The organism is Pseudomonas sp. NFPP24, from assembly GCF_900112095.1.
In the GTDB taxonomy this organism is placed as follows: domain Bacteria; phylum Pseudomonadota; class Gammaproteobacteria; order Pseudomonadales; family Pseudomonadaceae; genus Aquipseudomonas; species Aquipseudomonas extremorientalis.
On record NZ_FOKD01000007.1, the window covers coordinates 345,430 to 429,743 of the forward strand.

General features: G+C 61.7%; 65 protein-coding genes and 1 tRNA gene (1 of these 66 running past the window's edge). 42 read left to right on the forward strand and 24 right to left on the reverse strand.

From position 1 onward, the window contains the following. Window positions 1-129: the 3' portion of an aminotransferase-like domain-containing protein gene (locus BM026_RS17585; protein WP_093122410.1), read on the forward strand. It extends 1,038 nt beyond the left edge of the window; 129 of the gene's 1,167 nt are visible here — the last part of the coding sequence; its start codon lies beyond the left edge, outside the window; it ends in the stop codon at window positions 127-129. Window positions 130-139: 10 nt separating this feature from the next. Next, window positions 140-742, forward strand: a complete 603-nt coding sequence (locus tag BM026_RS17590; protein ID WP_092243169.1) for a glutathione S-transferase family protein — start codon at window positions 140-142, stop codon at window positions 740-742. On the opposite strand, the gene BM026_RS17595 is transcribed toward BM026_RS17590, so the two are convergent. Continuing rightward, window positions 739-1,650: a LysR family transcriptional regulator gene (locus tag BM026_RS17595; protein WP_093529555.1), complete on the reverse strand. Its 912-nt coding sequence runs from the start codon at window positions 1,648-1,650 to the stop codon at window positions 739-741. The two genes, BM026_RS17590 and BM026_RS17595, sit on opposite strands and share 4 nt — an antisense overlap. A gap of 111 nt (window positions 1,651-1,761) precedes the next feature. On the opposite strand from BM026_RS17595, the gene BM026_RS17600 reads away from it, so the two are divergent. The 3 genes from BM026_RS17600 to BM026_RS17610 are packed head-to-tail and all read left to right on the forward strand — an operon-like array spanning window position 1,762 to window position 4,698. After that, window positions 1,762-3,054 carry a CitMHS family transporter gene (locus tag BM026_RS17600; RefSeq protein WP_071490772.1) on the forward strand — a complete coding sequence of 431 codons (1,293 nt, stop codon included), beginning with the start codon at window positions 1,762-1,764 and terminating at the stop codon, window positions 3,052-3,054. A 1-nt stretch (window position 3,055) separates the two neighbouring features. Continuing rightward, window positions 3,056-4,381, forward strand: a complete 1,326-nt coding sequence (locus BM026_RS17605) for an acyclic terpene utilization AtuA family protein (RefSeq protein ID WP_093529558.1) — start codon at window positions 3,056-3,058, stop codon at window positions 4,379-4,381. Next, the gene (locus tag BM026_RS17610) at window positions 4,378-4,698 is read left to right on the forward strand and encodes an AtuA-related protein (protein ID WP_071490770.1); all 321 of its coding nucleotides are present in this window, start codon (window positions 4,378-4,380) and stop codon (window positions 4,696-4,698) included. Before BM026_RS17605 ends, BM026_RS17610 begins: the two co-directional genes overlap by 4 nt. Before the next feature lie 109 nt (window positions 4,699-4,807). On the opposite strand, the gene BM026_RS17615 is transcribed toward BM026_RS17610, so the two are convergent. From BM026_RS17615 to BM026_RS17635, 5 genes are all read right to left on the reverse strand, one after another. After that, a complete protein-coding gene (locus BM026_RS17615; protein WP_092243183.1) occupies window positions 4,808-5,179 on the reverse strand; it encodes a glutathione S-transferase N-terminal domain-containing protein in 372 nt (123 codons plus the stop codon). Window positions 5,180-5,280: 101 nt separating this feature from the next. Further along, the gene (gene folE, locus BM026_RS17620) at window positions 5,281-5,826 is read right to left on the reverse strand and encodes a GTP cyclohydrolase I FolE (RefSeq protein WP_003236739.1); all 546 of its coding nucleotides are present in this window, start codon (window positions 5,824-5,826) and stop codon (window positions 5,281-5,283) included. 78 nt (window positions 5,827-5,904) lie between these two features. Further along, entirely contained in the window at window positions 5,905-6,462 is a 558-nt protein-coding gene (locus BM026_RS17625) for a Smr/MutS family protein (RefSeq protein ID WP_093529561.1), read from the reverse strand. A gap of 75 nt (window positions 6,463-6,537) precedes the next feature. Beyond that, entirely contained in the window at window positions 6,538-6,858 is a 321-nt protein-coding gene (locus BM026_RS17630) for a hypothetical protein (RefSeq protein ID WP_058424627.1), read from the reverse strand. Between the two features lie 142 nt (window positions 6,859-7,000). After that, on the reverse strand, window positions 7,001-7,591 hold the full coding sequence (locus tag BM026_RS17635; protein WP_092243189.1) for a cysteine hydrolase family protein: 591 nt from the start codon (window positions 7,589-7,591) through the stop codon (window positions 7,001-7,003). Window positions 7,592-7,830: 239 nt separating this feature from the next. Here BM026_RS17635 and prmB point away from each other — a divergent pair, with 239 nt between their 5' ends. Then, complete coding sequence (gene prmB, locus BM026_RS17640) at window positions 7,831-8,739, forward strand: 50S ribosomal protein L3 N(5)-glutamine methyltransferase (RefSeq protein ID WP_071490767.1); 909 nt, start codon at window positions 7,831-7,833, stop codon at window positions 8,737-8,739. A gap of 148 nt (window positions 8,740-8,887) precedes the next feature. Here prmB and BM026_RS17645 read toward each other — a convergent pair whose 3' ends face one another. Both BM026_RS17645 and BM026_RS17650 read right to left on the reverse strand, forming a co-directional pair. Then, window positions 8,888-9,694, reverse strand: a complete 807-nt coding sequence (locus BM026_RS17645) for a hypothetical protein (RefSeq protein ID WP_058424625.1) — start codon at window positions 9,692-9,694, stop codon at window positions 8,888-8,890. Between the two features lie 99 nt (window positions 9,695-9,793). Further along, a complete protein-coding gene (locus BM026_RS17650; protein WP_093529563.1) occupies window positions 9,794-10,756 on the reverse strand; it encodes an alpha/beta hydrolase in 963 nt (320 codons plus the stop codon). Window positions 10,757-10,899: 143 nt separating this feature from the next. Here BM026_RS17650 and aroC point away from each other — a divergent pair, with 143 nt between their 5' ends. The 4 genes from aroC (at window position 10,900) to BM026_RS17670 (ending at window position 14,168) form a co-directional block, all read left to right on the forward strand. After that, a complete protein-coding gene (gene aroC / locus BM026_RS17655) occupies window positions 10,900-11,991 on the forward strand; it encodes a chorismate synthase (protein ID WP_071490765.1) in 1,092 nt (363 codons plus the stop codon). A 10-nt stretch (window positions 11,992-12,001) separates the two neighbouring features. Further along, window positions 12,002-13,162 (forward strand): MFS transporter, encoded by a 1,161-nt coding sequence (locus BM026_RS17660; RefSeq protein WP_092243196.1) that lies wholly within the window; start codon window positions 12,002-12,004, stop codon window positions 13,160-13,162. Then, a complete protein-coding gene (locus BM026_RS17665; RefSeq protein ID WP_093513975.1) occupies window positions 13,159-13,689 on the forward strand; it encodes an acireductone dioxygenase in 531 nt (176 codons plus the stop codon). Before BM026_RS17660 ends, BM026_RS17665 begins: the two co-directional genes overlap by 4 nt. A 209-nt stretch (window positions 13,690-13,898) precedes the next feature. Next, complete coding sequence (locus BM026_RS17670; RefSeq protein ID WP_092243202.1) at window positions 13,899-14,168, forward strand: response regulator transcription factor; 270 nt, start codon at window positions 13,899-13,901, stop codon at window positions 14,166-14,168. Between the two features lie 58 nt (window positions 14,169-14,226). Here the strand turns inward: BM026_RS17670 and BM026_RS17675 are convergent, their stop codons facing one another. Beyond that, a complete protein-coding gene (locus BM026_RS17675; RefSeq protein WP_003172952.1) occupies window positions 14,227-14,505 on the reverse strand; it encodes a DUF3509 domain-containing protein in 279 nt (92 codons plus the stop codon). 352 nt (window positions 14,506-14,857) lie between these two features. Between BM026_RS17675 and BM026_RS17680 the strand changes: the two genes are divergently transcribed. From BM026_RS17680 to BM026_RS17700, 5 genes are all read left to right on the forward strand, one after another. Beyond that, window positions 14,858-16,684 carry a long-chain-acyl-CoA synthetase gene (locus tag BM026_RS17680; protein ID WP_093529566.1) on the forward strand — a complete coding sequence of 609 codons (1,827 nt, stop codon included), beginning with the start codon at window positions 14,858-14,860 and terminating at the stop codon, window positions 16,682-16,684. Between the two features lie 110 nt (window positions 16,685-16,794). Further along, window positions 16,795-17,310 (forward strand): ankyrin repeat domain-containing protein, encoded by a 516-nt coding sequence (locus tag BM026_RS17685; RefSeq protein WP_093513973.1) that lies wholly within the window; start codon window positions 16,795-16,797, stop codon window positions 17,308-17,310. Window positions 17,311-17,352: 42 nt separating this feature from the next. Beyond that, window positions 17,353-17,883, forward strand: coding sequence for a hypothetical protein (locus BM026_RS17690; RefSeq protein WP_071492765.1), 531 nt, complete (start codon window positions 17,353-17,355; stop codon window positions 17,881-17,883). A gap of 67 nt (window positions 17,884-17,950) precedes the next feature. Further along, entirely contained in the window at window positions 17,951-18,142 is a 192-nt protein-coding gene (locus BM026_RS17695) for a PLDc N-terminal domain-containing protein (RefSeq protein WP_003192770.1), read from the forward strand. 289 nt (window positions 18,143-18,431) lie between these two features. Further along, window positions 18,432-20,519, forward strand: coding sequence for an LTA synthase family protein (locus tag BM026_RS17700; protein WP_093529569.1), 2,088 nt, complete (start codon window positions 18,432-18,434; stop codon window positions 20,517-20,519). Between the two features lie 54 nt (window positions 20,520-20,573). Here the strand turns inward: BM026_RS17700 and BM026_RS17705 are convergent, their stop codons facing one another. Continuing rightward, window positions 20,574-20,726 (reverse strand): DUF3309 family protein, encoded by a 153-nt coding sequence (locus tag BM026_RS17705; RefSeq protein WP_015885095.1) that lies wholly within the window; start codon window positions 20,724-20,726, stop codon window positions 20,574-20,576. Window positions 20,727-21,053: 327 nt separating this feature from the next. Here BM026_RS17705 and BM026_RS17710 point away from each other — a divergent pair, with 327 nt between their 5' ends. Together BM026_RS17710 and csrA are read left to right on the forward strand one after the other, a co-directional pair. Continuing rightward, window positions 21,054-21,869 carry an SDR family oxidoreductase gene (locus BM026_RS17710; protein WP_093529571.1) on the forward strand — a complete coding sequence of 272 codons (816 nt, stop codon included), beginning with the start codon at window positions 21,054-21,056 and terminating at the stop codon, window positions 21,867-21,869. Between the two features lie 129 nt (window positions 21,870-21,998). Then, entirely contained in the window at window positions 21,999-22,202 is a 204-nt protein-coding gene (gene csrA, locus BM026_RS17715; protein WP_093529573.1) for a carbon storage regulator CsrA, read from the forward strand. Between the two features lie 2 nt (window positions 22,203-22,204). On the opposite strand, the gene BM026_RS17720 is transcribed toward csrA, so the two are convergent. The 4 genes from BM026_RS17720 to BM026_RS17735 form a co-directional block, all read right to left on the reverse strand. Continuing rightward, window positions 22,205-22,432 (reverse strand): YheU family protein, encoded by a 228-nt coding sequence (locus BM026_RS17720; protein WP_003192759.1) that lies wholly within the window; start codon window positions 22,430-22,432, stop codon window positions 22,205-22,207. Between the two features lie 59 nt (window positions 22,433-22,491). Beyond that, window positions 22,492-23,676, reverse strand: coding sequence for an osmoprotectant NAGGN system M42 family peptidase (locus BM026_RS17725; RefSeq protein WP_093529575.1), 1,185 nt, complete (start codon window positions 23,674-23,676; stop codon window positions 22,492-22,494). Between the two features lie 78 nt (window positions 23,677-23,754). Beyond that, window positions 23,755-25,503, reverse strand: a complete 1,749-nt coding sequence (gene ngg, locus BM026_RS17730; RefSeq protein WP_093529577.1) for an N-acetylglutaminylglutamine synthetase — start codon at window positions 25,501-25,503, stop codon at window positions 23,755-23,757. A 3-nt stretch (window positions 25,504-25,506) separates the two neighbouring features. Further along, window positions 25,507-27,279 carry an N-acetylglutaminylglutamine amidotransferase gene (locus BM026_RS17735; protein WP_093529579.1) on the reverse strand — a complete coding sequence of 591 codons (1,773 nt, stop codon included), beginning with the start codon at window positions 27,277-27,279 and terminating at the stop codon, window positions 25,507-25,509. Window positions 27,280-27,494: 215 nt separating this feature from the next. Between BM026_RS17735 and BM026_RS17740 the strand changes: the two genes are divergently transcribed. Further along, window positions 27,495-32,333, forward strand: a complete 4,839-nt coding sequence (locus BM026_RS17740) for an NEL-type E3 ubiquitin ligase domain-containing protein (RefSeq protein WP_093529581.1) — start codon at window positions 27,495-27,497, stop codon at window positions 32,331-32,333. Here BM026_RS17740 and mnmC read toward each other — a convergent pair whose 3' ends face one another. Beyond that, complete coding sequence (gene mnmC, locus BM026_RS17745; RefSeq protein WP_093513968.1) at window positions 32,334-34,316, reverse strand: bifunctional tRNA (5-methylaminomethyl-2-thiouridine)(34)-methyltransferase MnmC2/FAD-dependent 5-carboxymethylaminomethyl-2-thiouridine(34) oxidoreductase MnmC1; 1,983 nt, start codon at window positions 34,314-34,316, stop codon at window positions 32,334-32,336. Window positions 34,317-34,457: 141 nt separating this feature from the next. Between mnmC and pap the strand changes: the two genes are divergently transcribed. The 3 genes from pap to BM026_RS17760 all read left to right on the forward strand — a co-directional run bounded on the left by pap (window position 34,458) and on the right by BM026_RS17760 (window position 38,309). Next, the gene (gene pap, locus BM026_RS17750) at window positions 34,458-35,975 is read left to right on the forward strand and encodes a polyphosphate:AMP phosphotransferase (RefSeq protein WP_092243228.1); all 1,518 of its coding nucleotides are present in this window, start codon (window positions 34,458-34,460) and stop codon (window positions 35,973-35,975) included. A 109-nt stretch (window positions 35,976-36,084) separates the two neighbouring features. Further along, entirely contained in the window at window positions 36,085-37,269 is a 1,185-nt protein-coding gene (locus BM026_RS17755) for a thiolase family protein (RefSeq protein WP_092243231.1), read from the forward strand. 83 nt (window positions 37,270-37,352) lie between these two features. Continuing rightward, window positions 37,353-38,309 carry a DMT family transporter gene (locus BM026_RS17760; RefSeq protein ID WP_092243234.1) on the forward strand — a complete coding sequence of 319 codons (957 nt, stop codon included), beginning with the start codon at window positions 37,353-37,355 and terminating at the stop codon, window positions 38,307-38,309. 1 nt (window position 38,310) lies between these two features. On the opposite strand, the gene BM026_RS17765 is transcribed toward BM026_RS17760, so the two are convergent. Then, on the reverse strand, window positions 38,311-39,693 hold the full coding sequence (locus BM026_RS17765; protein WP_093529583.1) for a class II fumarate hydratase: 1,383 nt from the start codon (window positions 39,691-39,693) through the stop codon (window positions 38,311-38,313). 183 nt (window positions 39,694-39,876) lie between these two features. Between BM026_RS17765 and BM026_RS17770 the strand changes: the two genes are divergently transcribed. The 7 genes from BM026_RS17770 to BM026_RS17800 all read left to right on the forward strand — a co-directional run bounded on the left by BM026_RS17770 (window position 39,877) and on the right by BM026_RS17800 (window position 47,572). Next, window positions 39,877-40,395: a DUF2059 domain-containing protein gene (locus tag BM026_RS17770; protein ID WP_058424992.1), complete on the forward strand. Its 519-nt coding sequence runs from the start codon at window positions 39,877-39,879 to the stop codon at window positions 40,393-40,395. 6 nt (window positions 40,396-40,401) lie between these two features. Further along, complete coding sequence (locus BM026_RS17775) at window positions 40,402-40,698, forward strand: BolA family protein (protein WP_038847405.1); 297 nt, start codon at window positions 40,402-40,404, stop codon at window positions 40,696-40,698. A gap of 118 nt (window positions 40,699-40,816) precedes the next feature. After that, on the forward strand, window positions 40,817-41,758 hold the full coding sequence (locus tag BM026_RS17780) for an oxygen-dependent tRNA uridine(34) hydroxylase TrhO (RefSeq protein ID WP_071490747.1): 942 nt from the start codon (window positions 40,817-40,819) through the stop codon (window positions 41,756-41,758). A gap of 36 nt (window positions 41,759-41,794) precedes the next feature. Beyond that, window positions 41,795-42,397 (forward strand): DsbA family protein, encoded by a 603-nt coding sequence (locus tag BM026_RS17785; protein WP_175507953.1) that lies wholly within the window; start codon window positions 41,795-41,797, stop codon window positions 42,395-42,397. Then, window positions 42,390-44,192 (forward strand): ABC transporter ATP-binding protein, encoded by a 1,803-nt coding sequence (locus BM026_RS17790; protein WP_092243245.1) that lies wholly within the window; start codon window positions 42,390-42,392, stop codon window positions 44,190-44,192. Before BM026_RS17785 ends, BM026_RS17790 begins: the two co-directional genes overlap by 8 nt. A gap of 71 nt (window positions 44,193-44,263) precedes the next feature. Further along, window positions 44,264-46,726 carry an EAL domain-containing protein gene (locus BM026_RS17795; protein ID WP_093529586.1) on the forward strand — a complete coding sequence of 821 codons (2,463 nt, stop codon included), beginning with the start codon at window positions 44,264-44,266 and terminating at the stop codon, window positions 46,724-46,726. Window positions 46,727-46,804: 78 nt separating this feature from the next. Next, complete coding sequence (locus tag BM026_RS17800; protein WP_371914374.1) at window positions 46,805-47,572, forward strand: iron-containing redox enzyme family protein; 768 nt, start codon at window positions 46,805-46,807, stop codon at window positions 47,570-47,572. Between the two features lie 181 nt (window positions 47,573-47,753). Here the strand turns inward: BM026_RS17800 and BM026_RS17805 are convergent, their stop codons facing one another. From BM026_RS17805 to BM026_RS17820, 4 genes are all read right to left on the reverse strand, one after another. Next, window positions 47,754-48,680, reverse strand: a complete 927-nt coding sequence (locus BM026_RS17805) for a GGDEF domain-containing protein (RefSeq protein ID WP_093529588.1) — start codon at window positions 48,678-48,680, stop codon at window positions 47,754-47,756. Window positions 48,681-48,987: 307 nt separating this feature from the next. Next, window positions 48,988-50,262, reverse strand: coding sequence for an MFS transporter (locus BM026_RS17810; protein WP_093513966.1), 1,275 nt, complete (start codon window positions 50,260-50,262; stop codon window positions 48,988-48,990). Between the two features lie 46 nt (window positions 50,263-50,308). Beyond that, window positions 50,309-51,463, reverse strand: a complete 1,155-nt coding sequence (locus tag BM026_RS17815) for an acyl-CoA dehydrogenase family protein (protein WP_071490741.1) — start codon at window positions 51,461-51,463, stop codon at window positions 50,309-50,311. Window positions 51,464-51,532: 69 nt separating this feature from the next. Then, window positions 51,533-52,402 carry an IclR family transcriptional regulator gene (locus BM026_RS17820; RefSeq protein ID WP_092243260.1) on the reverse strand — a complete coding sequence of 290 codons (870 nt, stop codon included), beginning with the start codon at window positions 52,400-52,402 and terminating at the stop codon, window positions 51,533-51,535. Between the two features lie 249 nt (window positions 52,403-52,651). Here BM026_RS17820 and BM026_RS17825 point away from each other — a divergent pair, with 249 nt between their 5' ends. Genes BM026_RS17825 through BM026_RS17835 form a run of 3 tightly spaced genes read left to right on the forward strand, consistent with a single transcriptional unit; the run spans window position 52,652 to window position 56,228 of the window. Then, the gene (locus tag BM026_RS17825; protein WP_093529590.1) at window positions 52,652-53,437 is read left to right on the forward strand and encodes an enoyl-CoA hydratase; all 786 of its coding nucleotides are present in this window, start codon (window positions 52,652-52,654) and stop codon (window positions 53,435-53,437) included. 2 nt (window positions 53,438-53,439) lie between these two features. After that, complete coding sequence (locus BM026_RS17830) at window positions 53,440-54,969, forward strand: 3-hydroxyacyl-CoA dehydrogenase (RefSeq protein ID WP_093529592.1); 1,530 nt, start codon at window positions 53,440-53,442, stop codon at window positions 54,967-54,969. Between the two features lie 26 nt (window positions 54,970-54,995). Next, the gene (locus BM026_RS17835; RefSeq protein ID WP_092243269.1) at window positions 54,996-56,228 is read left to right on the forward strand and encodes a CaiB/BaiF CoA transferase family protein; all 1,233 of its coding nucleotides are present in this window, start codon (window positions 54,996-54,998) and stop codon (window positions 56,226-56,228) included. On the opposite strand, the gene lldD is transcribed toward BM026_RS17835, so the two are convergent. Next, window positions 56,225-57,355, reverse strand: coding sequence for an FMN-dependent L-lactate dehydrogenase LldD (gene lldD / locus BM026_RS17840; protein ID WP_058424979.1), 1,131 nt, complete (start codon window positions 57,353-57,355; stop codon window positions 56,225-56,227). The genes BM026_RS17835 and lldD overlap by 4 nt on opposite strands. A gap of 100 nt (window positions 57,356-57,455) precedes the next feature. On the opposite strand from lldD, the gene BM026_RS17845 reads away from it, so the two are divergent. Both BM026_RS17845 and BM026_RS17850 read left to right on the forward strand, forming a co-directional pair. Beyond that, a complete protein-coding gene (locus tag BM026_RS17845) occupies window positions 57,456-58,352 on the forward strand; it encodes a LysR family transcriptional regulator (RefSeq protein ID WP_093529594.1) in 897 nt (298 codons plus the stop codon). 60 nt (window positions 58,353-58,412) lie between these two features. Then, window positions 58,413-58,488, forward strand: a tRNA-Asn gene (locus tag BM026_RS17850). A 185-nt stretch (window positions 58,489-58,673) separates the two neighbouring features. Here BM026_RS17850 and BM026_RS17855 read toward each other — a convergent pair. Beyond that, on the reverse strand, window positions 58,674-59,621 hold the full coding sequence (locus BM026_RS17855) for a helix-turn-helix transcriptional regulator (protein ID WP_093529596.1): 948 nt from the start codon (window positions 59,619-59,621) through the stop codon (window positions 58,674-58,676). Between the two features lie 173 nt (window positions 59,622-59,794). Here BM026_RS17855 and BM026_RS17860 point away from each other — a divergent pair, with 173 nt between their 5' ends. The 3 genes from BM026_RS17860 to BM026_RS17870 are packed head-to-tail and all read left to right on the forward strand — an operon-like array spanning window position 59,795 to window position 62,260. Then, entirely contained in the window at window positions 59,795-60,223 is a 429-nt protein-coding gene (locus BM026_RS17860; protein WP_071492789.1) for a hypothetical protein, read from the forward strand. 3 nt (window positions 60,224-60,226) lie between these two features. Continuing rightward, on the forward strand, window positions 60,227-61,588 hold the full coding sequence (locus BM026_RS17865; protein WP_256575528.1) for a M48 family metallopeptidase: 1,362 nt from the start codon (window positions 60,227-60,229) through the stop codon (window positions 61,586-61,588). Window positions 61,589-61,591: 3 nt separating this feature from the next. After that, window positions 61,592-62,260: a hypothetical protein gene (locus tag BM026_RS17870; protein ID WP_063611816.1), complete on the forward strand. Its 669-nt coding sequence runs from the start codon at window positions 61,592-61,594 to the stop codon at window positions 62,258-62,260. A gap of 86 nt (window positions 62,261-62,346) precedes the next feature. Here BM026_RS17870 and BM026_RS17875 read toward each other — a convergent pair whose 3' ends face one another. Next, window positions 62,347-63,633: a CitMHS family transporter gene (locus BM026_RS17875; RefSeq protein ID WP_093529598.1), complete on the reverse strand. Its 1,287-nt coding sequence runs from the start codon at window positions 63,631-63,633 to the stop codon at window positions 62,347-62,349. Window positions 63,634-63,741: 108 nt separating this feature from the next. Further along, window positions 63,742-64,668, reverse strand: coding sequence for an SMP-30/gluconolactonase/LRE family protein (locus tag BM026_RS17880; RefSeq protein ID WP_093529600.1), 927 nt, complete (start codon window positions 64,666-64,668; stop codon window positions 63,742-63,744). A 328-nt stretch (window positions 64,669-64,996) separates the two neighbouring features. Between BM026_RS17880 and BM026_RS17885 the strand changes: the two genes are divergently transcribed. The 6 genes from BM026_RS17885 to BM026_RS17910 all read left to right on the forward strand — a co-directional run. Next, complete coding sequence (locus BM026_RS17885; protein WP_093529602.1) at window positions 64,997-65,938, forward strand: hydroxymethylglutaryl-CoA lyase; 942 nt, start codon at window positions 64,997-64,999, stop codon at window positions 65,936-65,938. After that, a complete protein-coding gene (locus BM026_RS17890) occupies window positions 65,935-67,134 on the forward strand; it encodes a CaiB/BaiF CoA transferase family protein (protein ID WP_071492793.1) in 1,200 nt (399 codons plus the stop codon). Before BM026_RS17885 ends, BM026_RS17890 begins: the two co-directional genes overlap by 4 nt. 86 nt (window positions 67,135-67,220) lie before the next feature. Next, entirely contained in the window at window positions 67,221-68,537 is a 1,317-nt protein-coding gene (locus tag BM026_RS17895) for an MFS transporter (RefSeq protein ID WP_058424970.1), read from the forward strand. Between the two features lie 120 nt (window positions 68,538-68,657). Next, window positions 68,658-69,437 (forward strand): IclR family transcriptional regulator, encoded by a 780-nt coding sequence (locus tag BM026_RS17900; protein ID WP_093529604.1) that lies wholly within the window; start codon window positions 68,658-68,660, stop codon window positions 69,435-69,437. A gap of 183 nt (window positions 69,438-69,620) precedes the next feature. Next, window positions 69,621-71,342 (forward strand): ShlB/FhaC/HecB family hemolysin secretion/activation protein, encoded by a 1,722-nt coding sequence (locus BM026_RS17905; RefSeq protein WP_093529606.1) that lies wholly within the window; start codon window positions 69,621-69,623, stop codon window positions 71,340-71,342. A gap of 33 nt (window positions 71,343-71,375) precedes the next feature. Beyond that, window positions 71,376-84,314 (forward strand): two-partner secretion domain-containing protein (locus tag BM026_RS17910; RefSeq protein ID WP_093529608.1); only part of this gene is annotated, 12,939 nt, incomplete at its 3' end.

The window sequence follows — 84,314 nt, forward strand, 5'->3', positions numbered from 1 at the left end:
TCCGAGCCCGACCGACACCTGGGTTCGTTGCGGCTCAATTTCAGCCATATCGACCCGGCCCGTTTGGACGAAGGTCTCAAGCGCCTGGCCGCGGTGGTCCGTCAAGCACAGCACGCGCAAGCGGCATAAGGGGAGCCCCATGTACAAGGTTTATGGCGATTACAAGTCGGGCAACTGCTACAAGGTCAAATTGATGCTCAGCCTGCTGGGCATCCCGTACCAATGGATCGATGTGGACATCCTCAAGGGTGACACCCAGACCGCCGAGTTCCTGGCGAAGAACCCCAACGGCAAGATCCCCGTGCTGGAACTGGAAGACGGCACCTGCCTGTGGGAGTCCAACGCGATCCTCAACTTCCTTGCCGATGGCAGCGAGTTCCTGCCCACCGAACCGCGCCTGCGCACCCAAGTGTTGCAGTGGCAGTTCTTCGAGCAGTACAGCCATGAGCCGTACATTGCGGTGGCGCGGTTTATCCAGTTTTACCTGGGCCTGCCCGAGGACCGCCTGGAGGAATACAAGAAACTGCACAAAGGCGGTTACAAGGCACTCAAGGTCATGGAGCGCCAACTGCAACTGACGCCGTACCTGGTGGGCGAGCAGTTCTCCATCGCCGATGTGGCCTTGTATGCCTATACCCATGTAGCCAATGAGGGTGGTTTTGAGCTGGAGGCTTATCCGGCTGTGCAGGCGTGGTTGAAGAGGGTTGCCAGCCATCCCAAGCATGTGGCCATGCTCGGTTAAACCTGTGGGAGGGAGCTTGCTCCTCCCACATTCAGTTCTTCGTTCAGCAAGTCAAAGCAGCGTTGCGCCGCCGGGCTCAGGCCCGTCCCGCTGCGACTGATCAACCCGATCTCCCGGTTTACGCCGGGATGCTCGATGTGGATGCGCTTCAACCCCGCCAGGCTGTCCGCCGCCGATTCCGGCAGCACACTGATCCCCAACCCCTGGCGCACCAGTGCCAGCACCGTCGACATGTAGTTGGCCTCCATGCCCGCGTTCATCGTCAGGCGCGTCTCATCGAACAGCGCATCCACTTGCTCGCGCACGCTGCTGTCGCGGCCAGTGAGGATGATCGGTTGGTCCGCCAGTTGTGCCAGGGTCAGTTTGCGATGGCGGGTCAGCGGATGACCGACCGGTACAAACGCGCACAGGCGATCGTTCAGCACTGGCACGAATTCCAGGCCATGGCTGAGCCGTGCACGCACGCCAATGCCGAAATCCACCTCGCCGGACCGCACCTGGGCGTGTATGCGATGGGCCACCAGGTCATGCAGGCGCACTTCGATTCCGGCAAAGCGCTCGCGAAACAGGCGCAGTACCGGTGGCAGGCTGCCGGCACAGACCGAGGGCAGGGCGGCGATGGTCACCACGCCTCGGCGCAACGCCGCCAGGTCGCGGGACCCGCTGACGATGTTGTCCAGGTCCAGCAGCAGTTTTTCCATTGGCCCGCGGGCCTCCTGGCCGGCGGCGGTAATACTGACGTGGCGCGGGCTGCGGTCGAGCAGGGCGACGCCGAGCCAGTCTTCCAGTTGTTGCACCTGCACCGTCAGCGCAGAAGGCGACAGATGCAGCTCATTGGCCGCCTTGGTGAAACTGCCAGTACGGGCCACCGCAAGAAACGCCTGAATGTGTTGGATACTGTTCTTCATTTTGTTTTTCCGAACACTAGCGGGTGAATATTCCAATTTACAAAGACTAACCTGCTTCCAATACTCCAGGGAAAACAATAACCGGCCAAAAAGGTCGCTCTGGAGTAACCCATGCTCGCTACCCTGGGTGTCATCACCATCCTGTGCCTGCTCGCTGCCGTCATGAGCAAACGCCTCTCGCCGCTGGTGGCCCTGATCGCCTTGCCGATCATCGCCGCACTGCTCGGCGGGTTCGGCCTGCAAACCAGCGCCTTCATCATCACCGGTATCAAGAACGTCGCCCCCGTGGTCGGCATGTTCGTCTTTGCGATCCTGTTTTTCGGGATCATGACCGATGCTGGCATGCTCGACCCCATCATTGATCGCATCCTGCGCACGGTAGGGACGCGTCCTACACGCATTGTTGTAGGCACCGCGACCCTGGCGCTGCTGGTACACCTGGACGGCTCCGGCGCGGTGACGTTCCTGGTGACGGTGCCGGCGATGTTGCCGCTGTATACGCGGCTGGGTATCGATAAGCGCATCCTGGCCTGTGTCTGCGCGATGGCGGCCGGAGTCAACTTCCTGCCGTGGACGGGCCCGGTGCTGCGCTCGTCAGCGGCCCTGCACGTGCCGGTGGCGGACCTGTTCCAGCCGTTGATCCCGGTGCAGATCGTCGGCCTGATCTTTGTGTTTGCCTGTGCCTGGTGGCTGGGCCGTCGCGAAGAAAAACGCCTGGGCCTCGGCGCCGGCTCCACGGTGGATGCGGTGCCGCAACGGGTGCTCAGTGAAGACGATATCAAGCTGCGTCGCCCGCGCCTGTTCTGGGTCAACCTGATCCTGACCGTGCTGGTGATGGTGGTGATGATCGCCGGCTGGGTCGACCCGGTGGTGATGTTCATGCTCGGCACCGTAGTGGCGTTGTGCATCAACTACCCGAACGTAGATGCCCAGCGTGCCCGCATCGATGCCCATGCCAAGACCGCCCTGACCATGGCCAGTATCCTGCTGGCCGCCGGAGTGTTCACCGGGATCATGCAGGGCACCGGCATGCTCAAGGCTATCGCCGAAGTAGCGGTGGCGCAGATTCCGGCGGGTCACGGCAAGTTGATCCCGGCGGTGGTGGGGTTCATTTCCATGCCGTTGAGCATGCTGTTCGACCCCGATTCCTACTATTTCGGCGTGATGCCGGTGATCGCCGAAGTCGGCAAGGCCCTGGGCGTCGACCCGCTGCAAGTGGCCCAGGCCTCGTTGCTGGGGGTGCACACCACCGGCTTCCCGGTCAGCCCGCTGACCCCTGCGACTTTCCTGTTGGTGGGCCTGTGCAAGATCGAGTTGGCCGATCACCAGCGCTTCACCATTCCGTTTCTGTTTGCCGCGTCGGTGTTGATGACCCTGACCGCGCTGCTCCTGGGAGTGATTTGAGATGAAAACCTTGCGCATCGGTTCTGGTGCCGGCTATTCCGGCGACCGTATCGAACCTGCGGTCGAGTTGGCCGAACACGGCGACCTGGATTACCTGGTATTCGAATGCCTGGCTGAACGCACCATCGCCTTGGCGCAACAGGCGCGGATCAGCGATCCGCAGGGCGGTTACGATCCGCTGTTGAGTGAGCGCATGCGCCGGGTGCTGCCGTTTGTGGGGGTGCAGACCGGGCGCCGTCGCCTGCGGGTGATCACCAATATGGGCGCGGCCAATCCAGTGTCGGCGGCGGCCGAAGTGCGGCGAATTGCTGTTGAGGCGGGCCTGGATCTCAAGGTACTCGCTGTGGTGGGCGACGATGTGTTGACGATGTTGCAGCCCGAGTTTTTGCTGGATAACGGCCAGACCGTCGGCTCTTTGGGCGAACGGTTGATCTCTGCGAATGCCTACCTGGGCGTCGACGGCATTCTGCAGGCATTGCACGCCGATGCGGACGTGGTGATCACCGGGCGCGTGGCCGATCCCTCGCTGTTCCTGGCGCCGCAGATGTTTGAGTTCGGCTGGATGGCGGACGATTGGCCGCGGCTGGGGCGCGGCACCTTGGTGGGGCATTTGCTCGAATGTGCCGGGCAAGTCAGCGGTGGGTATTTTGCCGACCCGGGTTTCAAGGATGTGGATGACCTGGTGCGCCTGGGTTTCCCGCTGGCCGAGATTGATGCTGACGGCCAGGCCGTGATCACCAAGGTCACCGGCTCCGGTGGGCGGGTCAGCCGTGCCACCTGCACCGAGCAACTGATCTACGAAGTGCATGATCCGGCGGCCTATCTGACGCCGGATGTGACCGCCGATTTTTCACGGGTGTGCTTTGTCGAGGAGGGCGCTGATCGCGTTCGTGCCCAAGGTGCTGGTGGTCGTTCGCGTCCCGAACAATTGAAGGTGAGCGTTGGATATCTGGACGGCTGGATCGGCGAAGGGCAGATGTCCTACGGCGGCCCCGGTGCTGTCGCACGGGCGCAGCTGGCGCGGGATGTCGTGCTCAAGCGCCTTGAGTTGATAGGCGTGAAGATGCAGGACGTGCGTGCCGAACTGATCGGCATGGACTCGCTGCACGGCCCGCGCAGCACGGTGGAGCCCTGGGAAGTGCGCCTGCGCGTGGCGGCTCGCTGTGAAGAGCGCAGCGAAGCGGTGCGCGTCGGCAACGAAGTGGAAACCCTTTACACCAATGGCCCGTCCGGTGGCGGCGGCGCGAGCAAGAGCGTGCGGCAGGTGGTGGCGGTGGCGTCGTTGCTGCTGCCGCGTGATGCGGTCAACCCGAGGATCGAAGCATGAAGCTGCACACACTGGCCCATTCCCGCACGGGGGATAAGGGCGATACGTCGAACATTTCGATCATTGCCTATCGTGCCGAGGATTACCCCTGGCTCTGCGAACAGCTGACCGTCGAGCGTGTGGCTGGGTTTTTTGCGGATCTACTGGAGCCAGGCGCCGCACCGGTGCGGCGCTATGAGCTGGCGAATGTACAGGCACTGAACTTCGTGCTGCCGGGCATCCTGCGCGGCGGTGTGACCCGCTCGCTGGCGCTGGATGCCCATGGCAAGTGCCTGGGCTCTGCACTGCTGGACATTGATTTGCCAATAATGAACTAAGTGTGGGAGGGGGCTTGCCCCCGATAGCAGAGTGTCAGTCACACAGTAAGTTGACTGATACACCGCCATCGGGAGCAAGCTCCCTCCCACATGGGTCATCCAGTGTCTGTCAGACCGCAGCGAAACGCTTGTCGAGGTAATCGATGATCACCTTGGAGTCATACATCCAGGTGGTCTGGCCATTCTCTTCAATGCGCAGGCAGGGCACCTTGATCTTGCCGCCTTGCTCCAGCAGGGTCTGGCGGTCCTGCTCGTTGTTCTTCGCGTCCTTCAACGCCACCGGCACATTCAGGCGGTGCAGGGTGCGACGGGTCTTCACGCAGAACGGGCAGGCGTGGAACTGATACAGGGTCAGTTCCTTGGCCGCTGCATTCACCTGCGCCTGCTGTTCGGCGGGGCGCTGTTTTTTACGGGGACGGGTCAGGAAGTCGCCCGCGATGATGATCTGGCCGAGGCCGACTCGAAGTGCTTTGACCAACATGGTTTAAACCTCTTGCCCATAACTGAGGGGCGGCAGCTTACCTGAATTCTGCGGGCGAAAAAAAACCGGCGATGAACGCCGGTCTTTTCCTAAGCAGCCCGTTACTTGATCAGGCTGAGGAATTCGCTGCGGGTCGCCGCGTTTTCGCGGAACTCACCCAGCATCACCGAAGTGATCATCGACGAATTCTGTTTCTCCACACCGCGCATCATCATGCACATGTGCTTGGCCTCGATCACCACGGCCACGCCCAGGGCGCCGGTGACCTGCAACACCGCGTCGGCGATCTGGCGGCTGAGGTTTTCCTGGATCTGCAGGCGGCGGGCATACATGTCGACAATCCGCGCGACCTTGGACAGGCCCAGCACTTTGCCGCTCGGGATGTAGGCAACGTGGGCCTTGCCGATAAACGGCAGCAGGTGGTGTTCGCACAGCGAGTACAACTCGATGTCCTTGACCAGCACCATTTCGCTGTTGTCGGAGCTGAACAAGGCACCGTTGGTGACTTCTTCCAGTGTCTGCTCATAGCCGCGGCAGAGGTACTGCATCGCCTTGGCGGCACGTTTTGGCGTGTCGAGCAGGCCCTCGCGGGAAACGTCCTCGCCGAGTTGGCCGAGGATCGCGGTGTAATTCTGTTCCAGGGACATGAAACTACCTGTGGGATTTTCGCAAAGCGCAAGGTTACGGTGGCGGGCACATCGCTGCAAGCCTGACGATGGCACTTGTTACTCGTCGCGCCCTTCCATCATGGTCCGCTTGAGCATTACATACACCGCCCCCGCGCCGCCGTGGCGGGCCTGGCACGAGGTAAAGCCGAGTACCTGGGCGTGCTGGCGCAGCCAGGTGTTGACGTGGCTCTTGATCATCGGCCGCTTGCCGTCCAGCCGCACGGCCTTGCCATGGGTGACGCGCACGCAGCGGACTTCGAATTTGGTGGCTTCGGCGAGGAAGGCCCACAGGGTTTCGCGGGCTTTTTCCACAGTCATGCCGTGCAGGTCGAGACTCCCTTCGAACGGGATCTGGCCGATCTTGAGCTTGCGCATCTGGCTTTCCTGCACACCGTCGCGGGCCCACATCAGCTCGTCTTCGGGGCCGACGTCGATCACGAACTGGTCCGACAGGCCGTCCACGGTGGTGGCATCGGTGCGCACGGTCGCGGCCTGGCGCAGCTTGGCGATCTGCGCGCGGTCGGCCTTGGGTTTGCCGGTGTCGGCGCGGTCGTGCTTGATCGGCTTGACGCCGCGCAGCTCGTTTTTGAACAGGGAAAAATCGTCGTCTTGCATGTCAGCCTCCGCGAAGGGCGGGCAGTTTACCTAAATCGCGGCGGCCGGGGCGCAGGAAACGCTATCCAAGCGCCATCAGTCGTGTTTTTTCATCAGGTGCGAAGCGATATTAAGCGACAACGGCTGGCGCATTTTTCGGCGGCTGCGCCGCCACAACCATACGCCCAACCACAGTACCAGCAGCCCGATCCCCAACAGGATAGCCGAGCCGCCAGGGCTGGCATTCAGCTCGCCAAGGGCCGGCGAGTGACCAGACAGACCGGCGCCACCAGCGCCGGCCAACAGCAGACCTACGATCGCCAGCAGCGCGGCGATGCCGGCAACCAGGCGCAGACGCCAGTTGCTCGGGCCCTTGGGGCGCAAGCGACGAGCATCAAAACCATCGGATATCTTCATTCCGACCTTTCCTCCAGGGTATCGGCCCTTCGACCGGACAATACACAGGTTGTTCCGGGGCGAGGGGTAAATGCGCCAAATGAAAAGGCTTTGCGGATGAGCGGGGCAATAAACATTGCCGCACCGCTCATCAGAAGGTCGATCAGATCAGGTCTTTGGTCAACGCCAGGGTGGCGAAGTTGTCGGCCATGATGGCCATTTCGGTCTGCTGTACGTGCGCGGCGCTCAGGATGCCGCCTTTGTAAGGCAGGTCGCGGGTAGCGCAGGCGTCTTCCACCAGGGTGCAGCGAAAGCCCAGGTTCTTGGCGGCACGCACGGTGGTGCTGACGCTGGAGTGGCTCATGAAGCCGCAGACGATCAGGTCCAGGGAACCGAGGTCCTGCAGGTGTTTTTCCAGGCCGGTGCCGTGAAATGCGCTGGGCAGCAGTTTGCCGATGATGGTTTCGTCGCCTGCAGGCTCGAGGCCCGGGATGAACTCACCTCGTTCGCCTTGCGGGTCGAACAAGCCGCCAACGGTGCCCAGGTGACGCACATGCACGATCGGGCGCCCGGCGTTGCGCGCTGCGGCGACCAGTTGCTTGATGTTACCAACGGCCGCGTCCATGCCGGAGAGGGCGAGCGGGCCGCTGAGGTATTCCTTCTGGGCGTCGATGATCACGAGGGTCGCATGGCTGAGGTTCGCAGCTGCGTAACCACGACCGCTGAGTTGAAACATCGTCTTTGGAACGGACATTCTGGGGCTCCTGTGAGGGGGGCTTTTGCGACATTGTCCACTGGCTGAGCGGTTCTGTGAATCGCTACCATCGTAAGGTACGCCGTTGTTGACGTGTAGCCATGTCAAGAGGTGGGCCTGTTTGACACAATGATGGCAATTCGGATGAAATCCGACGGATGGGCGCGGGGTTTCGTACATCGTCGGTACAGGTGAAGGCTGTTAGAATCACCAGTCGTTTTTTCCAGGAGCTTGCCCCCGTGATCACATCCCGCCTGCGCACGTTGCGCGACCACATCCGTTGGGCTGTCAGCCGTTTCCATGGGGAAGACCTGTTTTTCGGGCATGGCACTGACAATGCCTGGGACGAAGCCCGTCAATTGGTGCTCGGCGCGTTGAACTTGCCGTGGGAGATTGCCGACAGTTATCTGGACTGCAACCTGGAGGAAGAGGAAGTTTCCCATGTGCAACGTTTGCTGCACAGGCGCATCCATGAGCGCGTGCCCACCGCGTACTTGTTGAACGAAGCGTGGTTCTGCGGCATGTCGTTCATCGTCGACGAACGCGTGCTCATTCCCCGTTCACCGATCGGCGAGCTGATCGAAAACCGCTTCGAACCCTGGCTGGCGCAACCGCCGGCACGCATTCTCGACCTGTGCACCGGCTCCGGCTGTATCGGCATTGCCTGTGCCTACGAGTTCCAGGACGCCGAAGTGGTGCTGGGCGACCTGTCGTTCGAAGCCCTGGAAGTGGCCAACCAGAACATCGAGCGCCATGGCGTCGATGAGCGCGTGTACACCGTGCAGGGTGACGGTTTCGACGGTCTGCCGGGCCAGCGTTTTGACCTGATCGTGTCGAACCCGCCGTATGTGGATGCCGAAGATTTCGCCGACATGCCCGACGAATACCAGCACGAACCGGAACTGGGCCTGGCCTGTGGCGATGATGGCTTGAACCTGGTGCGGCGCATGCTGGCCGAAGCGGCGGACCACCTGACCGAGAAAGGTTTGCTGATCGTGGAGGTGGGCAACAGCCAGGTGCACGTCGAGGCGTTGTACCCGGAAGTGGACTTCGCCTGGCTGGACTTCCAGCGTGGTGGGCATGGGGTGTTCATGTTGACGGCGGAGCAGTGCCGCCAACATCAGGCGGTGTTTGCCGCCCGCGTTTAACCCACCTTACTGAACGAATAGGGCCAATGTGGGAGGGGGCTTGCCCCCGATGGCGGTGGATCAGTCAGCTACTCCAAATACTGACACTCAGCTATCGGGGGCAAGCCCCCTCCCACATTCAGACCTTATTTCAAGGCATAGACTCATTTCAGCGGTGGGTGGCAATCCAGATCAACAACCCCGCCTGGAACACCGTAAACGCCACCAGGCAGGTGATGGTAAAGCGCAACCCGCTGTCCTCACGCTTGAACTTGGTGACCTTTTCCTCTTCCTTGCGCAGCTTCACTTCCTGCTCCGCCAGGTTCTGCTCAGCCTGTTGCAGCATCTGCGCGGCTTCGAGAATCTCCACGAACTGCACCTTCTCGGTGTTCCAACTGTCCAGCACATCACCGACCTTGCCCGGCTGCACATTACCTTTGAGGTGTTGCACATCGGCGTAGGCCACATCAAAGCCCTGGATGCGCAGGAAGTGATCGCGGCGCAGGCGGGTCGCCTCGTTCAAGGCATCTTTGTTGGCCAGGTCGACGCCGTCGACGCGGTAGTGTGACCACTTCTTCTTCGCCCACGCGGCGCCCTGGGCCACCAGGAAGCGACCGATACCCCGGTTGGCTGGTTCGATTTCCAGGCTGTTGCCAGGGCCGAAGTGCACACGGTGCTTGTCGTGGTCGACCCAGATATCCAGGTGGTTCTGCTCACGGCGCACGCGCTGCCCTGGCAGCTGGATGACCATGCGCAGCAGGCTGTGGTGCTTGTCATTGCGCTCGGCGTAGCCGAACTGCACGAACCGCAACGGTCGCACGCCAGTGGCACGGTCGGTGGCCAGGGGGGCCAGGCGCAGCATCTTGAAATGCTCGGCCTGGACATCCGCCCACGGTAGGGGCGCCGCGTCGACGGCCTCGGTTTTTTCAGCCGGGGTGTCGGCGGTGGATTCCGGTGTTGCTTCAGTGGTTGTCATGCGGCGCGATCCTGTCCAAGCCCAGCGAGCCGACAGTCTTTTTACTGTCGACCCAGGGCTTATCGGCCGGTTTTCCCAGGACTGGAGGCAAATAGTCGCTTAATGGGGTTGAAGTCCTTCGATAAAACGCACCACGCGGCTGCCCAGTTCGGCGGCGAGGGGTAGTTGCGGATCGTTGTAGGAGGCCAATTGTTGCTTCACATCGTTGGGCACGATGCGCATCACGTGGTTCATGCCTTCGATCACCGCCAACTGCGCGTCGGGCTTGGCCTTTTTCAATTGCTGGGCGTCGCTCACACCCACCTGGATATCGTGGGTGCCCTGGATGATCAGCGCGGGCATGCGCAACTGGGCGAAAGCGGCCGATGGGTCGGCACGGAACAGGCTGATCAGGTACGGCTGCACGCTGGGGCGGAAAATACCTTGCAGCGGGCCAGGCACGTCGGCATCCACCTGGCCGGCCTTGAGGTGATCGAGGATCTCGTTGCTGCGCAGCAGCAGGGCGGGGGGCAGGTGATCGGCCAACTGCTGGCGGATCACCTGGTCTACCGGACGTGCGCTGCCGGACAACGAAATGACGCCGGCCGGGTCCAGTTGCGGCGCGGCGAGGGCCGCCACCAAGGCCCCTTCGCTATGACCCAGCACAATCAACGGCCCCAGGCGTCTGTCGGCCTTGAGCAGCTTGCCCCAGGCCACGGCATCGGCCACGTAGGCATCCAGGGTCAGGTTGCGCTCATCCGGCGTGGCCGCCAGGCTGGCCGCGACGCCGCGCTTGTCGTAGCGCACGCTGGCGATATTGTGCCGCGCCAGCACCCAGGCCAGGCGCTTGAGGCTGTCGTTGCGCGCGCCGTCGGCACTGTTGCCGTTGCGGTCGGTGGGACCGGAGCCGGCGATGATCAGTACAACCGGGACTGGCCTGTCGGATTTGGGCAACAAGAGTGAGCCAGACAGCTCGCCACTGCCGGTGTCGAGGCTGATGGGCCTTTGCAGCACGACCGGGGAGGCGGCGAAGCCAACGCTGGAAAACAGGGTGAGGGTCAAAAGCAGAGCTCGCAGCATCATCGCGCCATCATGAGGAAGGTGCCGGTTGGACCAAGGTCTACCCGGAAGGTTTCGAGGATGAACTACTCGGTTAGCCTGCGTATACTGGCCGCCTTAAGTTATTACGGTTGACTTGATTCAACTGATTTCACGGAGCGCCCTGCATGTCCGGCAATACCTTCGGCAAGCTGTTCACTGTCACCACCGCGGGCGAAAGCCATGGCCCGGCGTTGGTCGCCATTGTCGACGGCTGCCCGCCAGGCCTCGAACTGTCCCTGGAAGACCTGCAGCGTGACCTCGACCGCCGCAAGCCCGGCACCAGCCGCCACACCACCCAGCGCCAGGAGCCGGACGAAGTCGAGATCCTCTCCGGCGTGTTCGAAGGCCGCACCACCGGTTGCGCCATCGGCCTGCTGATCCGCAACACCGACCAGAAGTCCAAGGACTACTCGGCGATCAAGGACCTGTTCCGCCCGGCCCACGCCGACTACACCTACCACCACAAATACGGCGAGCGCGACTACCGTGGCGGCGGCCGCAGTTCGGCCCGCGAAACCGCCATGCGCGTGGCCGCCGGTGCCATTGCCAAGAAATACCTGGCCACCCAGGGCATCGTGATCCGGGGCTACATGAGCCAACTGGGTCCGATTGAAATCCCGTTCAAGACCTGGGACAGCGTCGAGGACAACGCCTTCTTCAGCCCGGACCCGGACAAGGTGCCGGAACTGGAAGCCTACATGGACCAGTTGCGCCGCGACCAGGATTCCGTCGGCGCGAGGATCACCGTGGTGGCCGAAGGCGTGAAGCCGGGACTGGGCGAGCCGATCTTCGACCGCCTCGATGCGGAACTGGCCCATGCGCTGATGAGCATCAACGCCGTCAAAGGCGTTGAAATCGGTGCCGGCTTTGCCTGTGTGTCCCAGCGTGGCACCGAGCATCGTGACGAGTTGACCCCGCAAGGCTTCCTCAGCAACAACGCGGGCGGCATCCTCGGCGGTATTTCCTCCGGCCAGCCGATCGTGGCGCACCTGGCGCTCAAGGCCACGTCGAGCATCACCACGCCAGGGCGTTCGATCGACGTGCATGGCAACCCGGTGGACGTGATCACCAAAGGCCGCCACGACCCATGCGTCGGCATCCGGGCCACCCCGATCGCCGAAGCGATGATGGCCATCGTGTTGATGGACCACCTGTTGCGCAATCGCGGGCAAAATGCCGATGTGCGCGTGAGTACGCCGGTGCTGGCCCAGTTGTGACGGCGCTGCTGTGACAGCCCTCCCATACTGGCGCCTCTCCAGCTTCTACCTGTTCTACTTCGCCCTCCTGGGGGCGACCGCGCCGTTCCTGGCGCTGTACTTCGATCACCTCGGGTTCTCCAGCGCGCGCATCGGCGAGCTGGTGGCCATCCCCATGCTGATGCGTTGCGTGGCGCCCAACCTGTGGGGCTGGCTGGGCGACTACACCGGCCGGCGCCTGGCCATCGTGCGTTTTGGTGCGGTGTGCACCCTGGCGAGTTTTTCGCTGATCTTCGTCAGCCATACCTACGCCTGGCTGGCCCTGGTCATGGCGCTGCATGCATTCTTCTGGCACGCGGTACTGCCGCAGTTTGAAGTGATCACCCTCGCGCACCTGCAAAAGCAGACGGCGCGCTACAGCCAGATCCGCCTGTGGGGCTCCATCGGGTTTATCCTCACCGTGGTGATCATGGGCCGCTTGTTCGACTGGTTGAGCCTGGACATCTACCCGGTGGTGGTCGTGGTGATCATGGCCGGCATCATCGGCGCCAGCCTGTGGGTACCGAATGCGCAGCCCGCGACCCACGGCAATCGTCTGGCGGGCGACGGCTTCCTCAAGCAATTGCGCAGCCCCGGCGTACTCGCGTTCTATGCCTGCGTGGCATTGATGCAACTGAGCCACGGCCCGTATTACACCTTCCTGACGCTGCACCTCGAACACCTGGGTTACGGCCGGGGCGTGATCGGCATGCTCTGGGCGCTGGGGGTCGTGGCGGAAGTACTGATGTTCCTGGGCATGAGCCGCATCCTCACGCGCGTTTCGGTGCGTCGTGTACTGCTGGCGAGCTTCCTGTTGGCGGCATTGCGCTGGTTGCTGTTGGGGTCGTTTGCCGAGTATTTCTGGGTGCTGTTGCTGGCGCAGGTAATGCACGCCGCCACGTTCGGCAGCTTTCATGCAGCCTCGATTGCCTTTGTGCAACGCAGTTTTGGTGCCCGGCAACAAGGCCAGGGCCAGGCGCTCTACGCCGCCCTGGCCGGCACCGGCGGTGCGCTGGGTGCGCTGTATGCCGGCTACAGTTGGAACCTGTTGGGGCCGACCCTGACCTTCAGTATCGCGAGCGTCGCGGCCCTGGCCGCCGCCCTTATCATCGGTCTTCGATTGCACGAGCAGAACCAAGGAACCCTTCAATGAGTTATGTCGCCGTCTACTGCGCTGCTTCACCGGACACCCCGAACAAGGTCCTCACCCACCCCGAGGATATTGCTGCGACCCTGGCCGAGCACGGCGTGCGTTTTGAGCGTTGGCCACCCGTTTCTATCGAGAAGGGGGCCACAGATGCGCAACTGATTGCGGCGTACAAGGCACAGATTCAAGCCTTGGGCTACGCGGATGCGCAGGTGCTCAGGGTGACGGAGGATCATCTCCAGAAGGCCGAGGTGCGTGCGGGCTTTCTTGCCGAGCGCCGCTGCAGCGAAGTTGCCGCACGTTTCATCATCGCAGGGCAGGGGCTGTTTTCCCTGCACATAGGCGATTATGTATACGCCGTGCGTTGCGAGAGAAACGACCTGCTTGTGATCCCGGCCGGTATGCCGCACTGGATTGACATGGGGGAGAACCCGCACTTTGTCACACTGCGGCTGTTCAATACGCTTGAAGAATGCATACCGGAGTTCATCGAGGACGATATTGCCAGTCGTTTCCCCGGCCTGGACGACTAATCCCCACCGATCAAAAACTACAACCCCTTAAGGTTGGAAGTTGCTGTGGGAAGAAACTCAAACTTCTGTAAGGCTTGGATGTTTATGCGCGGGCCTGCGCCTTAATACCATTCGTTATGTAACCCTCTGCGACATCAATGTTTATGTCACCTGTCAATAGGAGGAATCCGAAGAGGGTGCGGCATGAGCCAGAGAAAGGAGAGGAACTAATGAGTGGCCCCAAGGAATCGTTTCTACCGCCATATTCGGTACCCAATGCAGTCAGGCGACGTTTGAACCTGGCTGGCAAGGCCCTGACTCCGGCGGAGTTGGAAATCCTGCGCTGGGCTTCGGAAGGCAAGACCGTCTGGGAGATCAGCCAGATACGCGCCACGTCCGAAGCAACCGTGAAGTTCCACCTGCGTAATATCTATTGCAAGCTGCAAGTGACCAATCGGGTACAAGCCGTCAATGAAGCCAGCCGCCAGGGGCTGTGTTGAACCCATGAAAAAGGGCCGCGACGCTCAATGCGTCGCGGCCCTTTTGGGTATTTCAGGCTTAAGCCGAGTGGTAGGTCGGCAAGGCAAAGCGGTTCTGGCTCTGCAGCATCGAAATCTGCGGCAACTCGCTGGCCTGTTCAGCCAGGTCGCGGCGAATGGCGCTGATGACCCAGGTCAGCTGATCGGCAGTGTGCAACTGCTGATAGGAGATCGAACGCTTGACCTGTTTACCTTCGCTGTTGCGCAGGGTCAGCAGGATGCCGCCGTCTGGACGAGGCTGGGTGGTGACATCGTAGTTGGAGAATACTGAAGCGAATTTATCTTGGATCAGGCTCATGTCTATCAGCTCCGTTGGCTCAAGTGGGCAAGCATGGAGAGATAGGTGCAGTGATTGTGCCAGCTAGTGATTTAGATAAATATCGTTATAAATCAATAGCTTATAAAAATACAAAATTTCCGGATTCGTGCAATTTGCATGAATGGCCATCATGCATCCTGCATTTTGCGTTGCCGGGCGCGCTCGGGCAGGTGCCTCACTACTCATAATGACTCTCTCTGCCTGGCTTAATTCCTTTTTTCAGCGTTCGCTTATCGGGATACAAAACTTTTCAAATCCTGCGTGTACAGCCGAAGAGGGCCTGACGTACTTTTCTGCAAGGTTTACGAACAATAAGAAAAAGGACGTTCCCATGCGCCACCCGCAAAACGACATGATCACCTGGGGCATGATGCTGCGTAAGGTGCCGGCCATTGTTCGTGCTCTGCCTCGGGTGGTGCGCGGCATGCGGGCCGCCAATGTCACCGACCCCGCTCAGCCCTGTGGCCTGGGCTGGCAGTTTGAACAAGCCACCCTGCGCAACCCGGATGGCACAGCCTTGTTGTACGGCGACCGCGTGCTCAGCTACAGCGAAGCCAACCAGCAGGCCAACCGTATTGCCCACCATCTGCAAGCCCAGGGCATCGGCAAGGGCGATGTGGTGGCGATCTTTATCGAAAACCGTCCCGAGTTGCTGCTGAGCGTGCTGGCCGTGGCCAAGCTGGGCGGCGTCTGTGCGATGCTCAATACCGCGCAGACCCAGGCGGCGCTGCTGCACAGCCTCAACCTGGTGAACCCGGTGGCGATTGTGGCCGGTGCGGAATTGGTGGCTTCCTATGACGCGGTACGTGAGCAGGTGGGCATTTCCGCTGAACGCACTTGGTTTGTCGCGGACCAGCAAGCCAATGCGCTGCCCGATGGTTATTGTGACCTGATGGCTGCCAGCGCCGGTGGCCCGGTAGATAACCTGCCGAGTACCGCGCAGATTTTCTTCAACGACCCCTGCTTCTATATCTATACCTCCGGCACCACCGGGCTGCCCAAGGCCGGCATCATGAAACATGGCCGCTGGACCAAGACCGCGATCAGCTTCGGCAGCATTGCGCTGGACATGGGGCCGGAGGATGTTCTTTATTGCACCCTGCCGCTGTACCACGCCACCGGCCTCTGTGTGTGCTGGGGCGCGGCGATTGTCGGGGCGTCCGGTTTCGCTATCCGGCGCAAGTTCAGCGCCAGTCAGTTCTGGGAGGATGCGCGCAGATTCAAGGCGACCACCCTCGGCTACGTCGGCGAACTATGCCGCTACCTGCTCGACCAGCCAGCGGCCGAAAACGACCGTGATCACCGCGTGACCAAGATGGTCGGCAATGGCCTGCGCCCTGGCGTGTGGGCGCAGTTCAAGGCGCGCTACGGCGTGGCGCATGTCTGCGAGTTGTACGCCGCCAGCGACGGCAATATCGGTTTTACCAACATATTGAATTTCGACAACACCGTCGGCTTTTGCCTGCAACACTGGGCGTTGGTGGACTACGCCCACGACACGGGTGAACCGATCCGTGGCGGCGATGGTTTCATGCACAAAGTGAAGACCGGCGGGCAGGGCTTGTTGCTGGCCAGGATCGATGAAAAGTCGCCCTATGACGGTTACACCGACCCGGAAAAAAACCGCAAGGTGATCCTCACGGATGTGTTCGAGAAGGGCGACCGCTACTTCAATACCGGCGACCTGGTGCGCAGCATCGGCTTCGGCCATGCACAGTTCGTCGACCGCCTGGGCGACACCTATCGCTGGAAGGGAGAAAACGTCTCCACCACCGAAGTGGAGAACATCTTGTTGCAACACCCGCAGATCGCTGAAGTCGTGGCCTATGGCGTGGAAATCGAAAACACCAACGGCCGTGCCGGCATGGTCGCCATCACCCCGAGCGAATCGCTGGCTGCCCTGGACATGCGTGAGTTGCTGCAGTTCGCCCACGGCCAGTTGCCGCACTATGCCGTGCCATTGTTCCTGCGGATCAAGGTGAAGATGGAAACCACCGGCACCTTCAAATATCAGAAGGTGCGGCTCAAGGAGGAAGCCTTCGACCCGGACAAGGTGGGCAATGACCCGGTCTACGCCTGGCTGCCGGGGTCGGACAGTTATGTGCCGGTCACCGGGCAATTGCTGGCGCAGATCCAGGGTGGGCATTTTCGTTATTAAAGTAGCGCCATTGATTCTGCCTATGGCCGCTTTTGACAAAAAAGCCATGACAGGGGGGAACTCCCTCGCGACACTGGGCGCCATATAGAGGACCAGACAAGGAGCCCCACATGTCAGACCAAGCCAAACAAATGACCGAAGACGAAGCCGCCGAATTTGCCGAGCAGGTCTTCGACGTTGCCCGCAAAGGCGACGCCGCCATGCTCGCTGCGCTGCTGGCCAAAGGCTTGCCGGCCAACTTGCGCAACCACAACGGCGACACCTTGCTGATGCTCGCGGCTTATCACGGCCATGCCGAGGCAGTAAAAGTGCTGCTGGAGTTCAAGGCCGATCCGCAGATCGCCAACGACAAGAACCAGCTGCCGATGGCCGGTGCAGCGTTCAAGGGCAACCTGGGCGTGGTCAAGGCGCTGATCGACGGAGGCGCGCCGGTGGACGCCGCGTCTTCCGACGGCCGTACGGCGTTGATGATGGCGGCGATGTTCAATCGCGTGGAAATGGTCGATTACCTGCTGGGGCAGGGCGCCAACCCCAAGGCCACCGACGCCAATGGCGCCACCGCACTGGCCGCGGCGCAGACCATGGGCGCGGTGGATACGGCGGCGCAGTTGCAGAAACTGGTGTAGGCTACGCGCCCTCAAAAGCCAGCCCGCTACAGGACCATTCCCATGAAAACCGCCCTCGTCGAACTCATCAGCAAAATCAGCGCCGGCGTCATGGGTGAGGACGAGGTGGCGCGCATCGCCGATGAGGCGGCCCAGGCCTACGCCGACCCGGCCGCGTTTCTGGCGGCCAACCCGGATATCAACTACGACGACACCTTCCCCATCCCACTGGGTGAGTGGGTGGTGGTCGGCAGCCTGCCGGACACCGTGCTGTTCCAGGCCGACACCTATGGTGACCTGTTCGCGCAGATCGTCGCGTCGTTCGGCCCGGGCGTTGCGTTCAACCTCAAGCCCAAGCAACTGGCCAAGACCGAAGACTTGACCGCACTCAACCGCATCCAGATCCAGATGAGCGCCCTCAGCCCGGAGGATGGCGGCTATGTGCTGCTCAACTTCAGCCAGCTGCTGGATGACGAGATCCAGGCGGTACTGGTCTACGGCAACGACCTGCCGCGCGTGCTGGAGCTGTGCGCCGAAGTCGGCATCAAGGGCGAACCGTCCCTGGAAGCGCTGAAAGTCGCGGTTCACGTCTGAAATAAAACGGAACCCCCGCCAGGGCTGACTATCCTACAAGGGCATGCCCTCACTTAGGAGCGACACCATGGGTTCCACGTTTAATAGCTTGATCGGGCTGATCATCCTCGCGCTGGATATCTGGGCGATCATCAACGTATTCAAAAGCGGCGCAAGCACGGGCGCCAAGGTGTTGTGGATCTTGTTGATCCTGCTGCTGCCGGTGCTGGGCCTGATCATCTGGGCGATTGCCGGACCACGGGGTAATGTGCGGATCTGATCTCGCACACCACCTGGCAGCTGTCGAACCCTGGCTCGGCAGCTGTCGGGCCACGGCTTTTCCCTTCAATTCATTTTGTGTTTCGAAATATTCGCTGCACAAAATTTTCACATCCCTTCCAAGACAATTCGCCGGCTTTATCTTCCTGCCAAGGCCCTGTCCCAAGAGCCACTAAAGGCGGAGCGCCGGTGCACGTTCAGTAATTAATAGCCTTGCCGCCGTTGATCGGGCACCATTCGCGCCACTGCACTACTTCGTCACTTAAACTTCCAATGGGTCCTGAAACGACATGGCAAACCCGGACGCCCTGAGTCAGCAGCGAGCTTCTAATCGCCTGCTGCAACCGACCGTCAAATCCCATCTGGCGTACACGCTGCTCTGCGCACTGGTCATGATGGTGATGTTCTCCCTGCTGCGCCTGGCGCTGCTGGTGTACAACCGCGAAATGATCCTCGACACGCCGGCCTCGACCTTCCTCGAAGCGTTCGGCAATGGCCTGCGCCTGGACATTCGCCTGGTGATGTACCTGCTGGTCCCGCTGCTGCTGGCCTTGTTCAGCGTCCGCGCCATGGCTGCGCGCGGGTTCTTCCGTTTGTGGCTGACCGTCGCGTCCAGCATCGCCCTGTTCCTGGGCCTGATGGAAATGGACTTCTACCGCGAGTTCCACCAGCGCCTCAACGGCCTGGTCTTCCAATATGTGAAGGAAGACCCGAAGACCGTGATGAGCATGCTCTGGTACGGTTTCCCGGTGGTGCGCTACCTGCTGGCCTGGGCCGTGGGTACGTTGATCCTGAGCATGGCGTTCAAAGGCGCCGACCGCGCCACACGCCCGCGTGGCCCGTTCAGCGGTGGCAGCATCGGTACCCGCCAGGTCGCGCCGTGGTACACGCGCATCGCGGTGTTCGTGGTCTGCCTGCTGATCGCCGTGGTCGCCATCCGTGGCACCCTGCGCCAGGGGCCGCCGCTGCGTTGGGGGGATGTCTACACTACGGATTCGAACTTCGCCAACCAGTTGGGCCTCAACGGCACCTTGTCGCTGATCGCCGCGGCCAAGTCGCGGTTCTCCGAAGATCGCTCCAATATCTGGAAGGCCACCCTCGACCAGCCGCTGGCCACCCAGACCGTGCGTGACATGCTGGTGCTGCCGCAAGAGAAACTGGTGGATACCGACATCGCCGCCGTGCGCCGCGACTACATGCCGCCGGCCGAGAAGACCCTGCCGATCAAGAACGTGGTCGTGATCCTCATGGAAAGCTTCGCCGGTCACTCGGTCGGCGCCTTGGGTCGTCCGGGCAACATCACGCCGTACTTCGACAAACTGTCCAAGGAAGGCCTGCTGTTCGACCGTTTCTTCTCCAACGGCACCCATACCCACCAGGGTATGTTCGCCACCATGGCGTGCTTCCCGAACCTGCCGGGCTTCGAATACCTGATGCAGACCCCGGAAGGCAGCCACAAGCTGTCGGGCCTGCCGCAGTTGCTCAGCGCGCGCAAGTTTGACGACGTGTATGTGTACAACGGCGATTTCGCCTGGGACAACCAGTCGGGCTTTTTCAGCAACCAGGGCATGACCAACTTCATCGGTCGCAATGACTTCGTCGATCCGGTGTTCTCCGACCCGACGTGGGGCGTGTCTGACCAGGATATGTTCAACCGTGGCCTGGAAGAGCTCAAGGCGCGTGAAGGTGGCAAGCCCTTCTATGCGTTGCTGCAAACCCTGTCCAACCACACGCCGTACGCGTTGCCGACGCCATTGCCAGTTGAGAAAGTCACCGACCGTGGCAGCCTCAACGAGCATTTGACCGCCATGCGCTACTCCGACTGGGCCCTGGGCCAGTTCTTTGAGAAGGCCCGCAAGGAGCCTTACTTCAAGGAAACCCTGTTCGTCATCGTGGGTGACCATGGCTTCGGCAACGAACAGCAGATCACCGAAATGGACCTGGGCCGTTTCAACGTGCCGATGCTGATGATCGCGCCAGGCATGCAGGAAAAGTTCGGCGAGCGTGACCACACCGTGGGCACCCAGATCGACATCGTGCCAACCATCATGGGGCGCCTGGGTGGCGATACCCTGCACCAGTGCTGGGGCCGTGACCTGTTGAACCTGCCGGAAGGCGATAAGGGTTTTGGTGTGATCAAGCCATCGGGCAGCGATCAAACCGTGGCATTGGTGACGGCAGATCGCATTCTGGTGCTGCCGAAGGAAATGCCACCGAAGTTGTGGGAATACGAACTGGGCGCCAACCCAACCGGTAAAGTGATCCTCGAGTCGCCGGACGAGGCGGCACTGAAGCAGAAACTCGAGTCGTTCCTGCAGACCGCTACCAAGAGCCTGTTGGATAACACCGCAGGTGTGGTCAACGGCAAGCCGGACTAATTAACCGGCCATAAAAAAGAGGCCCTTTAAAGGGCCTCTTTTTTTGCCTGGCGTTTATATACGCCCAAGCAACAACAGTACCAGCAGCACCACCAGGACAACGCCCAGGATACCCGACGGGCCATAACCCCAATTACGTGAGTGAGGGAACACTGGCAGACCGCCGACCAGCAGGAGGATCAAGATAATGATCAGAATGAGGCTCATGGTTTTTTTCCTTATTGGCCTTCTGCAAAGACCGGTTGTTTAACGATAGGCCCGCATATTAAAGACAGACGCCTTAACAACTCCGACTATGCTTCTTCGCAGAAAATTCAGTATTTTTTTAAAGCATTTCGCACACAGGCTTATTTCTTTTAATGCGCTCGCAACTAAACCTGTTAGTTGAAAAATATTGAACTTAGGCTATACGCAAACATCCGACCCGGCCCACGGTTTGCCAGGGGCATTCATCACTCTGATGGTGGGTGGGTGTAGGAAAAACCTTCGCTACACTGCCGGTCACTTCTTCCGTGAACCACAAGGCAACTTCCTATGCAAAATCGCATGATGATCACTGGCGCCGGGTCCGGCCTGGGTCGTGAAATCGCTCTGCGCTGGGCCCGTGAGGGCTGGCAGTTGGCCTTGTCGGACGTGAGCGAGCCCGGCCTGCAGGAAACCCTCAGGCTGGTGCGCGAGGCCGGTGGCGAAGGTTTTATCCAGCGCTGCGACGTGCGCGACTACAGCCAGCTCACCGCGTTTGCCCAGGCCTGTGAGGTCAAGCTGGGCGGTATCGATGTGATCGTCAACAACGCAGGCGTGGCGTCAGGCGGTTTCTTTGCCGAGTTGTCCCTGGAGGACTGGGACTGGCAGATCGCAATCAACCTGATGGGCGTGGTCAAGGGCTGCAAGGCGTTCCTGCCGCTGTTGGAAAAGAGCAAGGGCCGCATCATCAACATCGCCTCCATGGCCGCGCTGATGCAGGGGCCGGCCATGAGCAACTACAACGTAGCCAAGGCGGGTGTGGTGGCGTTGTCGGAGAGTCTGCTGGTGGAGCTCAAGCAGCAGGAAATCGGTGTGCATGTGGTGTGCCCATCGTTCTTCCAGACCAATCTGCTGGATTCCTTCCGTGGGCCGACCCCGGCCATGAAGGCCCAGGTGGGCAAGTTGCTGGAAAGTTCGCCGATTTCGGCGGCGGATATCGCCGATTACATCTACCAGCGGGTCGCGGAAGGTGAGTTCATGATCCTGCCCCACGAACAGGGGCGCGTGGCATGGGCGTTGAAGCAAAAGAACCCGCAGTTGTTGTATGACGAAATGACCAGCATGGCCGACAAAATGCGCGCCAAGGCACAGGCCGCCAAAGGCTGACCGGGAAGTGGTCTGTCAGGCATTTTACCTACACATGTAAGTAGTGCCTGATTTCACGGCAAGCCATTGATGCACACCACAGCCTGCGCGCATGGTCGAGGTCCTTTCACTGTTAAAAGGACAACCGCCATGCTGGTTTTAAGCCGCGCCATAGGCGAAGTCATCTCCATTGGCGATGACATCGCCGTGCATATCCTCGAGTTGAACGGTACCCAGGTGAAGTTTGGCGTTGAAGCGCCGGCCGGGGTGCATGTACATCGCGCGGAGGTGCATCAGAAAATCCGCGAGCGCCAGGCCGCCAGCCCCCATCCGGTGCCGGTGCCCAATCTCTGACGTCAGTCGAACAGATGCTTGGGCACGTCGTGCTTGAGCATCAACTGGCACTGCTCGCTTTCCGGGTCGAACACGATCAGCGCCTGGCCCTTGGTCAGTGCCTGGCGCACGCGCAGTACGCGGGTTTCCAGCGGCGTGTCATCGCCATTGTCGGTGCCGTCGCGGGTCACGAAGTCTTCGATCAGGCGTGTGAGCGTGTCGACTTCAAGTGCATCGTAGGGAATCAGCATACAAGCCTCGGGTGATGGATCCCGGCGATCCTACTGCGCCGGGACCGTAGTTGCCAGTCTCAGGACTTGTTGCCCACCAGGCTATCCACCGACGGCACTCGCGTGTCGCTTTCCATCTGCGTCTCGTGCTCGATCTGGTGACTGAACCGGTCCAGGGAACCCTGTGCCGGCTGTGCATCGCTGGCGAACACGGGCGGGCTGAGAATGTAGGCGCCCAATAGACGACTCAGCGCCGCCAGACTGTCGATATGCGTGCGCTCGTAGCCGTGGGTCGCATCGCAGCCGAACGCCAGCAACGCGGTGCGGATATCGTGGCCGGCGGTGACGGCCGAGTGCGCGTCGCTGAAATAGTAGCGGAACAGGTCGCGGCGCACCGGCAATTCGTGTTCCGACGCCAGGCGCAGCAAATGCCGCGACAGGTGATAGTCATACGGCCCGCCGGAATCCTGCATCGCCACGCTCACCGCATGCTCGCTGGAGTGCTGGCCGGGGGCGACCGGCGCAATGTCGATGCCGACGAACTCACTGACGTCCCAGGGCAGCGCGGCCGCTGCGCCACTGCCGGTTTCCTCGGTGATGGTGAACAGCGGATGGCAGTCGATCAGCAACGGCTCGCCACTGTCGACGATGGCCTTGAGCGCGGCCAGCAGCGCGGCAACGCCGGCTTTGTCGTCCAGGTGCCGGGCACTGATGTGCCCGCTCTCGGTGAACTCCGGCAGCGGGTCGAAGGCGACATAGTCACCGATGCCAATGCCCAGGGAATCGCAGTCGGCACGGGTGGCGCAGTAGGCATCCAGGCGCAATTCCACATGGTCCCAGCTCACCGGCATTTCATCCACGGCGGTATTGAACGCATGCCCGGAGGCCATCAACGGCAACACACTGCCACGGATCACGCCGTTATCGGTAAACAGGCTGACGCGGCTGCCTTCGGCAAAGCGGCTCGACCAGCAACCCACCGGCGCCAGGCTCAAGCGGCCATTGTCCTTGATGGCGCGCACGGCGGCGCCAATGGTGTCCAAGTGTGCTGATACCGCACGGTCGGGGCTGTTTTTCTGGCCCTTGAGGGTGGCGCGGATGGTGCCGCGCCGGGTCATTTCAAAGGGGATGCCCAGCTCTTCCAGGCGCTCGGCGACGTAGCGCACGATGGTGTCGGTAAATCCGGTGGGGCTGGGAATGGCGAGCATTTCCAGCAGCACTTTTTGCAGGTAGTTCAGATCCGGTTCGGGGATGTTTCGGCTCATAAAGACTCCTGATGAGGTGTGGCGAGCAGCCGTGTTGTGGCTAGCTGGCTCACCACAAGAGGTCCCCTGGTCACAGGGTTATTGAGTAGCAGGCTGGCTGTGGGGAAACAACAAATCCACAAACTTCTCCGCGGTCGGTTGCGGCTCATGATTGGCCAGGCCGGCCCGTTCGTTGGCTTCGATAAACACGTACTCGGGTTGATCGGCGGCGGGCACCATCAGGTCCAGGCCCACCATGGGAATATCCAGGGCGCGGGCGGCGCGCACGGCGGCGTCCACCAGCGTGGGGTGGAGGATGGCGGTGACGTCTTCCAGGCAACCACCGGTATGCAGGTTGGCGGTGCGGCGCACGGCCAGGGTCTGGCCACGGGGCAGGATGCTGCTGTAGTCATAGCCAGCGGCTTTCAGGGTGCGTTCGGTCTCACCATCCAGAGGAATTTTACTTTCACCATCGGTGGCGGCCTGGCGACGGCGGCTCTGGGCTTCGATCAATGCGCCAATGGAGTGATGGCCGTCACCGGTGACTTCCGCAGGACGGCGGATCGCGGCGGCCACCACCTCGAAACCGATGACCAGGATGCGCAGGTCCAGCCCTTCGTGAAAGCTTTCCAGCAACACGCGGCTGTCGAACTGCCGCGCCGCTTCAATGGCTTGCTGCACCTCTTCGATACTTTGCAGATCCACGGCGACGCCCTGACCCTGCTCGCCATCCAGCGGCTTGACCACGATGCGCTGGTGCTCATCGAGGAACTCCAGGTTGTCATCCGCGCTGCCCGCCAGTTGCTGCGAGGGTACTTTCAAATCGGCGGCCTTCAGCACTTTGTGCGTCAGGCTTTTGTCCTGGCACAAGGTCATGCTGATCGAGCTGGTCAGGTCGCTCAAGGACTCACGGCAACGCACACGGCGCCCGCCATGGCTCAGGGTGAACAGCCCGGCATCGGCGTCATCCACCTGTACATCGATACCGCGCCGATGGGCTTCCTCGACGATGATCCGCGCATAGGGGTTGAACCCCGCCTGCGGGCCAGGGCCGAGGAACAACGGTTGGTTGATCCCATTCTTGCGCTTGATCGCAAAGGTGGTCAGCGCGCGAAAACCGAGCTTGGCGTAGAGGTTCTTGGCCTGGCGGTTATCGTGCAGCACCGACAGGTCCAGGTAGCTCAGGCCACGGCTCATGAAGTGCTCCACCAAGTGACGCACCAGCACTTCGCCCACGCCGGGGCGCGTGCACAGCGGGTCGACTGCCAGGCACCACAGGCTGCAACCGTTTTCCGGGTCATGAAACGCCTTCTGGTGATTCAGCCCCATCACGCTGCCGATCACCGCGCCGCTGTCTTCATCTTCCGCCAGCCAGTACACCGGGCCGCCCTGATGGCGCGGCGTGAGGCGTTCAGCGTCGACCGGCAACATGCCGCGCCCCTGGTACAGTTGGTTCACCGCCAGCCAATCGGCCTCGGTCTGCACCCGCCGGATGCGGAAGCCGCGAAATACCCGGGTAGCCGGGCGATAGTCGCTGAACCACAGGCGCAGCGTGTCGGAGGGGTCGAGAAACAGCTGCTGGGGATCGATGCCCAGGATCTGCTGGGGCGCCGCCACGTACAGAGCAATGTCACGCTCACCCGGCTGCTCATGGAGCAGTTCCTGGGCCAGGCTGGCCGGGTCGGGAAAGGTATGCCCGATCAGCAACCGGCCCCAGCCGCAATGCACCGCAATCGGCTCGGCGGCCAATGGGCTGCCGTCTTCCGCGAGGCGCGCCTGCAGGCGCTCGTAGGTCGGCGCCTGGCCCTTGATCAAGCGTTGGCTATAGGCCGCTGCGAGAGGTTTCATCAATCAGATTCCTTGTTCGCTGAGCCACAGGTTCAGCGCTGCCAGTTGCCACAGCTTGGAGCCACGCAACGGCGTCAATTGGCCCTGCGGGTCGGTCAACAAGCGGTCCAGCGCGGCGGGGTTGAACAGGCCGCGATCCTGGCTCGGGTCGAGCAGCAGTTCGCGTACCCAGTTCAAGGTATCGCCCTGCAAGTGCTTGAGGCCCGGCACCGGGAAGTAACCCTTCTTGCGGTCGATGACTTCGCTCGGAATGACCCGGCGCGCCGCTTCTTTCAGCACTTGCTTGCCGCCATCGGGCAACTTGAATTTACCTGGCACGCGGGCCGACAGCTCCACCAGGCGGTAGTCCAGGAACGGCGTGCGCGCTTCCAGGCCCCAGGCCATGGTCATGTTGTCGACACGTTTGACCGGGTCGTCCACCAGCATCACCGTGCTGTCCAGGCGCAGGGCCTTGTCCACGGCCGCATCGGCGCCGGGCATGGCGAAATGTTCGCGCACGAAATCACCGGCTGCGTCGTTGGCGGTCAGCCATTTGGGCGCGACGGTGGCGGCATAGTCTTCGTAGCTGCGGTCAAAAAATGCATCGCGATAAGCCATATAGGGATCGGCGGCACCGTCGACCTGCGGGTACCAGTGGTAACCGGCGAACAACTCATCGGCGCCCTGGCCGCTTTGCACCACCTTGCAGTGCTTGGCCACTTCCCGCGACAGCAGGTAGAAGGCGATGCAGTCATGGCTGACCATCGGCTCGCTCATGGCGCGAAACGCCGCTGGCAGTTGTTCGATGATCTCCCTTTCGGCGATGCGCAATTGGTGGTGGCGCGTACCGTAGTGTCTGGCGATCAGGTCCGAGTACTGGAACTCGTTGCCGGCCTCGCCACCGGCGTCTTCAAAGCCGATGGAAAAGGTCGACAAATCCTGTACGCCGACTTCACGCAGCAGGCCGACGAGCATGCTCGAATCGACCCCGCCGGAGAGCAGCACACCCACATCCACCGCGGCACGTTGACGGATGGCCACGGCTTCGCGAGTGCTGTCGAGCACGCGGTCGGTCCAGTCTTCCAGGCTCAGGTTTTTTTCATCTTCGCGCGGGCCGTAGGGCAGGGTCCACCAAGTTTGCTGTTCAGTCTTGCCGCTGGCATCGATACGCATCCAGCTGGCCGGCGGCAGTTTTTCGATGCCCGCCAGCAAGGTGCGTGGTGCCGGCACCACCGCATGGAAATTCAGGTAGTGATTCAGGGCTACCGGATCGAGGATCGGGTTGATATCGCCGCCCTTGAGCAGCGCCGGCAAGGCCGAGGCAAAGCGCAGGCGCTGGCCGGTGCGCGACAGGTACAACGGCTTCACGCCGAGGCGGTCGCGGGCGATGAACAGGCGCTGGGCATCACGTTCCCAGATGGCGAAGGCAAACATGCCGTTGAGCTTGGGCAAGAGTGCCTCACCCCAGGCGTGGTAACCCTTGAGCAACACTTCGGTGTCGCCGCCGGAATAGAAGGCGTAACCCAGGGCTTCCAGCTCTTCGCGCAATTCCGGGAAGTTATAGATCGCACCGTTGAAGGCCAGGCTCAGGCCCAGGTGCGAATCGACCATCGGTTGGGCCGAGCCGTCCGACAGGTCCATGATTTTCAGGCGCCGATGGCCCAGGGCAATCGGCCCCTGGGCATGAAAGCCCCAGGCGTCGGGGCCTCGCGGGGCCAGGTGATGGGTGATGCGTTCAATCGCCGCCAGGTCGGCAGGTTGGGCATCGAAACGTAATTCTCCAGCTAATCCGCACATAAATTCCTTACCGGTTTTTCCGTTGGGGAGCATAAAACTCAATACGCCCAAAAGGGCGCGTACCCAGAAACTGACACGGGGCTATTCGTGGAGTTTTAGATCAATCGGTTATAAGCAGGGCGGGTCTGTCGCAAGGCGGTATACAAATACCCGGTTGTGACCCAGGCCAGGCTTATCGTTTGGCGTCATGTTCAGCTGGCTGAGGAAACATGCCGATGACGCAAAACCGCGATTTGAGTGAGGTCGCCGCAGGGGCGACCCAGGATGAACTGGACAGGGCATTGCTCGACATGACCGCCGACCTGGACAAGGCGCAGGTTTTGCGCAAAACCCTGCCGCACTGGTTGGTTGAGGCCGACGCTTCGACACTCATGGCCCTTGAGCAGGCGCATATCGACAGCAAGGCGATCCGTGAGAACGTCCGTTATCTATTACAGCGTCTGGAACCGCTGGATCAATACTGCGCAGAGCGCTTGACCAATTTTCTGCGGGCCAAAGGGGTTGAGTCGCCGGATGTCAGGCAAGACCTGCTGGAGTTGCCCAAACGTAAGCTCACCGGCGTCAGCCCTGACCTGGGGGGCGGCTTGCTCCAGACCGTTACCTATACAAAGCAAAGCCTGTTGCATGCAGCGATGCAGAACTTCTCTGACGCGCGCGCCGAGCCCGGGGGCATGTCCGTCGCCGCTGTGGTGCGCTCTGCGGCCACCAAGCAGCCGATCGTCGGGATGACGGTGCCCGAATTTGTCGGTTATTGCCGGGAGCTGGATCTGGGGGCGCTCTATCAAAAGCACATCGAAGAGGTCTTCGACCTGCCCGACCCGAAAAGCAAAGAGGAAGTCAGCTCCTACAACCAGGCTGCTGTCAGTATTGGCCTGGGCAAACTCATGGACATGCGCATGGATCTGCATATTGCCTTGTGCAAGGGGCATATCGAAGCCGGGACCTACGCGCGGTTGCTCAAGTTGATCGGGTTCGACCGTCCGGCCAGTGAACTCAAGAGCAAGTTGCCGGGCAACGACCTGATCAATTGGCAGGGCTTGAACATCGATGACACCTGTGTGTGGAGTGTATTGGTGTTTTCCGGCAGCGTACCGGGCAGCCTGGATACCGGCCCCTTTATTGTCTACATGCCGAACGAACCCTCTAGGCCCTGGTACGAGTACCCGACGCTGGAAGACTTCAAGCTGTACTTGTCCTTGAAGCTGCAAATCAAGAGCTACCGGACGTTTTTCGAAGGGTACCTGGATGAGTCCAACCGCCTGGATTTTTTCGAATCGTTCGACATGACGCGCAAGGTTGGCCAGCTGCGCGCCTTACCCGTCACGACCAGCCTGACGGGGTTCTTCTTCCAGGCATTCGTCGGCAAGATTCAATTGGATGCGTTAGTGCTGGCGGTGCCCAAGGCCCAGGTCGACCAGCAAGCCAGTGAAGAGCGCACGCAGCGCTATCTGGACCTGGGGCTGGACCTGCTGAATGTGGCGTCGTTGGTGGTGCCGGTGTTGGGTCAGTTGATGCTCGGGGTAGCCATCGGACAGCTGTTGGGGGAAGTGTTCGAGGCCGTCGAGGACTGGCAGCACGATGAACATACCGAGGCCCTCAGGCATCTGGTGAATGTGGCCGAAAACGTCGCGGCCATGGCTTTGTTTGTGGCAGGGGGGCGGGTCGTGGGGACGTTGAAGCGCACCCTGACAACCTCTACGGAGTTCTTCGAGAAGTTCGAAACCGTTACCACTGCCGACCAGGGCCAGAAACTCTGGCGGCCAAGGCTCAATACCTATCGACAGCCTGAGCCGGTCGCACACCAGGCCGTGGCCAATTCTCGAGGCGTCTACCAAGTCAACGGCCGCTCTTACATCCGGATGGGGGGAAACCACTATTCGGTTGCCTTCGATACCAGACTGCAGAAGTGGCGGGTTATTCATCCACAGCGCCCGCAGGCTTACCGCCCGCCGCTGGAGCACAACTTCCGTGGTGGCTGGCAGCACGTCTACGAGCGCCCCTTGCAATGGGAAGACCTCGTCTACAGCCTCAGGCGACTGGATCCAAGCCTTGAGGAATTGCCCGCTGAGCCGTTGTCGAACCTGGCAACCCTCACCGGAATGACCCTGCCACACTTGCGGGCATTGGGCAGTGCCTACGAGCCGTTACCCGAGCGTTTTCATGACAGCGTGCTGCGCTACAAGCAAAACGACAGGGTTCGTGAACTGATGGAGTACCTGGCGCGTGGTGAACGTCCGGATGCGAGTACCGCACGCGCCCAATTGTTCGCATTGCCGCTGGTGCCAGGCTGGCCCCAGGGGCGTTTTTTCGAGGTGCTGGACGAGGAGGGCGAACTGCTGGAAAGGCATCCGGAAACAGCACCTTTCGATTATGAGGACCTGAGCATCCATATTACCCGCAAGGAGTTGAGGGACGGGCGGGTCATGGACACCTTGCTGGAGCATCTGAGCGACGAGGAGCGTGTCGACCTGTTGGGCAAGGGCGTGGCGGAAGACGACATGCGCAGCACACTGGAGCGGCGTCTGCTGGACACGCTGCGTAGCCGGCATCAAACCGTACTCGACCGTTTGTACACCTATTACGCCGGTGTTGCCCTGAACGAATTGGTGCCGTTGTGCGACCGCTTCAAACAACTGCCACCCCGTGTGGCGTGGGAGCTGTACTCACAGGCCACATTGTGGGAGCGCCGGTATTTGCGCACCACTGGCCGAGTACCACTGGTGCTTGCCCAGCGGGCACGCGAGGCGGTGGACCAGTTGGAGCAGGACCGTGCGCTGATGGGCCTGTACTGGCCGGAGTTGGCGGGGGACGGCACCCGACGCGTGGCCGTCGGTATGCTGGAGCGAATGCCCGGCTGGCCCCGAGACCTGGCATTGCAGGTACGCAGGCACACCCTGAGCGGGGAGGTGCTGGCCGAGGCGGGCGCTTCAACAGCTGCGACGCAGAGGACGCTGGTCAGTACGCCCCAGGGGTATCAGGCCTTCGATCAAAAAGGCAAGGCCCTGGGGCCGGTCGCGACAGGCGCGGACGGCTTGTATACGGCGCTGTTCGATAGCCTGCTGCCACGCCAGCGCATTGCATTGAAGCTCCAGGCTGAGAATGAGGCGGCCGACCTGCGGGGCCGCCTGCGTGCCACCACGGTGCATGAGCGTGACAGAGTCGCCCGTCACCTGTGGCCGGAACGCGGGCTGCTGGACGAAGAACCGCTGATCTGTACCCAGTCGGCGCGGGGCGAGGCAGGGCATTTCCCGGCGGCGTTGGTGCGTAAGGTCAACAAGCTTTATCCCTTGTTCAGTCCGTCGCAGGTCAACGATTTCTTGCGCGATGCGGGCCATGATCACCTGTCTCGTGCCAAGGCGGTCCAGGCACGTGAGCAGGAGTTTGAAGCGCTGCACACGGCACTCAAACGCTGGCGTGCCGAGAGGTCTGTCAATATCGTGCAGGCCGACCCCCTGTGGGACTATCGATTGAGTCGCCACCAGGCGGCGAAAAGCATCGAAAAGTGCTGGCGACGGATGTCGACCCTGCCCGACGAGCGCGCCAGCCAGGTTCCAGGGCTGTTGCTCGATGATATGGTCATCGGCCCTCTGCCGACATTACCCGCACAGGTGCGCTTCGATCACGTCGAGCATTTGTCATTGCGCCGTTTGAACCTGACCGACGATGTGGCGTATTTCCTCAGCCACTTCAAGGGGCTGCGCACCCTTGAACTGGGCGAAAACCAGATTACCCGGCTACCTGAAGCCCTGTCGCACATGCCGGGCCTGGAGCGGTTGTACCTGAGCAACAACAAACTCCAGCTCACCGAATACACCCGTGCCAAGCTGGCCGATCTGACGCGCCTGAAGGTGTTGAGCCTGGCGGATAACCCGCTGCTGGACCCGCCGGATATCAGCCGTATGTTCGCGCTGCGCAACCTGGTGTTACGCAACTGCCGGCTCAAGGAACTGCCCAAGGACCTGTGGCGCCTGCCTTATCTTGAACAGATCGATTTGCGCGCCAATGACATCAGCGTGCTGCCGGAGTGGCTGTTGCGCGTGCCGCGAAACTTTGCCCTGGGTGTCAACTTGCGGCACAACCCGTTATCGGCTCAAAGCCAACTGGCCCTGAAACATTACCGGCAGGCGTACGGTCCGGGCATGGGGTTCCTGGAAGATGATATTGCGCGTTTGAACGAGCAGAGCGCGCGCGAACTGTGGCTGGCGGACGAACGGATGGCGGGCTATGCGGCGAAGAAACTCACGTGGACGGGCCTCAAGGACGATTACCGGTCGGACGCCCTGTTCAAGTTGCTCGCGGAACTGGGCGGCACCAAAGACGCCGAGTTCGTGCGTGAGGACCTGCAGCGCCGCGTATGGCGGGTGCTGGAGGCTGCCGCAATGAACAGCGAACTGCGTGAGGAAGTATTCGAACGGGCCGCCACGCCGATCAATTGTGACGATGCCGCCGCCGTCAACTTCAGCAGCCTGGAAGTCCTGGTGGAAATCAGCGATGCCAAGGCCCTCATCCAGGGGCGTGCGCTGACGCCCAGGCCGCTGTTGAAACTGGGTCGTGGCCTGTTTCGCCTGGAGCAGTTGGAGGCGATTGCGCGCCGTCACAGTGGCCTGCATCCTGCCGCCGATCCATTGGAGGTCAGCCTGGCTTTCCGCACAGGCCTGGTCGGCGAATTCTATTTGCCCGGCCAGCCTCGGCACATGCGTTATTCGCGGCTGGGTGAGGTCACTCAGTTGGCGCTGGATGAAGCCAAGGCTGAAGTCACGCTGGCCGAGCTGTCCCCCGAGCTGATGACGTATCTCAAGAAGCTGCCGTTCTGGACCGACTACCTCAAGCGTGCCCATGCGGCTCGCTTCGAGGCCTTGAGTTCGCCCTATGACGAGCGCCTCAATGACATCTTCGAGCAAAGCCTGGTACTGAGCGATGCCGATTACCGTAGTCGCATGCACACCGTCCTCAGTGAACGGGAGCAGGCTGAAAGCGCGCTGATCGAGCGCTTGACCGAGGATGCCATCAGGGCCGAAGGGCTGGGCTCCGTGTGTGAGGCCCCAGCCGGTTGATCACTCGACCTTGCCGGTGGTGGTACGGATCAGCGCCCGCACGGCAAACCGGTTGGGGTGGCAGGCGTCAGCCACGGCGCGCGGCACCGGCAACGGCTCGCTGTCCAGCCAGGCGGCGAGCAACTCCGCACTCAGCGGGGCGGTGATCAGCCCCCTTGAGCCATGACCGCTGTTGACGTAAAGCCCGTCCAGCCAGGGGCAAGCGGTGCCTGGCACTTGCCGGGCGTCCTTGCGCAGGGCGGCGTAAGCCTGGTCGAACGCCTGGCGGTCAGCCAGTGGTCCCACAATCGGCAAGTAATCCGGGCTGGTGCAGCGGAACGCGGCGCGACCTTCCAGGGTCGCCGGCTCCAGGGTGTCGGCGCCCAGGCGCTGGGCCAGGTCCTCGGAGATGCCCATGAGCAGCTCCAGGTTTTCGGCATGTTCAGCGGCGGTGGGCGTAAGGTCATCGCTTTTGAAGTCGAAACTGGCGCCCAGGGTGTGTTCGCCCAGGCGTGGCGGGGCGACGTAGCCTTCGGCGCACACCACCGTGGCCAGGGCCTGGCTGTCGGCGGTCTGCGGCAAACGGGTGATCTGCCCGCGAATGCGCTTGAGGGGCAGGTCGGCGAACCGCTGGACTTCGGCGGCGCCGGCCAGCACCGCCACGCTGGCGCTGGCCAGCAGGTGTTCACCGTCCCAGGCTTGCCACTGACCGTCGACATGACGCAGGTCGAGCACATCGTGGTGGGTTAGCACGGTCACGCCCGGTTGATGGGCTTGCCACTCGCACAATGCCGGTGGGTGCACCCAGCCGCCTTCGGGGAAAAACAGCCCACCGTGTGCCAGTGCGATACCGGCGCGGGCCTGGGCCTGGTCGCGGTCGAGCAGGTGCAGCAAGTCCGGCGCGAAGGCAGCGGCCAGTTGCGCCTGGCGCTGGGCCTCCTTGGCATCGAAGGCCAGTTGCAGCACGCCGCAACCGTCCCAGTCGACGCCGCGATGCAAGTGCTCCAGCACTCGACGGGTATAGCCGAACCCGGCCATGATCAACTGCGACAAGGCAGTGCCGTGGGCCGACAGTTTCAGGTACAGCACGCCCTGGGGATTGCCGGAGGCTTCCCGCGCCACGCCGTCATGGCGCTCCAGCAGGCTGACTTGCCAACCCCTGGCCGCCAGGCTGGCCGCCGTCGCACAGCCCGCCAGGCCGGCGCCGATCACCAGTGCGTGGCGGTCACCCGTAATGGCGGGTGGCCTGGCGAACCACGGCTTGGCCGCGACCGGTACCGGCGTGTCGGTCGGCCAACCGAGAAACTCCCCGCGCAGGATCTCCCACTTGTGGCCAATGCCCGGCGTACGTTTCATCTTGAACCCGGCGGCGTTGATCAACCGACGCACCCAGCCGGTGCTGGTAAACGTGCTGATAGTCGAGCCTGGCGCCGCCAGGCGTGCCAGTTCGGCAAACAGCTCGGCGGTCCACATATCCGGGTTTTTCGCCGGGGCGAAGCCGTCCAGGAACCAGGCGTCTATCTGCGCGTCCAGTTGGGGCAGTTGCTCCAGGGCGTCGCCGATCAGCAGGGTCAGGGTCACGCGACCGTTATCCAGCACCAGGCGCTGGAAGCCCTGATGGATGGCAATGTATTGCGCCAGCAGTTGTTCGGCGAAGGGTTGCAGTTCCGGCCAGAGCAGCAGGGCGCGTTGCAGGTCGGCATGGCTGAGCGGGTACTTTTCCACGCTGACGAAATGCAGGCGCGCACCGGCCACGGCGTGTTGTTCGAACAGTTGCCAGGCGCAGAGGAAATTCAACCCCGTGCCGAACCCGGTCTCGCCAATCACCAGCCGCCCACCGGCGGGCAGCGCGGCAAAGCGCTCCTGCAAACGGTTCTGTTCGAGGAACACGTAGCGGGTTTCTTCAAGGCCTGACTTATCGGAAAAGTACACATCGTCGAAGATCCGCGAGTGCGGGCGACCTTGGTCATCCCAGTCGAGTTGGGCGTGGGTGATGGGGTTCATGGGCGGCTCGGTAAAGGCAAGGCCGCCATTCTAGCCGATCAACCGGCATTGAATTGACCCATGGCAAGCGCCGGTGGAATTTCCTCCCGCGTATTGCTGCCTAATCCGCTAGTCTTGAGCCATCTTGAAACGGAGCTGCCCATGTTCGAATCCGCCGAAATCGGTCACGCCATCGACAAAGACACCTTTGAGGCCGAGGTGCCGGCCCTGCGCGAGGCCCTGCTGGAAGTGCAGTACGAGCTGCAGCAGCAGAAGCGCTTCCCGGTGATTATCCTGATCAACGGTATCGAAGGCGCCGGCAAGGGCGAGACGGTCAAGCTGCTCAATGAATGGATGGACCCGCGCCTGATCGAAGTGCGCACCTTCGACCAGCAGACCGACGAAGAACTGGCGCGCCCGCCGGCCTGGCGCTATTGGCGCCAACTTCCTGCCAAGGGGCGCATGGGCATCTTCTTTGGCAACTGGTACAGCCAGATGCTGCAAAGCCGCGTACATGGGCAGATCAAGGACGCCCGCCTCGACCAGGCCATCGCCGGCGCCGAACGCCTGGAGAAAATGCTCTGCGATGAAGGCGCGCTGATCTTCAAGTTCTGGTTCCACCTCTCCAAGAAACAGATGAAGGCGCGGCTCAAGGCCCTGGCCGATGACCCCCTGCACAGTTGGCGCATCAGCCCGCTGGACTGGCAGCAATCCGAGACCTACGACAAATTCGTGCACTTCGGTGAGCGCGTGTTGCGCCGCACCAGTCGCGACTATGCGCCGTGGCATGTGATCGAAGGCGTGGACAGCAACTACCGCAGCCTCACCGTGGGCAAACTGCTGCTCGAAGGCCTGCAGAATGCGCTCAAGCTGTCCAAGGGCAAGGCCAGCGGCATGAACCCGGCGCCGTTGATCGCGTCGGTGGACAAGAAGAGCCTGCTCGACAGCCTCGACCTGTCCCAGCGCCTGGACAAGGACGATTACGAAGAACAACTGATCACCGAACAGGCGCGTTTCTCCGGATTGATGCGCGACAAGCGCATGCGCAAGCACGCCCTGGTCACGGTGTTCGAGGGCAACGATGCGGCGGGCAAGGGCGGGGCGATCCGTCGGGTGGCGGCGGCGCTGGACCCGCGTCAGTACCACATCGTGCCGATTGCCGCGCCCAGTGAAGACGAACGCGCCCAGCCTTACTTGTGGCGGTTCTGGCAGAAGATCCCGGCGCGCGGCATGTTCACCGTGTTCGACCGTTCCTGGTATGGCCGCGTGCTGGTGGAGCGCATTGAAGGCTTCTGCACCCCGGCGGACTGGATGCGCGCCTATGGCGAGATCAATGACTTCGAAGAGCAACTGCGCGATGCGGGTGTGATCGTGGTCAAGTTCTGGCTGGCCATCGACAAGGACACGCAACTGGAGCGCTTCCAGGCCCGCGAGGAAATCCCCTTCAAGCGCTTCAAGATCACCGAAGACGACTGGCGCAACCGTGACAAATGGGATGACTACCGCGCGGCCGTGGGCGATATGGTCGACCGTACCAGCACCGAGGTGTCGCCCTGGACATTGGTGGAGGCCAACGACAAGCGCTGGGCCCGGGTCAAGGTGTTGCGCACCATCAACCTGGCGCTGGAAGAGGCGTTCGCCAAATCCGATAAGCACGACAAAAAGAAAAAGAAAAAATGACGCAGTGAGCCGCGTCGCCATGGTTTTGTATCTATGGGGTGAATGATCGTCGCGGTGGCGCGGGGCGCGATCTATGCTCGATCCGACAACCACAAGATCGAGGTAGCCCATGCGTGAAGTAGTGATCGTCGACAGTGTGCGAACCGGCCTGGCCAAGTCCTTTCGCGGCAAGTTCAACCAGACCCGCCCCGATGACATGGCGGCCCATTGCGTCAACGCGCTGCTCGCCCGCAACGGCATCGACCCGGCGACGGTGGAGGATTGCATCGTCGGCGCCGGCTCCAACGAGGGCGCCCAGGGCTACAACATCGGGCGCAATGTGGCGGTGCTCTCGCAACTGGGCACCGGCGTGGCCGGCATGACCCTCAACCGGTTCTGCTCCTCGGGCTTGCAGGCGATTGCCATTGCGGCCAACCAGATTGCGTCGGGTTGCAGCGATATCATCGTCGCCGGCGGTGTCGAGTCCATCAGCCTGACGATGAAAAGCGTCAATACCGACAACCTGATCAACCCGCTGCTCAAAGAGCAGGTGCCGGGTATCTATTTCCCCATGGGCCAGACCGCCGAGATCGTCGCGCGTCGCTACCACGTCAGCCGCGAAGAACAGGACCTGTACGCCCTGCAAAGCCAGCAGCGCACCGCCCAGGCCCAGGCCGATGGGCTTTTCAGCGATGAAATCGTGCCGATGGCGGTCAAGTACAAAGTCGAAGACAAGAACACCGGTGAGGTGCAGATCCTGGAAGGTGTGGTCGATCGTGACGACTGCAACCGCCCGGACACTACCCTGGCCAGTCTGCAAGGTTTGAAGCCGGTGTTCGCCGAGGATGGTTCGGTGACGGCGGGCAACTCGTCGCAGCTCTCCGACGGTGCCTCGATGACGCTGGTGATGAGCCTGGAGAAAGCCCTTGCACTGGGGCTCCAGCCCAAGGCGTTTTTCCGTGGCTTCACCGTGGCCGGTTGCGAGCCGGACGAGATGGGCATCGGCCCGGTGTTCTCGGTGCCCAAGTTGCTCAAGGCCAAGGGGTTGCAGGTGGCGGACATCGACCTGTGGGAGCTTAATGAAGCGTTTGCCTCGCAATGCCTGTATGCGCGCAATCGCCTGGAAATCGACAATGCCAGGTACAACGTCAATGGCGGTTCGATCTCCATCGGGCATCCATTCGGCATGACCGGCTCGCGGCAGGTGGGGCACCTGGTGCGTGAGTTGCAGCGACGCAACCTGCGTTACGGCATCGTCACCATGTGCGTGGGCGGCGGCATGGGGGCCACCGGGTTGTTCGAAGCAGTGCGCTGATCGGCAAATTAAGTGTTCGCTACACAAAGTGCATCGGGTGCCCCTAGAATGCGGCTCCACTTCCTCCGGCTTCTGGGGTACTCATGCACATCTCTTCCGGCCGCTGGGTCTATGGTTTGCTCCTGACCCTGCTGACCGCGTTTCTGTGGGGCATTCTGCCGATCAAACTCAAGCAGGTGCTGCAGGTGATGGACCCGATTACCGTCACCTGGTTTCGCCTGATCGTGGCCGGCAGTTGCCTGTTCGTCTACCTGGCGCTGACCAAACGCTTGCCCAGCCGCAAGGTGCTTGGCCCCCGGGGTGGTTGGCTGGTGGCGATGGCGGTGTGCGGACTGGTGGGCAACTACGTGCTGTACCTGGTGGGCCTGAAATTGCTCAGCCCCGGCACCGCGCAGTTGGTGGTGCAGATGGGGCCGATCTTTTTGATGGTCGCCAGTGTGTTCGTCTTCAAGGAGCGCTTCAGCCTGGGACAGGGGGTGGGGCTGGTGGTGTTGATCATTGGTTTCGGCCTGTTTTTCAACCAGCGCCTGGAAGAACTGCTGACCTCGCTCGGCGCCTACACCGCCGGCGTGCTGACCGTCCTGCTTGCCACCACGATCTGGGTGTTCTACGCCCTCGGCCAGAAACAACTGCTGACGGTGTGGAACTCGCTGCAGGTGATGATGGTGATCTACCTGTCCTGCGCCGTGTTGCTCACGCCTTGGGCACATCCCCTGGAGGCGTTGGACCTGAGCCCGCTGCAAGGCTGGCTATTGCTGGCGTGCTGCATGAATACCCTGGTGGCCTACGGCGCCTTTGCCGAAGCGCTGGCCCACTGGGAAGCCTCGCGGGTCAGTGCGACCCTGGCGCTCACGCCTTTGGTGACCTTTGTGGCGGTGGCCGTGGCGGCCTGGCTGTGGCCCGACTATGTGCAGGCCGAAGAGATCAACGCCCTGGGCTATGCCGGGGCGTTGGTGGTGGTGCTGGGTTCGGCAACCGTGGCGCTGGCGCCGTCGTTGCTCGCCGGGCTCAGGGCCCGACGGTTGCGCCTGGCGTCCTAGGCTAGGTGCCCAGCATGTCTTCGGGGCGAACCCACTGGTCGAACTCTGCATCGGTGAGGTAGCCCAGTTCCAGCGCGGCTTCCCGCAGCGTCAGCCCTTCGGCATAGGCCTTCTTGGCGATCTCGGCGGACTTGTCGTAGCCAATGTGCGGGTTGAGCGCGGTGACCAGCATCAGGCCACGCTCCAAGTGTTCCGCCATTTGCACAGGGTCAGGCTCCAGCCCGGCCACGCAGTGTTCCTGGAAGTTGTTGCAGCCGTCGGCCAGCAGGCGGATCGACTCCAGCAGGTTGTGGATGATCACCGGCTTGTACACATTCAACTGCAAGTGACCCTGGCTGGCGGCAATGCCGATGGTCACGTCATTGCCCAACACCTGGCAGGCCAGCATCGACAGCGCTTCACACTGGGTCGGGTTGACCTTGCCCGGCATGATCGAGCTGCCCGGTTCGTTGGCCGGCAATTTCACTTCGGCCAGCCCGGTGCGCGGCCCGGAGCCCAGCAGGCGCAGGTCATTGGCGATTTTCATCAGGGCCACGGCCAGGGTTTTCAGCGCGCCGTGCAGCGTCACGAGAGGCTCATGGCCGGAGAGGGCGGCGAATTTGTTCGGCGCGGTGACGAACGGCAAGCCCGATAGCGCCGCCAGCTCCGAGGCGATCGCCTCGCCGAAGCCATGGGGCGCATTGAGCCCGGTGCCCACGGCGGTGCCGCCCTGGGCCAGCTCGCACACGGCGGGCAGGGCGGCACGGATCGCACGTTCGGCGTAGTCGAGTTGAGCGATGAATGACGACAGCTCCTGGCCGAAGGTAATCGGGGTGGCATCCATCATGTGGGTGCGCCCGGTCTTCACCAGCTTCATATGTTTGGCGGCTTGCTCTGCCAGGCCGCCGGACAGGGTGGCAATCGCCGGCAGCAAGCGTTGATGCACCGCCTGCACGGCGGCGATGCTCATGGCGGTAGGGAAGCAGTCATTGGAACTCTGGGAACGGTTGACGTGATCGTTGGGGTGCACCGGGCTCTTGCCGCCGCGCTTATTGCCCGCCAGTTCGTTGGCGCGACCGGCGATCACTTCGTTGGCGTTCATGTTGCTCTGGGTGCCGCTGCCGGTCTGCCACACCACCAGAGGGAACTGGTCGTCATGTTGGCCGGCCAGCACTTCGTCGGCGGCCTGTTCGATCAGGCGGGCGATGTCGGCGGGCAGATCGCCGTTGCGGTCGTTGACCCGTGCCGCCGCCTTCTTGACCAGGGCCAGGGCGTGCAACACCGCCAGGGGCATGCGTTGCTCGCCGATGGCGAAGTTCACCAGCGAACGTTGGGTCTGGGCGCCCCAGTAAGCGTCATCCGGGACTTCGACTTCTCCCAGGCTGTCGGTTTCGATACGGCTCATCGGGCACACTCCTTCAGGTTCGTTTGCGCAGTTTAGGCTGTGAAGAGCCTCGGGGGTTCCCCTGAAAGACTTTTCATCGGGCAATCCCTGTCCGACAAGGCCCGGGGTTGAGCCCTGAGGTTTTTTAGGCGCAGAATGGGCGCCCTTGGGGTCTTACCTCGCCTGCTAGATAAAGGAAACTCGATGACTCGTCTTCGTGCCATCTGTACCGCGGTTGCTCTGGTTTGCGCCAGCGGCCAGGTTCTTGCCGATACCGCCAGCCACAACGCCAGTGCCGAAGCCTTCCTTACCCTGGCCCACGCCGACAAGCTGGGTACCCCGGTGTACATGCAAGTGCAACAAATGTTCGCCCAGCGTTTCGAACAGACCAAGGCGCCTGCCGCCAAGCAGTCCGTACTGGACAGCTACCAGGCCAAGGCCAACGCCGCCCTCGACCAGGCCATCGGCTGGCCGAAGCTCAAACCAGACATGGTCAAGCTCTACACCACCAACTTCAGCGAATCCGAGCTCAAGGACCTGGTTGCCTTCTACCAGTCGCCACTGGGCAAGAAAGTCCTGGAAAAAATGCCGCAACTGACCCAGCAATCGGCCCAGATGACCCAGGCGAAGCTGGAAAGCGCCGTGCCGGTGGTGAACAAGCTGTTGGAAGACATGACCAACGAGCTGACGCCTAAAGCCGCCGCCCCGGCCAAGAAGAAGTAAGCAGGAATGACCATGCAACAGCGTATCGAAACGGCGCTTGCCGCCCTGGGCACCGACCACCTGAGTGTGCTGGACGAAAGCCACATGCACAGCCGTGGGTTGCAGACCCACTTCAAGGCCGTGCTGGTCAGCCCGCAGTTCGAGGGGCTCAACCGCGTCAAGCGCCACCAGAAGGTCTACGCCACCCTGGGTGACCTGATGAGCGAGTTTCATGCGCTGGCGCTGCATACCTACACGCCTGAAGAGTGGGCGAAAATCGACGCAGCCCCGGCCTCGCCGACCTGCGCCGGCGGGCATGATTGATGATCGGGTGTCTCTGACACCGGGCATTTGTTAGAATCCGCGACGCGCCGCCTAGACGGCGCGTTTTTTTTGCATCCGGTTCACCCCTTACGAGGGTAGCCACCTGGAGAGAACACCCATGACTCAACCGATTGTCGTGGCGGCACTGTATAAGTTCGTCACCCTCGAAGATTACGTCGCCCTGCGCGAGCCACTGTTGCAGGCGATGCTCGACAACGGCATCAAAGGCACCTTGCTGATCGCCGAGGAAGGCATCAACGGCACCGTTTCCGGCAGCCGCGAAGGCATTGATGGCTTGATGGCCTGGCTGAAGAACGACCCGCGCATGGTCGACATCGACCACAAGGAATCCTACTGCGACGACCAGCCGTTCTACCGCACCAAGGTCAAGCTCAAGAAAGAGATCGTGACCCTGGGCGTCGAAGGCGTCGACCCGAACAAGAAGGTCGGCACCTACGTCGACCCGCAGGACTGGAACGCGCTGATCAGCGACCCGGAAGTGCTGTTGATCGACACCCGTAACGACTACGAAGTGTCCATCGGCACCTTTGAAGGCGCGATCGACCCGAAAACCACCAGTTTTCGCGAATTTCCCGACTATATCAAAGCCAACTTCGACCCGGCCAAGCACAAGAAAGTCGCCATGTTCTGCACCGGCGGCATTCGTTGCGAGAAGGCCTCGAGCTACATGCTCAGTGAGGGTTTCGATGAGGTCTACCACCTCAAGGGCGGCATCCTGAAGTACCTCGAAGAGGTGCCGCAGGCAGAAACCAAATGGCAGGGCGACTGCTTTGTTTTCGATAATCGCGTCACCGTGCGCCACGACTTGAGCGAAGGCGACTACGATCAATGTCATGCCTGCCGCACACCCGTGAGTGTTGAGGACCGCGCCTCCGAGCACTATGTGGCGGGCATCAGTTGCCCGCATTGCTGGGATAAGCTGCCGGAGAAGACCCGCCGCAGTGCGATCGACCGGCAGAAGCAGATCGAGCTGGCCAAGGCCCGTAACATGCCGCACCCGATTGGTTTCAACTACAAGCAAACTCCTTCCGAGGCCTGAGCCATGTCCGCGCGCCTGCTCTATGTGATGGACCCGATGTGTTCCTGGTGCTGGGGCTTTGCCCCGGTGGCCGAGGCGTTGGTGGAGCAGGCCCAGGCGGCCGGCGTGGAACTGCACCTGGTGGTGGGCGGCTTGCGTACCGGCAGTGGCGCGGCGCTGGAGCCGACCACGCGGCGCTATATCCTGGAGCACTGGCAGGCGGTGACCGACGCCACCGGCCAGCCGTTCAAGCGTGACGGCGCACTGCCCGACGGTTTTGTGTATGACACGGAGCCGGCGTGCCGCGCCATCGTCACGGCGCGCAGCCTGGCGCCGGATTGTGCATGGAAGCTGCTGGGGCTGATCCAGAGCGCGTTTTATGTCGAGGGCCGCGACGTGACTCTCGCCAGTGTGCTGGTGGAACTGGCCGAACAGGCGGGCATCCCGCGCATCGAGTTTGCCGGCGAATTCGACCGCGCCGAGCAGCACGCCGCCACCGCTGCCGATTTTACCTGGGTACAGGACCTGGGCATCGCCGGTTTCCCGACGCTGCTGGCCGAGCGCAATGGCCAGTTGGCGTTGCTGACCAACGGTTACCAGCCGCTGTCCGAGCTTTCGCCTTTGCTGGGCCGATGGCTGGAGCGAGCCACCTGTGCATGAGCAACCTCAACGCACCGACCGCCTGACCTGGGCGGAAATCCGCCGCCTGGCCCTGCGCCACAAGAAGTCCCTGTGGATCGCCAATGGCGTCGCCGTGCTGGCGACCCTGTGCAGCGTGCCCATCCCTCTGTTGTTGCCGTTGCTGGTCGATGAAGTGTTGCTGGGTCGTGGCGATGCCGCGCTCAAGGTGATGAACCACGCCTTGCCCCTGGGCTGGCAGAAAGCCGCCGGCTATATCGGCCTGATGTTGCTGGTGACGCTGTTCCTGCGCTGCGGCGCGTTGGTGTTCAACGTGGTACAGGCGCGGCTGTTTGCGCGGTTGGCCAAGGACATCGTGTACCGCATCCGCGTGCGCCTGATCGAGCGGCTCAAGCGTATTTCCCTCGGCGAATACGAAAGCCTGGGCAGTGGCACGGTCACCACCCACCTGGTCACCGACCTGGACACCCTGGACAAATTCGTCGGCGAAACCCTCAGCCGGTTCCTGGTGGCGATGCTTACGTTGGTGGGCACGTCGGCAATCCTGGTGTGGATGCATTGGCAACTGGCGCTGCTGATCCTGCTGTTCAACCCGTTGGTGATCTACGCCACGGTGCAGTTGGGCAAACGCGTCAAACACCTGAAGAAACTGGAGAACGACAGCACCTCGCGGTTTACCCAGGCCCTGACCGAAACCCTGGATGCCATCCAGGAAGTGCGCGCCGGCAACCGCCAGGGCTTCTTCCTCGGGCGCCTCGGCCAGCGGGCCCAGGAAGTGCGCGACTTCGCGATCCATTCCCAGTGGAAAACCGACGCATCGAGCCGCGCCAGCGGGTTGTTGTTCCAGTTCGGCATCGACATCTTCCGTGCGGCGGCCATGCTCACGGTGCTGTTCTCCGACCTGTCCATCGGCCAGATGCTCGCGGTGTTCAGCTACCTGTGGTTCATGATCGGCCCGGTGGAGCAGTTGCTGAACCTGCAGTACGCCTATTACGCGGCGGGCGGGGCGCTGACGCGGATCAACGAACTGCTGGCGCGGGCCGATGAACCGCAATACGCGGGCGGCGAAGACCCGTTTACCGGGCGCGAAACCGTCGGCATCGAAGTACGTGGCCTGAATTTCGGTTATGGCGAAGACCTGGTCCTCGACCAGTTGAACCTGGCCATCGCGCCCGGCGAGAAGGTCGCAATCGTCGGCGCCAGCGGCGGTGGCAAAAGCACCCTGGTGCAATTGCTGTTGGGCCTGTACACGCCCCAGGCCGGGACGATCCGCTTTGGCGGTGCCACCCAGCAGGAAATCGGCCTGGAGACCATCCGCGAGCACGTCGCCGTGGTGCTGCAACATCCGGCGCTGTTCAACGACACCGTGCGCGCCAACCTGACCATGGGCCGCGAGCGCAGTGACCAGGCCTGCTGGCAGGCACTGGAAATCGCCCAGCTGGATGCGACCGTCAAGGCGTTGCCCATGGGCCTGGACAGTGTGGTGGGGCGTTCCGGGGTGCGGTTTTCCGGCGGCCAGCGTCAGCGCCTGGCGATTGCGCGCATGGTGTTGGCCGAACCGAAAGTGGTGATCCTCGACGAAGCGACTTCCGCCCTGGACGCCGCCACCGAGTACAACCTGCACCAGGCACTGGCGCGCTTCCTCAGCGGCCGTACTACACTGATCATCGCCCACCGCCTGTCGGCGGTTAAGCAGGCAGATCGAGTGTTAGTGTTCGACGGCGGTCACATTGCAGAGGATGGCGACCATCAGCAATTGATTGCTGACGGTGGTTTGTACGCCAAACTCTATGGGCACTTGCAACAAGTACGTTGATTTAGCCTAGGCTGAGCTATCGGAAGCGGTGTTTCGCGTGCGTATCCAGCAGTGCATGTGCAAGGGGCTTCATGAAGCAAAAGCGGACTCTCGGAACGCCACGGTTGTTGGGCATTGTCTGGCCCTTTATCGCCGTGGTGCTGTTCCAGGCATTGTTGGGTTGTGTCAGCCTCTACGTGCTCTCGGCGGTGCGCGGTTATGTGGCTGGCGAAAGCCTGTGGTCCAAGGGCCAGAAAGACGCGATCTACTACCTGACGCTGTATGCCGACAACCGCGACGAAACCACCTACCTCAAATACCAGCAGGCGATCGCCGTGCCCCAGGGCGGGCATGAACTGCGTGTCGCCCTGGACCGCTCCACCCCTGATCTTGCGGCCGCTCGGTCGGGTATCCTCAAGGGCGGCAACCACCCGGATGACGTCGCCAGTCTGATCTGGCTGTACCTCAACTTCCGCCATTTCAGCTACCTGGAAAAAGCCATCGAACTTTGGACCGTGGGCGATGGCTACCTGGTGCAACTGGATGACCTGGCGCGCGAGATGCACGGTGCAATCACCCGTGACCAGGTCAGCGCCAACGATGTGCGCCAATGGAAGGCGCATATCACCGCCATCAACGAAGGTGTGACGCCCGCTGCCAAGGCGTTCAGCGATGCCCTGGGCGAAGGTTCGCGGATGATCCTGCGGCTGCTGGTGATCACCAACCTGGCCACGGCACTGGGCCTGATTGTGCTGGCGCTGTTGCGCACGCATAAACTGCTGGCCCAGCGCCATGCCTTTGCCGACGCTCTGCAGCAAGAGAAGGAGCGGGCGCAGATCACCCTGGAGTCGATTGGCGACGGGGTGATTACCACTGATGTCGATGGCGCCATCACCTACATGAACCCGGCGGCCGAGGCGCTGACCCACTGGAATTCTGCCCAGGCCCAGGGGCTGCCCCTGGCGGCGCTGTTCAATCTGCTGGATGACAATGCCCAGCCCGATGGCTTTACCCTGATCGAACATATCGTCAAGGGCCAGCTCGGCGGCGGCAGCGAGCATTCGAAAACCATCCAGCGCCTGGATGGCAGCACGGTCTCGGTGACCCTGGTGGGCGCGCCGATCCGCAGCGCCGGCAAGGTGACCGGGGCAGTGCTGGTGCTGCACGACATGACCCAGGAGCGTCAATACATCGCCAACCTGTCCTGGCAGGCGACCCATGACGCCCTGACCGGCCTGGCCAACCGCCGTGAGTTCGAGTACCGCCTGGAGCAGGTGCTCCACCCCATGGGGACGCAGCAGGGCAGGCGGCATGCGCTGATGTTCCTCGACCTGGACCAGTTCAAGTTGGTCAACGACACCTGTGGCCATGCGGCAGGCGACGAGTTGTTGCGGCATATCTGCGCGCTGTTGCAATCGGACCTGCGTGAAGGTGACACCCTGGCGCGCCTGGGCGGCGATGAATTCGGCATTCTGCTGGAGAACTGCCCGGCGGCCGCGGCTGAAAAAATCGCCGAGAGTCTGCGGCATACGGTGCAAAGCCTGCACTTCGTATGGAAGGGCCGGCCGTTCATGACCACCGTCAGCATCGGCCTGGTGCACCTTGGGCACACCCCGACGACCCTGGAAACCTCACTGCGCGCCGCCGACATGGCGTGCTACATGGCCAAGGAAAAGGGCCGCAACCGCGTGCAGGTCTACCACGCCGACGACTCGGAATTGTCCGTGCGCTTCGGCGAAATGGCCTGGGTGCAGCGCCTGCACATGGCCCTGGAAGAAAACCGGTTCTGCCTCTACGCCCAGGAAATCTCACCCCTGGGGCACACTGACGGTGGCGATGGGCACATCGAGATCCTGCTGCGCCTGCATGACGAGGCTGGCCGCATCATCCTTCCGGACAGCTTTATCCCAGCCGCCGAACGCTATGGCTTGATGACGTCCCTGGACCGCTGGGTAGTAGAAAATGTGTTCAAGATCATCAGCCGATGCCTGCAGGAGCGCCCGGGGCGTCCCATGGCGATGTGTGCGATCAACCTGTCAGGCATCACCATTGGCGATGATGACTTCCTCGGGTTTTTGCGTGAGAAGTTTCATACATACAATATTCCACCGGGCATGATCTGTTTTGAAATTACTGAAACCAGCGCAATTGCAAATTTGGGCAGTGCGATCCGATTTATCAATGAACTCAAAGCCTTGGGTTGTCATTTTTCGCTGGATGACTTTTGTGCCGGAATGTCCTCGTTCGCATATCTCAAACATTTACCTGTAGACTTCCTGAAGATCGATGGAAGTTTCGTAAAGGATATGCTGGACGACCCGATTAACCGCGCGATGGTCGAAGTGATCAACCACATCGGCCATGTCATGGGTAAGCGCACAATTGCAGAGTTTGTCGAGACACCGCACATCGAACAGGCGTTACTCGAAATTGGTGTGGATTACGCTCAGGGCTACCTGATTGAACGGCCGCAATTGTTTACCTTTGATAGCTTGCAGTGTCGACCTGTGCGGCCGCAGCCTCTGTTATTCAAGGCGCCCGGCACATTCCGCTGAAAACTTTGCTGGTCTGTACAATCACACTTAAAAAGGAGCCTTACAGTGATCGACACATTCAACAGAACCGGCCCGCTTATGGAAGCCTCGAGTTACCCCGCCTGGGCTCAGAAACTGATCCTGGACTGTAGCGAGAGCAAGCGCCGAGTTGTCGAACACGAACTGTACCAGCGCATGCGCGACAACACGCTCAGCGCCAAGACCATGCGCCACTACCTGATCGGTGGCTGGCCGGTGGTGGAGCAGTTTGCCTTGTACATGGCACAGAACCTCACCAAGACCAAATTCGCCCGCCATCCTGGGGAGGACATGGCGCGGCGTTGGCTGATGCGCAATATTCGCGTGGAACTCAACCACGCCGATTACTGGGTCAATTGGGCCCGTGCCCACGGCGTGAGCCTGGACGAATTGCAAGCCCAGGACGTACCGCCGGAGTTGCATGCCCTCAGCCATTGGTGCTGGCACACCAGCTCGGCCGATTCGTTGATCGTGGCCATTGCCGCGACCAACTACGCGATTGAAGGCGCAACCGGCGAGTGGTCCGCCGTGGTGTGTTCCACCGGTGTCTACGCGGCGGCCTTCCCCGAGGAAGAGCGCAAGCGTGCGATGAAGTGGTTGAAGATGCATGCCCAGTACGATGACGCCCACCCGTGGGAAGCGCTGGAAATCATCTGCACCCTGGCCGGGATGAACCCCACCAAGGCATTGCAGGCGGAACTGCGCCAAGCCGTGTGCAAGAGCTACGACTACATGTATTTGTTCCTGGAAAGCTGCATGCGTCTGGAGAAAGAAAAAGCCCCAGCGGTGATGCGTGAGCGCCAGGCGCGGGTTGCCAGCGAGGCTTGATGTAACCATTGTGGCGAGCGGGCTTGCCCCGCGTTGGGCCGCGAAGCGGCCCGCTTTTTATTCAAAAAGCATGGGACTGCTGCGCAGTCCAACGCGGGGCAAGCCCGCTCGCCACAACATGCCCGATTACCCCAACAAGCCTTATTGCCACAGTAAGCCAGTTCGCTACAGCTGAAGGGGTTTACCCCGCCATCGCCAGGCGGTTGCGGCCTTCGCGCTTGGCCACGTACAACGCACTATCGGCCCGGCGCAGCAGGCTTTCGGCAGATTCGGCGGGCAGCAAGGTCGAGCAACCCAGGCTCACCGTCAATTCGATCCGCGTTCCGTCCGCCCAATAATCCTGGGCTTGTGTCGCCTGGCGCAGGCGTTCGCCAACCATCGCCGCCGCATCGCGACCGGTGTTGGACAGCAGGATCAGAAACTCTTCCCCGCCATAACGAAACACCATGTCCACGTTACGCAGCTGGCTCTTGATCGATGCCGCCACAGTGCGCAGCACGTTGTCGCCGGCGGCATGGCCGTGGGTGTCGTTGATGGTCTTGAAGTGGTCGATGTCCAGCATCAGCAAGGACAGCGGGTTCAGGTGGCGGCGCGCCATGTCGATTTCCCGTTGCAGGGTCTGGTCCATGGCGATGCGGTTGCCGGTCTCGGTCAGTGGGTCACGCAGCGCGCTGCGGGTGGCGGCGCGGTAGAGCAGGGCGTTGCGCATCGGGTAGAGCAGGGTCGCCAGTAGCGATTCAAGTTGGCCGAGTTCTTCTTCCGCCAGGCGCTGGTTGCGCCGGAAGATCAGCTCGCCCAGGTGCTCGCCTTCATGGCTCAGGCTGTAGCTCATCGAGTGATGGCCGCGATGGCCGAACTCCAGGCGCAGGTCGCTGGCCTGGTGACGGTAGTGCAGGGCGTCCAGGGGCACCAGGCGTTGGATCTCACGGAAGAACACCGCGAGAATGCGCTCCGGTTCCAGGCTGGTTTGCAGTTGCTGGCCCAGTTGCTGGCGAAGTTCGATAACGGTGGTGGGGCGGCGCGGCAGGAGGGCGGGTTGACCAAAGCCCAGGCGTTGCAATTTGGCACTGTCAAAGTCAATTGCATGGGTCTGGGTAGGTGTTTTCATAACCGTTCGGCCTCTAAGCACTCAGCTGTCTTACAGGCTCGATGAGAGTGGCGAATGCCAGGCGTCTTACTGTTCCTTCAGTTCCGTAAAACATGAATTACAGTCTAGACCGCTTTACTGTGGGTTATAACCCCTGGGCACTGCCGCACGTCTTGTCATCGCTTAACCTGCTTGGAGAGGGTTAGAGCGAGTTTCATGCCACATTCGTTCAATTAAATAAAAAGCCTTACAAATCAAGCGACTGTTTTTATCGCTAAAAACAGTCGCCGAAGGATGACGCCAGTTATTTGGCAAGCGGGCGTCGCGCTTACTGTTTTTGCGGATCGAACTGTTTATCGCGAATAAACAACGCCGGGATGACGCCGCAGATGAAGTACGCGCCGCCCATTACCAGGAACCCCATGCCGATGGAGCCATGGGACGCCAGGAAACCAATGGCTGCCGGTGCCACTGCCGCACCAATGCGCCCGATGTTGTAAGCCCCGCCCACTGCCGAACCACGAAACTTCGCCTCGAAGCTTTCGGTCATGTAGGTGGCATTCACGCCATAGGGAATCCCGTACAGGAAACCGAACACCACCAGCATCCACAAGATGTTCTCCGGGCTCTGGAACAACACGATGACCGGCAGGAAGACCGCCGTGCCCAGGGCGCCAAACGCAAACACGGCGCGACGTCCCAGGCGGTCCGCCGCCAACCCCGCAAGGATCTTGCCGAAGATCATCGCGGCGTAGGTGCCGACCATATAGCTGGTCATCGACTTGAAGTTCATCCCCAGTTCGCTTTCCAGGTAGGACGGCATCCAGTTGTTCACACCGTAGTAGCCGAACTGCAGGAAGCCTGCGGTCAAGGCCCAGAGCAGGAACATGCGGCTGGCCTTGGGGTCGCTGAAGATCAGCTTGAACATGCCGTCGGGCTTTTTCTGCTGGGCTTGCCGGGTGCCATTGGCTTTCTCCTGCACGCGCTCGGCGCGTGCGGTCACCCAGGCTTGAGGCTCTGGCACCAGGCGTTGCATCAGCACGGCGAGGATCACCGGGATGATCGCCACGTAGAACAACCAGCGCCAGCCGTGTTCGGGCAGGATCCAGCCTGCCAGCAGCGTGGCGACGATGTACCCCACCGACCAGCCAGCCTGCAGGGTGCCGAGCACGGTGGTGCGGTAGCGGGTCGGCACGTATTCGGCCATCAACGTGTTGCACGCCACATACAGCGCGCCCAGGCCGAGGGAGGCGAAAAACCGCGTGCTCGCGAACTGCCAATAGCTGTGGGTCATGCCCAGGATCGCCGTGCCCACGGAGAACAGCACGATGCTCCACACCACGGTTTTGACCCGGCCGAAGCGGTCACAGGCCCAGCCCCCGTAGATGCCACCAATGGCCATGCCGGCCAGGGTGAAACTGCCCAGGCTGCCGGCCTCGACGCTGGTCAGGCCGAACTCGGCCTTGAGGCTGCTGAGGCTGTAGGACAGCAACATCAGGTCTGCGCCATCGATCAACAGACCGAGGAAGCAGAAGATAAAGACAATGATCCACAGTTTGCTTTTTGCAGGCGACAACGCGCCCGCCGATGCGGCGACTTCCATAGCGATACCTTGTTGTAGTTGTTAGGGCATTGGGTATGGGTGGTGCTCAGCGTTGCGCCGCGCGAATCATGTTGCGGGCAATCACCAGTTGCTGGATCTGCGTGGTGCCTTCGTAGAGGCGGAACAGGCGAACATCCCGGTAGAAACGTTCAATGGCGTACTCGCTGATATAGCCGGCGCCGCCATGGATCTGCACACAGCGGTCAGCGACGCGACCGCACATCTCGGTGGCGAACATCTTCGAGCAAGAAGCTTCGGTGCCGATGTCCCGGCCTTCGTCACGCTTGCGGGCGGCGTCGAGCACCATGCAGCGCGCCGCATAGATTTCGGCCTTGCTGTCGGCGAGCATGGCCTGGATCAGCTGGAACTCGGCAATCGGCTGGCCGAATTGCTTGCGTTCGATCGCGTAGTTCAGCGCGTCACCCAGCATGCGCTCGGCGGCGCCCACGCTGACGGCGGCGATGTGCAGGCGGCCTTTGTCGAGGACCTTCATGGCGGTCTTGAAACCCACGCCTTCCACGCCACCGATCAACTGGCTGGCTGGCACGCGGACGTTGTCGAAGATCACGTCGCTGGTGTGCGCGCCGTGCTGGCCCATCTTGTGATCGCGCTTGCCCAGGGACAGGCCTGGCGTGTCACGTTCGATGATGAACGCGCTGATACCGCCCGAGCCGCGGATCGCCGGGTCGGTTCGCGCCATCACCGTGAAAATCCCGGCGTGGGGTGCGTTGGTGATAAAGCGCTTGGTGCCGTTGATCACGTAGTGGTCGCCATCGCGTACGGCGGTGGTTTTCAGCGAGGCGGCGTCGGAGCCGGAGTCGGGTTCGGTGAGGCAGAACGAGCTGAGCAGCGCGCCGCTGGCCAGCAGCGGCAGGTAATGTTCCTTCTGCGCGTCGGTGCCGTCGAGCAGGATGCCGATGGAGCCGATGCCATTGTTGGTGCCGAAGTACGAACGGAAGGCCGGGGAGGTGCGCCCCAGTTCAAAGGCGATGGTCACCTCTTCTTCCATGGTCAGGCCCAGGCCGCCGTAGGCTTCGGGAATGGTCAGGCCGAACAGGCCCATGTCCTGGAATTGGCTGATGATGTCCGCCGGGATTTCATCGGTTTCGGCGACTTCGTTTTCCCGTGGGATCAGCGCTTCATCGACGAACTGCGCAATGGCGTCCACCAGGATATGCAGGGTTTGTGCGTCTCGGATCATGTGCAGCCCTCAGCGGCCCGTTCGGCGGGCCTGTTATCGTCAATCTGCCGAGGCCATGCACCTGTCCAGCTAGCGGGTGGCGGCCTCGATATTGTTCACCATGTGCTTGAGGCGGGGGCCGATGTCGTCTTCGAGTTTCTCCCGGGAGAGGTGGAAACTCGGTCCGCCACAGTTGAACGCCAGCAAGCCGTGTTGTGCGTGTCGCAGCGGTACGGCGATGGCGTTGACATCGCGGTGCCACTCACCGATCGACATGCAATAGCCGAAATCGGTGTAGTCCCGGAAGGCGCGTTCCAGCCCCTTGCGGATGTTCGGCCAGTCCTCCAGATGGCGCTGGCGGATGTGGTCGAGAATGAACTCCCGCTCGTTTTCCGGCATCGCTGCCAGGCAGGCGCGGCCTGCTGAACTCAAGTGCAACGGCAACCGTGTACCGACCTGGCGGCGCATGGTCATGTTGGCTTCGCCCTGGACCACATCCAGGTACACCGCGTCGAGGCGGTCGCGGGTGGCCATCGCGACGGCCGCCTGGGCGTACTTGGCCATGGTCTCCATCAACGGGTGGGCCACGGCGCGGATCGACAGGTTCGACAACATGGCGTAACCGAAGGCCATCACGCCCACCTCCAACTGGTACCGGCCCGACTGCGGCAGGTGCCTGAGGTAACCCAAGCGGGTCAGGGTGTGGGTCATGCGGGTGATCGTCGGTTTCGGCAGCCCGGTCTTGCGCGCCAGTTCCTGGTTGCCCAGCACACTCTCGCTCGGCGTGAAACAGCGCAGCAGTTCCAGGCCACGGGCCAGGGCGGTGACGAACTGGCGGTCCTTGTCTTCCTCCTCATCGTTGTGCATCGGGTCAATCAACAAATGCTCGAAGGCGTTGTTGCCTGCTGGGACTTGGTTGTTGTCCGAGTCCGGGTTTCGACGGCGCATGTTAAGCCTCATTTTTTTATAAAATCAACAAAACAAAATAGTATTCCGCACAGCGAAACTAAGCAACTTTTTGCCTGGCGATTATTTGATGCGATAAACCCCGATAAAACAGCAGGTTAAAGACTGTATGTGCATGAGTTCGGGTTTTTACGTTTACACCTGTGGGGACGATACTTATGATTATCGATAAATACGGAATGTTATTTCGCATAGCGAAACAAGTGCAATCCAACTAACAAGAACAGTGCAGCAGGAGTCAATGTGACCAACGCTAACCCACCCGTGGTGACCCTCGATGTCCAGGACAATGGCGTGGCCGTGGTCCGTATCCATCGACCCGAAGTCAAGAACGCCCTGAATGCCAAGGTACGTGAGGCGCTCGCCGAGCACTTCCGCGCTTTGGCTCGCCGTCAGGATGTGCGCGCCATTGTGCTGACCGGGGGCGAACAGTTCTTCGTCGCTGGCGCGGATATCAAGGAGTTCGCCGCCGCCGGGGCGATCGATATGTACCGCCGCCACACCGAATATCTGTGGGAAGCCATCAGTCGCTGCCCCAAGCCGGTGATCGCGGCCGTCAATGGTTTTGCCCTGGGCGGTGGCTGTGAGCTGGCGATGCATTGCGACCTGATCGTGGCGGGTGAATCGGCGCGGTTTGCCCAGCCGGAGGTCAAGCTGGGCTTGATGCCGGGGGCGGGCGGCACCCAGCGGCTGGTGCGGGCGGTGGGTAAATTCCAGGCGATGCGCATTGCGCTCACCGGCTGCATGGTCAGCGCGAAGGAAGCCCTGGCCATGGGCATGCTCAGCGAGATGGTCAGCGACGATCAGACGCTGCCCCGCGCCCTGGAACTGGCCGCGCAGATCGCCGCGCTGCCGCCGTTGGCGGTGGAGCAGATCAAGGAAGTGATGCTGGCCGGTGCCGACCTGCCGCTGGAAAGCGCCCTGGTGCTGGAGCGCAAGGCGTTCCAATTGTTGTTCGACTCCAGGGACCAGAAGGAGGGCGCTGCGGCGTTCTTCGAAAAACGCACGCCGCAGTACCGGGGGGAATAAGCATGAGCGACGCTATCAACACGTTGGGCCTGGTGGGCACCGGTGTCATGGGCGAGGGCATTGCGCAAATCGCTGCTCAGGCCGGTGTTCGGGTATGCCTGTTCGATGCTCGCGACGGCGCTGCGCAAGCGGCCCGTGACAACCTCGGTGGTACGTTTGCGAAGTTGGTGGGCAAGGGCAAGATCAGCCAGGCGGCGATGGATGCAGCGTTGGCCAACTTGCAAGTGGTCGACCGCATTGAGGACCTGCGCGATTGCGACCTGGTGGTCGAAGCCATCGTGGAAAACCTCGACACCAAACGCGACCTGTTGCACCAGCTTGAAGGTATCGTCAGCCCCACGTGCATCCTGGCGACCAACACGTCTTCACTCTCCGTCACGGCCATCGCCACTGGTTGCCGGCACCCCGAGCGTGTGGCGGGCCTGCACTTCTTCAACCCGGTGCCGTTGATGCGCGTGGTGGAGGTGATCGATGGCCTGGCCACCGCGCCCAAGGTCGGTGAGGCATTGCTGGCCCTGGTTGCACGCACCGGCCATCGCGGCGTGCGCGCCAAGGACACGCCTGGTTTCATCGTCAACCACGCCGGCCGGGCCTACGGCACCGAAGCCCTGAAGATGCTGGAAGAAGGCATCGCCGAGCGCGGCGATATCGACCGTATCCTGCGCGACGGCGCCGGGTTTCGCATGGGGCCGCTGGAGCTGCTGGACCTCACCGGCCTGGACGTGTCGCACCCGGTGATGGAGTCGATCTACAACCAGTTCTACCAGGAGCCCCGCTACAAACCGTCGCCCCTGACCCGGCAGATGCTGGTGGGCGGCCGCCTGGGGCGCAAGACCGGGCACGGCTTCTATCAGTATGAACACGGCCAGCTCATCAACGGCCCGCAACCCCAGCCGGTGCCCACGGTGCAACCGCTGCCACCGGTGTGGATCGCCACGGAAAACAGTGAAGACTACGAGCGCTTGAGTGCCCTGGTGATCGACCTGGGCGCCCACCTGGAACACGCTGCGCAACCGTCGCCGCAGGCGTTATGCCTATTGGCGCCTTATGGCCGCGATGCCACCAGCGCGTGCGTGCACTTCGATACCGACCCGGCGCGCACGCTGTGCATCGATGTGCTGACGGACCTGTCGCGCCACCGCACGCTGATGCAAAACCCGCTGACGGCCCCGGCGATGCGCGATGCCGCTCACGCCTTGCTCGCAGCGGATGGTGTGGGCGTCACGGTGATCGGCGACAGCGTTGGTTTTGTGGCCCAACGCACCTTGGCGATGGTGGTCAACCTCGCCTGCGACATTGCCCAGCAGCGCATCGCCAGTGTCGAGGATATCGACCAGGCCGTGCAGCTCGGCCTGGGCTACCCCAGCGGCCCGCTGGCCTGGGGCGATGCCCTCGGGCCACGACGCCTGCTCACGATTTTGCAGCGCATGAGCGAGCTCACCCACGACCCGCGCTACCGCCCCAGCCCGTGGTTGCGGCGGCGGGCGCTGCTGGGGATTTCCCTGCGCCATGAAGCGCCGAAAGCCGGCTGATTTCCCAACCTCACAGGATAAGAACAATGGGTGCATTGACAGGTTTGCGGGTGCTGGATCTGAGCCGTGTGTTGGCCGGCCCCTGGTGTGGGCAAGTGTTGGCTGACCTTGGCGCGGAAGTGGTCAAGATCGAACGCCCGAAAAGCGGCGACGACACCCGTGCTTGGGGCCCGCCGTGGATGAAGACCGACACCGGTGAGTCGTCCGGCGAGGCGTCGTACTATCAGTCGACCAATCGCGGCAAGTTATCCGTGGCCATCGACATTGCCACTCCCGAAGGCCAGGAGTTGGTGCGGGCATTGGCGGCGAGTTCCGATGTGTTGATCGAGAACTATAAAGCAGGCTCCCTGGCCCGCTACGGCCTGGACTACGCAACCCTGGCCGAGCTCAACCCGCGCCTGGTGTATTGCTCCATCACCGGTTTCGGCCAGACCGGCCCGCGTGCCGAGGAGCCGGGCTACGACTTCATCATCCAGGGCATCGGCGGCCTGATGAGCATCACCGGCGAGCGCGATGACCTGCCCGGCGGCGGCCCGCAAAAGGTCGGCGTGGCGTTCTCCGACCTGATGACCGGCCTGTATTCCACCGTGGCGATCCAGGCCGCGCTGCTCAGCCGTGAGCGCACCGGCGTGGGCCAATACATTGATATGGCGTTGCTGGATGTGCAGGTCGCGACCTTGGCCAACCAAAGCATGAACTACCTGGCCTCGGGCAAGGTGCCGCAGCGTTATGGCAATGCCCACGCCAATATCGTGCCTTACCAGGTGTTCCGTGCCGCCGACCGCGACTTCATCATCGCCTGTGGCAACGACAGCCAGTTTGTCGCGCTGTGCCAGAGCATCGGCCTGGCGCATCTGCCGGACGACCCACGCTTTCGCCGCAACGCCGACCGCGTGGCCCATCGCGAAGAGATAGTCGCGCTGCTTTCGGCGCACTTTCTGGGGCGCAGTGCCGATGAGTGGGTGGCGTGTATCCATGCCTCGAAGGTGCCGGTGGGGGCGATCAACTCCATCGCGCAATCCCTGGAAGAACCCCAGGTGATCGCGCGCAACCTGATGGTGAAGATCCCCCATCCGCAAAACCCGGAGTTCGCCATGGTCGGCAGCCCGATCAAAATGTCCGGCACCCCCGTGGAGTACCAGCGGCCGGCGCCGAGGCTGGGGCAGCACACCGACGACATCCTCGGCGAGCGGTTGGGCTTGTCACCGGAGCAACTGGCCCGACTCAAGGCCCGCGGGATCGTTGAACAGCAGGGTTAGACCAGGGTGGTGCGGTCGATCTGCGCGATGGACGTGACGCCAGTCAGGGTCATGGCCACGCGCATTTCCTTGGCAAAGATGTCCAGCAGGTTTTCCACGCCGTGCTGGCCATCGGCGGCCAGCGCGTAGGCGGTGGCGCGTCCCAGCAGGCACGCCTTGGCACCCAGGGCGAGCATGCGCACCACATCCAGCCCGGAACGGATGCCGGAATCCACCAATACGGTGAGGTCATCGCCCACTGCATCGGCAATCGGCGGCAAGGCTTTGGCGGTGGACAACACGCCGTCCAATTGGCGGCCGCCGTGATTGGAGACCACGATGCCATCGGCGCCGAAACTCACCGCATCCTTGGCGTCCTGGGGGTCGAGGATGCCTTTGATGATCATCGGGCCTTTCCAGAACTCGCGGATCCACTCCAGGTCTTTCCAGCTGATCGACGCGTCGAAATTGTTCGCCAGCCAGCCGATGTAGTCTTCCAGGTGGGTGGGTTTGCCCAGGTATTTGGAGATATTACCCAGGTCATGGGGGCGCCCCATCAACCCCACATCGAAGGCCCATTGCGGCTTGGCGACGGCTTGCAGCATGCGTCGCTGTGCGGCGAACGGGCCGGACATGCCCGAATGGGCATCGCGATACCGTGCGCCGGGCGTGGGCATGTCCACGGTAAATACCAGCGTCGTCACACCGGCCGCTTGCGCGCGCTCCAGCGCGTTGCGCATGAAGCCGCGGTCCTTGAGCACATACAACTGGAACCAGATCGCTTGCGCGCTTTGCGACGCCACTTCTTCAATCGGGCACACCGACACCGTCGACAGGCAGAAGGGGATGCCCTTGTTCGCCGCCGCCTTGGCCGCCTGCACTTCACCGCGCCGCGCATACATGCCGGTCAGGCCGACCGGGCTGAGGATCACCGGCATGTCGAGTTCCTGGCCGAACACCGTGGTCTTCAGGCTCAGGTTGTCCACATTGCGCAGGATGCGCTGGCGCAGGCTGATCTCGGCCAGGTCCGAACTGTTCGCACGCATCGTGTGCTCGGCGTAGGCGCCGCCGTCGATGTAGTCGAACAGGAAGCGCGGCAGCTTGCGCTTGGCGGCTGCGCGGTAGTCGGAGGCGGACGAGATGATCATTTTTAGAGGCTCCACGGGCAAGGTGGCTTCAGGATAGGCAATTCTCTGGCATGATAAAAACAACTTTTATCGCTGGCAGCCAGTCGCCAAAGGAATACTGATGAACCTGAGAACATTGCGTGCCTTTGTTGAAGTGGTGCGCCAGGGCGGATTTTCCCAGGCTGCCGAGGTGGTGTCCTTGACTCAATCCAGCGTGAGCAAGGCGGTCAAGACCCTGGAAGACGAACTGGGCACGCCGCTGCTCAATCGCCTGGGCCATCGCAACGAACTCACGGCGGCCGGCGAAATTGCCTACCGTCGCGCCTTGGTGCTGCTCGCCGAGCGCAATGACCTGGTGGCCGAGATCAACGACCTGTGTGGCCTCAAGCGCGGCGTACTGCGCATCGGCCTGCCGCCGGTGGGTTGCGGCGTGCTGTTCGCGACGATGTTCGCCACCTACCGCAGCCGTTACCCGGACATCGACATCGAACTGACCGAATACGGCAGCAAAAAACTGCGCGAATGCCTGGAAGCAGGGGAGGTCGACCTGGCTGCGCTGCTGCTGCCGGTGGACGAAGACTTCGACTTCCAGCCCGTGCGCAACGAACCGTTGATGGCGGTGCTGCCCATCAGCCACCCGCTGGCCCGCCTTGAACGTATCGACTTCACCGACCTGGCCGATTCGCCGTTCATCCTGTTTGAAGCCGGCTTCGCCCTCAACGCCAAGATTCTCGCCGCCTGCGAGCGCAAAGGCGTCACCCCCAAGGTGACCGCCCGCAGCGGGCAGATCGACTTCATCATCGACTTGGTCGCCGCCGGCCTGGGCGTAGCCTTCGTGCCACGCATGCTGGCGCACAAACACAAACACCCCGGCATCGCCCTGATCCCCCTGGACGAACCCCACACCGACTGGCACATCGCCCTGGCCTGGCGCGCCAGCGCCCACCTGCCACCCGCCGCCCTGGCCTGGCTGGAACTGGCCAGGGAGCACGCCGTTTCAACCGGCCATCCGGTTTAATCACGCCAAGTGCCAGAGAAAGCTTGACTTCTCCTTTTCAATCAGTAACATACGGCGCATTCCGCGATAGCTCAGTTGGTAGAGCAAATGACTGTTAATCATTGGGTCCCTGGTTCGAGTCCAGGTCGTGGAGCCAGATAGCGACATAAAGAGAAGCCTGCAGAGATGCAGGCTTTTTTTTGCCTTGGATTTCTCCAGGGTGATCAAAGCGCACAGCGTGACCCGCATGAAGCCGTCTCTGATCCTACGATTCAGAGGGAAGCCCCATGAAAGTCGCTGCAGCGGTTTCAACCAAAGACGGCAGAGTCGGCGTAGCGAACGTCAGGATTCAGCCCCTGGCGGATGACCGAAATACGCCTTGTAGGCGTGGTTGAAGTTGGCAGGGTTGGCGTAGCCCAGGCGGTGGGCAATCTGCGCCACGTGCCATTTGCGTTGGCGCAGCAGGGTGCGCGCCAACTCCAGGCGCTGCTGGCGCACGTAATCGAGCATCGATTGGCCGTACACCCGGCTGAAGGCACGTCTGAGGGTGGTCTCACCCACGCCCAGTTCCCGTGCCAGCGCCAGCGTGCCGGGTGGTTTCATCAGGTTTGCGTCGAGCTTGAAGCGTGCTTCATGTGCCAGGTCCGCATGGCTGCGCAACGGGGCCGTGGGCTTGGCCGGTTGTGGCGCCAGGTGCGTGGCCAACTCGACCAGCACGGCCAGGCTCAGGCTTTCCTGGTTCAGCCGTTCCAACGCCCCCTGGTAGGGCGAGTGATAAAGGCGCTCGAACAAACGCCCGACGGCGCGACAGCCGTGCAGTTCTGAAAAGTGCATGCCATCGTCGAGCAGCCTGGCCAGCGATTGCAGTGACGGGTCTTCTTCGGCCAATTGGCGCAGGTAGTCGCCGCCGATGCGCAGCCCGGCCATGCGCGCACGGCTGCCGGCAGGCATCTGGTCCATGGCTTCCATGCTTTCGCTCAAGCCCAGCACATGGGGCGCACCGGGGGTGTATTCATTTAGCCGACCGTCTACCCGATGCTGCCATTGCCCACCCAGTACCTGCACGATGCACACGCTGTCGGGCAGCACCTTGTGGATGCGTAACGGTTCGGGGAACTGCAGATCGCAGTCGAAATACTGCAGGTGCGGCCGCACCGTCTGCGCACGGTAATGGCCGATCGCGCTGCCCATGACCTGCTGCGCGCTGTCATCGAATACACCGGCCTGGTCCAGGGCCTCTGGGTGATCGAAGCAGAAGTGGGTGTCCAGATAGGGGTTGCGGCGGTCCATTGGCAAAAACGTCCGTCAGAGCGGGTGGGCAGCGTTGCATGATATCGACATCGGGCAGCCCGATCAGTTGTTGTTAGCCACGGCCTTATTATTGTGCGCCACGGCCGGACCGCTTGGCAGGCGTCGGCGCGTTGATTTCAATGGTCGGCTTTGAACTGTCGAGGAAGCCGTAAATGTTGATATATCGCAAGTGGGCAGCGCTGCTGGGCCTGGTTCTGGCCGTGATCGCGGGGATCGCCCAGGCTGACAACCGCCCGGAAGTCGCGGAAAAAGTGCTGGCCTATGCCGGCGAAGGCGGCGTGAAAGTCTGGACCCTGCGCATCGGCGCGCGCAGTGACAATCAGGCGCTGGTGCAGGTAGAGGGCGTGGACCACGACTGGAACATGAAGATCCAGAAAATGGCCGTGGAAAAGACCGGCAAGGACACCCGCTATTCCACCACCGTGGACGGCCAGAAGTTCGTCGTGCTGGTGCTGCGTCAAGGCTGGGGCGAGCTGTACTTGCCCGGCGACGCTCAAGCGTTGAACGTTGGCTATGACGAGTTCCTGTCCAGCCAAGGCAATGCGCAGGCATTCCTGACCGATTATTTGCAGGCCAACTGAGCAGTGGGTCGATTCGCACGGTGGTCGTGGGCGCTGACGATACTGGTACTGCCGCTGGCCCTGATGGGGTGGGCCAGTCTGCAGAGCTGGCGCGCCGATGAAGTGCTGCGGGACGCGCAAAGTATCGACGGCGACTACGCCTGGCTGCGTGTGCGTCAGGCCCTGGCGGGGTTGGCGTACTGGCTGGCCATCGCCGCGTTGGTGGCCGGGCTCTCAACATGGCTCAAGATGCGGCTGGACGCATGGCGCGCGCGGCAATCCAAGGACTTTCTCTACGGCCGTCTGTTCCTCTGCTGGCGTGCTCTGGGCCACTGGTTGGTGGCCTACACCGGGCTGCTGGTCTGCGCGCTGGCGCTGTGCCTGCTGTATGAACTGAGCTGGGGCTGGAGCCACTTCAAGGCCGGCGGCTGGTTCATGCTGTTGGTGGCGGTGCCAGTGATTACCGTGCTCTGGACAGGCTGCCGGTTGATTGAGCGGTTGCGCCGGCAATGGCGCGCCTTGGACCGGCCTTCCTCGGCGTTTCTGGGCCAAACCCTGGGGCGCGCCAAGGCACCGGCTTTATGGGCGTGGGTTGAGCAACTGGCCAATACGGCCGGCGCGCCGGTGCCCGACCATATCGTGGTGGGCATCGACCAGGCGTTTTTCGTCACCAGCGTCGATGTCGCGCTGCAACCCGCCGGTGACGTGCTCAGCGGGCGCACCCTTTACTTGCCGCTGACCTACCTCTCGACCCTGAGCCAGGCCGAGGCGGCGTCGATCATCGGCCATGAGCTGGGCCATTTCAGCAGTCGCGACACCGAACGGGGCAGCGAGATCGGGGCGCATTTCAGCCTGATGTGCCTGCACTTTTCGTATATCAGCGCTGGGGATGCCGACCCGGCGTGGGTCGAGCGCCCGGCTATCTGGATGACGCAGCGTTTCCTGCACCACTTTCAACTGGCGGTGCACCACTGGGGCCGCGCCCAGGAATTGGTCGCAGATAGGGTGGGCGGCAACATCGGCGGTGAACGCTTATTCTGCCAGGCACTGTTACGCGTTATCGCGCTCGACGGGGAGATCCACAGGCTGCTCACCGAGCGCCACCCGAACCTGATCCAGGCCCTTACCGACCACCTGCTTCATACACCACTGCGCTTGGACAAGGCAGCGCTGGACCATGCCATCGCGCACCCGTTCGATACGCACCCGCCGACAGCACTGCGCATGCAGCAACTGGGCGTGCGACTGGATGACGACCTGCTGGCCCAGGCCACTCGCGTGCCTACCGAGCACGACCGCCACTGGTTCAGCCAACTCACCCATGCATCGTCCTCCGATGTCTGGCTGCCTGTATCACCGCCTATATCAATCGCTCAAGGAGAATGACCCATGACCCAACCCTCCGATCCGCTGTCGGATCTCGCCAGCACACTCAGTCAGGAATATGCCGACTCCCGCGAAGCTCAGCGCGAGCGTGCGATCGCCGAACTCGAGCAGGTCATCCATCGCGTGCCCGAGCAGACCGAATTCACCAATTCGCGCCGTTACAAGGTGCGCGGTCCGCTGTTTTTGCTGATTGCCCTGGGCTTGCTGGGCTTCGGGCTGCACCGAGGTTACAACGGCTTGGCCGTGTGTGCCGCGGTGATGGCAGTGGTGTTCGTACTGCTCACTTGGCAGCACCGCAACGCCGGGCAACATGCCTTTATGCGCCTGACCCGCCGCCAGTTGTTTGTGGACACCTTGAGTGCGCCGGTCGATCTCGTCGAAATTGCCGACGTCAGCGTCAGTGAGGAAGGCTGGCTGACGGTGCAGAAACTGATTTTGCGACCCGGTGCGCCCCTGCCTGTGCATCGCGCCACGCGACAGCTGTTCGGCAACCAGGCGCTGGCCCTGAACAAACCCCAGCCGCAGATCCTGATTCAATCCGCCGGCCTGATGCATGAGGGCCATACCCTGGATGACGATCAGATAGCAGACATCCTCAACGCCTATTGCCAAGCCGCCCAGGCCCAACAACATCTTGATGCGCTGCGCCAGGGCACGCAGCGCGATTCCTGAGCGGTTGTACGGTAGAGCCGGTTCAGGGTTGTTGAAATTGCCTCGCTGCATTGACATCCAGATCCGCAAATCAACCTGTTGAGCATTCAGTTTATGACCGTGATCGCGCCAGTTGCGATGGCCGCGATCAACATCACCAGCACGGTGCCGAAGGTCCACTTCAGCGAGACCCGCTGGTTATCGCCATAGTCAATGTCCAGCAGCCCGCACAGTAGGTAGGTGGAGGCCACCAGCGGGCTGAGCAGGTGCACTGGCTGGCCGATCAACGATGCGATGGCCATTTCGTGGGGGCCGATGCCGTAGTGGGCAGCGGTTTCGGCGAGGATGGGCAGCACTCCAAAATAGAACGCGTCGTTGGTCAGGACGTAGGTGAACGGCATGCTGAGCAGCGCGGTGATGACTGACATGCCGTGGCCAGCCTGCTCTGGCAGGATGGCGATCAGGTTATCGGAGATAGCCTTGATCATCCCGGTGCCGCCCATGATGCCGACGAAGATGCCCGCCGCAAAAATCAGCAGGGTCACGGCCAGCACGTTGTCGGCGTGCCGACCGATGACTTCCTTCTGCTGTTTGAGCGTCGGGTAGTTGATCAGGCAACCCAGGCCGAAGGCGACCATGAACAGGATCGGCAGCGGCATCAGGCTGAGCATCATCGAGCTGATGAGGGCGACCGTCAGGACCCCATTGAACAGAAATTTCGGGTCGCTCAGGCGAACGTGTGCGTAGCCTTCGAGCACCTTGTCTTCGCTGACGCTGACAATACCCAAACGGCGGTATTCCATTCGACCTAGCCACCAGGCGGCAAAAATCACCCATACACCGCCAGCAATCATGATGGGAACCATCTGTAAAAACAGCTCGGTGATGTCGACGTGCATGGCACTGGCCGCTCGCGAAAACGGCCCGGCCCACGGCAGGATGTTCATCACCCCGATGGCCAGCAGTAACACGGTGGCCATGACCTGCAAACGAATGCCGGTCAGACGATACAGCGGCAAAAAAGCTGCTGTGGCGATGATGTACGTGGTTGCGCCGTCGCCGTCCAGGCCGACGCACAACCCCAGCACGGCGGTGCCGACAACGATCTTGCGCGGATCGCCCTTGACCAGCCGCAAAAGCACCTTGATCAGCGGGTTGAACAGACCGGCGTCGGTCATCATGCAGAAATACAGGATCGCGAAGGTCAACATGATGCCAGTGGGGGCGAGCATCTTCACGCCGTCGTACATCATGCCGCCCAGTTGCGTGGCGAAACCGCCGAGGCAACCGAAGAGGATCGGCACCAGCAGCAGCGCCACCAGCGGTGAAAGGCGCTTGTTCATGATCAGGTACATGAAGCAGACGATCATGGCGTAGCTCAGAAAGATCAACATGGGCATCCCTTTTATTGGTTTTGTAGGGGGCGAGCGCGGGACGGCTCGCGTTCTTCGGGCCGAACGAAGCCGGTGCAGCAGGCGCACAGGATTCAGCGTGTTGCGGGTTTAGTGGTGCGAGAACATCGGCTGGCCGCTGTGGGGCAGGTCGGTGACCAGGATGGAACCGGTAGAAGAGTCGGTGATGAACAATTGCCGATTGCCCTCGCCACCGAACGCCAGGTTGGTCAGGGTGCGGCCTTGGGTGCACGAGCGAATGCGGTACAGCGGCACGGCGTGAGGGTCGAACACCCAGACGCAGCCGTTACCGGCATCGCACACATACAGATTGCCTTCGCTGTCCAGCGCCATGCCGTCGGCGCCACTGACGCCCCCGGCCATGGCGGTGAAAATGCCCGCCTTGCTGGTGCCGCCGTCGCGTTGGATCGGCAGGCGCCAGACAGCGTTGCCCCGAGTCATCGCCACGAAGAGCGCGTTCTGCGCGAGGTCCATGACAAGGCCGTTGGGGCTCGGGCCGTTGTCGATCAGACGCGTGAGGGTCTGCTTTTCCAGATCATAGGCGTAGACGCGACCGGTCGGGTCCTGCTGGCCGGTCTGGCCCTGATCGGTGAAGTACAGCTTGCCGCCGGCATCGAAGAATAGGTCGTTGACACCCTTGAAGCCTTCGCTGCGACTGTGAGTGAGGAACGGCGTCACCGCGCCGGTGTGCGGAGCGAGCGTCAGGATCCCTTGCTTGTAATCGGCGATGAAAATCCGCCCGTCGCGGTGGATTTTCAAACCGTTGGGCCAGCCATCGTACTCGGCGATCAACGTCCAGTGGCCTTGAGGGTCGATGCGCAGGATGCGGCCGTAGGGAATGTCGGTGACGTACAGGTTGCCGTCCCGGTCGAAGGACGGCCCTTCGAGAAAGCTTTTGACCTTCTGCCCTGGTTTGTTGGCGCGTACCCAGTCGGAGTCGCCGTCTTTCCAGAATGCTTCGGGCAGCGTGGTGAACACGCGGGTCGACAAATCGCGAGGCGGGGCATACAGGCTCACAGGATCAGCTCCTACGGGGGCGAACGGAAAGCACCGATCTTGCTGGTGACGAGACCTTTTCGCCTTATTGTTTTTGTTCTATCTGACAGAACGTTGTGTTTGCAGATAGAACAAGGTTCGACTTTATTTTTTCAGCTGTCAACCCACCGGGATTGTCTGTTTTTCATTTCGCCATTCATCACCAAGCACTCCCAACGCTCTCGGGAGCGCCCTGGCGCATCGCTCGGGATGAGAGGCATTGACAGTGGGATTTTGTCGGCTCATGATTATTTCAGAACAGTGTTCTGTCAGATAGAACTATTGCATTCCACCACCCGGAGACCCGGCGATGAACTCTAATAACAACCTGGACATCCTGATCAGCGAGGTCGGCCCCCGTGATGGCCTGCAAAGCATTAGCGCGACCATGCCCACTGCGCTCAAGCTTCAATGGCTGACGGCCCTGGCCGACGCTGGCTTGAAGGAGATCGAGGTCGGCTCGTTCGTGTCCCCCAGACTGCTGCCGCAAATGGCCGATGCCGCCGAGTTGGTGGCACACATGCGTCAGCGTTCGGACGTGTTCGTTACCGCGCTGGTGCCGAACCTCAAGGGCGCCGAGGCAGCGTTCAACGCCGGCGTACAAAAGATCACCCTGCCCATTTCCGTCAGCGAGCCCCATTCACTGGCCAACATCCGCAAGACCCATCAACAGGTCTACGACGAAGTGCGTACGGTGATGGCCCTGCGCAACGAGCGCTTCCCGCACGTCGAGGTCGAGGCCGGGCTGTCGACGGTGTTCGGTTGCACGATTCAGGGCGAGGTGCCCGAGGACGATGTGCTGCGCATGGCCCTTACGATGGTCGAGCTGGGCGTCGATGAAGTCGGACTCGCCGACACTGTGGGGTACGCCAATCCGACGCAGGTGCGTCGCGTGTTCACCCGTCTGCGCAACGAGATCGGCAGCAAGGCCGGCAGCGCGCATTTTCACAATACCCGTGGGCAGGGCCTGGCCAATGTGGTCGCGGCGCTGGATGTTGGCGTCACCACCATCGATGCCTCTCAGGGCGGTATCGGCGGTTGCCCGTATGCGCCGGGGGCGTCGGGCAATATCGTGACCGAGGATCTGGTCTACCTGCTCGAGTCCATGGGCCTGCGCACCGGCGTGGACATCGACAAGCTGGTGGCCGCTCGCGCCTGGCTGAAACAGGGCCTGCCAGGAGAGCCGCTGTATGGCTTCATCCCTGACGCAGGCGTCGGCAAGAATTTCCATTACGCCGGAGGTGCGCGATGAGCCTGCTCAATCGGAACCTTCAGGCGCTGCCGCTGGCAGGCGTGCGTGTGGTCGAGTTCGTGCACATGGTCATGGGCCCGACCTGTGGGCTGGTGCTGGCGGACCTCGGCGCTGAAGTGATCAAGGTCGAGCCGACGCCCGAGGGTGACAACACGCGTCGCCTGACCGGCTCCGGCGCTGGCTACTGGATGACCTACAACCGCAACAAGAAAAGCTTCGCGGTCGACATCAAGACCGAGGAAGGCATGGCCGCGGTGCGCAAGCTGATCGAAAGCGCCGATGTGGTCACCGAGAACTTTCGTCCCGGCGCCATGGACAAGCTCGGCCTGGGCTACGAGCAGGTCAAGGCGATCAAGCCGGACATCATCTACAGCTCGATGAAAGGCTTTCTGCCGGGGCCGTATGAACATCGCACTGCGCTGGACGAGGTGGTGCAGATGATGACGGGCCTGGCCTACATGACGGGTCCCGAAGGCCGCCCGCTACGCGCCGGTGCCTCGGTCAATGACGTAATGGGCGGCATGTTCAGCGCCATCTCGATTCTGGCGGCGCTGTGGCAACGCAAAAACACCGGGGAAGGGCAGTTCGTGCAGACCGGGCTGTTCGAGAACTCAGCGTTTCTGGTGGGGCAACACATGATGCAGATGGCAACCACTGGCAAGCCTGCCGCGCCGATGCCCAGTCGTTTGTCAGCCTGGGCGATCTACGACGTGTTCAATACCCTGGGCGATGAGCAGGTGTTCATGGGCGTGGTGAGCGACAGCCAGTGGGTCAATTTCTGCCAGGGTTTTGGCTTTACAGAGCTGGGGCGCGACCCTGGACTGGCGAAAAACACCCAGCGCGTGCAGGCCCGGGCGAGGATTCTGCCGCAGGTCCGCGAGCGTCTGGCGCAAATGAGCAAGCAGGAGGTCATGGACCTGTGCGAGCAGACGGGCCTGCCGTTTTCGCCGATCCAGCGGCCGCAGGACCTGTTCGACGACCGGCACCTGAACGAGTCGGGTGGGCTGGCCCATCTGACGCTGGAGAATGGCGACGCGGTCAAGGTGCCAATGCTGCCGTTCGAGATGAATGGTCGTCGCTTCAATACCCGCCTCAATGTGCCGCAAATGGGCAGTCACTCTGCCGAGCTGCTCGAAGAAATGGGCTACGCGTCGGGTGACATCGAAGCGTTGCGCGGGCGTGGCATCGTTCGCTGATACCGCTGGAAGGGATTCCTGATTCCTGTAGCTGACGGACATTCCCGCCGTCAGCCTTATAAAAATAAATGCTGAGGAAACCCGTCATGGCCATCGTCACGACACCCCCGCACAGCAGCGATATCAGCAGCGTGCGCTCCCTGGATGCCGAACAGACCCGCGTCCTGCACAAGGCCGCCTGGCGCTTGATCCCCTTGCTCGCGCTGGCGTATTTCTTCAATTACCTGGACCGCACCAGCGTCGGCTACGCCGCGTTGCAGATGACCGAGCAGTTGGGCCTGACCGCCACGCAGTTCGGTCTTGGCGCGGGCATCATGTTCTTCGGCTACTGCCTGTGCGAAGTGCCGAGCAATCTGGCGATGTACCGTTTCGGCGCCCGCCTGTGGATGGCGCGGATCATGATCACTTGGGGCCTGGCCGCTGCCGCCACCGCGATGATCGTCGGGCCGTACAGCTTCTATATTGTGCGCTTGATCCTCGGCATCGCTGAAGCCGGCTTCTTTCCCGGCGTGATTTTCTTCCTTACCCTGTGGTTCCCCGCGCAATACCGCACGCGGGTGTTGGCCTGGTTTACCGTGGCCACGCCGATCTCGTTTCTGGTGGGCGGGCCGCTGTCGATCTGGCTGTTGCAGATGCACGGTTTGCTCGGGCTTGCGGGTTGGCAATGGATGTTTCTCATCGAAGGGGTGCCAGCGTGCATCCTCGGTTTGATTACCTTGAAGGTGCTGACCAACCACCCGGCCGAGGCCAAATGGCTGACCGCCGAAGAACGCCATGTGCTGACCGGCATGCTCGCCGAAGAGCAGAGCAAAGGTCAGCACAGCCATGGCTTCAAGGCCGCACTCAAAGACCCACGCGTGTGGATTCTCAGCTCGATCACCTTCAGCTTCACCCTGGGCTCCTACGGCATTGGTATCTGGTTGCCGCAGATGCTCAAGGCCCATGGTGTCGAAGTCAGCATGATCGGCTGGGTTGCGGCCATTCCGTACTTCTTTGCCACTGTAGCGCTACTGATCTGGGCCAAACATGTGGACCGTACCGGCAAAGGCATTTTCAACCTGACCGTGGCCATGCTGCTGGCAGGCTTTGCGTTAATCCTGGCGCTGCGAATGGACGCGCTGGTTCCGGCACTGGCAGGGATCACTTTAGCGCTGATCGGCACGATCGCTGGCAAGACGATTTTCTACACTTTGCCGGGCAAGTTCCTGCGCGGGCAAGCCGCAGCGGGTGGAATCGCACTGATCAATTCCATTGGCGCGTTTGGCGGGTTTGTCGGGCCTTACCTGATGGGCTTTTTGAAGGACTACACCGGGTCGTTCACCGCAGGTCTGATGGTCATGGGCTGCATCATGTTCGTTGCCGCAGCAATGGTCGTCTCGCTTCGCTTCTTCCTGCGCGAGTAGTGAGCAGCGGCTGCACTTTTTTCAGAAGGGATCGGGCGGCTCTGATATTGTCTTGCGGGTTGGCGGGGTGGTTTGCGAATCATCCGCCGCCTGCGAGCGACGAATCGACAATGAGTGTCTATGACTACCGAATCTGAAAAAAACCTTTCCGACCAGGCCGCCAATGCCGAAGGCGGCGTGGCTGCCGTCGACCGCGCATTTGCTATTTTGTCGGCCTTCAGCATCGAGCAGGACTGTCTGGCCCTGGCCGAAATCGCGCGGCGGACGGGGTTGTACAAAAGCACCATCCTGCGCCTGATCGCCTCGCTGGAAAAAGCCGGGTTCGTCCGTCGCCTCACCGATGGTCGTTACTCGGTCGGCCCTGAGCCTCTGCGGTTGTCGCAGCTGTACCAGACCTCGTTCCGACTGCGTGACGTGATTCACCCCTTGCTGGAGTCGATCACTGAGGAAAGCGGTGAAACCTCTTCGTTCTACGTGCTGGAAAACGGCAGCCGCGTCGTGTTGTTTCGGGTCGAGCCCAAGCGTGCGGTGCGGGTTTCGGTGCTGGAAGGCGCGCGCTTTCCGTTGCAGGCCGGAGCGTCAGGCAAGATCCTTCGGGCCTTTTCCCACGATGCGGAGCCTGCATTGACCGAGGTCCGCGAACGCTTCTGGGCCTGTTCCTTCGGCGAGCGGGACCCGGAAACTACCGCCGTATCAGTGCCGGTGTTTGCCATGGGCCATGAGTTGAAAGGGGCGCTGACCTTGTCCGGTCCGTCCGACCGTCTGCTCAAGGAACACATCGAACATGCGGCGTCGATCCTGTTAAGAAACGCAGCCATCGCCAGCAATGCGCTAGGCGGTAGTGACCGAGAGCTACGTGCAGCTCTGACACGTCTGGGCGAATCGATGGTCCGTCGTTAACCGGCGAGCGACCGCTTAGGGCTGATGTTGTGAGAGGCAGCAGTCGGCCCACCCAAGGCCGGCAATACCCACTCTCTTGGAGTCGGTAGTGGTACAAAGTTGTACATTTAATTGACGCCACTATATCGCCATCTTAAGATCGCCGCTCATTGATGGCACTACGCCATATAGAGGGATCTAGAAATGTGGCGTTTGGTACGCCGGACCAGGCTCGGCCTGCTGTCCGCTTGTTTTTGCCTGGGCTTCGCCGGGATGGCCCAAGGCGCGACCCCACAGAGCACCCCGGGCGTCACTGATCTGATCCGTGATCGCCAGGATCGTCTGCTTCAAGAGCAACAACGCCGCCTCGACGAACTCAAGGACCTGCCTGGTAAAGCCGTCGCTCCTGCCAAACCGACGGCGCCTGCTGACACCCGCTGCTTCGCCATCAAGGCCATCGAACTCACCGGTGCCGACGCGCTGTCTGAACGCGAACGCAACGCGCTGATCCAGCCCTACATCGGGCAATGCCTGGGCGTACCGCAACTCAATGAGGTGCTCAAGGTCATCACCGACCACTACCTGGCCAAAGGACTGGTCACCAGCCGTGCCTACCTGCCGCAACAAGACCTCTCCAGCGGCGTGCTCAAGATCCAGGTAGTCGAAGGCAGGCTCGAAGGATTGAAGGGCGAGCAGGGCAGCGGCATCACCGACCGGCAACTCGCGATGAGTTTTCCAGGCAAAAAGGGTGAATTGCTCAACCTGCGTGAAATCGAGCAGATGGTGGATCAACTGAATCGTCTGCCCTCGAACCAGGCCCAGATGGAGTTGGCTCCTGGCAAAGAAGTAGGCGGCAGCGAAGTGCTGGTCAAAAACACCCCGCAGAAACCCTGGCGCGTCGGCCTGTCGCGTCACAACGGCGGCCAGCGCGCCACTGGCGAGCAGCAGTGGGGCGCCAGCCTGGATTGGGATAACCCTCTCGGTCTGGCTGACCAACTCTCCGTGCGCGGCGGCCACGATGCCGTCAGCGACCACCAGAAGACCTCGCGCAACTCGATGCTCAACTACAACCTGCCGTTTGGCTGGTGGAACCTCAATTACAGCTACAGCGAGACTGAATACCGCTCCCTGGCCCAGGCCAGCGGCTTCAACTTCAAGCAGTCCGGTGACAGCCAGAGCCACCAGTTGCACTTGGAGCGGGTCGTCCACCGCGACGCCCTGAGCAAGACTTCTTTGAGCACCGGCGTGGCCTACCTGCGCACCAACAACTTCATCGAAGACAGCAAGCTCGCCCTGAGCAGCAACCGCCTCAGCGAAGCCCAGTTTGGCATCAACCACGGCCGGCGCATCGGCGGTTCATTCCTCAACATCGACCTGGGCATGCAGGACGGCATTGGCGCTTTCGACGCCCAGGCCAACCACAACCCACGCCCCGGCCAGGCCGATGCGCGCTACCGCAAATACACCGCGACAGTGAGCTACCTGTACCCGTTCAAGTTGTGGGGCGAGTCATTCAGCTTCAGCAGCCTGATGACCGGCCAACGCAGCGAAGACGTGCTGTTCAGCCCGCAACGCATGAGCCTGGGTGGGCAGTCCTCGATTCGCGGCTACAAGGATCAAAGCCTGTCCGGCGACAGCGGCGGCTACTGGCGCAACGATTTGCGCTGGAGCCGCCCGGTGACCTGGGCCTGGATGCAGCCGGTGTTCAGCGAATACGGCACCAGCCTCGGCTACGACCAGGGCGTGATCCGCCACGGTCGCTACAACGCCGAACAGCATGGGCGCATGACCAGCAATTCCCTGGAACTGTTTGCACGCGGCAAGAACGTCGCGGCCACGGTGACCTTTGCACACTCTTTGGAACGACCGGGGCCGATCACTGAACGTGAAGCGCCGATCTACTTCCGTATGGATTTCTTCCTTTAATTTTTTACCGCCCTTTGGGCATCGGGACATGACATGGACGTTTGCCAGTTCGCCTTTCTTGCGCGCCAACCTTCTGCTGCCTTGAAAAGCCGTTCTACCTTCCTGGGCTTGCCCAAGCGCGGGTTGGCGTTGGTACTGGCGAACGCCATGTTCTGGCAGCCCCTGCTGGCTCAGGCGGACGGCATTGCCGTGAGCGGACCGGGTACGAGCCTTGGGCAGGCGGGTAACGGCGTTCCGATCGTCAACATCGCTGCGCCCAACGCTAACGGGCTATCGCACAACCAATTCCACGACTACAACGTCGGCGCCAACGGGGTCATTCTCAATAACGCGACCAGCCGGACCCAGTCCACCCAACTGGGTGGCATCATCGTGGGTAACCCAAACTTCAATGGCAGCGCCGCCAGTGTCATCCTCAACGAGGTGAATGGCGGCAGCCCCAGCCAATTGCGTGGCTACACCGAAGTGGCGGGGCAGTCGGCCCATGTGATTGTGGCCAACCCCTATGGCATCAGTTGCAACGGTTGCGGCTTTATCAACACCCCTCAAGCCACCCTCACCACGGGCAAGGCGGTCATTGAAAACGGCCAGATCAGCCGCTACCAAGTGGATCAGGGCAACGTCGCCATCGAAGGCACCGGCCTGAACGCCAGTAACGTCGATCAGTTCGAAATCATCACCCGCGCCACCACCATAAATGCGCAGATCCAGGCTAAAAAGCTCACCATCGTGGCGGGGCGCAACGATGTGGACGCGCTCACGTTGAATGCGACGGCGCGTGCGGCGGACGGCAGCAAGGCACCGGACCTGGCGATTGACTCGTCGGCGCTGGGCGGCATGTATGTGGGTGCGGTCAAGTTGGTGGGGACCGAGGCCGGCGTAGGGGTGAAACTATCCGGGGACATGGTCGCCGGTGGTGATATCCAGATTGATGCAGCGGGCAATGTGGTCATGGGCCAGACCTCGGCCGGTACGGCAGTGGCGGTCAAAGCAACCAGCGTAGAGGCCAAGGGCGCCGTGTATGCCGGTACTGCCTTGTCGGTGACCACCCAAGGCGCACTGACCAATCAGCAAACCCTGGCGGCCAGGGACAGCATCACACTGGACGCTGCTGGGCGGTTGACCAACAACGGGATCATCGAAGCGGGCGTCAACGCGGATAACAGCCGCAATGCCCAAGGCGATGTGCGCTTAAAAGCAAATGGCATCGACAACAGCGGCAAAACGGTGATCGCCAGCCGTGACTTGACCATCAACACGGGCAACCTGGCCAACCAGGGTGGCACCTTGAGCGCTCAACGCGATGCGCAACTGAACGCGTCGACTCTGGACAACCAGAACCAGGGCCGCATCCTCAGCGCGGGCAACCTGGGAATCGACGCCAATCAACTGCTCAACAGCCAAGGCGGATTGGTCACCAGCACGGGCAACTTGACGGCGGGCATCGGGCAACTGATCAACCGCAGTGGCGAGCTGTCGAGCCAGGCTCAAGTCGTGCTGCAATTGGCAGCGCTGGACAATGTGGCGGGCCTGGTGTCGGCAGGTCAATCGTTGAGCCTCAACGCATCAGGTCTGGTCAATAACCAGAGCGGTCGAATTGCAGCGCGTCAGTCAGTGCAGGTCAATACCGGCGCTCTAGACAACAGTCAAAAGGGCGCGCTCAACAGCCAAGACTCTCTGACGTTGAATCTCAACCAAGGGCACTGGGATAACCGTAACGGTCTGATCAACGCCAGCGGTCAATTGACCCTTAACAACCTCAAGACCGTCGATAACCGTCAAGGCGAAATCTCCAGCACGCAGTCATTCCTCCTGGCCGCCAATAGCCTCGACAACGGCTCGGGTAAAGTGCTCAGCGACCAAGACTTGACCCTGCGTATCGCCGGAGCGATGAACACTGCTTTGGGCCTGGTTTCGGCGTCGAACCTCGACATCAACGCCGCGAGCCTGAACAACCAGGGCGGCAAGCTCGGCGCACGTAATCATCTAACGACGAACATCACAGGTCTGCTGGATAACCGAACCGGCGAGCTTCTGGCAACCGACCTTGCGTCCACCACCGGTGAACTGAACAACGAGCGCGGCCGCCTGCAAGGTGATCGCGCCCTGGTGCTCAACAGCGGCGCGGTGTCCAACCAGCGCGGGACATTGGCGGCAGGTGCAACCGCTACCCTCAATGCATCCCGCCTGGACAACAGCGCAGGCACGTTCACCAGCGACGGCGCGTTGGTCGCGGCGATCACCGGGCAATTGCTCAACCAGACCGGTCTGTTTGCCGCCAAAGGTGATGCACGCCTCAACCTGGGTCGCCTTGATAACCAACAAGGCACGCTTGTCGCCCATAACCTCACTGTGCAATCGAGCGGCCCGCTGAATAACCAGCGTGGCACCTTGCGCGGTGATGTCGCGTTCAACTTGAGCGCTGGCCAGGTGGATAACAGCGAGGGCGGCCGCATCAGTGCGGGCCAAATGCTGAATGCTGGCGTCGGTGGTCTGGATCAGCACAACGATGGCCGATTCTTCGGCCAGGGGGATGTGCGCCTCGATCTCAATAACGGTCATTTGATCAACCAGGGTGGCACGATCAACGCCCCAGGCCAATTACTGCTGAGCAACCTCGCCAGCGTCGATAACCAGGGCGGCGAAATTTCCAGCACCCAGGCGTTCACCCTGGCCGCGGACACCCTGAATAACCACCACGGCAAGCTCCTCAGCGAGCAGGGTTTGACCGTGCGCATCGCCCACGCACTCGATAACACGCAAGGCTTGATCTCGGCTAAAACCCTGGACGTGCGCGCCGCCAGCCTGACTAACCAAGGTGGCACGCTCAGCGCCGGCGATGGCTTGATCGCGCAGATCGACGGCGCACTGGATAACCGCAGTGGCAAGCTGTTGGCGCGCACGCTGTCGCTCAACAGTGCGTCGCTGGATAACCGCGAGGGCCTGCTGCAAGGCGACGCGATGCTCTCGCTCAACAGCGTGGGCCTGATCGACAATCGCCAGGGCACGCTGTTCGCCGGGCAGGCGATGGACATCAACGCGACGCGCTTGGACAACAGTGGCGGGAAGCTGACCAGCGACGGTCGCCTTACCGCGTTGATCAGTGCGTATCTGCTGAACCAGGCCGGTCTGTTCAGCGCAACCGGCCCATTACAGGTGAGCACGGCAAGCCTGGACAATAGCGCCAAAGGCAATATCCACAGCCAGGCGGGTGTAGCCCTGGACCTGAACCACGGCCATCTGAACAACCAAGGCGGTTTGATTCATGCGCCGGGTGCGCTGCTACTGAGCAACTTAAGCAGTGTTGATAACCAGGGCGGGGAAATTTCCAGTGCCCAGGCCCTGGTGTTTACCGCAGGCAGCCTCGACAACCGGGGCGGCAAGTTGCTCAGCGAGCAAGGGCTTGTGGTGCGCGTTGCCAACGCGTTGGATAACACCAAAGGCTTGGTCGCCGCCACGGGGTTAGACCTGCACGCAAACAGCCTGGTTAACGCCGAAGGCCAGCTCAAAGTCCGCGATGATCTGACGCTGTCCGTCGACACGGCCCTTGACAATCGCCACGGTGAAATCGTCGGTGCTACCACCACCTTGAGCAGTATGAGCCTGGATAACAGCCAGGGGCTGTTGCAAGGGGATCGGTTACTTAACGTCACCACCCGTGGTATCGCGATCAACCGTGGCGGCCGTTTTGTCAGCGGTGAGCAGGCGGACCTGGCGATGGGTCAATTCGATAACCGTGGCGGCAGCGTAACGGCAGCCGGGCCGATGCAGGTAAGCGGCACGCAGCTGGATAACCGCGAGGGTGGCTTGCTCAATGCACGCCAGTCGCTGGTGATGAAGGTTGATAACCTGAACAACCAAGGCGGCGAAGTTTCCAGCCTCTCCGACCTGTCATTTAACGGCAGGCAGTTCGACAACAGCCACAAAGGTCGCCTTCTGGCGAACGGCGCACTGAGTCTGGAACTCGACCAACTGAACAACCAGCAAGGCACCGTGCGCAGTGACAAGCGCCTAACCCTGCAAACCGCCACACTGAACAACGACGGCGGTCGCCTCAGCAGCGGCGCGGCTTTGAGTCTGAGCACCAACGGCGTTCTGAGCAACCGCAGCGGCGAACTGCTTAGCGCAATGGCGTTGACCGTGAGCAGCGCCAGCATCGACAACAGCGGCGGCAAAATGATCGGTGACGGCGCGGTGCGCATCACGACCGGCGCGTTGAATAACCAGAGCGGCGGGCGCCTGACCAGTGCCGATCTCCTGGACCTGACGGCAGGGCAGGTGGATAACCGTTTTGACGGCCATATCGCCAGTAACAAGGCACTGACCGCCAGCCTCACCGGCCTGGATCAGCGCAACGGTGGCCAGCTCTACAGCACCCGCGATTTAAGCCTGGACATGAACCTCGGCGTTCTCAACAACGCCGGTGGCCTGATCCACGCGCCAGGGCAATTGCTGTTGAAAAACCTCGCCTCCGTCGCCAACCAGCACGGCGAAATTTCCAGCGAGCGTAGCTTCGTCCTGGCCGCGCAAAGTCTGGATAACAGCGACGGCCATGTGCTCAGCGATCAGGCGCTGACCCTCACAGTCGACCAAGCGCTGGTCAACCTCAAGGGCGTCATTGCTGCGGCAGGCCTGACTGCTCAAGCAGAACGATTGGATAACACCAGCGGCGTATTCAGCAGTTCCAAAGACCTCGCGTTAACGTTGGGGGCCGACCTGCTTAACGACGACGGCGAAGTTTCCAGCAGCGGCGCCACAGTGGTCAACGCGATGACCCTGAACAACCGCAACGACGGTCATGTGATGGGCGACATCAGCCTCGACCTGACCACCACCGGCGCGCTGTCCAACCAAGGCGGCACCTTGGGTGCCGGCCAGCGTTTGAACGTGACCGCGGCCAGCCTGGATAACAGCCAGTCCGGCAGCCTGGCGACCGATGGCAGCCTGACGCTGAAGGTCGATGGCCTGCTTGATAACCAAGCCAAAGGTGCTGTGCTCGCCAAAGGCGTGATGGACATCCAGGCTGGGAGTGTGGACAACCGCACCGGTCGCCTGTCCGGACAGAACCTGCTGACCCTGCGCAGCAATAGCTTGGACAACCGTGGCGGAGCGGTGCGCGCCAATCAGGGCCTGAACCTGCATGTCGGCCAAGTCGACAACCGCGAAGGCGTGCTAAACAGCAAGCAGGCGCTGGTGCTTGCCGGCCAGTCCTTGAACAACCAGAACGGCCTGACCAGCGCGATTGGCCCGGTACGCCTGACCCTCGATACCGTCGAAAACGCCAAGGGACGCATTGCCAGCCAGGATGATCTGGACGCCACGGTTGGCGTGCTGAATCAGCAGGGCGGTCAGTGGGTCGCCCAGGGCAATCTGAGCCTCAACGCTGACACCTTGGATAACCGAGATGGCGGCCTGCTCGCCGCGACAAAAGTGCTGAAACTCAAGGTCGGCAGTACCGACAACCGCAGCGGGGAAATCTCCAGCCAGCAGAGCATCGACTTCAGCGGCACGCGTCTGAATAACAGCGGCGGCAAGTTGTTGGCCGGTACTGGGCTGGAATTGGTCATGGCCGAGGTGATCAATCAGGCCAAAGGCTTGATCTTTGCCCAGGACGCTCGGCTTACCGGCACTGCTCTAGATAACACCGATGGCACTGTTGGCGCTCAGCGTGCTTTGGCACTTCAACTGAAGGCAGGCCTGGACAACACCGGCGGCAAGCTCACCAGCGAAGGCTCCATGGAGCTGGCAGGCCAGCGCATCGACAACACCCGCGGCAAGATATCCAGCGCAGGACCGCTGACCCTTGCGAGCGCAGCGGCGCTAATCAACCAAGGTGGCACCGTCGAAAGCGGCCAAAACCTCACACTGACCAGTGCCAGCCTGGAGAACACCAACGGCCTGCTCAAAAGCCAAGGCCTGGCGACGGTCAACACCGGACTGTTCACCAACGGCGTCGAAGGCCGCGTGATCAGCGCCGACAAGCTCGACCTCAGCGCCACCCAGCTCAACAACAGCGGGCATATCGGCAGCGTCGGCGCCATGAATGCCAGCCTTACCGGCCTGACGCAGCTGGGCGGCGCCGAACTGGTCAGCACCACGCAACTCAACCTTGACCTGCACAATGGCGAACTGGTCAACGCAGGGGTGATCAACGCACCCCTGCTGACACTCGACAACCTCGCCACTGTCAACAACCAGCACGGCGAAATCTCCAGCCAAAACGCCTTCACCTTGGTCGCAAAAAACCTCGATAACAGCAATGGCAAACTGATCAGCAACCAGGCACTGACCCTGCGTGTGGAGCAACTGCTGGCCAACCTCAAAGGCCATATCAACGCCGCCAGCCTTGATGCCCGCAGCACTCGCCTGGACAACACCGAAGGCCTGCTCAGTGGCCGTGGCGATGTCGCCCTCAGCGCCAGCGAATGGTTCGATAACCAACGTGGCAGCGTGATCGCCGACGGTGCCTTGTTGCTGACCAGCGCAGCGCTGGACAACCGCAATGGCGAGATCGCGGGCAAGGCGCTTGCGATGATCAACGCGAGCAAACTCGACAACCAGAACGGCAAGCTGATCAGCACCGACGCCCTCAACCTGCGCGGCGCAAATCTCGATAACCGCAACGGTCTGGTAGGCGCCACAAAAGCGCTGAAACTCGACGTGGCGACTGTCGATAACCGCAGCGGCGAATTGACCGGCAACGCCGACGTCAGCGTCACCGGCCAACAACTCAACAACAGCGACAAGGGCGTGGTGTTCGCAGGCGGTACGTTGAACCTTGCCGTTGATCAACTCATCAACCGCACCCTCGGCGAACTCAACGGCCAACGCTTGATCCTGACTGGCACATCGCTGGATAACAACGGCGGCAAGCTGCTCAGCCAGGAATCGCTGAAGCTGGATCTCGCAGGTGATTTCGACAACAGCCAAGGTGTGCTTAGCAGTGAAGATGCGTTGGCCGTCAAGGCCCGTAGCCTGAACAACAGCAAAGGCAGCCTGTCCAGCGCCAAGGGCTTGAGCGTCTCCGTCACCGACAGCCTCAACAACAGCGAAGGCAAACTGGTTACCGACGGCGGCCTGACCCTGCAAAGCGCCAATCTGGGTAACCAGCAAGGCATCATCAGCGGCAAAGGCCCGGTCACGGTTAGCACCGGAGAGCTGAACAACCAAAACGGCCGCCTCAACAGCGGCGATACCCTGGCCCTGACCACCGCACAGTTGAACAACGGCGGCAGCATCGGCAGCGCCAAGGCGCTAACCGTCAGCGTCACCGGTTTGGATCAGCAGGGCGGCAAGCTGTTCAGCAACGCGGGTTTGAGTCTCGACCTGAACAACGCTCAACTGAACAACCAAGGCGGATTGATCAACGCTATTGGCCCACTGACGCTCAACCACCTCAGTAGCGTCAATAATCAGGGCGGTGAAATCTCCAGCGCCCAAGCCTTCACCTTGGCCGCGCAAAGCCTGGATAACAGCAACGGCAAGCTGCTGAGTAACCAGGGCCTGACCCTGCGCGTCAATCAAACCCTGGCTAACCTGAAAGGCCTGATCGGCGCCGCCAGCCTCGACGCTCACGCAGGTTCCGTCGACAACCGTGGCGGCACGCTCAATAGCCGCAGCGACTTGCAACTGACCAGCGATGGCCTGCTGAGCAACCAGGACCAAGGCTTGATCAGTGCCAAGCAATCCTTGAACCTCAACGCTGCCAGCCTCAACACGGGCAATGGCGGTGAAGTCTCGGCCAAAGGCGCGTTGACCGCGAACCTCAACGCTCTGGCACTGGCGGGCGGCCGCGTGGTGGGCGAGCAGGGGATGACCCTGGACCTCAACAACAGCGACTTGGACAACCGCAACGGCCTGCTGCTGACTAACGGCCCGCTGACCCTGAAAAACCTGCGTGACCTGAATAACCAAGGCGGCGAAATCTCCAGCCAGCAAAGCTTCGCTCTGACGGCGCGCAGCCTGGACAACAGCGCCGGCAAGCTGATCAGCAGCCAAGTGCTGACTGTCAACGCGGCCACGATGAACAACACCGCAAGAGGCCTGCTGTCCGGCTGGCAAGGTCTGAACGTCAGGGGTGACAACCTCGACAACCGTGACAACGGCACGCTCTCCAGCCGCAGCGGTGCAATTGACGTGCGCCTGAGTGGCGCGCTGCAGAACAACAACGAAGGCGCGCTGGTTAGCCAAGGCCGTTTGGGCGTCAGTGCCGCCAGTCTGGATAACAGTGGCAAAGGCGTGCTGTCCAGTGGCGACGGGCAAACGCTCACCGTGGCCGGTGCGTTGACCAACGTCGATGGCGGTTTGATCGAAAGCGGCAACACGCTGGATCTGCAGGCGGCAACGCTGATCAACCAAGGCACGATCAACGCCCAACAAGCGATGACTGTCGTCGGCACCGACCTGAACAACAACGGCGGCACGTTGGCCACCAACGGCCGCCTGACCCTCAACCTGCTCGGCACCCTCAACAACAGCGGCGGCAGCATTGCCAGTTCCGGCCCCTTGTTGCTGCAACGGGCGATGCAGGTCAACAACGACGCCAAGGGTAAAATCATCAGCCAAAGTCTGTTGACGTTGTTCAGCGGTGGCCTGAACAACAGCGGCAGCGGCACCCTCGCTGGTAAAGACCGCGTAGCGATCACCAGCAGCGGTATCGTGCAGAACAACAGCGACGGTCTGATCTACAGCCAGGACGCCGATGTGCAGTTGACCGCGGTGGGATTGAACAACGCCAAAGGCAAGGTGCAGGGTCAAACCGGCCTGGGCCTGAACATCAGCGGCGACCTCAATAACCAAGGCGGCACGCTCCAGGCCCATAGCCTGAACCTGAATGCCAACCGCCTCGACAACCAGAGCGGCTTCATCGCTGCGCAGACCGGCGATGCAGTGGTCAACGCCAACTACTTCGCCAATGCCAATGGCGGGGCGTATGCCACCGGCTTGATGCGAGTCAGTGGTGTGCAACTGGACAACAGCGCCGGGCAGATTGCAGGTCGTGCGGTTGAGCTGAACGCCGGTAGCGCACTGATCAACCGCAGCGGTGTGATTGAAAGCGACAATACCTTGAGCGTGACGGGCGGCAGCGTCGACAACCAAGGCGGGCAACTGCGCGCGCTGGGCCGCAGCGGCAAAACCAACTTCCAGCTCGGCGGTGCATTCGATAACCGTAATGGTCGACTGGAAACCTCCAACGCTGACCTGACCCTGAATGCCGGCGGCTTCCTGAACCAGGGCGGGAGCCTGTTGCACGGCGGCACCGGCACTTTTGATATCGCCACCGCCAACCTGATCAATGCCGGCGGCAACCTGGTGACCCGTGGCGGCCTGACCCTGGCCGCAGACAGCTGGACCAACAGCAGCGTGATCCAGGCCGGACGCTTGACGGTCAACGTCAATACCCTGAACCAGACCGCCAGCGGCCAGTTACTCGCCTCCGACAGCCTGACGGGCAACGGCGGCAACTGGAACAACGACGGCCTGATCGCCAGTGACGGCACGGCCAATCTGACGCTGGCCGGTAGCTACGGCGGTAACGGGCGCTATAGCAGCCTGGGCAACCTGGGCTTGAGCGCTGCGCAGATAACCGTGAATGAAACCGCCAGCGTGGCTGGCAGTGGCACTTCCCAACTGACCACAGGGGGCCAACTGCTCAACCGTGGGCGTTTGACCTCCAGCGGCGACTTGCGCATCAACGCTGGCAGCATTGTGAACACCGGCACGTTGGGGGCTTCGCAAAACCTGGTGCTGACGGCCCAAAGCCTGCTCAACGATCACGCTGCAAGCGGTGTCGGCGCACGCGGATTCCTGTTCAGCGGCCAGGACTCGACCTTCAACCTGGGCAGCCTGACCAACAACTATTCGGACATCTACAGCCTGGGCAACCTCACGGTAGCGGGTGTAGCCGGTGGAACCCAGGCGCAGAGCGTGCGTAACGTTTCCGCCAGCATCGAGAGCATGGGCGACCTCCGAATCGCGGCCAACGACGTGATCAACGAGCGCGAGAAATTCAAGCTCAACCAGCAGTTGACGTCCGTGGGCGTGGGCATTCGGTGCACCCAGCATTGCAGCGGTGGTTGGAGTGACCGACGCCCTGCGGTGACCTTGAGCCGTACCGTGTCGAGTGTGCTTGAGATCGACTCGCCTTCGGCCACCCTTAGCGCCGGGCGCAACATGGTGGTTACCGGGCAGAACTTCACCAACCGCTACAGCGTGGTGTCGGCCGCCAATGACCTATCGATTACTGGCGAAAACATCCTCAACCAGGCAGCTACCGGTGGTTCCGGTTCTCAGAGCCAGGAATACGGCGGTATTACCAAAATCTCCAAGGGCCAGTACAACCAGATGGTCGCCGCGGTGCAGGCCTATAACCGCGCGCACCCGCAGGGCTCGCCAGTGGATGAGGCGGCGTTTGCGGACTTGATGGCGCGGTTCAGTCCGTCGCTGTTTCCCGGTATCAACCAGCCCATCGCCGTACAAGGCGGCACCCAAGTCGTGGCCCCGGCGATTATTCAGGCCGGTGGCAATGCTGCGCTCACCGCCAGTAAAAGCATCAACAACATCAACGTGATCAAGACCGCGCAGGCGGTGGGTGGGCGTTCGCTGGACACCGGCGTAGGCGCCAATAAAACCCAGGTGGTTGTGCTCAATGCACAGTTGCCACCCGACCTTGCCCAACAGCAGGTCAACCCCCTGACCCTGCCGGGCTTCGGTTTGCCCAGCGGGCAGAACGGATTGTTCCGTTTAAGTGGCCAAAGCGGCACGACGGGGCAGGCGGGCACTGTTAATCAGAATTGGACGCTGGGCAGCGCCAGCCTCGATCCGAGCCAGCGTCAGCAAGCGCTGCCATCCACCCATGGCCGCGTGATTCAAGTCGGCGAAGCGGCGCAAGTCGCCACCAGCACGCGTCAGGTCGCCGTGGCTGCCCGTGAAGCGGGTTTGCTTAATGCGGTCGCCAGTGCCATCGATACCGGCGGTGTAGGCAGCGCCGATGTGCAAATCCGGCTGCCGGGACGCACCAACGGTGCCGACATCACCCGCGTTGACGGCATTGACGCGCGCAATCCCGCGGGTGTTTCCCAGCCTGCGGTCGATGGTTCGCGGCCGGGCATCGGCCTGCCTGCCGTCACGCCAGGCGATAGGGTTGTGCATACGTCGTCAGACGGGGCTCTCCCTGATCTGAGTGTGCCGGGCTTGTCGACCAATGCGCGCAGTACCGACGTTGCGGCGATCGCTGCGTCGGAGACCCAACTGCCCGGCCTTACCCCGGCTGTCCAGGACGTACTCGCTGGCGGTCACATACAACCACCCGTCGTCAACCAGCCCACGGCATTGGCCGGCCAAACCATCAGCCGCGTCCAGGGCCTGCCGGACAGCCGTGCCGTCTCGCAGCCGCACAAATACCTGATCGAAACCAACCCGGTACTCACCGACCTCAAGCAATTCATGAGCTCGGACTACCTGCTGCAAGGCCTGGGCTACAACCCAGACACAAGCTGGAAGCGCCTGGGCGATGGCCTGTACGAACAGCGTCTGGTTCAGCAGGCCGTGCAAGCGCGCACCGGGCAACGCTTTATCGATGGCCAGGCCACCGATGAAAAACTGTTCAAGTACTTGATGGACAACGCCATCAGCAGCAAGCAGCAACTGAACCTGTCGATGGGCGTCAGCCTCACCTCACAACAGGTCGCGGCGCTGACGCATGACATCGTGTGGCTGGAAGAGCACGAAGTGAACGGTGAAAAAGTCCTGGTGCCGGTACTGTACCTGGCCCAGGCCAATAACCGTCTTGCCCCCACCGGAGCCTTGATCGCCGGTAACGACCTGAACCTGATTGCCGGTGAAAACCTGGTCAACGCCGGCACCCTGCGCGCCACCAACAACCTGTCGGCCAAAGCCGCCAATGATGTGACCAACAGCGGGCTGATCGAAGCAGGCAACCGCCTGGACCTGCTGGCGGGCAACAACATCGTCAACAAAGCCGGCGGCATCATCAAAGGGCGCGATGTGACGCTGACCGCCATCAATGGCGATGTGATCAACGAGCGCAGCGTGACCGGTTGGGATGACAAAGGGGCGGGGTATTCGCAGCATCGCGATTATGTGGACAGCGCTGCGCGGGTTGAGGCGGCGAATGATCTGGACATCGGCGCCGGGCGAGACTTTGCCAGTGTCGGTGGTGCTCTGCAAAGCGGTCGCGACACGACCATTGTCGCTGGGCGCGATGCCAGCTTAGTCGCCGCCGAAGAACGCAATGCGATGGATATGGGCAAGCGCCTGCAATCCAGCAGCGCCACACAACACGGCTCCGATGTGGATGCCGGGCGCGATGTGAATGTCAAGGCGGGACGAGACATCGCAGCGATCGCCAGTCAGATCGATGCCAAGCGCGACATCAACATGCGTGCTGGCGGTGATTTGATTCTGGCTTCGGCTGCAGATGAGGAACATTCCTCCCGCAAAAGCAAAAAGGAGAAACGTCAGGAAGATCATGTCAGTCAGGTTTCGACCGCGCTGAGTGCGGGTGGGGATGTATCGCTGGGTGCGGGTAAGGATCTGGCGATGATTGCCAGCCGGATCACTGCGGGGGACGAGGCATACCTGGTTGCTGGCGGTAAATTGGCGCTGCTGTCGGCAGAAGACAGCGATTATTCGCTGTATGACATGAAGAAGAAGGGGAGTTGGGGCACCAAGAAAACCCAGCGTGATGAGGTGACTAAAGTCACCAACATCGGTAGTGAAATTAAAACCGGTGGCGATCTTACGATTCAGAGCCAGGGTGATCAGAAGTACCAGGCTGCCAAGTTGCAAAGTGGCAATGACCTGACCATTGCCAGTGGCGGTAGTGTGACGTTTGAAGGTGTTAAGGACCTTCATCAGGAAAGCCACGAGAAGTCCAATAACAATGCTTTTTGGGTGTCATCCAAAGGCAAAGGCAATACCGACGAAACCGTGCGTCAAACGCAAATGGCT

Excerpts from the sequence above, each read along its gene's own strand:
- BM026_RS17590 (WP_092243169.1), top strand. The coding sequence starts at position 140 with ATGTACAAGGTTTATGGCGATTACAAGTCGGGCAACTGCTACAAGGTC.
- BM026_RS17595 (WP_093529555.1), bottom strand. The coding sequence starts at position 1,650 with ATGAAGAACAGTATCCAACACATTCAGGCGTTTCTTGCGGTGGCCCGT.
- BM026_RS17600 (WP_071490772.1), top strand. The coding sequence starts at position 1,762 with ATGCTCGCTACCCTGGGTGTCATCACCATCCTGTGCCTGCTCGCTGCC.
- BM026_RS17605 (WP_093529558.1), top strand. The coding sequence starts at position 3,056 with ATGAAAACCTTGCGCATCGGTTCTGGTGCCGGCTATTCCGGCGACCGT.
- BM026_RS17610 (WP_071490770.1), top strand. The coding sequence starts at position 4,378 with ATGAAGCTGCACACACTGGCCCATTCCCGCACGGGGGATAAGGGCGAT.
- BM026_RS17615 (WP_092243183.1), bottom strand. The coding sequence starts at position 5,179 with ATGTTGGTCAAAGCACTTCGAGTCGGCCTCGGCCAGATCATCATCGCG.
- folE (WP_003236739.1), bottom strand. The coding sequence starts at position 5,826 with ATGTCCCTGGAACAGAATTACACCGCGATCCTCGGCCAACTCGGCGAG.
- BM026_RS17625 (WP_093529561.1), bottom strand. The coding sequence starts at position 6,462 with ATGCAAGACGACGATTTTTCCCTGTTCAAAAACGAGCTGCGCGGCGTC.
- BM026_RS17630 (WP_058424627.1), bottom strand. The coding sequence starts at position 6,858 with ATGAAGATATCCGATGGTTTTGATGCTCGTCGCTTGCGCCCCAAGGGC.
- BM026_RS17635 (WP_092243189.1), bottom strand. The coding sequence starts at position 7,591 with ATGTCCGTTCCAAAGACGATGTTTCAACTCAGCGGTCGTGGTTACGCA.
- BM026_RS17645 (WP_058424625.1), bottom strand. The coding sequence starts at position 9,694 with ATGACAACCACTGAAGCAACACCGGAATCCACCGCCGACACCCCGGCT.
- BM026_RS17650 (WP_093529563.1), bottom strand. The coding sequence starts at position 10,756 with ATGATGCTGCGAGCTCTGCTTTTGACCCTCACCCTGTTTTCCAGCGTT.
- aroC (WP_071490765.1), top strand. The coding sequence starts at position 10,900 with ATGTCCGGCAATACCTTCGGCAAGCTGTTCACTGTCACCACCGCGGGC.
- BM026_RS17665 (WP_093513975.1), top strand. The coding sequence starts at position 13,159 with ATGAGTTATGTCGCCGTCTACTGCGCTGCTTCACCGGACACCCCGAAC.
- BM026_RS17670 (WP_092243202.1), top strand. The coding sequence starts at position 13,899 with ATGAGTGGCCCCAAGGAATCGTTTCTACCGCCATATTCGGTACCCAAT.
- BM026_RS17675 (WP_003172952.1), bottom strand. The coding sequence starts at position 14,505 with ATGAGCCTGATCCAAGATAAATTCGCTTCAGTATTCTCCAACTACGAT.
- BM026_RS17680 (WP_093529566.1), top strand. The coding sequence starts at position 14,858 with ATGCGCCACCCGCAAAACGACATGATCACCTGGGGCATGATGCTGCGT.
- BM026_RS17685 (WP_093513973.1), top strand. The coding sequence starts at position 16,795 with ATGTCAGACCAAGCCAAACAAATGACCGAAGACGAAGCCGCCGAATTT.
- BM026_RS17690 (WP_071492765.1), top strand. The coding sequence starts at position 17,353 with ATGAAAACCGCCCTCGTCGAACTCATCAGCAAAATCAGCGCCGGCGTC.
- BM026_RS17695 (WP_003192770.1), top strand. The coding sequence starts at position 17,951 with ATGGGTTCCACGTTTAATAGCTTGATCGGGCTGATCATCCTCGCGCTG.
- BM026_RS17700 (WP_093529569.1), top strand. The coding sequence starts at position 18,432 with ATGGCAAACCCGGACGCCCTGAGTCAGCAGCGAGCTTCTAATCGCCTG.
- BM026_RS17705 (WP_015885095.1), bottom strand. The coding sequence starts at position 20,726 with ATGAGCCTCATTCTGATCATTATCTTGATCCTCCTGCTGGTCGGCGGT.
- BM026_RS17710 (WP_093529571.1), top strand. The coding sequence starts at position 21,054 with ATGCAAAATCGCATGATGATCACTGGCGCCGGGTCCGGCCTGGGTCGT.
- csrA (WP_093529573.1), top strand. The coding sequence starts at position 21,999 with ATGCTGGTTTTAAGCCGCGCCATAGGCGAAGTCATCTCCATTGGCGAT.
- BM026_RS17720 (WP_003192759.1), bottom strand. The coding sequence starts at position 22,432 with ATGCTGATTCCCTACGATGCACTTGAAGTCGACACGCTCACACGCCTG.
- BM026_RS17725 (WP_093529575.1), bottom strand. The coding sequence starts at position 23,676 with ATGAGCCGAAACATCCCCGAACCGGATCTGAACTACCTGCAAAAAGTG.
- ngg (WP_093529577.1), bottom strand. The coding sequence starts at position 25,503 with ATGAAACCTCTCGCAGCGGCCTATAGCCAACGCTTGATCAAGGGCCAG.
- BM026_RS17735 (WP_093529579.1), bottom strand. The coding sequence starts at position 27,279 with ATGTGCGGATTAGCTGGAGAATTACGTTTCGATGCCCAACCTGCCGAC.
- BM026_RS17740 (WP_093529581.1), top strand. The coding sequence starts at position 27,495 with ATGACGCAAAACCGCGATTTGAGTGAGGTCGCCGCAGGGGCGACCCAG.
- mnmC (WP_093513968.1), bottom strand. The coding sequence starts at position 34,316 with ATGAACCCCATCACCCACGCCCAACTCGACTGGGATGACCAAGGTCGC.
- pap (WP_092243228.1), top strand. The coding sequence starts at position 34,458 with ATGTTCGAATCCGCCGAAATCGGTCACGCCATCGACAAAGACACCTTT.
- BM026_RS17755 (WP_092243231.1), top strand. The coding sequence starts at position 36,085 with ATGCGTGAAGTAGTGATCGTCGACAGTGTGCGAACCGGCCTGGCCAAG.
- BM026_RS17760 (WP_092243234.1), top strand. The coding sequence starts at position 37,353 with ATGCACATCTCTTCCGGCCGCTGGGTCTATGGTTTGCTCCTGACCCTG.
- BM026_RS17765 (WP_093529583.1), bottom strand. The coding sequence starts at position 39,693 with ATGAGCCGTATCGAAACCGACAGCCTGGGAGAAGTCGAAGTCCCGGAT.
- BM026_RS17770 (WP_058424992.1), top strand. The coding sequence starts at position 39,877 with ATGACTCGTCTTCGTGCCATCTGTACCGCGGTTGCTCTGGTTTGCGCC.
- BM026_RS17775 (WP_038847405.1), top strand. The coding sequence starts at position 40,402 with ATGACCATGCAACAGCGTATCGAAACGGCGCTTGCCGCCCTGGGCACC.
- BM026_RS17780 (WP_071490747.1), top strand. The coding sequence starts at position 40,817 with ATGACTCAACCGATTGTCGTGGCGGCACTGTATAAGTTCGTCACCCTC.
- BM026_RS17785 (WP_175507953.1), top strand. The coding sequence starts at position 41,795 with ATGTGTTCCTGGTGCTGGGGCTTTGCCCCGGTGGCCGAGGCGTTGGTG.
- BM026_RS17795 (WP_093529586.1), top strand. The coding sequence starts at position 44,264 with ATGAAGCAAAAGCGGACTCTCGGAACGCCACGGTTGTTGGGCATTGTC.
- BM026_RS17800 (WP_371914374.1), top strand. The coding sequence starts at position 46,805 with ATGGAAGCCTCGAGTTACCCCGCCTGGGCTCAGAAACTGATCCTGGAC.
- BM026_RS17805 (WP_093529588.1), bottom strand. The coding sequence starts at position 48,680 with ATGAAAACACCTACCCAGACCCATGCAATTGACTTTGACAGTGCCAAA.
- BM026_RS17810 (WP_093513966.1), bottom strand. The coding sequence starts at position 50,262 with ATGGAAGTCGCCGCATCGGCGGGCGCGTTGTCGCCTGCAAAAAGCAAA.
- BM026_RS17815 (WP_071490741.1), bottom strand. The coding sequence starts at position 51,463 with ATGATCCGAGACGCACAAACCCTGCATATCCTGGTGGACGCCATTGCG.
- BM026_RS17820 (WP_092243260.1), bottom strand. The coding sequence starts at position 52,402 with ATGAGGCTTAACATGCGCCGTCGAAACCCGGACTCGGACAACAACCAA.
- BM026_RS17830 (WP_093529592.1), top strand. The coding sequence starts at position 53,440 with ATGAGCGACGCTATCAACACGTTGGGCCTGGTGGGCACCGGTGTCATG.
- BM026_RS17835 (WP_092243269.1), top strand. The coding sequence starts at position 54,996 with ATGGGTGCATTGACAGGTTTGCGGGTGCTGGATCTGAGCCGTGTGTTG.
- lldD (WP_058424979.1), bottom strand. The coding sequence starts at position 57,355 with ATGATCATCTCGTCCGCCTCCGACTACCGCGCAGCCGCCAAGCGCAAG.
- BM026_RS17845 (WP_093529594.1), top strand. The coding sequence starts at position 57,456 with ATGAACCTGAGAACATTGCGTGCCTTTGTTGAAGTGGTGCGCCAGGGC.
- BM026_RS17855 (WP_093529596.1), bottom strand. The coding sequence starts at position 59,621 with ATGGACCGCCGCAACCCCTATCTGGACACCCACTTCTGCTTCGATCAC.
- BM026_RS17860 (WP_071492789.1), top strand. The coding sequence starts at position 59,795 with ATGTTGATATATCGCAAGTGGGCAGCGCTGCTGGGCCTGGTTCTGGCC.
- BM026_RS17870 (WP_063611816.1), top strand. The coding sequence starts at position 61,592 with ATGACCCAACCCTCCGATCCGCTGTCGGATCTCGCCAGCACACTCAGT.
- BM026_RS17875 (WP_093529598.1), bottom strand. The coding sequence starts at position 63,633 with ATGTTGATCTTTCTGAGCTACGCCATGATCGTCTGCTTCATGTACCTG.
- BM026_RS17885 (WP_093529602.1), top strand. The coding sequence starts at position 64,997 with ATGAACTCTAATAACAACCTGGACATCCTGATCAGCGAGGTCGGCCCC.
- BM026_RS17890 (WP_071492793.1), top strand. The coding sequence starts at position 65,935 with ATGAGCCTGCTCAATCGGAACCTTCAGGCGCTGCCGCTGGCAGGCGTG.
- BM026_RS17895 (WP_058424970.1), top strand. The coding sequence starts at position 67,221 with ATGGCCATCGTCACGACACCCCCGCACAGCAGCGATATCAGCAGCGTG.
- BM026_RS17900 (WP_093529604.1), top strand. The coding sequence starts at position 68,658 with ATGACTACCGAATCTGAAAAAAACCTTTCCGACCAGGCCGCCAATGCC.
- BM026_RS17905 (WP_093529606.1), top strand. The coding sequence starts at position 69,621 with ATGTGGCGTTTGGTACGCCGGACCAGGCTCGGCCTGCTGTCCGCTTGT.